At 71.2% G+C, this 111834-nt stretch carries 95 protein-coding genes, 4 tRNA genes, 36 pseudogenes and 1 riboswitch (1 of these 136 running past the window's edge); of the genes and pseudogenes, 49 read left to right on the top strand and 86 right to left on the bottom strand.

The genetic code is table 11. The features are described 5' to 3' along the window. Positions 1 to 99 precede the first annotated feature (99 nt). Positions 100 to 1242 (top strand): class I tRNA ligase family protein, encoded by a 1143-nt coding sequence (locus ACZ8AI_RS14525; RefSeq protein ID WP_464858812.1) that lies wholly within the window; start codon positions 100 to 102, stop codon positions 1240 to 1242. Between the two features lie 187 nt (positions 1243 to 1429). Here ACZ8AI_RS14525 and ACZ8AI_RS14520 read toward each other — a convergent pair whose 3' ends face one another. From ACZ8AI_RS14520 to ACZ8AI_RS14510, 3 genes are read right to left on the bottom strand one after another with little or no spacing between them, the layout of a single operon-like run. Further along, positions 1430 to 1708 (bottom strand): alpha/beta fold hydrolase, encoded by a 279-nt coding sequence (locus tag ACZ8AI_RS14520; RefSeq protein ID WP_464858775.1) that lies wholly within the window; start codon positions 1706 to 1708, stop codon positions 1430 to 1432. Beyond that, positions 1657 to 2184: an alpha/beta fold hydrolase gene (locus tag ACZ8AI_RS14515; protein WP_464858811.1), complete on the bottom strand. Its 528-nt coding sequence runs from the start codon at positions 2182 to 2184 to the stop codon at positions 1657 to 1659. Before ACZ8AI_RS14515 ends, ACZ8AI_RS14520 begins: the two co-directional genes overlap by 52 nt. Beyond that, positions 2108 to 2272: a hypothetical protein gene (locus tag ACZ8AI_RS14510; protein ID WP_464858774.1), complete on the bottom strand. Its 165-nt coding sequence runs from the start codon at positions 2270 to 2272 to the stop codon at positions 2108 to 2110. The genes ACZ8AI_RS14515 and ACZ8AI_RS14510 overlap by 77 nt, the downstream gene beginning before the upstream one ends. Positions 2273 to 2416: 144 nt before the next feature. Between ACZ8AI_RS14510 and ACZ8AI_RS14505 the strand changes: the two genes are divergently transcribed. Further along, positions 2417 to 3409, top strand: a complete 993-nt coding sequence (locus ACZ8AI_RS14505) for a TetR/AcrR family transcriptional regulator (RefSeq protein ID WP_464858773.1) — start codon at positions 2417 to 2419, stop codon at positions 3407 to 3409. Beyond that, positions 3298 to 5226, top strand: a pseudogene (locus ACZ8AI_RS14500) (M3 family metallopeptidase). The gene ACZ8AI_RS14505 and the pseudogene ACZ8AI_RS14500 overlap by 112 nt, the downstream one beginning before the upstream one ends. Positions 5227 to 5387: 161 nt before the next feature. On the opposite strand, the gene ACZ8AI_RS14495 reads toward ACZ8AI_RS14500, so the two are convergent. The 4 genes and pseudogenes from ACZ8AI_RS14495 to ACZ8AI_RS14480 form a co-directional block, all read right to left on the bottom strand. Then, entirely contained in the window at positions 5388 to 5723 is a 336-nt protein-coding gene (locus ACZ8AI_RS14495) for a Clp protease (protein ID WP_464858810.1), read from the bottom strand. A gap of 21 nt (positions 5724 to 5744) precedes the next feature. Continuing rightward, a pseudogene (locus ACZ8AI_RS14490) lies at positions 5745 to 6401 on the bottom strand (AAA family ATPase); the annotation flags it as partial. Between the two features lie 87 nt (positions 6402 to 6488). Further along, positions 6489 to 6671 (bottom strand): ClpX C4-type zinc finger protein, encoded by a 183-nt coding sequence (locus ACZ8AI_RS14485; protein ID WP_464858772.1) that lies wholly within the window; start codon positions 6669 to 6671, stop codon positions 6489 to 6491. 182 nt (positions 6672 to 6853) lie between these two features. Next, positions 6854 to 7021 carry a hypothetical protein gene (locus ACZ8AI_RS14480; protein WP_464858771.1) on the bottom strand — a complete coding sequence of 56 codons (168 nt, stop codon included), beginning with the start codon at positions 7019 to 7021 and terminating at the stop codon, positions 6854 to 6856. 41 nt (positions 7022 to 7062) lie between these two features. Between ACZ8AI_RS14480 and ACZ8AI_RS14475 the strand changes: the two are divergent. The 3 genes and pseudogenes from ACZ8AI_RS14475 to ACZ8AI_RS14465 all read left to right on the top strand — a co-directional run. After that, positions 7063 to 7620: pseudogene (locus ACZ8AI_RS14475) on the top strand (YcnI family copper-binding membrane protein); the annotation flags it as partial. Between the two features lie 50 nt (positions 7621 to 7670). Beyond that, a complete protein-coding gene (locus tag ACZ8AI_RS14470) occupies positions 7671 to 7955 on the top strand; it encodes a hypothetical protein (protein WP_464858770.1) in 285 nt (94 codons plus the stop codon). Further along, a complete protein-coding gene (locus ACZ8AI_RS14465) occupies positions 7930 to 8370 on the top strand; it encodes a copper resistance protein CopC (RefSeq protein ID WP_464858769.1) in 441 nt (146 codons plus the stop codon). Before ACZ8AI_RS14470 ends, ACZ8AI_RS14465 begins: the two co-directional genes overlap by 26 nt. On the opposite strand, the pseudogene ACZ8AI_RS14460 reads toward ACZ8AI_RS14465, so the two are convergent. From ACZ8AI_RS14460 to ACZ8AI_RS14445, 4 genes and pseudogenes are all read right to left on the bottom strand, one after another. Next, positions 8363 to 9024 (bottom strand): annotated as a pseudogene (locus ACZ8AI_RS14460) (ATP-dependent Clp protease proteolytic subunit). The gene ACZ8AI_RS14465 and the pseudogene ACZ8AI_RS14460 overlap by 8 nt on opposite strands. Before the next feature lie 29 nt (positions 9025 to 9053). Then, positions 9054 to 9684 (bottom strand): annotated as a pseudogene (locus tag ACZ8AI_RS14455) (ATP-dependent Clp protease proteolytic subunit). 167 nt (positions 9685 to 9851) lie between these two features. After that, positions 9852 to 11148 (bottom strand): annotated as a pseudogene (tig, locus tag ACZ8AI_RS14450) (trigger factor); the annotation flags it as partial. 52 nt (positions 11149 to 11200) lie between these two features. Continuing rightward, a tRNA-Pro gene (locus ACZ8AI_RS14445) sits at positions 11201 to 11278 on the bottom strand. 457 nt (positions 11279 to 11735) lie between these two features. On the opposite strand from ACZ8AI_RS14445, the gene ACZ8AI_RS14440 reads away from it, so the two are divergent. Beyond that, a tRNA-Gly gene (locus ACZ8AI_RS14440) sits at positions 11736 to 11806 on the top strand. On the opposite strand, the gene ACZ8AI_RS14435 is transcribed toward ACZ8AI_RS14440, so the two are convergent. The 3 genes from ACZ8AI_RS14435 to ACZ8AI_RS14425 form a co-directional block, all read right to left on the bottom strand. After that, a complete protein-coding gene (locus ACZ8AI_RS14435) occupies positions 11798 to 12448 on the bottom strand; it encodes a hypothetical protein (protein ID WP_464858768.1) in 651 nt (216 codons plus the stop codon). The genes ACZ8AI_RS14440 and ACZ8AI_RS14435 overlap by 9 nt on opposite strands. A gap of 62 nt (positions 12449 to 12510) precedes the next feature. Further along, positions 12511 to 12897 (bottom strand): DUF3995 domain-containing protein, encoded by a 387-nt coding sequence (locus ACZ8AI_RS14430; protein ID WP_464858767.1) that lies wholly within the window; start codon positions 12895 to 12897, stop codon positions 12511 to 12513. A gap of 36 nt (positions 12898 to 12933) precedes the next feature. Next, positions 12934 to 13224, bottom strand: a complete 291-nt coding sequence (locus tag ACZ8AI_RS14425; protein ID WP_464858766.1) for a DUF1905 domain-containing protein — start codon at positions 13222 to 13224, stop codon at positions 12934 to 12936. A gap of 244 nt (positions 13225 to 13468) precedes the next feature. Between ACZ8AI_RS14425 and ACZ8AI_RS14420 the strand changes: the two genes are divergently transcribed. Next, entirely contained in the window at positions 13469 to 13708 is a 240-nt protein-coding gene (locus ACZ8AI_RS14420; RefSeq protein ID WP_464858765.1) for a hypothetical protein, read from the top strand. Positions 13709 to 14071: 363 nt separating this feature from the next. On the opposite strand, the gene ACZ8AI_RS14415 is transcribed toward ACZ8AI_RS14420, so the two are convergent. From ACZ8AI_RS14415 to ACZ8AI_RS14375, 9 genes and pseudogenes are all read right to left on the bottom strand, one after another. Next, on the bottom strand, positions 14072 to 14839 hold the full coding sequence (locus tag ACZ8AI_RS14415) for an endo-beta-N-acetylglucosaminidase H (protein WP_464858764.1): 768 nt from the start codon (positions 14837 to 14839) through the stop codon (positions 14072 to 14074). Between the two features lie 216 nt (positions 14840 to 15055). After that, positions 15056 to 18106 (bottom strand): annotated as a pseudogene (locus ACZ8AI_RS14410) (alpha-mannosidase). 376 nt (positions 18107 to 18482) lie between these two features. After that, complete coding sequence (locus tag ACZ8AI_RS14405; RefSeq protein WP_464858763.1) at positions 18483 to 19976, bottom strand: carbohydrate ABC transporter permease; 1494 nt, start codon at positions 19974 to 19976, stop codon at positions 18483 to 18485. After that, positions 19931 to 20449, bottom strand: a complete 519-nt coding sequence (locus ACZ8AI_RS14400; RefSeq protein WP_464858762.1) for a hypothetical protein — start codon at positions 20447 to 20449, stop codon at positions 19931 to 19933. Before ACZ8AI_RS14400 ends, ACZ8AI_RS14405 begins: the two co-directional genes overlap by 46 nt. Continuing rightward, complete coding sequence (locus ACZ8AI_RS14395; RefSeq protein ID WP_464858761.1) at positions 20446 to 20649, bottom strand: hypothetical protein; 204 nt, start codon at positions 20647 to 20649, stop codon at positions 20446 to 20448. Before ACZ8AI_RS14395 ends, ACZ8AI_RS14400 begins: the two co-directional genes overlap by 4 nt. Beyond that, positions 20625 to 21062 (bottom strand): carbohydrate ABC transporter permease, encoded by a 438-nt coding sequence (locus ACZ8AI_RS14390; RefSeq protein WP_464858760.1) that lies wholly within the window; start codon positions 21060 to 21062, stop codon positions 20625 to 20627. The genes ACZ8AI_RS14395 and ACZ8AI_RS14390 overlap by 25 nt, the downstream gene beginning before the upstream one ends. Then, complete coding sequence (locus ACZ8AI_RS14385) at positions 20966 to 21322, bottom strand: carbohydrate ABC transporter permease (RefSeq protein WP_464858759.1); 357 nt, start codon at positions 21320 to 21322, stop codon at positions 20966 to 20968. Before ACZ8AI_RS14385 ends, ACZ8AI_RS14390 begins: the two co-directional genes overlap by 97 nt. Before the next feature lie 69 nt (positions 21323 to 21391). Next, entirely contained in the window at positions 21392 to 22159 is a 768-nt protein-coding gene (locus ACZ8AI_RS14380) for an extracellular solute-binding protein (RefSeq protein ID WP_464858758.1), read from the bottom strand. Beyond that, positions 22054 to 22467, bottom strand: a complete 414-nt coding sequence (locus ACZ8AI_RS14375) for an extracellular solute-binding protein (RefSeq protein WP_464858757.1) — start codon at positions 22465 to 22467, stop codon at positions 22054 to 22056. Before ACZ8AI_RS14375 ends, ACZ8AI_RS14380 begins: the two co-directional genes overlap by 106 nt. 281 nt (positions 22468 to 22748) lie before the next feature. Here ACZ8AI_RS14375 and ACZ8AI_RS14370 point away from each other — a divergent pair. The 3 genes and pseudogenes from ACZ8AI_RS14370 to ACZ8AI_RS14360 all read left to right on the top strand — a co-directional run. After that, a pseudogene (locus tag ACZ8AI_RS14370) lies at positions 22749 to 22883 on the top strand (hypothetical protein); the annotation flags it as partial. Positions 22884 to 22932: 49 nt separating this feature from the next. Then, the gene (locus tag ACZ8AI_RS14365; RefSeq protein WP_464858756.1) at positions 22933 to 23844 is read left to right on the top strand and encodes a LacI family DNA-binding transcriptional regulator; all 912 of its coding nucleotides are present in this window, start codon (positions 22933 to 22935) and stop codon (positions 23842 to 23844) included. Between the two features lie 94 nt (positions 23845 to 23938). Next, positions 23939 to 24271, top strand: a complete 333-nt coding sequence (locus tag ACZ8AI_RS14360; protein WP_464858755.1) for a hypothetical protein — start codon at positions 23939 to 23941, stop codon at positions 24269 to 24271. Positions 24272 to 24456: 185 nt separating this feature from the next. On the opposite strand, the gene ACZ8AI_RS14355 is transcribed toward ACZ8AI_RS14360, so the two are convergent. Genes ACZ8AI_RS14355 through ACZ8AI_RS14330 form a run of 6 tightly spaced genes read right to left on the bottom strand, consistent with a single transcriptional unit; the run spans position 24457 to position 27398 of the window. Then, positions 24457 to 25479 carry an EamA family transporter gene (locus tag ACZ8AI_RS14355; protein ID WP_464858754.1) on the bottom strand — a complete coding sequence of 341 codons (1023 nt, stop codon included), beginning with the start codon at positions 25477 to 25479 and terminating at the stop codon, positions 24457 to 24459. Further along, complete coding sequence (locus tag ACZ8AI_RS14350) at positions 25448 to 26092, bottom strand: response regulator transcription factor (protein ID WP_464858753.1); 645 nt, start codon at positions 26090 to 26092, stop codon at positions 25448 to 25450. The genes ACZ8AI_RS14355 and ACZ8AI_RS14350 overlap by 32 nt, the downstream gene beginning before the upstream one ends. A gap of 26 nt (positions 26093 to 26118) precedes the next feature. After that, positions 26119 to 26451, bottom strand: a complete 333-nt coding sequence (locus ACZ8AI_RS14345; protein ID WP_464858752.1) for a hypothetical protein — start codon at positions 26449 to 26451, stop codon at positions 26119 to 26121. Then, positions 26424 to 26708 carry a histidine kinase gene (locus tag ACZ8AI_RS14340; protein WP_464858751.1) on the bottom strand — a complete coding sequence of 95 codons (285 nt, stop codon included), beginning with the start codon at positions 26706 to 26708 and terminating at the stop codon, positions 26424 to 26426. The genes ACZ8AI_RS14345 and ACZ8AI_RS14340 overlap by 28 nt, the downstream gene beginning before the upstream one ends. Further along, entirely contained in the window at positions 26641 to 27006 is a 366-nt protein-coding gene (locus tag ACZ8AI_RS14335; RefSeq protein ID WP_464858750.1) for a hypothetical protein, read from the bottom strand. The genes ACZ8AI_RS14340 and ACZ8AI_RS14335 overlap by 68 nt, the downstream gene beginning before the upstream one ends. Positions 27007 to 27011: 5 nt before the next feature. Beyond that, positions 27012 to 27398, bottom strand: coding sequence for a sensor domain-containing protein (locus ACZ8AI_RS14330; protein WP_464858749.1), 387 nt, complete (start codon positions 27396 to 27398; stop codon positions 27012 to 27014). 467 nt (positions 27399 to 27865) lie between these two features. Here ACZ8AI_RS14330 and ACZ8AI_RS14325 point away from each other — a divergent pair, with 467 nt between their 5' ends. Further along, positions 27866 to 29242 carry a helix-turn-helix domain-containing protein gene (locus ACZ8AI_RS14325; RefSeq protein ID WP_464858748.1) on the top strand — a complete coding sequence of 459 codons (1377 nt, stop codon included), beginning with the start codon at positions 27866 to 27868 and terminating at the stop codon, positions 29240 to 29242. Between the two features lie 154 nt (positions 29243 to 29396). Here ACZ8AI_RS14325 and ACZ8AI_RS14320 read toward each other — a convergent pair. The 5 genes and pseudogenes from ACZ8AI_RS14320 to ACZ8AI_RS14300 all read right to left on the bottom strand — a co-directional run. Further along, positions 29397 to 31030, bottom strand: a pseudogene (locus tag ACZ8AI_RS14320) (dipeptide ABC transporter ATP-binding protein); the annotation flags it as partial. Further along, positions 31008 to 31460 (bottom strand): GbsR/MarR family transcriptional regulator, encoded by a 453-nt coding sequence (locus ACZ8AI_RS14315; RefSeq protein WP_464858747.1) that lies wholly within the window; start codon positions 31458 to 31460, stop codon positions 31008 to 31010. The pseudogene ACZ8AI_RS14320 and the gene ACZ8AI_RS14315, both read right to left, overlap by 23 nt. After that, complete coding sequence (locus ACZ8AI_RS14310; protein ID WP_464858746.1) at positions 31442 to 31606, bottom strand: hypothetical protein; 165 nt, start codon at positions 31604 to 31606, stop codon at positions 31442 to 31444. Before ACZ8AI_RS14310 ends, ACZ8AI_RS14315 begins: the two co-directional genes overlap by 19 nt. Next, positions 31603 to 32958 (bottom strand): serine hydrolase domain-containing protein, encoded by a 1356-nt coding sequence (locus tag ACZ8AI_RS14305; RefSeq protein WP_464858809.1) that lies wholly within the window; start codon positions 32956 to 32958, stop codon positions 31603 to 31605. Before ACZ8AI_RS14305 ends, ACZ8AI_RS14310 begins: the two co-directional genes overlap by 4 nt. Positions 32959 to 33053: 95 nt before the next feature. Beyond that, complete coding sequence (locus tag ACZ8AI_RS14300; RefSeq protein WP_464858808.1) at positions 33054 to 33428, bottom strand: ABC transporter permease; 375 nt, start codon at positions 33426 to 33428, stop codon at positions 33054 to 33056. A 116-nt stretch (positions 33429 to 33544) separates the two neighbouring features. Here ACZ8AI_RS14300 and ACZ8AI_RS14295 point away from each other — a divergent pair, with 116 nt between their 5' ends. Then, on the top strand, positions 33545 to 33673 hold the full coding sequence (locus ACZ8AI_RS14295) for a hypothetical protein (protein WP_464858745.1): 129 nt from the start codon (positions 33545 to 33547) through the stop codon (positions 33671 to 33673). A 268-nt stretch (positions 33674 to 33941) separates the two neighbouring features. Here the strand turns inward: ACZ8AI_RS14295 and ACZ8AI_RS14290 are convergent, their stop codons facing one another. The 5 genes and pseudogenes from ACZ8AI_RS14290 to ACZ8AI_RS14270 all read right to left on the bottom strand — a co-directional run. Then, positions 33942 to 34883 (bottom strand): ABC transporter permease, encoded by a 942-nt coding sequence (locus ACZ8AI_RS14290; RefSeq protein ID WP_464858744.1) that lies wholly within the window; start codon positions 34881 to 34883, stop codon positions 33942 to 33944. After that, positions 34883 to 36298, bottom strand: coding sequence for a M14 family zinc carboxypeptidase (locus tag ACZ8AI_RS14285; protein ID WP_464858743.1), 1416 nt, complete (start codon positions 36296 to 36298; stop codon positions 34883 to 34885). The genes ACZ8AI_RS14290 and ACZ8AI_RS14285 overlap by 1 nt, the downstream gene beginning before the upstream one ends. A 7-nt stretch (positions 36299 to 36305) precedes the next feature. Continuing rightward, positions 36306 to 36785 (bottom strand): annotated as a pseudogene (locus tag ACZ8AI_RS14280) (ABC transporter substrate-binding protein); the annotation flags it as partial. Positions 36786 to 36927: 142 nt separating this feature from the next. After that, positions 36928 to 37440 (bottom strand): annotated as a pseudogene (locus ACZ8AI_RS14275) (ABC transporter substrate-binding protein); the annotation flags it as partial. Between the two features lie 124 nt (positions 37441 to 37564). After that, a pseudogene (locus ACZ8AI_RS14270) lies at positions 37565 to 37720 on the bottom strand (ABC transporter substrate-binding protein); the annotation flags it as partial. 370 nt (positions 37721 to 38090) lie between these two features. Here ACZ8AI_RS14270 and ACZ8AI_RS14265 point away from each other — a divergent pair. From ACZ8AI_RS14265 to ACZ8AI_RS14255, 3 genes and pseudogenes are all read left to right on the top strand, one after another. Further along, positions 38091 to 38731 (top strand): annotated as a pseudogene (locus ACZ8AI_RS14265) (FMN-binding negative transcriptional regulator). Beyond that, a pseudogene (locus ACZ8AI_RS14260) lies at positions 38616 to 39728 on the top strand (amidohydrolase family protein); the annotation flags it as partial. The pseudogenes ACZ8AI_RS14265 and ACZ8AI_RS14260, both read left to right, overlap by 116 nt. Before the next feature lie 88 nt (positions 39729 to 39816). Next, on the top strand, positions 39817 to 40251 hold the full coding sequence (locus tag ACZ8AI_RS14255; RefSeq protein WP_464858742.1) for an amidohydrolase family protein: 435 nt from the start codon (positions 39817 to 39819) through the stop codon (positions 40249 to 40251). On the opposite strand, the gene ACZ8AI_RS14250 is transcribed toward ACZ8AI_RS14255, so the two are convergent. The 4 genes and pseudogenes from ACZ8AI_RS14250 to ACZ8AI_RS14235 form a co-directional block, all read right to left on the bottom strand. Next, the gene (locus tag ACZ8AI_RS14250; protein ID WP_464858741.1) at positions 40208 to 41233 is read right to left on the bottom strand and encodes a hypothetical protein; all 1026 of its coding nucleotides are present in this window, start codon (positions 41231 to 41233) and stop codon (positions 40208 to 40210) included. The two genes, ACZ8AI_RS14255 and ACZ8AI_RS14250, sit on opposite strands and share 44 nt — an antisense overlap. A 51-nt stretch (positions 41234 to 41284) precedes the next feature. After that, positions 41285 to 42215 (bottom strand): annotated as a pseudogene (locus tag ACZ8AI_RS14245) (Fpg/Nei family DNA glycosylase). Between the two features lie 28 nt (positions 42216 to 42243). Next, positions 42244 to 42732 carry a ribose-5-phosphate isomerase gene (locus ACZ8AI_RS14240; protein WP_071293717.1) on the bottom strand — a complete coding sequence of 163 codons (489 nt, stop codon included), beginning with the start codon at positions 42730 to 42732 and terminating at the stop codon, positions 42244 to 42246. Positions 42733 to 42754: 22 nt separating this feature from the next. After that, positions 42755 to 43348, bottom strand: coding sequence for a helix-turn-helix domain-containing protein (locus ACZ8AI_RS14235; protein WP_464858740.1), 594 nt, complete (start codon positions 43346 to 43348; stop codon positions 42755 to 42757). Here ACZ8AI_RS14235 and ACZ8AI_RS14230 point away from each other — a divergent pair. Continuing rightward, positions 43347 to 43964, top strand: coding sequence for an N-acetyltransferase family protein (locus ACZ8AI_RS14230; RefSeq protein ID WP_464858739.1), 618 nt, complete (start codon positions 43347 to 43349; stop codon positions 43962 to 43964). The two genes, ACZ8AI_RS14235 and ACZ8AI_RS14230, sit on opposite strands and share 2 nt — an antisense overlap. Here the strand turns inward: ACZ8AI_RS14230 and ACZ8AI_RS14225 are convergent. The 6 genes from ACZ8AI_RS14225 to ACZ8AI_RS14200 form a co-directional block, all read right to left on the bottom strand. Beyond that, a complete protein-coding gene (locus tag ACZ8AI_RS14225) occupies positions 43877 to 44629 on the bottom strand; it encodes a hypothetical protein (protein WP_464858738.1) in 753 nt (250 codons plus the stop codon). The genes ACZ8AI_RS14230 and ACZ8AI_RS14225 overlap by 88 nt on opposite strands. Before the next feature lie 110 nt (positions 44630 to 44739). After that, positions 44740 to 44871 (bottom strand): hypothetical protein, encoded by a 132-nt coding sequence (locus tag ACZ8AI_RS14220; protein WP_464858737.1) that lies wholly within the window; start codon positions 44869 to 44871, stop codon positions 44740 to 44742. Between the two features lie 195 nt (positions 44872 to 45066). Beyond that, a complete protein-coding gene (locus ACZ8AI_RS14215) occupies positions 45067 to 45375 on the bottom strand; it encodes a hypothetical protein (protein WP_464858736.1) in 309 nt (102 codons plus the stop codon). 175 nt (positions 45376 to 45550) lie between these two features. Further along, positions 45551 to 46525, bottom strand: coding sequence for a hypothetical protein (locus ACZ8AI_RS14210; protein ID WP_464858735.1), 975 nt, complete (start codon positions 46523 to 46525; stop codon positions 45551 to 45553). Between the two features lie 44 nt (positions 46526 to 46569). Then, positions 46570 to 46827, bottom strand: a complete 258-nt coding sequence (locus tag ACZ8AI_RS14205; RefSeq protein WP_464858734.1) for a hypothetical protein — start codon at positions 46825 to 46827, stop codon at positions 46570 to 46572. Between the two features lie 154 nt (positions 46828 to 46981). Beyond that, on the bottom strand, positions 46982 to 47626 hold the full coding sequence (locus ACZ8AI_RS14200; protein ID WP_464858733.1) for a mycothiol-dependent nitroreductase Rv2466c family protein: 645 nt from the start codon (positions 47624 to 47626) through the stop codon (positions 46982 to 46984). Between the two features lie 120 nt (positions 47627 to 47746). Between ACZ8AI_RS14200 and pepN the strand changes: the two genes are divergently transcribed. The 3 genes from pepN to ACZ8AI_RS14185 all read left to right on the top strand — a co-directional run bounded on the left by pepN (position 47747) and on the right by ACZ8AI_RS14185 (position 51939). After that, the gene (pepN, locus tag ACZ8AI_RS14195; RefSeq protein WP_464858732.1) at positions 47747 to 50326 is read left to right on the top strand and encodes an aminopeptidase N; all 2580 of its coding nucleotides are present in this window, start codon (positions 47747 to 47749) and stop codon (positions 50324 to 50326) included. A gap of 77 nt (positions 50327 to 50403) precedes the next feature. Next, the gene (locus tag ACZ8AI_RS14190; protein WP_464858731.1) at positions 50404 to 51453 is read left to right on the top strand and encodes a mechanosensitive ion channel family protein; all 1050 of its coding nucleotides are present in this window, start codon (positions 50404 to 50406) and stop codon (positions 51451 to 51453) included. A gap of 24 nt (positions 51454 to 51477) precedes the next feature. After that, the gene (locus ACZ8AI_RS14185) at positions 51478 to 51939 is read left to right on the top strand and encodes a globin (RefSeq protein WP_464858730.1); all 462 of its coding nucleotides are present in this window, start codon (positions 51478 to 51480) and stop codon (positions 51937 to 51939) included. A 108-nt stretch (positions 51940 to 52047) separates the two neighbouring features. On the opposite strand, the gene ACZ8AI_RS14180 is transcribed toward ACZ8AI_RS14185, so the two are convergent. Then, positions 52048 to 52890, bottom strand: coding sequence for an NAD-dependent epimerase/dehydratase family protein (locus ACZ8AI_RS14180; protein WP_464858729.1), 843 nt, complete (start codon positions 52888 to 52890; stop codon positions 52048 to 52050). A gap of 36 nt (positions 52891 to 52926) precedes the next feature. Further along, positions 52927 to 53628, bottom strand: coding sequence for a DUF8185 domain-containing protein (locus tag ACZ8AI_RS14175; protein ID WP_071293707.1), 702 nt, complete (start codon positions 53626 to 53628; stop codon positions 52927 to 52929). Positions 53629 to 53675: 47 nt separating this feature from the next. Between ACZ8AI_RS14175 and ACZ8AI_RS14170 the strand changes: the two genes are divergently transcribed. After that, positions 53676 to 54533: an acyl-CoA thioesterase gene (locus tag ACZ8AI_RS14170; RefSeq protein ID WP_464858728.1), complete on the top strand. Its 858-nt coding sequence runs from the start codon at positions 53676 to 53678 to the stop codon at positions 54531 to 54533. A gap of 32 nt (positions 54534 to 54565) precedes the next feature. On the opposite strand, the gene ACZ8AI_RS14165 is transcribed toward ACZ8AI_RS14170, so the two are convergent. Then, positions 54566 to 55021, bottom strand: a complete 456-nt coding sequence (locus ACZ8AI_RS14165) for an acyl-CoA thioesterase (protein WP_071293887.1) — start codon at positions 55019 to 55021, stop codon at positions 54566 to 54568. 29 nt (positions 55022 to 55050) lie between these two features. Next, positions 55051 to 56736: an energy-dependent translational throttle protein EttA gene (gene ettA / locus ACZ8AI_RS14160; protein WP_464858727.1), complete on the bottom strand. Its 1686-nt coding sequence runs from the start codon at positions 56734 to 56736 to the stop codon at positions 55051 to 55053. A gap of 136 nt (positions 56737 to 56872) precedes the next feature. Here ettA and ACZ8AI_RS14155 point away from each other — a divergent pair, with 136 nt between their 5' ends. After that, positions 56873 to 57610, top strand: a complete 738-nt coding sequence (locus tag ACZ8AI_RS14155; RefSeq protein WP_464858726.1) for a hypothetical protein — start codon at positions 56873 to 56875, stop codon at positions 57608 to 57610. Between the two features lie 15 nt (positions 57611 to 57625). Here ACZ8AI_RS14155 and ACZ8AI_RS14150 read toward each other — a convergent pair whose 3' ends face one another. After that, a complete protein-coding gene (locus ACZ8AI_RS14150; protein WP_464858725.1) occupies positions 57626 to 58273 on the bottom strand; it encodes a single-stranded DNA-binding protein in 648 nt (215 codons plus the stop codon). Positions 58274 to 58716: 443 nt separating this feature from the next. Then, positions 58717 to 59238, bottom strand: a pseudogene (gene msrA / locus ACZ8AI_RS14145) (peptide-methionine (S)-S-oxide reductase MsrA); the annotation flags it as partial. A gap of 249 nt (positions 59239 to 59487) precedes the next feature. Between msrA and ACZ8AI_RS14140 the strand changes: the two are divergent. The 3 genes from ACZ8AI_RS14140 (at position 59488) to ACZ8AI_RS14130 (ending at position 61254) form a co-directional block, all read left to right on the top strand. Further along, positions 59488 to 59673, top strand: coding sequence for a hypothetical protein (locus ACZ8AI_RS14140; RefSeq protein ID WP_464858724.1), 186 nt, complete (start codon positions 59488 to 59490; stop codon positions 59671 to 59673). A gap of 122 nt (positions 59674 to 59795) precedes the next feature. After that, positions 59796 to 61103, top strand: coding sequence for a hypothetical protein (locus tag ACZ8AI_RS14135; protein ID WP_464858723.1), 1308 nt, complete (start codon positions 59796 to 59798; stop codon positions 61101 to 61103). Then, a complete protein-coding gene (locus ACZ8AI_RS14130; RefSeq protein ID WP_464858722.1) occupies positions 61069 to 61254 on the top strand; it encodes a hypothetical protein in 186 nt (61 codons plus the stop codon). The genes ACZ8AI_RS14135 and ACZ8AI_RS14130 overlap by 35 nt, the downstream gene beginning before the upstream one ends. Before the next feature lie 66 nt (positions 61255 to 61320). Here the strand turns inward: ACZ8AI_RS14130 and ACZ8AI_RS14125 are convergent. Beyond that, positions 61321 to 61395: transfer RNA gene (locus ACZ8AI_RS14125), tRNA-Arg, on the bottom strand. A gap of 14 nt (positions 61396 to 61409) precedes the next feature. Continuing rightward, positions 61410 to 61970 (bottom strand): P-loop NTPase family protein, encoded by a 561-nt coding sequence (locus ACZ8AI_RS14120; RefSeq protein WP_464858721.1) that lies wholly within the window; start codon positions 61968 to 61970, stop codon positions 61410 to 61412. 107 nt (positions 61971 to 62077) lie between these two features. Between ACZ8AI_RS14120 and ACZ8AI_RS14115 the strand changes: the two are divergent. The 4 pseudogenes from ACZ8AI_RS14115 to ACZ8AI_RS14100 all read left to right on the top strand — a co-directional run. Next, positions 62078 to 62419: pseudogene (locus tag ACZ8AI_RS14115) on the top strand (acylneuraminate cytidylyltransferase family protein); the annotation flags it as partial. Between the two features lie 442 nt (positions 62420 to 62861). Next, positions 62862 to 63734: pseudogene (locus ACZ8AI_RS14110) on the top strand (N-acetylneuraminate synthase family protein). Further along, positions 63731 to 64060: pseudogene (locus tag ACZ8AI_RS14105) on the top strand (DUF6716 putative glycosyltransferase); the annotation flags it as partial. The pseudogenes ACZ8AI_RS14110 and ACZ8AI_RS14105, both read left to right, overlap by 4 nt. A 34-nt stretch (positions 64061 to 64094) precedes the next feature. After that, positions 64095 to 64846 (top strand): annotated as a pseudogene (locus ACZ8AI_RS14100) (DUF6716 putative glycosyltransferase). A gap of 328 nt (positions 64847 to 65174) precedes the next feature. On the opposite strand, the gene ACZ8AI_RS14095 reads toward ACZ8AI_RS14100, so the two are convergent. Together ACZ8AI_RS14095 and ACZ8AI_RS14090 are read right to left on the bottom strand one after the other, a co-directional pair. Continuing rightward, complete coding sequence (locus ACZ8AI_RS14095; RefSeq protein WP_071293696.1) at positions 65175 to 65435, bottom strand: thioredoxin family protein; 261 nt, start codon at positions 65433 to 65435, stop codon at positions 65175 to 65177. Between the two features lie 29 nt (positions 65436 to 65464). Next, entirely contained in the window at positions 65465 to 65755 is a 291-nt protein-coding gene (locus ACZ8AI_RS14090) for a hypothetical protein (RefSeq protein WP_464858720.1), read from the bottom strand. A gap of 61 nt (positions 65756 to 65816) precedes the next feature. Here ACZ8AI_RS14090 and ACZ8AI_RS14085 point away from each other — a divergent pair, with 61 nt between their 5' ends. The 8 genes and pseudogenes from ACZ8AI_RS14085 (at position 65817) to ACZ8AI_RS14050 (ending at position 71809) form a co-directional block, all read left to right on the top strand. Beyond that, positions 65817 to 66281: a MarR family winged helix-turn-helix transcriptional regulator gene (locus ACZ8AI_RS14085; protein ID WP_464858719.1), complete on the top strand. Its 465-nt coding sequence runs from the start codon at positions 65817 to 65819 to the stop codon at positions 66279 to 66281. Next, a pseudogene (locus tag ACZ8AI_RS14080) lies at positions 66278 to 67520 on the top strand (MFS transporter). The gene ACZ8AI_RS14085 and the pseudogene ACZ8AI_RS14080 overlap by 4 nt, the downstream one beginning before the upstream one ends. An 897-nt stretch (positions 67521 to 68417) precedes the next feature. Then, positions 68418 to 69055, top strand: a pseudogene (orn, locus tag ACZ8AI_RS14075) (oligoribonuclease). Positions 69056 to 69129: 74 nt separating this feature from the next. Further along, positions 69130 to 69207 (top strand) — tRNA-His (locus tag ACZ8AI_RS14070). 83 nt (positions 69208 to 69290) lie between these two features. After that, a complete protein-coding gene (locus ACZ8AI_RS14065) occupies positions 69291 to 69635 on the top strand; it encodes a metallopeptidase family protein (RefSeq protein WP_464858718.1) in 345 nt (114 codons plus the stop codon). A gap of 9 nt (positions 69636 to 69644) precedes the next feature. Next, positions 69645 to 70310, top strand: a pseudogene (locus ACZ8AI_RS14060) (acyltransferase family protein); the annotation flags it as partial. A gap of 88 nt (positions 70311 to 70398) precedes the next feature. Further along, a complete protein-coding gene (locus ACZ8AI_RS14055; RefSeq protein WP_464858832.1) occupies positions 70399 to 71406 on the top strand; it encodes an acyltransferase family protein in 1008 nt (335 codons plus the stop codon). Further along, positions 71366 to 71809: a hypothetical protein gene (locus tag ACZ8AI_RS14050; protein WP_464858717.1), complete on the top strand. Its 444-nt coding sequence runs from the start codon at positions 71366 to 71368 to the stop codon at positions 71807 to 71809. Before ACZ8AI_RS14055 ends, ACZ8AI_RS14050 begins: the two co-directional genes overlap by 41 nt. On the opposite strand, the gene ACZ8AI_RS14045 is transcribed toward ACZ8AI_RS14050, so the two are convergent. Both ACZ8AI_RS14045 and ACZ8AI_RS14040 read right to left on the bottom strand, forming a co-directional pair. Then, positions 71806 to 73110: an acyl-CoA dehydrogenase family protein gene (locus ACZ8AI_RS14045; RefSeq protein ID WP_464858716.1), complete on the bottom strand. Its 1305-nt coding sequence runs from the start codon at positions 73108 to 73110 to the stop codon at positions 71806 to 71808. The two genes, ACZ8AI_RS14050 and ACZ8AI_RS14045, sit on opposite strands and share 4 nt — an antisense overlap. After that, positions 73107 to 74529: pseudogene (locus ACZ8AI_RS14040) on the bottom strand (LLM class flavin-dependent oxidoreductase). The gene ACZ8AI_RS14045 and the pseudogene ACZ8AI_RS14040 overlap by 4 nt, the downstream one beginning before the upstream one ends. 89 nt (positions 74530 to 74618) lie before the next feature. On the opposite strand from ACZ8AI_RS14040, the gene ACZ8AI_RS14035 reads away from it, so the two are divergent. Continuing rightward, a complete protein-coding gene (locus ACZ8AI_RS14035) occupies positions 74619 to 76073 on the top strand; it encodes an MFS transporter (RefSeq protein ID WP_464858715.1) in 1455 nt (484 codons plus the stop codon). A 106-nt stretch (positions 76074 to 76179) separates the two neighbouring features. Here ACZ8AI_RS14035 and ACZ8AI_RS14030 read toward each other — a convergent pair whose 3' ends face one another. From ACZ8AI_RS14030 to ACZ8AI_RS14005, 6 genes and pseudogenes are all read right to left on the bottom strand, one after another. Continuing rightward, positions 76180 to 76767, bottom strand: a complete 588-nt coding sequence (locus ACZ8AI_RS14030) for a nucleoside/nucleotide kinase family protein (protein WP_464858714.1) — start codon at positions 76765 to 76767, stop codon at positions 76180 to 76182. Beyond that, entirely contained in the window at positions 76760 to 78508 is a 1749-nt protein-coding gene (locus tag ACZ8AI_RS14025) for an ATP-binding cassette domain-containing protein (protein ID WP_464858713.1), read from the bottom strand. Before ACZ8AI_RS14025 ends, ACZ8AI_RS14030 begins: the two co-directional genes overlap by 8 nt. Positions 78509 to 78812: 304 nt before the next feature. Next, positions 78813 to 78899, bottom strand: a pseudogene (locus ACZ8AI_RS14020) (hypothetical protein); the annotation flags it as partial. Positions 78900 to 79036: 137 nt separating this feature from the next. Beyond that, positions 79037 to 79288 (bottom strand): annotated as a pseudogene (locus ACZ8AI_RS14015) (ATP-binding cassette domain-containing protein); the annotation flags it as partial. Between the two features lie 5 nt (positions 79289 to 79293). Then, entirely contained in the window at positions 79294 to 79935 is a 642-nt protein-coding gene (locus ACZ8AI_RS14010) for an ECF transporter S component (protein ID WP_464858712.1), read from the bottom strand. Then, a riboswitch (TPP riboswitch) is annotated at positions 79932 to 80041 on the bottom strand. (Overlaps the previous gene by 4 nt.) 82 nt (positions 80042 to 80123) lie before the next feature. Then, positions 80124 to 80435, bottom strand: a complete 312-nt coding sequence (locus ACZ8AI_RS14005) for a hypothetical protein (RefSeq protein ID WP_464858711.1) — start codon at positions 80433 to 80435, stop codon at positions 80124 to 80126. 140 nt (positions 80436 to 80575) lie between these two features. Here ACZ8AI_RS14005 and glgX point away from each other — a divergent pair. The 3 pseudogenes from glgX to treZ all read left to right on the top strand — a co-directional run bounded on the left by glgX (position 80576) and on the right by treZ (position 87030). Then, positions 80576 to 82814: pseudogene (gene glgX, locus ACZ8AI_RS14000) on the top strand (glycogen debranching protein GlgX). After that, positions 82811 to 85278: pseudogene (gene treY / locus ACZ8AI_RS13995) on the top strand (malto-oligosyltrehalose synthase). Before glgX ends, treY begins: the two co-directional pseudogenes overlap by 4 nt. Then, a pseudogene (gene treZ / locus ACZ8AI_RS13990) lies at positions 85275 to 87030 on the top strand (malto-oligosyltrehalose trehalohydrolase). Before treY ends, treZ begins: the two co-directional pseudogenes overlap by 4 nt. 246 nt (positions 87031 to 87276) lie before the next feature. Here treZ and ACZ8AI_RS13985 read toward each other — a convergent pair. The 9 genes and pseudogenes from ACZ8AI_RS13985 to ACZ8AI_RS13945 all read right to left on the bottom strand — a co-directional run bounded on the left by ACZ8AI_RS13985 (position 87277) and on the right by ACZ8AI_RS13945 (position 96430). Further along, positions 87277 to 88072: pseudogene (locus tag ACZ8AI_RS13985) on the bottom strand (polyprenol monophosphomannose synthase). 45 nt (positions 88073 to 88117) lie between these two features. After that, complete coding sequence (locus ACZ8AI_RS13980) at positions 88118 to 88762, bottom strand: class F sortase (protein ID WP_464858710.1); 645 nt, start codon at positions 88760 to 88762, stop codon at positions 88118 to 88120. A 119-nt stretch (positions 88763 to 88881) separates the two neighbouring features. Then, the gene (locus ACZ8AI_RS13975; protein WP_464858709.1) at positions 88882 to 89412 is read right to left on the bottom strand and encodes a hypothetical protein; all 531 of its coding nucleotides are present in this window, start codon (positions 89410 to 89412) and stop codon (positions 88882 to 88884) included. Continuing rightward, complete coding sequence (locus ACZ8AI_RS13970) at positions 89390 to 90040, bottom strand: glycosyl hydrolase family 8 (RefSeq protein WP_464858708.1); 651 nt, start codon at positions 90038 to 90040, stop codon at positions 89390 to 89392. Before ACZ8AI_RS13970 ends, ACZ8AI_RS13975 begins: the two co-directional genes overlap by 23 nt. A 260-nt stretch (positions 90041 to 90300) precedes the next feature. Further along, positions 90301 to 90984 (bottom strand): DUF4397 domain-containing protein, encoded by a 684-nt coding sequence (locus ACZ8AI_RS13965; protein WP_464858807.1) that lies wholly within the window; start codon positions 90982 to 90984, stop codon positions 90301 to 90303. Positions 90985 to 92828: 1844 nt separating this feature from the next. Next, a complete protein-coding gene (locus tag ACZ8AI_RS13960) occupies positions 92829 to 94175 on the bottom strand; it encodes a glycosyltransferase (protein ID WP_464858707.1) in 1347 nt (448 codons plus the stop codon). A gap of 73 nt (positions 94176 to 94248) precedes the next feature. Next, positions 94249 to 94314, bottom strand: a pseudogene (locus ACZ8AI_RS13955) (hypothetical protein); the annotation flags it as partial. A gap of 340 nt (positions 94315 to 94654) precedes the next feature. Then, positions 94655 to 95125 (bottom strand): GtrA family protein, encoded by a 471-nt coding sequence (locus ACZ8AI_RS13950; RefSeq protein WP_464858706.1) that lies wholly within the window; start codon positions 95123 to 95125, stop codon positions 94655 to 94657. 299 nt (positions 95126 to 95424) lie between these two features. Then, a pseudogene (locus ACZ8AI_RS13945) lies at positions 95425 to 96430 on the bottom strand (aldo/keto reductase family protein). Positions 96431 to 97157: 727 nt separating this feature from the next. On the opposite strand from ACZ8AI_RS13945, the gene ACZ8AI_RS13940 reads away from it, so the two are divergent. The 6 genes and pseudogenes from ACZ8AI_RS13940 to ACZ8AI_RS13915 all read left to right on the top strand — a co-directional run bounded on the left by ACZ8AI_RS13940 (position 97158) and on the right by ACZ8AI_RS13915 (position 101042). After that, positions 97158 to 98090, top strand: a complete 933-nt coding sequence (locus ACZ8AI_RS13940) for a hypothetical protein (RefSeq protein ID WP_464858705.1) — start codon at positions 97158 to 97160, stop codon at positions 98088 to 98090. Between the two features lie 125 nt (positions 98091 to 98215). Beyond that, a complete protein-coding gene (locus tag ACZ8AI_RS13935; RefSeq protein ID WP_464858704.1) occupies positions 98216 to 99046 on the top strand; it encodes a YceI family protein in 831 nt (276 codons plus the stop codon). Between the two features lie 442 nt (positions 99047 to 99488). Beyond that, positions 99489 to 100046, top strand: a complete 558-nt coding sequence (locus tag ACZ8AI_RS13930) for a TIGR03086 family metal-binding protein (RefSeq protein ID WP_464858703.1) — start codon at positions 99489 to 99491, stop codon at positions 100044 to 100046. 4 nt (positions 100047 to 100050) lie between these two features. Continuing rightward, positions 100051 to 100503, top strand: a pseudogene (locus ACZ8AI_RS13925) (aldo/keto reductase); the annotation flags it as partial. A 103-nt stretch (positions 100504 to 100606) separates the two neighbouring features. Beyond that, positions 100607 to 100666 (top strand): annotated as a pseudogene (locus ACZ8AI_RS13920) (hypothetical protein); the annotation flags it as partial. A 163-nt stretch (positions 100667 to 100829) separates the two neighbouring features. Continuing rightward, positions 100830 to 101042 carry an aldo/keto reductase gene (locus ACZ8AI_RS13915; RefSeq protein ID WP_464858702.1) on the top strand — a complete coding sequence of 71 codons (213 nt, stop codon included), beginning with the start codon at positions 100830 to 100832 and terminating at the stop codon, positions 101040 to 101042. 57 nt (positions 101043 to 101099) lie between these two features. Here ACZ8AI_RS13915 and ACZ8AI_RS13910 read toward each other — a convergent pair whose 3' ends face one another. After that, positions 101100 to 102050, bottom strand: a complete 951-nt coding sequence (locus ACZ8AI_RS13910; RefSeq protein WP_464858701.1) for an oxygenase MpaB family protein — start codon at positions 102048 to 102050, stop codon at positions 101100 to 101102. Positions 102051 to 102163: 113 nt separating this feature from the next. Between ACZ8AI_RS13910 and ACZ8AI_RS13905 the strand changes: the two are divergent. After that, a pseudogene (locus ACZ8AI_RS13905) lies at positions 102164 to 103845 on the top strand (long-chain-fatty-acid--CoA ligase). 104 nt (positions 103846 to 103949) lie between these two features. Here ACZ8AI_RS13905 and ACZ8AI_RS13900 read toward each other — a convergent pair. The 9 genes and pseudogenes from ACZ8AI_RS13900 to ACZ8AI_RS13860 all read right to left on the bottom strand — a co-directional run bounded on the left by ACZ8AI_RS13900 (position 103950) and on the right by ACZ8AI_RS13860 (position 111087). Continuing rightward, a complete protein-coding gene (locus tag ACZ8AI_RS13900; RefSeq protein WP_464858700.1) occupies positions 103950 to 105044 on the bottom strand; it encodes an NAD-dependent epimerase/dehydratase family protein in 1095 nt (364 codons plus the stop codon). Next, positions 105041 to 105814, bottom strand: coding sequence for a hypothetical protein (locus ACZ8AI_RS13895; protein ID WP_464858699.1), 774 nt, complete (start codon positions 105812 to 105814; stop codon positions 105041 to 105043). Before ACZ8AI_RS13895 ends, ACZ8AI_RS13900 begins: the two co-directional genes overlap by 4 nt. A gap of 391 nt (positions 105815 to 106205) precedes the next feature. Then, positions 106206 to 106706: an EamA family transporter gene (locus ACZ8AI_RS13890; protein WP_464858698.1), complete on the bottom strand. Its 501-nt coding sequence runs from the start codon at positions 106704 to 106706 to the stop codon at positions 106206 to 106208. Next, complete coding sequence (locus tag ACZ8AI_RS13885) at positions 106645 to 107001, bottom strand: hypothetical protein (RefSeq protein ID WP_464858697.1); 357 nt, start codon at positions 106999 to 107001, stop codon at positions 106645 to 106647. Before ACZ8AI_RS13885 ends, ACZ8AI_RS13890 begins: the two co-directional genes overlap by 62 nt. 167 nt (positions 107002 to 107168) lie before the next feature. Then, a pseudogene (locus ACZ8AI_RS13880) lies at positions 107169 to 109064 on the bottom strand (APC family permease). 230 nt (positions 109065 to 109294) lie between these two features. Further along, positions 109295 to 109699 carry a hypothetical protein gene (locus tag ACZ8AI_RS13875; RefSeq protein ID WP_464858696.1) on the bottom strand — a complete coding sequence of 135 codons (405 nt, stop codon included), beginning with the start codon at positions 109697 to 109699 and terminating at the stop codon, positions 109295 to 109297. An 11-nt stretch (positions 109700 to 109710) separates the two neighbouring features. Beyond that, complete coding sequence (locus ACZ8AI_RS13870) at positions 109711 to 109839, bottom strand: hypothetical protein (RefSeq protein ID WP_464858695.1); 129 nt, start codon at positions 109837 to 109839, stop codon at positions 109711 to 109713. 130 nt (positions 109840 to 109969) lie between these two features. Further along, a complete protein-coding gene (locus ACZ8AI_RS13865; RefSeq protein ID WP_464858694.1) occupies positions 109970 to 110332 on the bottom strand; it encodes a hypothetical protein in 363 nt (120 codons plus the stop codon). Beyond that, positions 110329 to 111087, bottom strand: coding sequence for a PspC domain-containing protein (locus ACZ8AI_RS13860; protein WP_464858806.1), 759 nt, complete (start codon positions 111085 to 111087; stop codon positions 110329 to 110331). The genes ACZ8AI_RS13865 and ACZ8AI_RS13860 overlap by 4 nt, the downstream gene beginning before the upstream one ends. Positions 111088 to 111309: 222 nt before the next feature. On the opposite strand from ACZ8AI_RS13860, the gene ACZ8AI_RS13855 reads away from it, so the two are divergent. Next, positions 111310 to 111834, top strand: the 5' portion of a protein-coding gene (locus ACZ8AI_RS13855) for a PspC domain-containing protein (protein ID WP_464858693.1). The gene runs 465 nt beyond the window's last position; the window shows 525 of its 990 coding nt (coding positions 1–525); its start codon is at positions 111310 to 111312; its stop codon lies beyond the right edge, outside the window.

Here is a 111834-nt window from a genome sequence, read left to right as displayed (position 1 = left end):
TCAGCCCGCAGGCGCAGAACATCATCCTCACGTGGCTGTTCACCACCGTGCTCCGCGGCCAGCTTCGAAGCGGACACGGCGCCCTGGAAGCACGCGTCCATCTCCGGCTTCATCGTCGACCCCGACCGCAAGAAGATGTCGAAGTCGAAGGGCAACGTGGTCACGCCGCTGTCGATCCTCGAGCAACGCACCGGCGCCGACACGGTCCGCTACCTGGGCGGCCTCGTCGAGAAGCTCGGCACCGACGCGGCGTTCGACCCGCAGAACCCGAAGCAGATCAAGGTCGGCCGTCATCTGGCGATCAAGGTCCTCAACGCCGCCAAGTTCGTCTACGGCTTCCCGCTGCCCGAGGGCGCGACCAGCGTCACCGAGCCGCTCGACGTGGACGTGCTCGCCGAGCTCGGCACGGTCATCGAGCAGGCGACCGCGGCCTTCGACGGCTTCGACTACGCCCGCGCGCTCGAGGTCACCGAGCGCTTCTTCCTCCGGACGTTCTGCGACGACTACCTCGAACTCGTCAAGGAGCGCTGCATACAGCACCGCGACCGAGTCGACCCCGCACTGGGGCGCAGGCGAGCGCGGTCCTCGCGCTCCGCGCCGCGATCCTCGCTGACCGCGCTCCTGCGCCTGCTCGCGCCGTTCCTGCCGTTCGCGACGGAGGAAGTATTGGGCCTGGACCCACGAGACCGGCGTGCACCGCGCCTCCTGGCCGACCGTGGCCGAGCTGCCCACCCAGGCCGAGCCGACGGGCCTGCTGCTGGCCGCCCAAGTAGAGTCAGGCGCTCATCGAGGATCCGTGGCGCGAAGACCGCGGCGAAGGCGTCCCAGAAGACGCCCGTCGCCGCGCGCCGTCGTCGCGGCTCCGGCCGGGACGCGCGCGCTCATCGAGCGTGCGGCGGTCGACCTGGCGGCCGTCAGCCCGCCATCGAGAACCTGTCGTTCACGGACGGCGCGGAGCTCGCGGTGACCGAGATCGAGTTGGCTGAGCAGCAGGAAGCAGCAGACGGACTGGAGGCACGGATGCAGTTGGGCAGACGCTGGAACGTGGGTGCGGAGGCACCGGGCAACTCCCCGAGGCGGTGGTCGTCGCCGTGCGTGAGGTCGAGGCCGAACTCGCGACCGAGGCCGTCGACACGACCGGATGGGGCTGGACATGACCTTCCTCGAGGGCAAGCCGATGGTCGCCCTCGACGACGGCACGATCCCGATCCACCTCGACGACGCCGGCCGCGCGCTGGGTGACCAACCCGGACGACGCCGCGGAAGAGGACTAGCGCCGCCGCAGGGCTTCCGCACGTCAGCCCCGAGCGCAGCATCCCGTTGTGGGGAGCAGAAAACGTCGGGTCCGAGATCGGACCCGGCGTTTCTGTTCCCTCGACAGTGTCACGGGAATCCAGGGCCGGGTGAACCAGACGCACTCGTCCGGGGATCAGGACCGGGCGAGCCAGGTGAACAGGGCCTCGTTGACCTCGGCGGTGTGCGTGGTCAGCAGGCCGTGGGGCGCACCCTCGATCTCGACGTACTCCGCGGCCGGCAGCGCCTTCGTGAAGCGGCGGCCGGTGGCGTCGATCGGCAGGATGTTGTCCGCCGTGCCGTGCACGATGAGCGCCGGGACGGTGACCTTCGGGATGTCCTGACGGAAGTCCGTCGGCCAGGTCAGCGGCGCCGCGGCGGACGCGATCGCACCGAGCCGGCGGCGACGTTCCACGCGTTGCGGACCTGCTCCTCCGAGATGCGCGAGCCGAGGTTCTCCGACAGGTTGAAGAAGTCCTGGTAGAAGTTCGTGAAGTACGCGTACCGGTCCTTCTCGACGTCGGCGGCGATGCCCTCGAAGAACGACATCAGGCCGGCACCGTCGAGGTTGTCGTCCGTGATCGCCAGGAACGGCTCGAGCGAGGCGAGGAAGGCGACCTTCGCGATCAGGTCCTCACCATGACAGCCGATGTAACGGGCGATCTCACCGGTGCCCATCGAGAAGCCGACGAGGATCACGTCGTGCAGGTCGAGCGTCTCGAGGACGGTGTGCAGGTCGTCGGCGAAGGTGTCGTAGTCGTAGCCGGTGCTCATGCACGAAGGACTGCCCGAAGCCGCGGCGGTCGTACGTCGATCACGCGGTAGCCGGCGCTCGAGCAGGGCCGGGGTCTGGCCCTCCCACGAGTTGCCGTCGAGGGGGAAGCCGTGGATCAGCACGATCGGCTGCCCGGAGGCCCTTGTCCTCGTAGTGCAGGTCGATGTCGACGCTGTTCTCGGTCCCGACGGTGATGGTTCCCATGGTGGTTCCTTCCCTGAAGGCGGCCCTGCGGCCGTTCGACCTGGCGGAGAACGATCGTTCTCGGTCGATGTCCACTACACTAGAGAACGTTCGTTCCCCAGCGCAAGTCGGGGATGGTGAACACGCGAGGAACGAGGGACGCACATGGCCACCAGCACGATCCCGACCGGCACGATCTCGACCGGCACCGTCGACCCGGAGGTCCGGGCCCACATCGTCGACGTCGCCGACCAGCTCTTCTACGCGCGCGGCATCCAGTCCGTCGGCATGGACGAGATCCGCACCGGTGCCGGCGTCTCGCTCAAGCTCTACGCGGCGTTCCCGGGCAAGGAACAGCTCATCGCCGCGGTGCTCGCCGGCCGCCACGACCTCTGGAGCGCGGCGTGCACGGCACGGTCGCGGCGCCTCGACCCCGCGCGACAAGCTCCTGGCGATGTACGACTTCCTCGAGTCGTGGTTCGGCGACGACACCTTCCGCGGCTGCGGGTTCATCAACGCCTTCGGCGAGCTCGGCGCGACGTCACCGCCGTCGCCGAGATCGCCCGCGACCACAAGGACTCCTTCCAGCGCTTCGTGCAGCAACTCACCGCCGACGCGGTCGCCGACTCCGCCCGGGCCGAGGGGCTCGCCGCCCAGCTCGCACTCCTCGCCGAGGGCGCGCAGACCACGGCGGCCATCGCCGGCACGACGGAGCCGGCCGTGCACGCCCGTCGCGCAGCCGAGACCCTGATCGCCGCAGCGAGCGCACTGAGCCGGCGAAACCAGGGCTACCCGGTCAGATCGGAGCGTACCCGGCGGATCCTCCCACCAGGTACGCCCGATTCCGCATTCCGGTCCGGTCGCGAGTGGAGAAGGAACGCACCCCGCGACGGACTGAGAGCCTGGGCGGGGCCTTCCCGCGCCTCCAGATCCGTAGAGAGTGGTGAGATGGCGGCCCCGTTCGACGTTCGAGCACCTCTCCCTACTCCCTCCCGCCGTTCCGTGACGTGCGGCTCGAGCACTACCGACCGGCGTTCGAGGCCGGCATGGCCGAGCAGCGTGCCGAGGTCGAGGCGATCGCCGCCTCCGCCGAGACACCGACGTTCGAGAACACCCTCGTCGCCCTCGAGCGCACCGGGCAGTCGCTCGCCCGCGTGAGCCACGTGTTCTTCACGCTGTCCTCGGCGGACTCGACGTCGGAGCTGCACGACCTCGAGGCCGAGGTCTCCCGCTCCTCGCCGCGCACCGCGACGCGATCACCCTCGACAGTCGCCTGTACGACCGGATCGCAGCGGTCCGGTCCACGCTCGACGAGCGGACCGACCTCAGCGACGAGGACCGCCGGCTGGTCGAGCGGACGTACACCGAGATGACCCTCGCGGCGCCGGGCTCGACGACGCCGGCAAGGAACGTCTCACCGCAATCAACCAGGAGCTCTCGACGCTCACCACCACGTTCGAGCGGAACCTGCTCGAGGACACCAACGACCTCGCCGTGCACGTCACCGACGAGGCCGAGCTCGAGGGCCTCGACGACGGCGCGAAGTCCGCTGCCGCCGGTGCCGCAGCCGACCGCGAGCTCGACGGCTGGCTCATCACGCTGCCGCTCTACACGGGCCACCCGTGGCTGGCGTCGCTCGCCGACCGCGGCCTGCGCGAGCGGATCATGCGCGCGTCGCTCTCCCGTGGTCGCCGTGGCAACGAGCACGACAACCGCGACGTGCTGCTGCGCATCGTCCGACTCCGGGCCGAGCGCGCCGAACTCCCCGGGTTCCCGAACCACGCCGCGGTGGTCACCGCCGACGAGACCGCGAAGACCCCCGAAGCCGTCGACGGGCTGCTGTCGTCCCTGGTGCCGGCGGCCGCGGCGAACGCCGACGACGAGCGGGCCGTCCGGTCACGGGTCGTCGGGTTCGACGTCGAGGCGTGGGACTGGGCCTACGCCACCGAACTCCTGCGCGGCGAGCAGTTCGCCGCCGACAGCTCCGCGCTGCGGCCGTACTTCGAGGCCGACCGGGTCCTCCGTGACGGGGTCTTCCACGCCGCCGGCGAGCTCTACGGCCTGACCTTCACCGAACGCGACGACCTGCACGGGTACAACGACGAGGTCCGGGTCTTCGAGGTGCGCGACGAGGACGGCGCCGAGGTCGGTCTGTACCTGCTCGACCTCTACACCCGCGACGGGAAGCGCGGCGGTGCGTGGATGAACCCGGTCGTCAAGCAGTCCGCGCTGCTCGGCACGCTGCCGGTGGTCGTCAACAACCTCAACGTGGCGAAGCCCGCAGCGGGGTCGCCGACGCTCCTCATCCAGGACGAGGTCGAGACGCTCTTCCACGAGTTCGAGCACGCGCTGCACGGCCTCATCGCCCGCACGACCTACCCGCGGTTCTCCGGCACCAACGTCGAGCGGGACTTCGTCGAGTTCCCGTCGCAGGTGAACGAGATGTGGGTGTCGTGGCCGTCCGTCCTGGCGAACTACGCCAAGCACCACGAGACCGGTGAGCCGCTGCCGCCCGAGCTCGTCCTCGGGCTGAGCGACTCCGCCGGCTTCAACGAGGGCTTCGGCACGACCGAGTACCTCGCCGCCGCACTGCTCGACCAGGCGTGGCACCGGCTGTCCTCCGCCGAGGCCGCCGCGGTGACCTCCGTCGAGGACTTCGAGCGGGACGCCCTCGCGTCCGCCGGCATCGCGGTCGAGGCCGTGCCGCCGCGGTACTCGTCGACGTACTTCGCGCACACGCGTTCTCGGGCGGGTACGACGCCGGGTACTACGGCTACATCTGGTCCGAGGTGCTCGACGCCGACACCGTGGAGTGGTTCCGCGAGCACGGCGGACTCTCGCGCGAGGCCGGAGCGCGCTTCGCGTCGCGCCTGCTCGGCGTCGGCGGGGCGAAGGACCCGCTCGAGGCGTACCGCGACTTCCGTGGGCGTGACGCCGAGGTCGGGCCGCTGCTGCGCCGCCGCGGGCTCGAGTAGCCCCGCCGGGCGCGCGGCCGAGGCCACCCCGAACCACGCGATCGCGCGGTTCGGGGTGACTTTCGTTGTGCAGAGCGTCCGGCCGACCGGCCGCGCCAGCCCCGCCCGCACGCGAAAGCGGCCCGCACACACGTGCGGGCCCTTCGACGCTGGCGGACGGACTACGCCGACTTCTCGACCCGCTTCGCCCGCGGACGCGGCACGATCGTCGGCGCGGCGTTCTCGAGCACCGACTCGCGGGTGATGACCACGCGCGCGACGTCGTCATCCGACGGCACGTCGAACATGACCGGCCCGAGCACCTCTTCGAGGATCGCCCGGAGCCCGCGGGCGCCGGTCTGGCGCAGCACGGCGAGGTCGGCGATGGCCTCGAGTGCGCCCTGGTCGAACTCGAGCTCGACCCCGTCGATCTGGAACATGCGCTGGTACTGCTTGACGAGCGCGTTCTTCGGCTCGGTCAGGATCCGCATGAGCGCGGACTGGTCGAGCTGCGACACCGTGGTGACGACGGGCAGACGACCGATGAACTCCGGGATGAGCCCGAACTTGTGCAGGTCCTCCGGCAGGACGTCGGCGTAGAGGTCCTGCTGGTCGAGCGGGCTGTGCAGCGGAGCACCGAAGCCGATCCCCCGCTTGCCGACGCGCGACGACACGATGTCCTCGAGTCCGGCGAACGCCCCCGCCACGATGAACAGCACGTTCGTCGTGTCGATCTGGATGAACTCCTGGTGCGGGTGCTTCCGACCGCCCTGCGGCGGACCGAGGCGACCGTCCCCTCGAGGATCTTGAGCAGCGCCTGCTGCACGCCCTCGCCGGAGACGTCACGCGTGATCGACGGGTTCTCTCGCCTTGCGCGCGATCTTGTCGACCTCGTCGATGTAGATGATGCCGGTCTCGGCACGCTTGACGTCGTAGTCGGCGGCCTGGATGAGCTTGAGGAGGATGTTCTCGACGTCCTCGCCGACGTAGCCGGCCTCGGTCAGGGCGGTGGCATCCGCGACGGCGAACGGCACGTTGAGGCGCTTCGCCAGCGTCTGCGCGAGGTACGTCTTGCCGCAGCCGGTCGGGCCGATCAGCAGGATGTTCGACTTCGCGATCTCGACGTCGTCGCGGTCTTCGGCAGCGGTGATCTGCCCCTGCGCCCGGATCCGCTTGTAGTGGTTGTAGACGGCCACGGCCAGCGAACGCTTCGCCGGGTCCTGCCCGGGATGACGTACTCCTGCAGGAAGTCGAAGATCTCGCGCGGCTTCGGCAGTTCGAAGTCACCGCTCGCGGTGTCCTCGCCGGCTTCGGCCAGTCGTTCCTCGATGATCTCGTTGCACAGCTCGACGCACTCGTCGCAGATGTGCCACGCCGGGACCGGCGATGAGCTGCTGGACCTGCTTCTGGCTCTTGCCGCAGAAGGAGCACTTCAGCAGGTCGGCGCTCTCTCCGATGCGTGCCATGTCGGTGCCCTCCTGGTTGACCGATGCAGACCTGATCGTCTGCCTGATGGGTGCAGGCCGACGACCTGCCCGACTGTCCACGAGCCTAATCGCAACCGGCGACACCGGCTGCGACGCCGAGCCGCAATCGGCCACCCCGTTCGCCCAGGGCGTTCGATCCTGCTAGCGTGTCCTCGATTCCTCTACAACTTGTAGAAGTGCCGCCCCGGAAGGAACCCCATGTCCAAGCGTCTCGCCGTCGTCAGCACCGCGACCCTCGGCGTCACCGCTGCCATCGTCCTCGGCACCGCCGGCATGGCCAGCGCCCACGTCTCGGCCACCGCGACCTCGACCGCCGCGAACTCGTACACCACGGCCACGTTCTCGGTCCGGCACGGCTGCGACGGCTCCCACCACGAAGATCGAGTTCCAGGTGCCGGAGTCGGTCATCGAGGTCACGCCGACCGTGAACCCGAACTGGACCATCACGAAGGCGACCGCGAAGTACACCAGCCCGTCCGCCGCGTCGGACGACGAGTCCGCCGAGGACGCCGGCGAGCGCGTTACGAGCGTCACCTACACGGCGAAGACGCCGCTCCCCGCCGACGAGCGCGACACCTTCCAGCTGTCGTTCTCGCTGCCCGACGGCAAGGCGGGCGACCTCGTCGAGTTCCCGGCCCTGCAGACCCGCGAGAAGGGCACCGTCGAGTGGAACCAGGAGCAGAAGGCCGGCAAGGCCGAGCCCGAGCACCCGGCACCCTCGATCACCCTGACCGCGGCCGAGGCCACGGATGACGACGGCGACCCCATCGCCGCCACCCCGACGGCCGAGGCGGCCGGCACGGAAACGACCGCTTCGAGCGACCCCGACCTGGTCGGTCGCTTCCTCGGCCTCGGCGGCCTGGTCCTCGGCGCGGTCGCCCTGGTCGTCGCCGTCGCCGGCATGCGCCGTCGGAGCGCCAGCAAGTGACACAGAGCGTCGAGCGTCACGCAGGTGGCCGGTCGCGGGCCTGGAGGCTCGTGGCCGGCGCCGCCGCGACGCTCGCCATCGCCGGTGGTGCGGTCCTCGGGCTCGCCGGCCCGGCCAGCGCGCACAACTACATGATCGCCTCGACGCCGAAGGTCGACGGCACCCTGACCGAGCTGCCGAAGGCGTTCGAGATCACGACGAACGACAAGCTGCTCGACATCGGCGGCTCGGACTCCGGGTTCGCGTACCGGATCGTCGGGCCGGACGGCGTACTACGAGGACGGCTGCCTCGCCGTGGACGGCCCGTCCATGACGACGAAGGCCGCGCTCGGTGACTCCGGCAAGTACACCGTCGAGTGGCAGATCATCTCCGCCGACGGGCACACAGTGTCCGACGAGTACACGTTCACGTGGGACGCCCCGGCCGGGTTCACCGCCCGCCGCGGGGACGACGAAGCCGCCGGTGTGCGCGACCGACACCGCCGACGACGGGGCCACGAGCGCGACCACGGGGACGGCGTCCGGCAACACCGACTCCGCGTCGTCCGACGCGCTCTGGATCGGCGCCGGCGGGGTCTGTCCTCGTCGGCGTGGTCGTCGCCGTGCTCCTCCTGCTCCGACGGAAGCCCGCTCCGGCAGCCGACGACGAGCCCGACCAGGACTGACAGCGCCGGACGTGCCGAGCGCGCGAGAAGGGCCCGCACCGATCGGTGCGGGGCCCTTCTCGTGCGGGTCGTCGGTCTTACTTGACGAGTGCCGGCAGGTTCTTGCGGCTCGTGAGGACCTGGTCGATCAGGCCGTACTCGAGCGCCTCTTCGGCGGACATGATCTTGTCGCGCTCGATGTCGCTGTTGACCTGCTCCGGCGTGCGGTTCGAGTGCTTCGGACAGCGTCTCCTCGAGCCAGGTGCGCATGCGGAGGATCTCCGCCGCCTGGATCTCGATGTCCGACGCCTGGCCGCCACCCTGCTGGACGGCGGGCTGGTGGATGAGCACACGGGCGTTCGGCAGGGCCAGACGCTTGCCGGGCGTACCGGCGGCGAGGAGCACCGACGCGGCCGGAGGCAGCCTGACCGAGGCAGACCGTCTGGATCTGCGGACGGATGTACTGCATCGTGTCGTAGATCGCCGTCATCGCGGTGAACGAGCCACCGGGCGAGTTGATGTACATGACGATGTCGCGGTCGGGGTCCATCGACTCGAGCACGAGGAGCTGCGCCATGACGTCGTCCGCCGAAGCGTCGTCGACCTGGACGCCGAGGAACACGATGCGGTCCTCGAACAGCTTCGCGTACGGGTCCTGCCGCTTGTAGCCGTAGGCCGTGCGCTCTTCGAAGCTCGGCAGGATGTACCGATCAGTGGGGGCCGGGACGTTCTGCGCGCCACCGAGCATGGGGAGATGCATTCTCGTTTCCTTTTCTTCGGTGGGTCGGGTCAGGACTGGGCGTCGGGCTCGGCCGCGTCGGTCTGGGTCTCGCCGTCGGCGACGGTCCCACCACCGCCGATGACCTCGGTGGACGATGCACGGAGGTGGTCGACGAAGCCGTACTCGAGGGCTTCCTGCGCCGTGAACCAGTTGTCGCGGTCGTTGTCCTTGAGCACCTGCTCGATCGACTTGCCGGTCTGCTCCGCAGTGAGCTCCGCCATCCTCTGCTTCATGTCGAGAATGACCTTCGCCTGCGTCTGGATGTCGGCAGCGGTGCCGCCGAAGCCCCACCGGACGGCTGCGCAGCAGCACACGGGCGTTCGGGGTGATGTAGCGCTTGCCGGGCGTGCCGGACGAGAGCAGGAACTGCCCCATCGACGCGGCGAGGCCGATGCCCACCGTGACGATGTCGTTCGGCACGAACTGCATCGTGTCGTAGATCGCCATGCCGGCGGTGATCGAACCACCGGGCGAGTTGATGTAGAGGTAGATGTCCTTCTCCAGGTCCTCGGCGGCGAGCATCAGCAGCTTGGCTGCGATCTCGTTCGAGTTGTCGTCGCGGACCTCGGAGCCGAGCCACACGATCCGGTCTCTCAGAAGGCGGTCAAAAACACTGGGGTTCAGTGTTGCTTCGGCCATGGAAAAGCTCCCGTTCAGTTGTCGCTTGATGTCGAACTTATCGGTTGCAACGCACCACTTCGCGTCTGTTCGCTGACGGCAATGCGGGTGGCCTGAAACGGACTGCGAGGCGCGCGCCAGCTGGCACCGCGCCTCCAGTCAGAAGGGTGGGAACGCGACTACTCGGCGTCCTCCGCCGGGGTCTGCGCGACGCCCGCCGTGAAGGCGGACAGGTCCACGTCGTCACCGTTGGTGTCCTTGACGGTCACCTTCGAGAGGACGGTCGCGACCGCCTTCGAGCGGGCGACCTCGCCGACCATGCCGGGGATCTGGCCGTTCTGGTCGATCACCTTGATGAACTCGCCCGGCTCCATGCCGTACTGCGCAGCAGCCTGGATGAGGTACTGGGTGAGCTCTTCCTGCGAGACCTGGATCTCTTCCTTCTCGGCGATCGAGTCGAGGAGGATCTGCGAACGGAAGGCCTTCTCGCTGGACTCCGAGACCTCCTTGCGGTGCTCGTCGTCCTCGAGGCGGTTCTCCTGCTCGAGGTGACGGTGCACCTCGTCCTCGATGAGCTTCTCCGAGATCGGGATGTTCACGTCCTCGGTGAGCTTCTCGACGAGCTTGTCGCGAGCCGCGGCGCCCTGACCGAAGGTCTTGGACTTCGCGATCTGCTCCTTGAGGTCCGCCTTGAGCTCGTCGATCGTGTCGAACTGGCTCGCGATCTGCGCGAACTCGTCGTCGGCCTCGGGGATGCTCGCGCTCCTTGACGGCGGTGACGGTCACGGCGATCTGGGCGATCTCGCCCTCGCGGTCGCCACCGACGAGCTTCGACTCGAAGGTGGTGGACTCGCCGGCGGTCAGCGACTCGAGCGCCTCGTCGATGCCCTCGAGCAGGTCGCCCGAACCGAGCTCGTACGAGACGCCGTTGGCCGAGTCGACCTCGTCGTCACCGATGGTCGCGGTGAGGTCGATCTGCGCGAAGTCGCCCGTGGTCGCCGGACGGTCGACCGTCACGAGCGTGCCGAAGCGGGGTGCGGAGGTCGCAGGTTCTCTTCGATCTCCTCGTCGACACCTCGACGGCGTCGACGGTGAGCTCGTACGAGCTGTAGTCCGGCAGGTCGAACTCGGACGGACGTCCACCTCGAACGTGAGGACGAGGTCACCCGTGAAGTCGTTGACGTTCGGGAGCTCGGCCACGTCGGCCTCGGCACGACCGAGGATGCGCAGTTCCTGCTCCTCCACCGCCTGGCGGTAGAAGTTGTCGATCGCGTCGCCGACGGCGTGGTTCAGGACCTCGCCACGGCCGACACGCTGGTCGACGATCGCCGGCGGGACCTTGCCCTTGCGGAAGCCGGGGATGTTGATCTGCTCGGCGATGTGCTTGTACGCGTGGTCGATGCTCGGCTTGAGATCGTCCGGCGTCACGTTCACGGTGAGCTTGACGCGGGTGTCGCTCACCTTGTCGACGGTGCTGGTGGCCAAGGGATGTTCTCCTGTTGGTTGACGTTCGTGTGGTCGGTGGTTCTCGAAGACCTGGTCGGGGCGACAGGATTTGAACACAGCGACCTCCCGCTCCCAAAGCGGGCGCTCTACCAAGCTGAGCTACGCCCCGTTTGACTGGGCCAGGGGTCCGAGCACGCCGCGAGGCGCACGGGACGCCGATGAGTCTAGCGGTCCCCTGGTGCTCGGTTCCCGGGAGGTTCCCCGCCAGTGTCAGGGCCGACGCCACTGCCCACTCCGGCGTCGGCGTCTGCCCCGCGTCGCGGCCCGCCCGCCACTGCACGCCGACGACGACCTGCACCGCGAGGGCCGCCACCCCGAGCACGATGCCGGCGACGATCCGCCACCCGTGCAGGAGCGCGTGCGCCGGCTGCGTCTGCGGGTCCCCGAACAGTTCCGGACGCAGCGAGAACACCACCGCCGCGAGGACCACCAGGACGTACGAGAGGACCCGCGACCGCTGGATCGTGCGCTCGGCAGACCCGTCCGGCTTCGGGATGACGCGCCCTGACATGGTCGATGCTCGTTCGTCCGCTACGATGATGGGGCTGCGCCTGGTGCGCAGGCGCGGGGATGTAGCTCAATGGTAGAGCCCCAGTCTTCCAAACTGGCTACGCGGGTTCGATTCCCGTCATCCCCTCTGGGCCGATACGCGCTTCGCGCGAGGTCGTCCGTTCGATCGTCCGGAGGCCATCCGGCGGTGGCGCTTCGCTGTGCCGGCCGCCGGGCGCTTCGCGCCGCGTCGTCGGTCTGTCGTCCGGATGTCGTTGGGCGGTGGCGCTTCGCTGTGCCGGCCATGGGCGCTTCGCGCGAGGTCGTCAGTTCGATCGTCCGGACGGCATCGACGCTTTGCGGGCGGTGGCCTTTCGCCGGGCTGCGTCAGGGGGTGCGAGCCAAGGTGGACGACGGGGCGCGCGACCATGTCGGTCGCCGCCGCGGTCAGGAGCGGGTCGTCGGTCACGAGGGTGTCGGCCTGCAGCACCGCGACCGCCAAGTACTCCGCCGGCCCGACATCGTCCCAGCCGAGCCGCGTCGCGACCTTCCACGCCGTCCCCCGCGACACCCGGTCCCCGAGCAGCCGGACACGCAGTCCCGCGAGGCCGTCGAGCTGCGCCCTGCCCTGCGGCTCGTCGAGTTCCCCGGCGCGGACCTGCCGGTAGAGCTCGGCCATCACGTGCGGGCGGAGCACGGCCGGCCCCACCAGGTGGTCGGCCGCCGGTACCTCGAGCTCGCCGCGGACGATCCGCAGCGCGACGGCGGCGTCGATCGCGTACCTGGTCATGCTGCCATCCTCCTCCTCGGCGCAGACCTCGACGCTGCCAGCGCGACGAGGAGCGCAGCGCCTCACACGACGAACAGCGGGTCCCACAGCAGCGCGTGCCCGATCATGGCCGACGCGTCGTAGCCGTCCGCAGGCCGAAGCACGCCGACGAGCACCGCGGAGGACACGACGACGTTCAGCCCGCCGTACACCACCAGGAACGCTCCGCCGGCCCAGCAGACCGCCCGCCACCACCGGACCGCCGGCAGGCGGTTGCGCACGATCGCGACCGGGAGCAGCGCGGCGACGGCCTTCACGACGGCGATCGCTCCGAGCACGATGCCCGAACGCAGTGGATCGATCCGTCCGAGCTCGACGGCCCAGGCGCCGACGGTGTCGAGCAGGAACCGGCCGCCGACCGCCCAGTACGCACTCCATGCGGCGTGCACGAGCCCGGCGCACGCGGCCACCCACAGCGCGACCGAAGCTCTCCGGGCACGCACGGGCTACACGTCGCCGAGTGTCAGGAGGACGCGGGGAGCATCACCGAGCTCCACCCCGGCACGACGTCGTTCGGCGGCCCGGAGCGGCACGAGGTACCCGCCGTCCTTCGGGAAGAGCGAGGTCGTCCACGGCACGCTGCCGATCGTCACTCGGGCCGGGATCACGCCCCAGCCGTAGGTCAGGAACGGGGCGAGTTCGTGGATGACCTCGGCGGCGTCGGGCGGCACGACGGCGTAGAAGTACGGCGCCGGCCCGCGCCACTCGATCACCTCGCCGTCGAACTCGATCTCCACGCCGCGATCGTACGGCGCGGCGATCAGTACGGCCGGTCAGACGGCTCCGATCGGCTCCTCTTCGACCTCTTGGCGCAGCATCCGGTAGTGCCGCTCCCAACCGGGCGTCCCCCGACCCGCAGCGTGCAGAGCCGTTCGCACGGCGCCGAGGGCACGGTCGAGCGCCCCGAACTCGTCGTCGGCGACGACACCGGATCGTGAAGGTCAGCGTTCGGGTCTCCAGATCGACAGCCAGGTCTTGGTCGTGCACGTCGTCGAGATCGAAGAGTGCATCCGCGACGGCGTCGAAGTCGGCGGCGATGTCGCCCGGTTCGTCGAGCGCAGCCGCGCACTCCAGGCGTACGAGGTACTTCGTCATGGCGTTCTCCTGTCCCAGCAACTCAAGCGCCTCAACCGATACATCAGATGCACAACGTACCAGGGGTTCGAGGGCGTCATGTGGACCGTGTGCAAGGGTTCCCCGCACGGGCAGTACGCCTTGTAGTACTTCCTCCCCTTCGCGAAACGCCATCCGCGCGCTTCGGCGGTGCGCATGACCTGCTCGATCTCCTTCTGCGGATGTCGTGGGTCGGTTCGACCATCGCCACCTCCCCTCCACCCGTTCGACGGTAGGGAGGAGCGACGTCGCGGTCGGGTACGTCCCGCAGCGTTGTGGAGACCCAGGACCGACGCCGCCCCTGTTGAGGAACGGCGGTCGCGACCGGCGGGACGGAAGCGCCCCCCGCGCCTCCAGGCCTGAGCCAGGAGACGCAGGGCGCGAGCCGCCGCTGGGACGCGACGTCAGCGGTACGTCGCGGCCTGCCCGTACACAGCACGTTGCGTGAAGGACGAGACGTAGGCGGACTCGTCACCTCCCGGCAGGTTGTACGTCATGAACACGCCGTAGCCGTCGGCGACCGTCCGCGAAGCGAAGCGACACCGCCGTCGCCTGCGGGGTGTTCTGGATGTCGACCGCAGCAGCGGAGAGCTTCGACTTGTCGAGCCCCGGGATCGACGGCGCCGAGTAGGTGCCGTAGTACGGGTTCCAGGCGTAGTCGAGCTTCGAGCCGATGGTGCTGCTCGACGTCGAGAGCGCGGACGAGGCCGGGCCGATGTCGTAGAACGAGATGAGCTTCCCCGGCATGTCGGCACGGAGGGCGCTGATGAGCCATCCGATGGACTGCTGGTTCGGCTGCGGGGTGCCGTTCACGCCGTAGTCGGAGTACTCGTCGTCGAGGTCGACGCCGTCGAGACCGTACTTCGACACGGTGGCCGAGACCTGGGCCGCGAAGTCCTCGGCAGCGGCCTGGGTCGGGAAGTTCGCGATCCCCGCACCCTGGTGGTTGCCGAGCACCGACAGCGACACCTTGATGCCCTTGGCCTGCAGCGGGCGGATCTGCGTGGCCGCCTGGTCGAGGGTGCGCTGCACGTTCTCGTTGTTGGCGAGAACGGCCTTCGTCCCGTCCCAGTTGATGTTCGCCGCGAAGATGATCGCGACGTCGAACGCGTTGGCGCCGTTCGCCAGGGTGTACCGGCCGACGTTCGCGAGTTCGTCGTTGTTCACCTCGACGTACGCGATGCTCGTCGGACCGGACTTCGTCGGTAGCTGCGTGCGGCTGCTTGCCGTGCCCCACACCGTGGTGGGCGCCGGCCCCGTGGGCGAGCCCCGTGGGTGACGGCGCCGCGGTGGCCGCGGTCGGCACCATCGGTGCGACGACCATCGCGGCGAGTGCCGCGACGATCCCGAACTTCATCGTCTTCTTCATGTCACTCCTCGTCGAGTGGACGACCCGACCGGCGGACGCCGGCCAGGGACCGCCGCCGGGACACCCGGAGTCCCGGCGGCGGGGTCTCAACCGCGGACGCGCGGGAAGCGGAAGGTGCGGACCTCGTACGCGTCGACAGCGAACGAGGAGGCGTCGACCGCGGAGGCGTCGGCCAGCGGCTCTTCGAGCAGCGTCACCTCGGCACCGGGCCCGAAGCCACCGAGCCCGAAGCCACCGCGTCCGAGGTCGCCGGAGACCGCGATCCCGCCGGTCCCCCGCCGCCCGACGGGTTCGTACACGCGGACGACCAGGTCGCCGGAACGGTCGTCGGCGAGCTTCACGCTCGACAGGACGACGTCGTCCGACACCCGCACGAGCGGCTCGAATCCCTGGCCGCCGGTGACGGTCCGCACGCTCGCGTTCATCACCACACCCGCAACCGTCGCCCCGAGCTGGTCTGTGCCGATCACCATGCCGTACCGGTGCGTCTGCACCCCCTGGTCGGTCTCGGGGTCGGGGAAGCGCGGAGCCCGCAGCAGCGACAGCCGGACCGTGGTCGTGACGTGTCCGTCGACGGCGTCGCGGGTGGTGTCGAAGCCGTGGATCGAGTCGTTCACCAGGGCGACCCCGAAGCCGGGCTCCGACACGAGGACGTAGCGGTGCATCGAGGTCTCGAACTTCGCGGCCTCCCACGAGGTGTTCGTGTGGGTGACGCGCTTCTGCGCCCCGAACTGCGTCTCGGCGACGGTGTGCTCCGCGCGGACGTCGAGCGGGAACGCGACCTTGAGGAACTTCTCGGTCTCGTGCCAGTCGGTGGTCTGGTCGAACTCCAGCGTGCGGGAGTCCGGCGCGAGCGTGATCTCCTGACGGACACTCGAGTCACTGAACGTGCGCTCGACGACGACCCGCGCGACCCCGGTCCGCTCGTCGAGGTCGGCCGTCACGCTGGACGCGTCGACGAGGTCCTCGACACGGTTCCGGTAGTACCGGTCGACGTCCCACGCATCCCACATGTTCGGGAAGTCCTGGTGCAGCTGCAGCAGGTTCGCGACCTGGCCCGCGGGGACCGCGTCGCGTCCGGTGGTCAGGTCGACCGCACTCGTCACGTGGCCGCTGCCGTCGACCACGACGCGGACGAGCGCGTTCGCCAGCACCCAGCCGCCGTCCTGCTCGATGACGGTGACGGGGGTGGGCTCCGCCACGTCGGTCGCCAGGACCGCGCCCTGCGCGGGTGCGCCGGCCTGGAGGAACAGGGCCGGGTTCACGACGACCGTCGCGCCACCGGCACCGGCCAGTGCCGACAGTGCCGACTCGATGAGCGCGGTGAGCCGCGCGGCCGTCTCGGCGTACTTCGCGACCGCTTCGCGGTGCACCCAGGCGATCGAGGTGCCCGGCAGGATGTCGTGGAACTGCTGCAGGAGCACCTGCTGCCAGAGTGCGTCGAGCTCGTCGTACGGGTAGGCGAAGTCGGTCCGGGCGGCTGCGGTCGCCGCCCCAGAGCTCGGCCTCGAGGAGCAGCTGCTCGCTCCGCCGGTTGCCCTGCTTCGTCTGGTGCTGCGAGGTCAGGGTGGCGCGGTGCAGCTCGAGGTAGAGCTCGCCGACCCACACCGGCGGGTTCGGCAGCTCCGCCTTCGCCCGGTCGAAGAACACGTCGGGGTGCTCCCAGCGGACCTTCGCGCTGCCCTCGAGGTCGGCCAGACGCGCGGCCGTGCCGGTCATCTCGCGCGTGGTCCCGCCGCCGCCGTCGCCCCAGCCGACCGGGGCGATCGACCCGGACGCGAGTCGGTTCTCGCGGAACTGCCGGGATGCCTTCGCGACCTCGGAGCCGCTCAGCCGCGAGTTGTAGGTGTCCATCGACGGGAAGTGCGAGAACACCCGCGAGCCGTCGATCCCCTCCCAGAGGAACGTGTGGTGCGGGAACTTGTTGACCTGGTTCCACGAGATCTTCTGCGTGAAGAACCACTCGAAGCCCGCGCGGCGCATCGGCTGCGGCAGCGCCGGCGAGTACCCGAAGCTGTCCGGCAGCCAGACGCCCTTCGGTCGGATGCCGAACTCGCGCTCGAAGAACCGCTGGCCTTGCGAGAACTGGCGGACGATGCTCTCGCCGGTCGGCATCACGGTGTCGGACTCGACCCACATGCCGCCGATGGGCAGGAACCGGCCGGCCTCGACCGCGGCCGTGACGCGGGCGTAGACCTCGGGGCGGTGCTCCTTGATCCACGCGTACTGCTGCGCACTCGACATGCCGTACAGGAAGTCGTCGGTCTGGTCGATGAGCTCGGTCATCGTGGACGTGGTGCGGGCGACCTTCCGGATCGTCTCGCGGACGGGCCAGAGCCAGGCGGAGTCGATGTGGGCGTGGCCGACGGCGGAGATCGTGTGCGCGGAGGCCTCGGCGGGGGCGGCGAGCACGTCGGCGAGCGCCGCGCGGGCATCGGGAGCGGTCTCGGCGATGTGCTGCAGGTCGAGCCGGTCGAGCGCGTCGTCGAGGGCCCTGCGGGATGCGCATCCGGCGCGGCCCCTCGGGCAGTTCGGCCTGCAGTTCGAGCAGGACGTCGATGTCGAGGGCGAGCTCGTGCACCTCGGACTCGAACACCGCGAGGTCGATCCGTCGGCTCGTGTAGAGGCGCTTCGGCGAGGACGTCTCGACGTCGCCCTCCTGCGTGACGAGGAAGGGGTGGTAGTCGAGCAGGACGGGGTTCGACGCCGCCTCGACGAAGAGCTCCACGGTCTCGCCGCCCTCGGCCCGTTCGGTGACGAGCACCCACTGGTTCCGGGGGTTGATCGACTTCACCGGGGTGCCGTCGGCGAGGTACACGAGCCCCTCGCACTGGAAGCCCGGCATGTTCTTGTCGAAGCCGAGGTCGATGACGGCCTCGATCCGGCGTCCGGCCCAGGCGTCCGGAACCGTGCCGGTCAGCCGGAACCAGGTCGTCCCCCACGCGGCGCCCCACGTCGTGCCGACCTCGTACGGCGTGAAGTCGAGCTTGCAGGCCCTCGGTCGGCGGGATCGGCTCCCCCGGCAGCTCGTGCCACGCGGTCTCGAGCGGTGTCGCCGTCGCGTGCACCGCGGGGGTGATCCGTTCGTCGAGGACTCGTCGTGCGCGGCCGGTGGTGAGGGGGATGTCGTCGTGCATGGTGCCTTCCGGTTCCGGGGAGGGTCAGGCATGGTCGCGGGGTGCGCGACCGAGATCGGGGCGTGTGCGGTGCCGGCGTCGAGGTCGGCGGGGACGTCGACGCAGCGGGTGATGCCGCGCGCGGCGAGCGTGCCGGCGTCGGCCAGTCGGGAGCGGAGGACCACCTGGGGCCCGCGGCCGTCCGGGGCGGACGAGGCGAGTTCGAGCCAGGCCGCGGCGAACCGGCCGCCGGGCGCGCAGTCCGCCCGCGCACCGTGCCGGTCGGTGCCGTCGGGCAGCACGTCGTCGAGGACGAGCGCGGTGGTCGGCGCGGCGCGGGTTCCGCGTTCCCCGTCCCCCGCGCGGGCCATCGCGGCGAACGCCTCGCCGGCGGGCTTCAGCCGGCCGTCGTTCGTGAAGAGGCCGAGGTCGTACTCGAGCTCCGGGAAGTCGGCGAGGTCCGGGACACGTCGTGCGAGCACCACCAGGTGACGCCGAGCACGTGCTGGGCGTCGAGGACGTGCCGGATGGTCTGCTCGGTGAACGAGGCGGCGTCGGCGGGGGCGATGACGTTCGTCGGGGCGCCGACCTCCTGCAGCCAGTTCGGCCGGGCCGGATCGCGGTTCCAGGCGGCGGCGGGAGCTGGAGCAGGTACTCCCCCGTGTCGGACCGATCCGGGTCCCAGTGCGCCGTGCAGCGCCGCCGAGCCGTTGAACACCCACGAGTGCGTGACCGTGGCGTCACCGTGGTCCGCCGCGTGCTCCGGTCCGAACGGCTGCGCGTCGTCGTACCAGGCCGCGTCGTACTGCGCGACGGTGACCAGGGCCGTGGACGCGACCCGCTGCCGGGCGCGATCGAGGTGCCGGGGCCGAGCCGCGCCTCCAGGCCGGACCGCGCCGCCGCGACCATCGCCGCTGCCCATGCGTGCCCCTGCTCCGCCGTGATGGCGTGCGGGGTCGGGTGCGGGGCGTGCGCGAACTGGTTCACCTCGTTGCCGATGGTGATGCCCAGCAGGTTCGGTTTGTCCCCGACCGCCGCGGCGAGCGCGCGGACGTAGGCGGCGGTCGACGCGACCACGTCCGGGTCGGTGAACATGTTCCGTCGGTGCCAGCTCTCGAGCCAGGACGGCACGAAGTCGAAGCTCGACAGGTGCCCCTGCAGGGCGTCGACGTTGACGTCGAGCCCGAACGAACCGGCGATGTCGACCACGGTCGCGACGTCCGCCAGCGCCTGCTGCCGGATGAGGGTTCGGTTCGGCTGCACGACCGGCCAGAGCGGGAAGATCCGGACGTGGTCGGCGCCGAGTGACGCGATCGCCTCCATGTCCCGCGCGGTGTCCGACGACGAGAAGTCGAGCCACGAGTGGAACCAGCCGACCGAGGGGGGTGTGGTTGACGCCGAAGCGCATCAGCCCTTCACCCCGCCCTCTTCGACGCCCTTGAAGAAGAACCGTTGCAGGACGGCGAAGATCACGGCGATCGGGATGAACGCGATCATGGTGCCGGCCGCGATGAGGCAGCTGGTCGGTGCCGAACGTGCCGCGGAGGTACTCCAGCCCGACCGTCAGTGTCAGCTTGTCCGGGGACTGCAGGACGATGAGCGGCCAGAGGAAGTCGTCCCACGCGCCGATGAAGGCGAAGATCGCGATGACCGCGATGGTGCCCTGGACGGCGGGCAGCGAGATGTACCGGAGCCGCTGCCAGGCGTTCGCGCCGTCCATCACCGCCGCCTGGTCGATCTCCTCGGGGATCTGCCGGAACGCGTTGAACATGAGCAGGACGTTGAGCGCTGCGATCATGCCGGGCAGGGCGACGCCGACCAGGTTGTCGGCGAGGCCGAGGTCCTTCACGGTGACGAACTGGGAGATGATCGTGGCCTCGCCGGGGAGCACGAGCGTGGCGAGGAACAGGCCGAGGACGGCCTTGCGGAAGCGCCACTGCTGGCCGAGCGAGGGCGAAGCCGGCGAAGGTCGCGAACACGATGTTCCCGATGACGTCGATCGCGGCGACGATGAGCGAGTTGCCGATGTAGCCGAACACCGGGATGGCGTCGCCCACCCGCAGGTAGTTGCCGATCGTCGGCTGCGACGGGATGAAGGACGGGTTGGCCGTGTAGATGTCCTCCCCCGGGCCCCTTCAGCGACGTGGACAGCTGCCAGAGGAACGGCCCGATCGTGATGAAGAGCACCACGATGAGCAGGACGTAGCGGATCGCCTTCTCGCGGGTGGACATGACGCCCCACACCACGCGGCGTCGACGCTTGGGCGGTGTGCCGCCGGTCGCGCCGACCACGTCGGGAGCGGGGGCGGCCGCGCCCTGGGCGCCGCCGAGGACGGGTTCGGTGGTGCTCGTCGTGTTCGTCACTTGTCCGCCTTGCTGTTCATCCGTGCGAGGGCGAGCATCGGGATGAGCGTCACGGCGAAGAGCAGGAGGCTCAGCGCCGACGCGTACCCGAGGTTGCCGGTGAACCCACGGGCGTACTGCTGGATGAGCATGACGAGGGAGTTGTCCTGGCCGCCGGGGCCGCCCGTCCCGTTCGTCAGGATGTAGAGCTCGCTGAACACCCGGGCGCGCTGACGCACACCAGGATGCCGACGAGGGTCAGGGTGCCGCGGACGCCGGGCATCGTGACCGACCAGAAGCGGCGAACCGATCCGGCGCCGTCGAGCGCCGCTGCCTCGTGCAGTTCCTTGCCGACGTTCCCGAGGGCCGCCAGGAAGATGATCATGTAGTACCCGAGGCCTTCCACACCGTCCAGGCTGATCGCGCTGAACAGCAGCAGCCACCGGTCGGTCAGGAACGGGATGCTGCCCTGCACGATGCCGAGCGACTGCACCATCTCGTTGATGACGCCGCGGTCGTCGAGGATCCAGTTCCAGATCAGCCCGACGACCACCGCGCTGGCGATGACCGGCGTGTAGTACGCCGTCCGGAAGAAGGCGATGCCGGGCAGCTTCTGCTGCACGAGCACGGCCATGAGAGCGGGAGGACCGTCAGGAGCGGCAGGCACACCGCCATGTAGATGACGCTGTTGAGCAGCGCCTCCCACACCTGCGGGTCGGCGAGCAGGGTCTGGAAGTTCTGCAGACCGACCCAGCGGCTGACCCCACCGAGCGGGCTGGCGTTGGTGAACGACAGCCGGACGGTGTTGATCGACGGCCAGAGGCTGAACGCGACGAGCCAGACGAGTGCCGGCAGGACGAGCAGCCACGGGGTGAACCAGCGGTTGGCGCGCATGGCGATCCTCCCTCTCTCTTCTTCGAAGGCTTCTTCTCGGGGGTGATCAGCCGTTGGCGAGCAGGGTGTTCATCTTGGTCTGCGCCGTCTCGCAGCACGCGCTCTCGGGATGATGCCGCCCTTCATCGCCAGCGCGATCTGCTGGTCGAGGAAGTCCGTCATCGCCGAGTTGGCCTCGACCGGGTTGAGGTTCTTCGCCGTCTTGAGCGCGTCGTTCGCGAGCACGCGGGCCTTGCCCTCGACGGTGCCGTCGTCCTTCGAGAAGAACGGGTCGGACTGCGACGAGGTGGTCGACGGGAAGATGTTCACCAGGTGCGCGAAGGACTCCTGGTTCTTCGCGTTCGTCATGAACGACGCGAGCGCCTCGGCTGTGGCCAGGTGCTTGCTCTTCGCCGAGACGCTGAGGCCCTGCACGTAGAGCGGCGGGTTGTCCAGCGCCGGCGAGACGACGATGTTGCCCTTGAGCGACGGGTTGTTCTTCTCGAAGTCGCTGATCGCGGTGGCCCCGCCGGTGGTCCAGGCGACCTTGCCCTGGGTGAACAGCGTGGAGTTGCCGAGGTAGTCGGTGTTGAGGACCGACGACGGCATGAGGCCGTCCTTGTACGCCTTGGCGTACTTGCTGATCAGGTCGGCGGCCTTCGACGAGTCGGCGAAGGTGAACTTCGTTCCCTCGTCGTTGATGATCTTCACGCCGGCGAGCGAGAAGTCGCTCAGGCCGGGCTTGCGGCTCATCAGGTAGTCGTCGGGGCACTTCTGGTGCATCGTCTCGGCCTGGGTGAACAGCTCGTCGGTCGTCTTCGGCGGGTTCGCCGGGTCGAGGCCGCACTTGGTGAACATCGTCTTGTTCCAGTAGTCGATGTCGGTGTTGAGGTACCAGGGTACCCGAAGGTGCCGTCGACGCCCTTGTAGTTGTAGGCCGCCAGGGCGCCCTTGACGTAGGTGCTCGAGAGCTTGCTGTCGTCCTTCGCGACGTCCTGCAGGAACCCGCGCTTGGCGAGCGGCAGGGCGATGTCCGGCGGCAGGTTGATGACGTCCGGCAGGGAGTTCGACGAGGCCTGGCTGAGCACCTTGTCCGCGTAGCCGTCACCGGGCTGGTCGACGAGCTTGACCTTGGCGTCCGGGTGCTGCTTCTCGAAGGCCTTCACGACGCCGTTGAGGTAGTCCGTGTAGGTCGGCGTCAGGGCCCAGGTCTGCAGCGTGATCGTGCCGCTGATCTCCCCGCCGCCGTTGCCCGCGCCGCTGCTGCCGCTCGAGCACCCGGTGAGGACGAGGGCGGTGGCTGCGGCTCCTGTGAGCAGCGCGATCGCGCGGCTCGTCGTCAGTACGTGTGGTCGGTCTCATCGCGTCGGACTCCCTTGTGCTGACGATGTCTTCTGACGGGGTGCGGTGCGCGGCCTGGGCGGCCGTGTCCTGCTGAACCGGTTCAGTGGATCGCACGGAAGCGGTTCGTGGCAGCGACTATGAACGACTAAGCGCTATAGTCAACCCCGTGGCCACCAAGCGTCGAACGACGATCGCCGACATCGCGGCGCGCGCCGGCGTGTCCATCAGCGCGGTGTCGTTCGCACTCAACGACCGACCCGGCGTGTCCGACGAGACCCGTCCGTCGCGTGCGCGAGATCGCCCGCGATCTCGACTGGCAACCGCACACCGCCGCACGCGCACTCGGGGGCGCGCGGGCCGGCTCGATCGGCTTCGTCCTGAACCGCCCCGCCCGCACGCTCGGCACCGAGTCGTTCTTCGGCGACCTCATCTCGGGGATCCAGCTCGGGCTCGCCGGCAGCCACGTCGGCATGAACCTGCTCGTCGCCCGTGACGCGACGGAAGAGCTCGAGACCTACCGCGACTGGTGGCGCGGACACCGGGTCGACGGCGTGATCGTGATCGACCCCCGGCGCGACGACGACCGGCTCGCGCTGCTCGCCGACCTCGGGATGCCGACCGTCGTCGTCGGGTCGCACCCCTCCCCCGAGGGCGCGGCGCCGACCGTCTGGATCGACGACTCGGATGCCACCGACACCGTGCTGCGGTACCTGCACGCGCTCGGGCACCGGCGGATCGCGCACGTCGCCGGGCGTCCGGAGTTCGAGCACACCGCGATGCGGATGGACCGGGTCCGCGCGTTCGCCGCGGCCGAGGGCCTCGAGGACGCGGTCTCCATCCCGACCGACTACTCGGCTGAGGCCGGCGCGAGCGCCACCCGGACGCTCCTGTCGCAGAGCACCCGACCGACCGCGATCGTCTACGACAACGACGTGCTGGCGGTCGCCGGGCTCGGCGTCGCGAGTGAGATGGGTGTCGCCGTGCCCGGGGACGTCTCGATCGTGTCCTTCGACGACTCCGCGATGATCCGGCTCGTCCGGCCCGCGATCACCTCGCTGACGCGCGACACCGTCGAGCTCGGGCAGCGGGCGGCGACGCTCCTGCGGGAGCAGATCGACGCGGGCACGACGCTGCCGTCACGACCGGGGCCGTCGCTGACGCTGAGCGTCCGAGAGTCCACGGCGCGCGCCCGAGCCTGAGTCGCGCCCACCCACCCCACCGACACGCCGATCCCCCACCACCACCGCCCGGATCCGGCGCGGCCGACTGACGTCGATTCGAACACACGTTCGAATGTTCCCGTCGGGACGGCGTCGCGAGAACCGGTGGCAGCCCCCGGAGCACCCGGAGGTCGAACGCCCGCGCGCCTACTCACTCTCCGAGGACGCCCGCGGACCCGACGTCTGCCACGCCGTCACCCCGGTGCCGGTGTGGGCCTGGATCCAGTTCCCCACCTTCCACGTCCGGGTGAAGGCCTTCGCCAAGAGCTGGACCCGCGACGCGGTCCTGGTCGAGTGGGCGCAGTTCGGACAGCAGGCCGAGGCGTGGGTGTGGCGTTCCGCGGTAAAACACCGGACGTTGCGCGCAGATGCGCGGTCGCGGAGTCCGGAGAACGCATCGCATTGACTTCCCCCGGCATCACGAGGATCGTTTAGCAAACACCGGTTCAGCAAGTAACTCGATGATCGAGGCATTCGGTCGGAGTGCTGGAACGGGAAGGAGGCACCAATGAAGAAGAACGAGGGTGCCGTCCTGGGTCGCGCACGTGCTCACCCCGCCCGAGGTCATCGCGGCCTACGTCGAACGGCGGGTCAACGACCCGGCGCTCCTGACGGGTGAGCACTCGGAACCCACGTACGCGGACTTCCTCCGCGACGAGTAGACGGGTCTTCCTGGAGGCGCGGATCGCGTTCCGTCACGACGGAACCGGATCCGTGCCTCCCTTTCCCCCGCGCGCACGTCGCGCGGACAGCGTCACGCCCACGCTCGCCGCGGTGACGCACGCGAGGAACGGCGATCTCGAGCGCCGCGAGCCGCTCGTGCAGGATCGCCAGCCCGGCGAGGGCCGCGATCGCCGGCCCGAGGCTCTGCAGGACGCCGAACACCCGCGTCGGCATCCGGCGGAGCGCGAGCATCTCGAGCGCGTAGGGCAGGACGCTCGACAGCACGGCCACGGCCCCGAACACGACGAGCAGCACCGGTTCACGCACCACCCCGTCGACAGCGGAGCGGAGGCCGAACGGCAGCGCGACGACCATCGCGATGAGCATCGACACCGCGAGTCCGTCGACCCCGGGGATCGCCGCGCCGACGTGCCGGTTCATCACGATGTACCCGGCCCAGCACCCGGCGGCCAGGACGGCGAAGACGACCCCGCCGACGGCGGTGACCGCGGCCGGCCCGACGCCGAGGAGCACCACTCCGGCCAGGGCCAGCACGGCCCAGGTGACGTCGCGCCAGCGCCGGGTGTGCACGAGCGAGGCGCGAGCGGGCCGAGGAACTCGATGGTGACGGCGACCCCGATCCGGGATGGTCGCGAACGCCACGTAGATGAAGACGTTCATGCCGCCGAGCGCCAGCCCGAGGCCGATCGCGCCGAGCCACTGCGCGCGGGTCCAGTGCCGCACGCGCGGCCGGACCACGAGGGCGAGGACGACGGCGCCGATGACCAGCCGGAGTGTGGCGGCGCCGACCGACCCCACCTCGTCGAAGCGGGTCTTCGCGATCGCGGCGCCGAGCTGCACGGACACCATCGCGGCGAGCGCGAGGACCGGCGCGGGGACGCGGTTCACCGGTCCGCCGTCAGCCGAGGTAGGCGAGGACGGCGAGGACACGGCGGTGGTCCTCGCCGGTGTCCTCGAGCGCGAGCTTGCCGAAGATGCTCGACACGTGCTTCTCGACCGCGCCGGTGCCGATCACGAGCGCACGGGCGATGGCGGCGTTCGTACGGCCCTCGGCCATCAGCCCGAGCACCTCGCGCTCCCGCGGGGTGAGGGCCTCGAGCAGGTTGCGGCGTCGGCTCATGAGCTGCGTGACGACCTCGGGGTCGAGCACGGTGCCGCCCGCGGCGATGCGGCGGACGGCGTCGTCGATCTCCTCGAGCCGGGTGACGCGGTCCTTCAGCAGGTACCCGATGCCGGTCGCGCCGGCGGCGAGGACGTCCTCGGCGTAGGTGGCCTCGACGTACTGGGACAGCAGCAGGACCCCGGTGCGCGGTGCCAGGCGACGGGTCTCGACGGCGGCGCGGACGCCTTCGTCCGTGAAGGTCGGCGGCATCCGGACGTCCATCACGACGACGTCGGGGGCGTGCTCGGGCAGCGTGCGGAGGAACGAGACGGCGTCGGCGTACTGCCCGACGACGTCGATGCCGGCCTCGTCGAGGACCCGCGAGAGCCCTTCGCGCAGCAGGACGGCGTCGTCGACGACGACGGCCCGGTCGTGCTGCATCCGGGCCGTCGCTCATGCCGACCAGCCTAGTGGGAGCGGGAGCGCTCCCGCGGGGTCACACCCGGGCCACCGGGACCCCGTTGAGGGCGCCGAGCGGGATCCGTGCGGTCGCCTCGGTGGGGCCGCCCTCGGGGCTCGAGACGGTGAGGCTCGCCGTCGAGGGCGCGCATCCGGCCCATCAGTCCTCCGATGCCGTGTCCCTCCTGCGGCCGGGCACCGCCGCGGCCGTCGTCGGTGACGCTGACCGTCAGGTACCAGACGCCCGAGGCGTCGACCACGAGGCCGAGGTAGACACCCGCCGTCGAGGCACCGGCGTGCTTCGTGGTGTTCGTCAGCAGCTCGCTGACGGTGAAGTACACGTTCCGCTGGATCTCCGTGGCGAGCTCGAGCCCCTCGGGCAGGCGGACGTCGAAGCCGACCGGGATCGGGTGCGGGCGACGAGGGCCTCGAGTGCGGCCACGAGTCCCCGGTCGAGCAGGATCGGCGGCGCGAACCCGCGGGACAGGGCGCGCAGTTCGTCGAGGGCGTCCTTCGCGTGCTCGGACGCCTCACCGATGAGCTGCTTCGCCTTCTCGGGGTCCTTGTCGAACGCCCGCTCGGCGGCGGAGAGGTCCATCCGAGAGTCGGACGAGCCGCTGCTGCGGGCCGTCGTGCAGGTCGCGCTCGATCTGGCGGAGCGCCTGGCCCTCGGCGGTGACGGCCCCGGCACGGGAGGCCTGGAGCCCGGCGACGCGCCGCTCGAGCTGCTCCGCACGGAAGCCGCCGAGCAGGCCGAGGTCGATCCAGAAGTGCGCCAGGACGGACCCGCGGGCCCACAGCGGGAAGAGGACGACCGAGGCGGCCATCGAGAGCAGCCCGAGCGCACCGAACCCGACGACGGACGTCGTGTCCCACCCGAAGTACTGCGCGCTCATGCCGTTCACGAACGCGATCCCGCCGAGCGCGATCGGCCACAGGAACCCGGCGAACAGGAGCGCTCCGGCACCACGGTGAAGAGCGCGGCGAGCGGGTACACGACGGCGGCGTGCAGCAGGTACAGCCAGTAGTGCGGGTTCGCGACCGCGGAGCCGGTGCGGGTCCACCAGTTCTGCTGCCAGCGCGGCGTCCAGTCCACCGGGCGGATCGGACGGGCGTCGGCCCAGCCGATGCGGAGCTTCTCGAACTGGCCGAGCCACCGTGCGACGAAGAGCGCGATGAAGAACATCAGCAGCACGAACGGGTTGAAGAGGTCGTGGAGCCCGCCGCCGAAGATCGCCGCGGGGAAGGCTGCGTACAGCGTGCCGAGCAGCACCGCGGTGAGCGCCATGTACCCGGAAGTCGCGGGGCGCCGGCGCCAGGCGTCGCGGTAGAACGCACCCGCGGTCCATCCCCGAGCCCGCGCCTGCGCCTGCGCCTGCGCCCGAGCCGAAGCCGGAGCCGGGTCCGGTCGGCGGCGGGGTCGACGACCACGACGGCGGCGTCTGGTCCGTCGGCGCGGTGTTCGGCTGCGAGGGCATCGGTTCGGTGGCTCCTGGTGGCACGGAGTCGTTCAGCGGGACGGTCTCGGCCTGGTCGAGGCGGGCGGTGTCGGTCATGACACCGAGCCTCGCGATCTGCGGGCTCGTTCCCCCATCCTGCCCCCTCCCGGACCCGGGGGTGGGGTTATCCCCCGCTTCGGCGTATCGTGCCCGACATGCAACACGTCACGGGGGAACGTCTGATCGCACTGGCCGCCACGGTGGCCGCCGTCCTCGCAGCGCTGAGCGGCATCGCGGCCGCGGTCGTGCTCACGCAGTGGGACCCGCCCGGGCGCTGCTCGCCGCTGGTGCGATGCTCGCCGGCGTCGCAGCGCTCGTCACGGGAGTCGCGGCCTGGCGCGCAGCGGACCGCGCGCTGCTCGCCGTCGCGGTCTCGGTCCTGGCGTTCGCGCTGTCGTCGGCCGTCTCCGGGATCGCGATCACCGTGCTCGTGGTCGTCGCCCAGGGTGCACTGGTGGCCGCGGGCGTCATCGTGGCCCGCGCCGCACGGGGCACACGCCGAGCGCTGGGCTGGGTCGTCGTGGTCGCAGCGGTGGGGTGGTTCGTGACGCTCCTGGCGCTCTCGACGATCCCGCTGGTGGCCCTGTCGCAGGTCGCGCTCGACGTGGCGGTCGCCCTGCCGTACGTCCGCAGACGGTCGCCTACCTCGCGGCGGCGCTCCTCGTCGCCGTGCCGCTGTTCCGCCCGGTCCGTGCCGGTGCCGCGCACCTCTGGGACACCGCCCAGATCCGCTGACCCGTTCTCCACCGATCCGCCGGAGGAGCCGCGCCGCCCCACGAGCGGTGCCAGCATCGCCGGATGGGCGATGCGTTCCGCGCGCTGGTCGACGCCGCCGACCTGCGGGTCACGTACGGGTACGAGGTCTGCTCCGACGACGCGGACTGGACGCTCGACCTCGACGTTGCCCACCGGGTCGGTGTGGATCGCATCGGCGTGGTCCACGATCGTGTGGGTGACGAGACGGCGACCGGGTCGAGGTCGTCCACCCCGGGACCGCCGCGCTGTTCTCGCCCGGCGGTGCCGCCACGATCAGCTCCTCCCCCGACCGATGCCCGCCGCCGATCCCGGGGGACGACATCTTCAGTGCCACGGGGGTCTTCCTGGGCACGGCCACCTCCGGTGCGCTGGCGCCCGAGGTGCTCGAGTACCCGGGCTCCGCCGAGTTCCTCCACACCAGCCCGCGATGCGCCGTCCGACGACGTCCTCCGGACCCTCGACCACCTCACGCTGCTCACTGGCGGGCGGTGGCACGCTGCCGGACGGGATGCCCTGGCGCGGCTGCTCGTCCTCAGCGTCCTGGTGGACAACCCGCCCTCGTTCCTCGCAGACGGCAGCCTGGCCCGGTGCATCGACCGGTTGTCCGAGCCCGGGGAGCCGCCGTCGACGGACGAGCTCCTCGGGTCTCACGTCGGCCTCGATCACGACGCTGCGCCGTCGGTTCCGCACCGCGACGGGCTGCACTCCGGACCAGCTGCGGCGCTGGTTCCGGTCCCTGCCGGTCCGTCGGGCGCTCGCGGACGGTGTCGACCAGCAGCACGCCGCCGAGCGGTTCGGCTTCAGCACCGTGAGCTCGATGCGGCGCGCGCTCGCCCGGGTCCGCGCCCCGGAAGGACCCGATCGATCGCCGTTCTGACCGTTCCGGTTCGCGAGCCTCGGCTGGTGCGAACCAGGACGGTCACCACGGAAAAAGCACCGCGCGTGTGCGCTCCGGCGGGACAGGACAGGACAGGCGGGACGGGACGGAACGGAACGGGGACGGGACGGGTCGGGTCAGGCCGAGAGGACTCCAGTCGGGCGCTCCGACGGGCGGCCTGCTCGACGGGGTCCGGCACGGGTGCAGCCTGGACGAGCCGCCTGGTGTACGGGTCCTGCGGGTCGCGGAGGATCGCGTCGCACGTCCCCGCCTCGGCCACGCGACCGCCGTGCAGCACGACCACCCGGTCGCAGAGCGTGTCCACGACGGCGAGGTCGTGCGTCACGAACAGGCAGGCGAAGCCGAGGCGTTCCTGGAGCTCCCGGAAGACGTCGAGCACGCGGGCCTGCACCGACACGTCGAGGGCGCTGGTCGGCTCGTCGGCGATGAGGAGCGCTGGGTCGAGGGCGACGGCGCGCGCGATCGCGAGCCGCTGCCGCTGCCCGCCGGACAGCTCGTGCGGGTATCGCTCCCGGAAGCCGCCGTCGAGGCCGACGTCGGTCAGCAGTCGTTCGACCCGGGCGTCGACCTCGGCTGCGGGCAGGCGCAGGATCTGCCGCAGCGGTTCGGCGACGGTCTGCCCGACCGTGTACCGCGGGTTGAGGAGCGCAGCGGGTTCTGGAAGACGACGCCGACCCGTTGCCGCATGGCCTTCCTGGCGGCCCGGTTCGCCCCGGCGACGTCGGTCCCCTCGACGACGACGGTCCCGTCGGTGATCGGTGCGAGGCCGATGGCGGCCCGGCCGATGGTGGTCTTCCCGCTGCCGGACTCCCCCACGAGGCCGACGATCTCGCCCCGGCCGACGGTGAACGACACGTCGTCGACGGCCCGGAAGCGTCCGCGCAGCGCCCCGCCGTACTCGACCACGAGGTGCCGGACGTCGAGGACGACGGAGGCGGGCTCCGTGGCGGGGTCCGGCCGCGCCTCCAGGCCGATCCGGTGCCCATGCGTGGGACCGCAGCGAGCAGTTCGCGGGTGTAGTCGGCGGACGGTGCGCCGAGCACGTCGTGGACCGTGCCGGTCTCGACGACGCGACCGCGGCGCATCACGACCACCCGGTCGGCGATGTCGGCGACGACGCCCATGTCGTGCGTGATGAGGAGGATCGCCGTGCCGGTGCGCTGCCGGAGGGCGCGCAGGACGTCGAGGACCTCGGCCTGGACGGTGACGTCGAGGGCGGTGGTGGGCTCGTCGGCGATGAGGAGGTCGGGGTCGGCGGCGAGCGCCATCGCGATCATCACGCGGCTGGCACTGCCCGCCGGAGAGTTCGTGCGGGTACTGGCCGAGGCGGCGTTCGGGCTCCGGGACCTCGACGGCGCGGAGGAGGTCGAGCGACCGGGCGCGGACGGCTGCGCGGTCGAGGGACCCGTCGGCGCGACGCACCGCCTCGGCGAGCTGGAAGCCCACCGTGTACACGGGGTTCAGCGCCGCGGACGGGTCCTGGAAGATCATCGAGACGCGGCGTCCGCGGACCTCGCGGAGGGTGCGCTCGTCGGCGCCGAGCACCTCGAGGTCACCGATCCGGACGCTGCCCGAGGCCCGGGCGCCCTCGGGAGCGATGCCCATCGCGGTCATCGCGGTCATGCTCTTGCCGGAACCGGACTCGCCGACGACGGCGACGACCTCGCCCCGGCGGACGGTGAACGAGGCGTCGTCGACCGCGCGGACGACGTCGCCCTCCACGTCGAACGTGACGGTCAGCTGTTCAACGGTGAGGACGTCGTCCACGGGGTCTCCGATCGGTCGGTGTCGTCGCGGGCGGCCTTGAAGGCCTCCCACTCCTCGAGCATCTTGGCGGTGGTACCCCTGCAAGCCACTGCATGTAGTCGCGGCCGTTGAGCAGGCGCTCGCGGACCTCGGCGTCGACGTCGCCGGAGCCGGTGCGCCCGGCGGCCTCGACGACCGCGAGGCCGTGCCCGATGATGTCCCGCTGACGGTCGAGGTACTTCCGCTCGCTGGCGAGCCACGAGCCCCACACGTCGGCCTCGGCGCGGAAGTAGTGGCTCCGCTCCCCGGCGACGATGTGGCGCTTCACGAACCCGGAGTCGACGAGGCGGCGGGTCGCCATCGAGATCGATCCCGAGCTGGCGCCGAGCGCCGCCTGCAGGTCGGACGAGGACGAGTGCGGCGCCCGCGTCATCATGAGGTAGCCGAGCACCCGGGCGTCGGTGAGGGCATCCCCGCGGCGTCGTTGAGCATCAGCGCGAACTCCTCGACGAACGCCTGGCGCTCCGGCTCGAGGACGCGCGCGTCCTCCGGCCCGGGTCCGGCGGCGGTGCCCCGCTCCGCCGCGTCGCCGCTCACGCGGTCAGCCCCGCGGCGACCTCGGGGGTCTCGTCCGGGATCGACCACGGTTCCTCGGTCATGCCGCCGCCGGCGCGGATCGACCGCACGGTGCCGTCGGCGTCGCGGTCGTAGGTGATGTCCTCGTCGATCGAGCCGAAGCGGTTGCCGTGGGTCATCCGCAGCGTGTCGGCGTCGACGACCTCGAGCCGGGTCGGGGTCTCGAGCGGGGTCGGCGACGACGGGTCGACCTCGATCAGCCGGTCGCCGATGCGGGCGATGTCACTGACGCCCCAGGGGTTCGCGAACCGGCCGGTGAAGGTGCTCGTGTCGACGTCGTCCGGCACCGGCGTCCCCGGGGCGTCGGCGTCCGCCGCGGCGTCGAGCATGGTGATGATCGCCGTGGCGATCAGGGTCGCCGGTCCGGCGGCCGCGCTCGTCAGCACCGAGACGACGAGTCCGGACGCCGGGTCGAACATCGACTGGGTGATGTGCCCCGGGAACCCGCCGGAGTGGCCGCGGATCTCGCGCCCGCCGATCCGGTCGACGATGAACCCGGCGCCGTAGCCGCGGTCGGCCGGGTCCTCGGTGGCGCTCCACGCCTTCCGCTGTGCGAGGCGCTTCGAGTGGTCGTCGAGCAGGGTGCCCTGCCCGATGACGTGCTGCGAGAAGTACCGCACCAGGTCGGACGCGGTGCCGTGGAAGCCGGTCGCGGCGGCCATCGCCCGGGTGTCGACGTGGTCGATGCGCCGACGCCGGCGGGCGGTGTGGAAGCCGGTGTAGCCCACCACGAAGTCGTCGGCCCGGTTCGGGTCCCAGTCGGGGCCGGTGTTCCGCAGGCCGAGCGGCTCGGTGATCGATTCGCGGACGAAGTCGTTGTAGGACTGCCCGGACACCGCGGCGATGACGAGTCCGAGCAGCGAGTAGCCGAGGTTCGAGTAGTTGAACGACGACCCGGTGGGGACCTTCTGGCCGCGGTCGAGCACGAGCGCGAGGAGCTCCTGCTCGTCGGGGAACGGCCGGAGCAGCGACCAGTAGTCGCCGTCGTGCCCGTCGCGGATCACGCCGGCACCCATCTCCATGAGCTCACGGATGGTGGCGTCGGCGAGCAGCGACCCGCCGTCGACGAGCGCCGGGACGTACGTGCCGACGGTGTCGTCGAGGCGGAGCGACCCGCGTTCGGCGAGCTGCAGGAGCGCCGTGGCGGTGAAGGTCTTCGAGTGCGACGCGATGCGGAACAGGTCCGTGGTGGTCAGGCGACGGCCGGCCTCGACGTCGGCGTAGCCCCACGCCTCGTCGAGGAGCACCTCGCCGCGGTACCCGATCGCGACCTGCACGCCGGGCACCCGGAGTTGCCAGACCTTGTACGACACCCAGTCCTGGATGTAGGGCAGGGTCTTCCGGTAAGCGGCGACGGTGTCGGTCACGGTGGTCCTTTCGAGAACGGTCTTCGAGAGAGTCTGGCGGGTCAGCGGCGGCGCGGGTCGAGCGCCGCGCGGAGGGTGTCCCCGAGCGCGATGACGGACAGGACCGTCACGGCGAGGAACACCGCCGGCGCGATGAGCACGTGCGGGGCGCGGAGGAACTGCGACGTCGCCGCGGAGAGCTGCAACCCCCACGAGATCGCCGGGCTCTCCAGCCCGATGCCGAGGTACGTCAGCGACGACTCCGACACGATGACCCCGCCCACGGTGATGGTGGCGAGGACGAGCAGCGGCGAGATCGACGACGGCAGCACGTAGCGCGTCGTGATCCGCCACGTGGACAACCCCATCGTGCGGGCGGCGAGGACGAACTCGGCGTTCCGGACGCTCCGCACGCTCGACCGCACGAGCCGGGCCATCGTCGGCCAGCCGAACAGCGCGAGCACGAGCGACACCGTCAGCACGGACCGCTCCCCCACCGCTGTTGAGCACGACGACGGCCCCGAGCAGGAACGGGAAGCCGAGGAACACGTCGGTGAGCCGGGCGAGCACCGCGTCGACCCAGCCGCCGACCATGCCGGCGACGGTCCCGACGACCACGGCGACGACCCCGGCGAGCACGGTGGTGAGCAGCGCGACGGAGATCGACGACCGCGTGCCGTAGACCACGTTCGCGTACACGTCGCAGCCCTGCAGGTCGTACCCGAACGGGTGCCCGGCGGTGGGCGCGGCCCCGCTCCGTCCGAGCTGGCAGACCCGGGGGTCGCCGTGTCCGAAGAACCCGGCGAAGAACGCGGGGAACACGGCGATGAGCAGCACGACGACGAGGACCCCGGCCGGCAGCCAGAACCCCGGGCGACGGACCGCGGCGCGCAGGGGCCGGCGCTTCGTGGCGGTGACGGGGGCGACGGTGGCGCCGATGGCGGAGGTGGTCATGCGGAGGCTCCCGTCCGGACCCGCGGGTCCAGTGCGGCGTGCAGCAGGTCGACGAGGACGCTCGTCACGAGGAACACCAGGATGAGGGCGGTGGAGATGCCGACGACGACCGCGCCCTCGTGCGACCGGATCCCCTGGAACAGCAGGTTCCCGACGCCGGGCAGGTTGAAGATGCCCTCGATGATCACGGTGCCGCCCATCAGGTACCCGAGGTCGGTGGCCAGGTAGGTCGCCGTCGGGATGAGCGAGTTCCGCATCACGTGCACGCCGACGACCCGCCCCGGCGCGAGCCCCTTGGCGCGCGCCGTCCGGACGAAGTCGGCGTCGAGGGTCTCGATCATCGACGTGCGGGTGAGGCGGGACACCGCGGCGAGGCCGAACAGCGCGATGACGAACGCCGGCAGCAGGTACGCCGTCGGCCAGCCCGCCGTGGCACCCGCGACCGGGAACCAGTGCAGCCGCACCGAGAACACGAGCTGCAGCGCGACGCCGAGCACGAACACCGGGATCGCCCCGACGACGATCGTGCCGACGAGCACCGTCTTGTCGAGCACGGTCCCGCGCCGGAGTGCCGACACCACGCCCAGTCCGATGCCGAGCACGATCTCGAGCACCCACGCGGTGAGCGCCAACGTGATCGTGACCGGCCAGCGCGAGGCCATCTGCTCCCCGACGGACTGGCCGCTGAAGTCGGTGCCGAAGTCCCCGCGGAACAGCCCGCCGAGGTACTGCACGTACTGCAGCCAGAGCGGCTGGTCGAGGTGGTACTCCGCCCGCAGCGCGCGGACGACGGAGTCGGTGAGCGGGCGGTCCCCGCCGAGCGCCTTGATCGGGTCGCCCGGCAGCGCGAACGTCATCGCGTAGATAAGGAAGGTCACGCCGAGGAAGACGACGACCAGGCCGCCGACCCGTCGGCCGACGGCGAGCGCCGGACGCATCACGCGCCTCCCGGTCCGCCGGTGGTGACCAGGGACGGACGGGAGGCACGGGTCGGGTCCGACACGTGGCTCGCGCAGGCGAGGATCGCCCCGAACTGCACCCCGACCAGTTTCCGGATCGGGATCGGTGCGGCGTCGGGGACCTCGTCGGCCTGCCAGTGCGCGTACCGCTCCGCGAGGCGGTCGCGGAGCCGCCGGAGCGGCGCCGCCGCCGTGCCGGCGGTGGTCTCGGCCTCGAGCGCACGCATGAGCATGCCGCCGTACCGCAGGCGGAAGCACCGCACGAGGTCCTCGCAGCCGAAGCGTTCGGCGACGGTGGCCATCCGGTCGGCCGGCTCGCGGTCGGCGCGGGCGTGGTCCGTCTCGGGCGCGGACACGAGCATCGGGATGAACGCCCGCGACCCCTCGAGGAACGGCGTCTCGATCGTGAGCATCGGGGACGCCTGGTCGAGGATCTCCTGCAGCTCGGTCCCGGAGGCACCGAGGGCGTCCCCGCACCGGCGGACCAGGTCGGCGTAGGACTCGTCCGTCGGGGTCTGGTCGTCGGCGTCCGGGTGGCTCCAGTACGGCAGTTCGGCGACCATGCAGAGCGCCCCGTGCCGGAGGGCCCACGCCGCGCTCGACCCGCCGCGGATGTGCTCGCCGGGGTCGACGCCGAGGCCTTCGAGGTAGTCGTACGCCTCGGCGACGCCGTCCATCGCGAACACCGCCGGGGCGAGCTCGCGGAGGTACGGCGACTCGGGCTCCCCGGTGTCGAGCGGCAGCCCGAGCGACTCCGGGACCGCGTGCAGGACCTCGATCACGTCGGGGAGGTCCTCGGACAGGTAGTAGTAGACGCCGCCCATCTCGCCGTTGTGCAGGCTGACGAGCAGGTCGGGCCGGGTGTCGTCGATGAGCCGCATGAACGCGAGCGTCTCCGGCAGGACCTGGTCGAAGTACACCGACTTGTGCGCGTTCGGGAACGTCCACTCCACCTGGCTGTCCGGCGCCGGACGGTAGAAGTGCCGCGAGTAGAAGACCCGGTCGTGCGGGTCGTGGAACCACGCTTCGTTGAGCCGCATGCCGTCCGGGTCGATCGTCGGGACGATGTGCCACGTGGTGTCGAGCGACGCGGCTGCCACGGCATCGGCCTCGTCGTCGCTCAGCAGCCACGACGCCAGGTGCAGGGCCGTCCACGAGCCGATCGGCTCGTTCGGGTGCACCCCGCCGACGACGACGGCGGCGTGCGACCCGGTGCCGATCCGGTAGGAGTGCAGGGGTTCGCCGAGCCGGCTGGTGCCGATCCGGGTCACCGTGACCTGCTCGGGGTGGGCCGCGGCGAGCGCGTCGAACCGGGCGTGCAGGTCGTCGACCAGGGGGAAGCCGTCCTGGTTCGGGACGCCCCGGACCAGGCGGAGGACGGTGTCGGTGTCCACGCGGCGGCTACTTCACGGCGATCTGCGCGATCGCGGGGCTGCCGGCGACGGCGGGCAGCTTCGCGATCTTGTCGCTCGTCACGTAGGAGTACTTGTCGAAGAAGGTCGGCACGATCGGGAAGTCCTCGAGGACGGCCTCCTGCGTCTGCTCGTAGTAGTCGTTCGCCTCGGCCTGGGACCCGGCGGAGTCCGCCTTCGCGAGCAGGGAGTCGACCGTGTCGTCCTGGTAGTACCCGGTGCAGGGCGAGCAGCCGCCGGCCGTCGTGAAGAGGGCTCGGAGGGTGTTCTGCTGGCTGATGTAGAGCGCGCCCCAGTGTCCGAAGTGCGGGCCCTGGATCTTCTTCTCCGTCAGCTCCGAGTAGTACGAGGCCCAGTCGGTCGTGGCCTTCGCCTCGGTGTCGACGCCGAGGTTCTGCCGGATCTGGTTCGCGTACGCCTGGTACAGCGAGTCGAGGCCGTTGCCACCCGGGTAGACGAGGGTGATGGTGCCGTCGAAGCCGCCCGCCTTCGCGAGGAGCTTCTTCGCCGCCGCCGGGTCGAACTCGCGAGGCCTCGCCGCAGATGCCCTCCTTCGTGCCGGACATCGACGGCGGGGTGAGCGCGGTGGCCGGCTCGTACAGGCCGCCGTAGATCGCCTTGTTGACCTGCTTGCGGTTGATCGACATCGAGATCGCGCGGCGCACGTCGGGGTCGGAGTACCGCTCGTCCCAGAGCGGGAAGCCGATGTAGTCGATGCCGGGAGCGTCGAAGGAGTGCAGGCGGTCCCCGAAGTCGGCCTTCGCGCTCGTCATCTTGTCGGCGGGCAGGAACAGCACGTCCGCGTTGCCGGCGAGCACGTCGGTGTAGGCGGTGTTCATGTCGGAGTAGCTCCGGAAGGTGACGTCCTTCGTCGCGGGCTTCGTGCCCTCGTAGCCCTTCCACGCGGTGACGGTGAACTCCTGGTTCGCCTTCCACGCGCCCTGCATCTCGTAGGGGCCGTTGCCGATCGGCTTCTTGTCGTACGCCTTGAGGTCCTCGTAGGCGGCCTCGGGCATCGGGTAGAACGCCGTCTGCGCCTGGCTGAGCTGGAGCGGGAACTGGCTGTCCGCGTGGGTCAGCGTGACCGTGAAGGTGTCGTCGCCGGTGACCTTGAGCCCCGACATCTCGCTTCGTCTTCGGCGTCCCCGACGCGGGGTTGAGGTCCGAGTAGCCGACGATCGAGGCGAGCTGCCCGCTGTTCTCCCACGCGTTCGGGCCGTAGGCGGTCTGGTTCCACGCCTTGACGTAGCTCTCCGGCGTGACCTGCTCGCCGTTCTGGAACTCCCACCCGTCGCGGAGCGTGATCGTCCAGGTGACGTTGTCGTCGCTCTCGACGCTCTTCGCCGCGACGTCGTGGAGCTCGCCCTTCGCGTCGGTCTGCGTCAGCGGGGCGAAGAGGCTCATCACCTGGTCGAACGCGACGGTCTGCCGACCGGGGGGGGGGGGGGGGGGTCAGGTGGTCCGGCTCGCCGGTGGCGTAGACCAGGCTGCCGCCCGATCCGGAGTCGGTGTCGGCGGTCCCGCTCGCCGAGCATCCCGCTGCCACCAGCGCCACCGTGGCCGCCGCGGCCAGCGCGGCGATCGTCCTGCGTCGCATGATCTCTCCTCGATCCCTGCGCCCGGGTCCGGCCCGGCCGTCGTTGGAGTGAAGCTAGGCCCGTCCAGTTCCCGACCACAAGACTTCTTTCAATCAACTCTGAAACTTTTACCGAGTTGAAACACACGGGAAACGGCAGCCGTCGCGCTCGCCGAGCGGGTGTGCCACGCTCGGAGCATGCGACACACACCGCACTTCCTGATGACGGACGTCGACGAGGTGCGCCGCCTCGTCGCCGAGCACCCGTGGGCCACGATCGTGTCGCACACCGACGCCGGCCTGGTCGCGTCGCACTACCCGTTCCTGCTCGAGCAGGCCGGCCCCGACGAGATCGTGCTCGTCTCCCACGTCGGCCGTCCCGACGAGCAGGCGCACGAACTCGGACGGCACGAGGTCCTCGTCGTCGTGCAGGGCCCGCACGGCTACGTCTCCCCGCCTGGTACCCGCCGGAGCAGTTCGTGCCGACCTGGAACCACGTCACCGCGCACCTCTGGGGCACGCCGGAGATCCTGTCCGACGACGAGAACTTCCGCGTCCTCGGTGAACTCGTCGACCACTTCGAGCGGGTCATGCCCGCGCCGGTGTCGGCTGCAGGTCGACGAGGAGACGGCCCGCCGGATGGCGAAGGGCACGGTCGGCATCCGCATCCGGGTCACACGCTTCGACGCCCGCGCGAAGCTCTCGCAGAACAAGGCCCCCGAGGTGGTGGACCGCATCGTCGCGGGCTCCGCGGGGACGGCCTGTACGCCTCGCCGGCGCTCGCCGACGAGATGGAACGAGCGCACGCCGTGCGTGTGGACGGCCTGGAGGCGCGGTGAACGAGGTCCTGCTCCGCACCGTCCGCAGGGGGGGCACGTCCGGTGCCCCCGCCGACGTCCGCATCGTCGACGGGCGGGTCACCGACGTCGCGCCCGCCGGCACGCTCGATGCAGCCGGCCCCGACACCGACGTCGTCGAGGCAGCCGGCGCCTGGCTCGCGCCCGGACTCGTCGACCACCACGTGCACTTCGACCAGTGGGCCCTCGTCCGCCGCCGCGTCGACGTCTCCGCCTGCGACTCGGCGGAGTCCACCGCAGCCCTCCTCGCGGAGGTGGCCCGGACCGGCGTGGCGGACCGCGTGCTGGTCGGACACGGCTACCGCGACGGGCTGTGCCGCGTCCCGCCCGACGCGAGCTGCTCGACCAGGCCGCGCCGCGCCTCCCGGTCGTCGTCATCAGCGCCGACCTGCACGCCGTCTGGTGCAGCACCAGCGCCCTCGCGCACTTCTCGGAGGTCGTCGGCCGACCGCTCGTCGCGACCGAGGACGGGATCCTGCGCGAGCAGGACGCGTTCGACGTGACCGGTGCCCTCTCGTGGGTGCCGGACGACGTGCTCGACGGGTACGTGGCCGACGCCGTCGAGGCGGCGAGCGCCCGCGGGGTGACCCGCGTGGTCGACCTCGAGATGGTGTTCGGCCTCGACCGCTGGACCCGCCGCGTGCACGCGGGAACGGACGGCCTGCGGGTCGGGTCCGGTGTCTATCCGGCCGAGCTCGACGCGGTCATCGCTCGCGGACTCCGCACCGGGGACGTCGTCGACGGCACCCGCGGACTCGTCCGGATGGGGCCGTTCAAGGTCATCACCGACGGGTCGCTCGGCACCCGGACCGCGGCGAACGCCGACGGTTCCGGCGTGCTGGCCTGGCCCTTCGACGAGCTCGTGGCGATCACCCGGCGAGCGGTGGCCGCCGGGCTGACCCCGGCGGTCCACGCCATCGGCGACCGGGCGAACACGCTCGCGCTCGACGTGTTCGAGGCGGTGGGCGCCCGCGGCACGATCGAGCACGCGCAGCTGCTCGACACCGCCGACCTCGAACGGTTCGGCGCGGCTCGGGGTCACGGCCTCGGTGCAGCCCGAGCACGCCATGGACGACCGGGACATCGCCGATCGGCACTGGGCGGGACAGACCGACCGCGCGTTCGCGTTCGCGTCACTCGACCGTGCCGGTGCGCGGCTCGTGCTCGGCTCGGACGCCCCGGTCGCGCCGCTCGACCCGTGGGTGTCGATGGCGGCAGCCGTCGGGCGCGACCGGGACGGCCGTCCTGCATGGCACCCGGCCGAACGGCTGTCCGCGCTCACCGCGTGGCGGGGATCGACGGACGGTGGCCGGACCTCGGTGGCCGTCGGTGACGTGGCGGACCTGGTGCTCGTCGAGTCCGACCCGCTCGCGGTGGGGGTCGGCGTCCGCGTCGCTGCGGGCGATGCAGGTGCTCGCGACGGCGATCGCGGGACGGTTCACCCACCGCGAGCTTTAGTCAGTCGAGGGTCTCGAATTTCGGCTTCGGGGCGAGTATCTTAGGCGCCGCTTTCCCCAGGTGCAACCATTGAGGCGCTTGCACCGAGACCAATTGCTTCTGTACGTTCACGAGGTTTTGCTGCGCCGCATCGTTCAGCGCATCTTCAATCTCGAGCACCGACGCTTTGCCAGCTTTCACAAGCTGATCCTGAATCTTTTGCGCCTTTGCGCTCGGCTTTGCCCAATACTTACTCTGAGTATGTTTGCCCAGCTTATACACTGCCTCGGCTACACAGGCATAACCATCATTGAAAAGCCCCATGAACCCGTCCGGGTCCGGGAGAGCGACCGTCCAGAGGCCGGTTTTGGGGTGGTATTTCACGCCGGACTTCAGATCTTTCGCTTCCGGCACAATAGCGAGACGCAGACCGGCGCCACCCTCGAGATCGCGCCACTGACTCTTCACTGTTGCGGCAAGATAACGCTCACCAATCGCATCGGTGACGAACAGGTCGGACTTCCAGATCTTCTCAATGCGTGTCCCGAGATTTCCCTCAGCGGCCGGGCCGGCAGCAGCCATTCGGACCCACGGGCCGAACGCGAATGGTCTTCCGCGCCCATCAGGGAGCAACCGAGCCGCAGTGCCGGCTTCATCAACTACCGCGTCCAGGAATCCCAGATGCTTAGCGCGCTCGTATCCGAACATCACTGAACTAGGAACTGAACCCCGAGGAATATGTTTGGTTGCACGACTTAGCGCCTCGCCAACCATCTCCGTGACACGGCCCTCCGAGCCCATCAGCGCCTCGTGTACAGCCCATTCAAAGCCGTCGCCACGCATACCCTTATCGCGGTCGAGCCTCGATACCATCGCGAGTTGCTGGAGCGTAACGTCAGATCTGTCGGATTGCAGGACTTCCAAGTCATCCTGACCAAGCTGGTCAAGCAGCGCGCGAACGATTGACCGGGCGACGGCGTACAGGGCGCGCCCATATTCATCCGGCGGGTCTCCTTGAACCACAAACGAGATCTCTGGCTTATCCACGCCTCGAACCTAGCGTGACCACGACCTCTACGGGAATACCCAACCTTGGGGCTACTTCTGGTCCTTCGGGCACCAGTAGAGCTTCCGGCCGGCCATGTCCGCCATCCGGATCTCGGTGCCGCACACCCGGCAGGGCTCGCCCTGGCGGTGGTACACCCAGTGCCGGTCCTTCCGGGAGCGCTTCGCCTTCTTCAGCTCGGCCTCGGACAAGCCGTCCATCGTCAGCATGAGTCCGTCGCGGACGCCGTCGTGCAGGAGCTTCGACCAGTCCGCCCACAGCGCCTTCGCCTGCTTCACGGTGATCTTCTTGCCCGGCTTGTACGGGTCGATGCGCTGCCGGAACAGCAGCTCGGCACGGTAGATGTTGCCGATGCCCGCCACCACGGACTGGTCCATCAGCAGCTGGCCGATCGCCACGTTGCGCTTCCGGACGTTGTCCACGAAGGCCTTCTCGGCCTCGGGTCCGTCGTCGTTCATCGGGTCCGGACCGAGCTTGTCGAGTGCCTGCTGCACCTCGGCCGGGGTCTCCACCACGCACGCCGTCGGACCACGGAGGTCGGCGACGGTGTCGTCGGTGAGGATCCGGACGCGCACCTGGCCCACCGGGTCCGGCGGGAAGGACTCGATCGGGTCCTCCACCTTCTCCTGCTCGGCCATCCGGTAGCGCGCCAGGCGGGGTGCCCCGATCGACGTGAGCGACTCCTCGCCGTCGTCGTCCGCCGACAGGGCGGTCGCGGTCGACAGGTCGCCCGCGAAGTCCCACGCTCCGTACAGTCCGAGGTGGACGCGGAGGAACAGGTCCCCCTCGAACTCGAGGAACATCTGCTTCGCCACGGCGCGGGCGGCGATCATCTTCTTGCCGTCGAGCTGTGCGGCGCCGGCGGCGAAGCGCCCCTTGCGGGCTCGACACCTCGCAGCGTTTGCCGACGAAGTGCCGGGAGAACTGGTTGGCGATGCGGTGGACGGAGTGACCCTCGGGCATTGCTCTTGTCTACTCGCGGCCGCTGACGTTACTGGTCGATCTGCTTGCCGGCGATCAGTCCGGTCTGCTCGTACTCGGCCAGCTGCGCGATACGGCGGGCGTGACGCTCCTCGCCCGAGAACGGCTCGGCGATGAAGAGGTCCACGAAGCGGATCGCCTCTTCCTCGGTGTGCTGGCGCGCGCCGATCGAGATGACGTTCGCGTCGTTGTGCTGGCGGGCCAGGAGCGCCGTCGACTCGTTCCAGACGAGCGCTGCCCGGATGCCCTCGACCTTGTTCGCGGCGATCTGCTCGCCGTTGCCGGAGCCACCGAACACGACGCCGAGCGCCTGGACACCCGCGCGCTGGTCCTGCACCACGGCGTGCGCGGCGTTGATGCAGAACGAGGGGTAGTCGTCGAGCGCGTCGTACTCGGTCGGACCGTGGTCCACCACCTCGTGCCCGGCTTCGGTGAGGTGGGCGTTGAGGGTCTTGTTGAACTCGAGGCCGGCGTGGTCCGTTCCGAGGTGGATGCGCATGGAACCGATCCTATTCCTGCGCCTACTGCCCCCGGACCACGACGACGACGTACCGCACGGGGTCCTCGCCGGGGTTCCGGTACACGACGTCGGCAGGCTCGCCGAGCTCGATCCGGTCCCCTGCGCCGAGCCGGGTGGAATCGCCACCGACGACGATCTCCAGGGTTCCGTCGACCACCCAGATGCAGTGCCGCAGGAACGCGTACGCCGACGCCGGGTAGGCGACCTCGCGGCCGGCCGGGAGGCGCACCTCGGTCACGTCCGCGGGGAAGGACGCGCTCGAGACCGGACGGCGCCGGTACCCGGTCTCGGGATCGGTCCAGGAGTCCGCGGTCGCGCCGCGCTGGACGCCGCGCGCGTCGTCGGGATCGGCTCCCCGGGGCACCTCGTGGTCGAGGGCCTCGTCGAGGAGCTGTGACACGGTCAGCCCGAAGGCGCCGGACAACCGGCCGAGGATGGTCGCGGTCGGGCTGGACACCCCGCGCTCGACGCGGTTGATCATCGCGCGGGAGACCCCCGACTCCTCCGCGAGTTCGGTCAGGCTCCACTTCCGCTCGGTGCGGAGGCGTTGCAGCCGTTCGCCGAGGCGTTGCTCGTCGTCTACGATGTGAGACATGACGACAGCATATGCGACGAACGGGGTCGTGATCCGCGACTGCACCCCGGCCGACCTCGACGTCGTGCACGCCCTGCACGTCGACGCCGTCCTGCACTCCACCGCCATCTGGCAGGAGGTGCCGCACCCCCGCTCGTACTTCGACGCGTGGCTCGCCGAGCGCCAGGCGGACGGGTACCCGGTGCTCGTCGCCGAGGTCGACGGGCAGGTCGCCGGCTACGCCACGTACTCGCAGTGGCGGCCGCACCAGGGCTACCGGCTGACCGTCGAGCACAGCGTCTACGTCGTCGAGGCGTTCCGCGGTCGGGGCATCGCGACGACGCTGATGACCGAGCTGGTCGCGCGTGCCACCGCCGAGGGGCGGCACGTGATGATGGCCGGCATCTGCAGGTACCAACACGGGGTCGATCGCCCTGCACGAGCGCCTCGGGTTCACCACCGTGGCGGTCGTGCCCGAGGTGGGCCGGAAGTTCGACCGGTGGCTCGACCTGACGCTCATGCGGCTGCCGCTGGCATGACCTGCGCCGATCACCCCTCGCCGGGCATCGGGACCTCGAGCGGCGGCGGTGACGGTCGGAACGGCGGCGCTGTGTCACCGTGCACAATCGGACGGTGATCGGCGAACCATGCGTACGCGATCGCTTCGTCAGCCTCAGCCGGGCTCTCGTCGAGGCAGTCGTTGCACCGCGCGTGCCAGCCGGCCTCGTCGTGCCAACGGTGTGGATGGCCCTTGGCGACCCAGTCCGGCGACCACTTCACGTCGAAGGCGTACACGATCTCAGCGGCGATCCCCCACGCGAGGTTCTTGAGCGCCGCGTCCTCGATGCCCTTGTCCCACGAGAGCCAGCCGTTGCGGAGTTCCTCGAAGACGTTGTCCGCGAGCAGCTCATGGTTCTTGTCGCCCCACTCGTCGCTCGAGGACCGCACGACGACCGCGGGCACGCTCGGGGTCGTCGCCGGCCCGGCATTGCTCGCCCGGTCGTCCCTGGCCTGGTCGGCGCTGTGGGTCCGCGCGTACCGCTCGCCGTCCGTCGTGTTCATCAGCCAGACCGAGTTCGCGAGGTCACCGTCGGACTCGCCGGCCTGGGGTGCGCTGACGTAGCGTTCCCGGACGGTCGCAATCCGCTCCGCGGCGCTCCGCTCGGGTTCGACGAACGCGAGCTCCGAAGCGACGCGGACGAACATCCCGCTCGTCAGGAGCCCCCGACGGAGGCCGATCTCGACGGACCGCAGCACCATCGCCCGGGCTCGGGTGGCGTCGGGTTCGTGATCGGTCCGCACCAGGCGGTGCAGCGCGCGGAGGTCGGTCGCACAACCGTTCCGGTTGAACTCCGTCAGCTCGAGGAGCAGCTGTTCCTCGGGCGTTCGGGGTGCCGGCTCGGCGCTCGGTGTCAGGCCATCGTCGTGCCGGACACTGCGTCGCTGGACCAGGGGTCCTCCGCATCAGCGGGCGGGATGACGTCGATGTACGACTCGTGCCCGGGGAGTGGTTCCCGCATCGCGGCGATCGAGCCGTCCGGCATCGCGCGGACTTCTTCGGCAGGGAACGGGACGTACTCGAGGCCGGCGTCGAGACAACGATCTCGTCCCCGTGCGGCTCGACGACGTTGCCGTCGGCGTCCCAGATGTCCCGGAACATTTCTCCTCCGTGCTCCCACGGGTCGACTCCTACGGCTTCGCGCCGAGCCGCCTCCGAGTCGAACATGCGGCGACCGCGCTCAGTCGAGGTGGCGTACAGGTTCCACACCGTGTCCGGAACGGCCGTAGCGTGCCGCTGCTCGCGAGAGCAGTTCGTCGACGGTACCGCGCCAGTTGGTCCACACGCCGCGGCCTTGCTCATCCGCCTCGATCGAACCAAGACCGATGAGGTCGGCCGTGAGGAGTTGACGAACGTATCCGAGCACTCGGCCTTCCACTTGGTCCTCTGACTCATGGGTTCGGTACGCGATTCCGGTGTGCCAGCCGTAGAGGTCGTCCCCGAGGTCGTCGGACACCGCCGCGAGTAGACGGTAAGTCAGTTCGTTCATCGTGCGTCCTCTGGTAGTTCGTGGCGTGGAGAGTTCTTGGGGAGATGGATCTTGTAACCGACGTCCTTCCCGGCGTTGATCTCGATGGTCGGCCCACCCGATCCGCTGTCCGGCCGCCATTGCACTCGAGATCCATCCGGGAGTTCGACAGAGGTGGAATCGGGAGCACCGCCGCTCATCGGCTTGCCCCCACGGGTGAGCTCTTTCCAGATGTCGACGAGCTCCTCCGGCGTGTCGACCTCGCCGACTGGCTTCTTCTTCGGCACCCGGCCGTACTTCCGCGCCGCTCGATGGCTTCCGCGCCGGTCATCGGCCCGACCACGTCCGTCATGATCCCGGCGCCACCCGCGACCTCGCGGGGCTTACCCGTGAGCGGATCGTGCGTCCAGGCCCACGCGTCCTGGTCCGCCTGTGCCATACGCTGCCGCATGGCATCGGCCGGGGTCTGCTGCTTCGTGTCCCCGCTGAGGCCGAACAGGATGCCCAGCAACCCGAGCGCCGACAGTCCACCGACGGCGCTGCCGGTACCGGCAGCGGTCCCACCAGCAGCGCCGAGCCACGGCCACGGGAACTGGAAGGGTGCGGAGGGGAAGCCCGGAAGCGGCATCGGCGCCACGAGGCTCGCGGTGCGCACGTCGGTCTCATCCCCGGCGAGGCCGGCGGTCGAGTCACCGCCGGTGATGGCCCGGATCTGCGAAGCGAGTCGCCGCTGCCAGTCTCGCCACTGTTCGTTCCAGTCCGAGACCGCTGCCCGGAGCGCCGCGTCCTCGGCAGCGAGGCCGGGGACCTCGTCCCACGACGTGCTCGAGTCCGGCGGCTCGGGCAACGCGGCGTCGTGACGTTCGACCGCGGCGTGGAGCCCGCCGGCGAACGACGCGATCCGCTCGATCAGTGCGGCCCGTCGCGTCTGGAGCTCGGCGAAGTCGAAGGATGCCCGATCGACGACTTCGTGCAGGCGCTCGGCGCTCTCGGCGAGCTCGGTCGCGACAGCGGTGGACCGGTGGGTCATGGCGGGCATCGCGGCGCTAAAGCCGGCCATCTCGAACACCGCCGGCATGGTGGACCAGGAGTGCTCCCCGTCCGATGCGGCGCTCCGCACATCGCCGGAGGCAGCGCGGAGGTCATCGGCGGCGGCCAGTACGGAACCCATGTCGAAACGTATCTCGTCGAGCGACGCCGCCGAGACCACACCGCTCATCCCTGCACCGCGTGATCGGCGGTGCTCGCCATCTGGCCGTCCGCTTCGTCGACGGCAGCGAGCGCGATCGTCCCGACCGCGCTGACCGCCTGGAGGTGCGTGCCGATCCTCGACGCTGTCTCGGTGCGCTCCGACGCGAACGACCGCAGCGCCGCTGCGATCTCCGGCGATCCGCTCGCCGCTTCGGCGAGCGCGTCGAGCGCTCGCGTGACCTCGTCCGCACGTCGGCTCACGTCCGACGCGGCCGTGCGCACGCTCGCGACGGTCCCCACGGACGCCACGCGGTCAACGCGGTACGACTCCCCCATGTGGATTCCCATCCCCTGATACTTCACCGGCCGGAAGCGACCGTAGCAGGGCCTGGAGGCGCGGTGCCAGCCCGAACCGCGCCTCCAGTCCGTCAGTCGGTCAGTCCGTGGTGTCGAAGATCGGACCGACGGTGCGGGACCGCTTCAGCTCGAAGAAGGCGGGGACCTTCGCGACGGCGACGACGCCGTCCCACAGGTCGAGCGCTTCCTGGCCCTTCGGGGCCGGCGAGATGACGGGGCCGAAGAAGGCGGTGCCCTCGACGGCGATGACCGGCGTGCCGACGTCCTGCCCGACGCGGTCGATGCCGTCCTCGTGGCTGGCTCGCACCGCCTGGTCGACCTCGTCGGTCCAGGCGTACTCGAGCAGGTCGGCGTCGAGGCCGAGTTCCTGGAGCACGGCGGGCACGACCTGCTCGGGGTCCTTCTCCTGGCGGTGGTGGATGTGCTCGCCGAGCGCGTCGTAGAGCGGCTTGACGATGTCCTGCCCGAGCCGGAGCTTCGCGGCCGTGACGATCCGCGGGTAGACCTGGCCCGCGTGCAGGCGCTCCTTGTAGTCGGCGGGAACGTCCTGGTCCTCGTTGAGGACGAAGAGGCTCATCACCTTCCACGTGACGTCGAGGTCGCGGTGCTGCGCGACCTCACCGACCCAGCGGCTCGTCATCCAGGCCCAGGGGCAGTTCGGGTCGAACCAGAACTCCACAGCGGTGCGCTCGTCGGTCGTCTTGTCCACAGTCGTGTCCGTCACGCTGCGACCCTACGCCTCGTCGCTAGGCTGGTCGCATCGTCCCGCCGGTGCACGACGCCGTGCCGGGACTCCCCCACGCGGACATCGATCGTCCGTGTCCCCAGCGAAGATGGAGCGTCCGTGCCCGGAGAGAACCTCACCCGAATCGAAGCCCAGGAACGTGCCGCGATCGTCGACGTGCAGACGTACGACGTCGAGCTCGACCTGACCCGCGGCGCCGAGACCTTCGGCAGCACCACCCGTGTGCGCTTCACCGCGACGCCCGGTGCCTCGACCTTCATCGACGCGATCACGAAGACCGTGCACTCGATCACGCTGAACGGCACGGCGCTCGACGTCGCGTCGGTGAACGACGGCGTCCGCATCCAGCTCGACGACCTGCAGGAGCAGAACGAGCTCGTCGTCGTCGCGGACGCGCTGTACACGAACACGGGCGAGGGCCTGCACCGCTTCGTCGACCCGGTCGACGACGAGGTGTACCTGTACTCCCAGTTCGAGGTCCCCGACTCGCGTCGCATGTTCGCCGTGTTCGAGCAGCCCGACCTCAAGGCCGAGTTCACCTTCACCGTGACGGCGCCGTCGCGGTGGCAGGTCGTCTCGAACTCCCCCACGCCGGAGCCGCACGTCGACGGCGACGTCGCCACGTGGTCGTTCACCCCGACCGCGAAGATCTCCAGCTACATCACGGCCCTGGTCGCCGGCCCGTACGAGGTCGTCCGCGACGAGCTGACCAGCCGCGACGGCCGCACCATCCCGCTCGGCGTGTTCGCGCGCAAGTCGCTCGCCGAGTACCTCGACCCCGAGTACGTCTTCGACATCACGAAGAAGGGCTTCGCCTACTACGAGGAGAAGTTCGACGTCGCGTACCCGTTCGAGAAGTACGACCAGCTGTTCGTGCCGGAGTTCAACGCCGGCGCGATGGAGAACGCGGGCGCGGTCACCTTCACGGAGACCTACGTCTTCCGCTCGAAGGTCACCGACGCCATCAAGGAGCGCCGGGTCGTCACGATCCTGCACGAGCTCGCGCACATGTGGTTCGGCGACCTCGTCACCATGAAGTGGTGGAACGACCTGTGGCTCAACGAGTCGTTCGCCGAGTGGGCGTCGACGATCGCCACGGCCGAGGCCACCGAGTGGACCGAGGCATGGACCACGTTCCAGGCGATGGAGAAGTCCTGGGCCTACCGCCAGGACCAGCTCCCCTCGACGCACCCGATCGTCGCGACGATCAACGACCTCGAGGACGTGCAGGTCAACTTCGACGGCATCACCTACGCGAAGGGCGGTTCGGTCCTCAAGCAGCTCGTCGCGTGGGTCGGCATCGACGCGTTCTTCGCCGGGGTCTCCGCGTACTTCAAGAAGCACCACCACTCGAACACCGAGCTCCGCGACCTGCTGGTCGAGCTCGAGGCGACGAGCGGCCGTGACCTCTCCGACTGGTCGAAGCTGTGGCTCGAGACGGCGGGCGTGAACACGCTCCGCCCCGAGATCGAGGTCGACGAGTCCGGCGTGATCACGTCGTTCGCCGTCCTGCAGGAAGCCCCGGCCGACTACCCGACGCTGCGCCCGCACCGCCTGGCGATCGGGGTGTACGGCTTCACGACCGACGCCGAGGCACCGTTCGGCGCCGACACCGCGTCCTCGGGCGGCAAGCTCGAGCGCACGCACCGTGTCGAGATCGACGTCGACGGCGCCCGCACCGACGTGCCCGAGCTCGTCGGCGTGCACCGCGGCGACCTCGTGCTCCTCAACGACGACGACCTGGCGTACGCCAAGATCCGCCTCGACGAGCACTCGCGGCGCACCGCGATCGAGCACCTCGCCTCGATCGCGAACCCGCTCGCCCGCTCCATCGTCTGGGGCGCGATGTGGGACGCCACCCGCGACGCCGAGTCGCCCGCCAGCGACTACGTCCGACTGGTGCTCGGCAACATCGCGACCGAGACCGAGTCGACGACGATCCGCACGACGCTGTCGCAGCTGCTGCTGACGGCACGGAACTACGTGGCACCGGCGAAGTCCGACGCCGCCGTCCGCACGGTGGGCGACACGCTCTGGCAGCTCGCGTCCTCGGCCGAGGCCGGGTCGGACGCGCAGTTCCAGTTCGTGAAGTTCTTCGCACAGATCGCGTCGACGCCCGAGCACGTCGCCACGCTCTCCGGGCTCCGCGACGGCTCGGTGACGCTGAACGGGCTCGAGATCGACACCGACCTGCGCTGGGAGCTGCTCGAGGGCCTCGTCCTCGTGGGGGCTGCCGGCGACGCCGAGGTCGACGCCGAACTCGCCGCCGACAAGACGGCGTCGGGCGAGCAGGCGGCAGCGCGTGCCCGTGCGACGATCCCGACGGCGGAGGGCAAGCTCGCCGCCTTCTCGTCGCTCGTCGACTCGTCGGACCTGCCGAACGCGATCGTCCGCCAGACCACGGTCGGGTACCAGCACGTGAACAGCCCCGTCGTGCTCGAGGGCCTCGTCCCGAGGTACTTCGAGGTGCTCACCCGCATCTGGGCCGAGCGCAGCTACCACATGGCCGACACCATCGTCACGGGCCTCTACCCGGCGCCGCTCGCGTCGGCCGAGCTCCGCGACGCGGCGACGGCGTGGCTCGAGGCGCACCCGGAGACCCCGGCGCTGCGTCGCATCGTGACCGAGAGCCTGGCCGGCACCGAACGTGCCCTCCGGGTGCAGGCGGCCGACGCCTGAACCTCGGGTGACGGTCGGCGGGGTCTTGGCGTTCCTGCAGGGACGCCGAGGCCCCGCCCTCTAGCATCGTTCGGATCATGATCTTGGCTGCAACCCCGTCCCCGACCCCGACCGACGCCGCCCAGGCCGTCACGCAGACGTTCGGTGAGTTCGTCGACACCTGGCACGTGCCGATCACGATCGTCATCACGATCCTCGCGGCGATCGTGCTGCGCATCCTCCTGCGGCGCTCGATCAAGGGCATCGTCGACCGCGTCGTGAACGGCGTCAAGAAGCGGCAGGGCGCGGAGGACACGCAGGCGCTCATCGCGTCGCCGATCCAGACCGCACGCGTGGTCCAGCGCACCCGGACGCTCGGCAGCGTGCTCGAGAACCTCGCGACGGTGGCGGTCGTGATCGTCGCGCTCGCGGTGATCATCCCGCAGGTGCTCCCGAACGCGGCAGTCGGCATCGTCGGCGGCGCGTCACTGATCGCGGCCGGACTCGCCGTCGGGGCGCAGAGCATCGTGAAGGACCTGCTGTCCGGCGTCTTCATGATCCTCGAGGACCAGGCCGGCGTCGGCGACGTCGTCGACACCGGGCAGGCCACCGGCGTCGTCGAGAACGTCGGCCTCCGCGTCATGCAGATCCGCGACGTGAACGGCATCCTCTGGTTCGTGCCGAACGGGCAGATCCTGCGCGTCGGCAACCTGTCACAGGGCTGGTCGCGCGTGCTCGTCGACATCACGGTCCCCTACGACACCGACATCGACGCCGTGCAGGACGCCCTGCTCAAGGCCGCGGTGGCGATGTCGCAGGAGCCCCGCTGGCGGCAGCGCATCGTCGAGAAGCCCGAGATCTGGGGCCTGCAGTCCGTCTCCGACGCCGGCATGGTGTTCCGCCTCGTCGTGAAGACCCGCGCCTCCGAGCTCGACGTCGTCGGCCGCGAACTCCGCATCCGCCTGAAGCGCTCGGTGGACGAGCTCGGCGTGACCCTGCCCGCGATGGCGATGATCATGCCGGCGGGCTGGGAGAACGCGACGTCGATCAACGGCCTCCCGCACGGTGCGGACCCAGCCGACCCCCGCGCCGACGAAACCCCGGCGCACCAAGCGCAACGTCCTCGGTCAGCCGATCCACACCGATGACCCCGACGGTGGGAAGGACCCCCGATGACCGACTCCACTCCCCCGATCGGCACGCCCGGCGTCCCGGCGCAGCCGATCACGCTCCGGGTCGGCGAGCACGGCGCCTCCGCGACCGGGTCCCTGTTCGACCGCATCGGCGGCGCGCCCACGTTCGACCGGCTCGTCCGTCGCTTCTACGAGGGCGTCCAGCAGGACGACGTCATCTGGCCGATGTACCCGGCCGACGACCTCGAGGGCGCGATCTGGCGCCTCTCCGCCTTCCTGCAGCAGTACTGGGGCGGCCCCGGCACCTACAGCGAGGAGCGCGGGCACCCGCGACTCCGCATGCGGCACATGCCGTTCCGCGTCACGCCGGAAGCACGCGAACGCTGGCTGCGCCACATGCGCGAAGCCGTCGAGTCACTCGACCTCGCGCCCCTCGACGAGGCCGAGCTCTGGGCCTACCTCGACCGCGCAGCCCACGCGATGACCAACTCGTTCGACTGACGGACGGTCGGCGCACGTCCGCGACGTGATCGCTCGACGGCCTGGAGGCGCGGTGCCAGCTGGCACCGCGCCTCCAGGCCGTCAGGCGGTCGCCATCAGGCGGTCGCGTCAGCGGACGTACGATCCGTCCGCCAGGTCCTCGAGCAGCGACGGGCGGGTCGGGCTCCAGCCGAAGGCGGCGCGTGCGTGCGCGCCGGAGGCTTCCTGGTGCATGAGGAGCGCGTCCGCGTACACCGCGCCGAGACGTTCTCGGCTGGCGTCGACGCTCTCGGCGACGACCGGCGATCCGTGTGCGCCCGCCTCGGCGATCTCGCGCACCGTCGGGTTGTCCCCGGTCGCCGCGAGGACGTAGCCGTCCTGCTCACCACGGTGGAGGGCGAGCACGTACAGCTCGCCGAGGTCGTCGACGTGCACGGTCGACCAGCGCTGGGAGCCGTCGCCCACCAAGCGGACCTCGTGCTCGCCGTCCCCGACGAACATCGCCGGGATGCCGGCGCCGCGGCCGTAGACGATGCCCGGGGCGACGATCGTGGTGCGGACGTCGCTCGCACGGACGGCGGCCTCGTTGGCGCCACGCCACGACGTCATCGCGGGCGGCGACGCCGGGGACTGCTCGGAGATGTCCGTCGAGTCCCCGAACGTGAAGATCCCACCCGTGTGCACGAAGGGCTTCGGGGTGCCGTGCAACGCCTCGAGGACGGTCGCGGTGAAGGCCGGGTCGACGTCCTGCGCGGACGCCGTGTGCACGACCGCGTCGGCCTCGTGCGCGAGTCGTCGGACGACGTCGGTGTCGGTGACGTCACCGACCAGCGCTCGGCCGCCGGCGTCACGGACGGCCTGCGCCTTCTGGTCGGAGCGGACGAGCGCGGTGACCTCGTGGTCGTGGGCGACGACCGCGCGGAGGACGGAGGAACCGATGTACCCGGACGCACCGGTGAGGAAGACGTGCATGCGCCCACCCAACCACCGTGGACCGCGAGGACGCTGCTACGGGTTCAGGGTCCAGGCGCGACGCTTGACGAGCACGTGCCCGCGCGAGGTCGTCAGACGGCTCCACGGACCGGTCTCGAACAACCGGACCGGGTCGTGCCCCAGGAACCCGAGGCTCTCCCCTGCGAAGCCGGCGCCGGCGGGCACGTGTTCGATGCCCGCGACCGGACGGCCCCAGACCTCGGACCGGACCTTGCGGACGATCGCCTCGCCCGCGTTCGTCGGCACGGCGTCGGCGACCTCGGCGATGCCGTCGCGGGTGGCCCGGCGGAGCAGTTCCGGCGAGATGTCCGGCAGCGGCACCCAACCGCCTCGGGGCGGGGAGATGGCGGCCCACGTCACCGTGTGGACCTCGTGCGGCAGCTCCACCTCGATCGGGGTCGCCCGCGTGGGGTCGGCGCCCTCGGCACCTTCCGCGTCCTGCGTCTCGGCGAGCAGGCGGAGTCGTTCCTGCAGCGAGGCCAGGGGCACCACGGCGTCGATCGTGGCGGGTTCCGTCAGCGAGAACGTGCGGAGGCCGAGCACCGTCGGGAGTTCGTCGAGCAGGCCGAGCGGGTAGAGGATCGCCGTGTACACCGCGAGGACGCCGGAGTCGGCGATGAGGCGGACGGAGCCGTCCTCGATGCGGGCGGCACGTCCGAGGTAGGTGCGGAGGTCTCCGAGGGAGGCTGCGTCGGGAAGCGTGAACGAGGTGCCCATGTCACCAGGGATCCTACCGGGGTGGACTGTGTTCGTAGACTGCGGGGGTGAACGGCGAACCGGACTTCCTGCGGACCCTCCGACTCGAGGACACGGGCGCGAGTACGGGCAAGACCATCCTCACCGGCGCGAGCCACTGGTCCCCCGGCGGACGCGTCTTCGGCGGCCAGGTCCTCGCACAGTGCATCGTCGCCGCGCAGGCCACCATCGAGGACCGCGAGATCCACTCGATGCACGGGTACTTCCTCCGCCCCGGGGACATCGAACTGCCGATCACCTTCGCGGTCGAGCGCATCCACGACGGCCGGTCGTTCGCCGCGCGGCGCGTGCAGGCCTACCAGCGGGGCGTGCCGATCTTCTCGATGATCGCGTCGTTCCAGCGACCGGACACGGGCGTCGAGCACCAGGACCCGTTCCCCGTCGACACCCCGTCGCCCGAGTCGCTGCCGTCGGCCGCGTCGATCCTCTCGGCGATCGACCACCCGGTCGCGCGGGCCTGGGCCGAGCGCTCGATCGACCTGCGGCACGTCGAGGGCCCCGTGTTCGTCGACGTGCAGGGCCAGCACGTCCCGCACCAGGCCGTCTGGTTCCGGGTCGAGGGCGACCTGCCGGAGGACCCGGCGTTGCACCGCGCGATCCTCGGGTACGCCAGCGACCTGTCCATCCTCGAGCCGATCATGCGCCGACACGGTGTCGCCTGGGGAACGCCGGGGCTCAAGAGCGCGAGTCTCGACCACGCGATGTGGTGGCACCGTGACGGCCGTGCCGACGAGTGGGTCCTGTACACGCAGGAGTCCCCGAGCGCACAGGGCGGTCGGGGACTCGCGTTCGGCCGGATGTTCTCGCGGGACGGGCGGCTGCTGGCGTCGGTCGCGCAGGAGGGGATGATGCGGGTCCCGCGCTGACGGTCCCCGCTGACGGCTCCGTTGCGTCGCCGTCAGGGTCGGGAGAACTCGACCGGCGCCTCGGTGTACGGCGCGCACGCCGCACGTTCGGCTTCGGTGAGCCGCCGCGGACGGTTGCTTGCGGCGTCCACCATCACCAGCGCCGTCGTCGCCCGCGTGTAGAGCACGGCGGGCTCGTGCCCGACCGGCGACCAGACCTCGTACGAGACGTCGATGCTCGCACCGCCGATCCGCCCGATCCACATCTGGATGTCGAGGGGCTGCCGGAAGTACGGGATCGACGCCAGGTACTCGAGGCGCTGGGCCGCGATCACCGTCATCGTGCCCGACCCCGGGCGGCCGTCGATGATCGGCTCGGGGATCGATCCGTCGGACTCGAGCTCCTCCGGGTCGGGGCCCCAGAACCCCACGATGCGCGCCTCTTCCAGCAGGCGCAGCATCGCGGAGTTGTTGACGTGACCGTACGCGTCGATGTCGCTCCACCGCATGCGGATCGGAGCGTGCAGCCTCGCCACCGTCAGTCGCGGGTGAGCTTGCGGTACGTCGCGCGACCGGGCTTCGCCGCGTCGGCGCCGAGCCGCTCGATCTTGTTCTCCTCGTACGCCTCGAAGTTGCCCTCGAACCAGTACCAGTTGGGGGTGCCGTCCTCGTTCAGGCCCTCCCACGCGAGGATGTGCGTCGCGATGCGGTCGAGGAACCACCGGTCGTGCGTGATGACCACGGCGCAACCGGGGTACTCGAGCAGCGCGTTCTCGAGGCTGCCCAGGGTCTCGACGTCCAGGTCGTTGGTCGGCTCGTCGAGGAGCAGCAGGTTGCCGCCCTGCTTGAGCGTCAGCGCCAGGTTGAGACGGTTCCGCTCACCACCGGAGAGGATGCCGGCGCGCTTCTGCTGGTCCGGACCCTTGAAGCCGAACTGCGACACGTAGGCGCGGGACGGGATCTCGGTCTTGCCGACCTGGATGTAGTCGAGGCCGTCGGACACGACCTCCCACAGGTTCTTGTTCGGGTCGATACCGCCGCGGCTCTGGTCGACGTACGAGATGTCGACCGTGTCACCGATCTTCAGCGTGCCGCCGTCGAGGGGCTCGAGGCCGACGATCGTCTTGAACAGCGTGGTCTTGCCGACGCCGTTCGGGCCGATCACGCCGACGATGCCGTTGCGGGGCAGCGTGAAGGACAGGTCGCCGATGATGACGCGCTCACCGAACTGCTTGTGCAGCTTCTCGGCGTCGATGACCTGCGAACCGAGACGCGGCCCCACCGGGATCACGATCTCCTCGAAGTCGAGCTTCCGGGTGCGCTCGGCCTCGGTCACCATCTCCTCGTAGCGGGCGAGGCGGGCCTTCGACTTCGCCTGACGGCCCTTGGTGTTGCTGCGGACCCAGTCGAGCTCGGACGACAGCCGCTTCGCGAGCTTGGCGTCCTTCTTGCCCTGGACCTCGAGTCGGGCGCGCTTCTTCTCGAGGTAGGTCGAGTAGTTGCCCTCGTACGGGTAGAGACGGCCGCGGTCGACCTCGGCGATCCACTGCGCGACGTGGTCGAGGAAGTACCGGTCGTGGGTCACCGCGAGGACGGCGCCGTGGTACTGCTGCAGGTGCTGCTCGAGCCACTGCACGCTCTCGGCGTCGAGGTGGTTGGTGGGCTCGTCGAGGAGGAGCAGGTCGGGCTTCTGGAGCAGGAGCTTGCAGAGCGCGACGCGGCGCTTCTCGCCGCCGGACAGGTGCGTGACGAGCTCGTCCCCCGGGGGGCACTGGAGCGCGGCCATCGCCTGCTCGAGCTGCGAGTCGAGGTCCCACGCGTCGGCCGCGTCGATCTCTTCCTGCAGCGTCCCCATCTCGGCGAGGAGGGCGTCGAAGTCGGCGTCGGGCTCGGCCATGAGGGCGGAGATCTCGTTGAAGCGCGCGATCTTGCCGTGGATCTCGCCCACGCCTTCCTGCACGTTCTCGAGCACCGTCTTCGACTCGTCGAGCTCCGGCTCCTGCATGAGGATGCCGACGCTGAAGCCCGGGGTGAGCTTCGCCTCGCCGTTGGACGGCTGGTCGAGACCCGCCATGATCTTCAGGATCGTCGACTTGCCCGCACCGTTCGGTCCGACGACGCCGATCTTGGCGCCGGGGAGGAACGACATCGTGACGTCGTCGAGGATCAGCTTGTCGCCGACCGCCTTGCGGGCGCGGACCATCTGGTAGATGTACTCAGCCATATCCCCACGAGTCTACTGAAGGTGGCCCCGCGTCGGAACGCGCAAAGGGGCTGTTGCATTCGGACACTTCGACGTACGGTGGCCTCGCCTTCCACCAGAGGCCTCGTCGTCCACCTCGGAGATCAGGATCAGGGACATGCCCAGAACACGTCTGCACCGGCTCGCGCTCCCCTTCGTCGGAGCGATCGCACTCGCGGTCGGTCTCGTCGCCCCCACCGGCGCCACGGCGTCCGCTGCGACCGTCGCCCCGCACGGCACCCCGCTGGTCGAGTACACGGCGGACATCACCGAGGGCGGCGCCGGCACGGGCTACTCGTCGTACATCAACGTCCACGACGCCTACAACAACGCGTTCTCGGTCGGGATCCAGTCGGACAAGGGCTCGACGGTCAGCAAGGGCGCTCCGCGCTTCATCTGGGAGCGCGTGCAGAACGGCAAGTTCTCGTACGGCTACCTCGGTCCGGCGACGCACAACGTGACGCCGGTCGGGCTCCGCTTCTACCCGAACAGCGTCGGCACGTTCTTCGCGAACGGCCACACGATCGCCGCCGTCGGGCTGAACCTGAAGGGCCGCCTGTTCTTCAACGTCGAGGGCAACGGCCGTCTCAACGGGGACGTCGTGCACTCGTCGATGCGCAACGTGAAGATCACGGTGCGGAACAAGCCGGGCGTGAGCGGGCTGCAGGGGAAGTGGAACACGAACTTCTCGTTCCATGGTCTGAAGGCGCGGCAGGTCAACTCGCCGGCGGTCCAGGGCGCGACGTTCTGGGTGGACGGCCGGGTCAGCGGACTGCCCAGGGGGCGGCAACTGGGACACGACCGAGGTCGCCGGCATCGGGATGATCACGCAGCGCTGGTGAACGTGCGGGGCTGATCCCCCGTCGGCCCGTCACGCTGCCGCCGGTTCGCCGTCGGAACGATCGTCCGTCGCCCGCGGTTCCGCGTCCTCGTACCCGGCAGCGAGGTGGAGGTCCGCGTCGCCGACGTGGGTGTGACCGTCGTGGTCGTGGTCGTGGCCGTGGTCGACCTGGGTGTGGCCGTCGTGGGTCTCCCCGTGGTCGTCACCGAGGTGCGCGCCGTCGGCGGTGTGCCGCTCATCGGCGTCAGCCCCCTGGACCTCGCCGGTCCGGGGATCGACGGTCGGCGTGCCGCCCGGCGCGGCCGTGGACTCGGAGGCGTGCCGCGGCACGCGGATCCAGTTGCTGATCCCCCACGCCAGGTCGTGGCCCAGCCCCTCGGCGTCGATCTCGACCGAGGTACCGCCGCGACCGTCGCGCTCCCAGGTCCGGATCCGGACCCGGCCCGTGACCACGATGCGGTCGCCCTTCTTGACGGACTTGTACACGTTGGCGGCGAGGGTCCGGAAGGCGGTGACGCTGTACCAGTTCGTCGCACCGTTGGTCCAGGTCGAGGTGGCGCGGTCCCAGCGCCGCGACGGCGATGCGAGACGCATGCTCGTGATGGCGATGCCGGTGTCGGTGACGAGGTGGCGCGGCTCCGTGGCGATGATCCCGCAGACGGTGATGGTGTCGTTCATGCGTCGATCGTGGACGAGCCCCGGGGCGCGGAAGCGCCCCGGGGCTCGATCTGTGACCGGATGTCTCGGAGAGGTGGGCTGTGGAGGAGGAGTCCCCCGCGCCTCCAGGCCGAGACGGCGACCACGCGGACGTCGCGCAGCCGGTGCGTGCTCAGTGCGCGCGGAACTCCGGCCGGTCGGCCAGCGGGCCGAGCGCAGCGTGGACCGCGCCCTTCGCGGACTCGAGCGACGGGTACGTCCCGCCGGAGCCGCGCCGGTTGTAGAGCTCGACGTGGAACCCGTCGTCGGCGCGGTGGATGCTGCCCACCGCACCGGCTGGCCCGACCGCGACCCACGTCCCCGTGCTGCTCGTCATCGTGCCGCTCGTCGTCGTGTGGCTCGTCATCGTGTCGTTCGTCATCGTTCGACCACCTCCTCGTGGCCCCGACGCCCCGGTCTCGGGACGCCAGGATGTACTGACTGTAGGCCTTGCGGACCTTGTTCACCTTGGGCAGCGCCACCGCGAGGCAGTAGCCCTGACCGGGGTTCTTCGCGAAGAAGTCCTGGTGGTACTCCTCCGCACGGTAGAAGGTACCGAGCGGCTCGATCGTCGTCACGATGCCGCCGTCCCAGATGTCCGACGCACGCTGGATCGCCCGCTCGAACACGGCGCGCTGCTCGTCGTCGGCCGGGAACATCGCCGAGCGGTACTGCGTGCCGACGTCGGCCCCTTGGCGGTTCAGCTGGCGCGGATCGTGCAGCGTGAAGAAGACGTCGAGGATGACGTCGGCCGGGATCACCGACTCGTCGAAGGTGACCGCCACGGCTTCGGCGTGACCCGTCGTGCCCGTGCACACGAGCCTCGTACGAGGGTTCGACGTCGCCCCGCCGATGTAGCCGGACACCACGTCCTGCACACCCTGGAGCGTGCGGTACACGGCGTCGAGACACCAGAAACATCCACCTGCGAGCACGAACGTGGTCACTGGCAGCAACCTACCTTCCTGGGCTCCGGACGAGCCGCGATCGGGGTCTTCCTCCTCCACAACCGACTCCGGCGTCCGGCTGTTCCACTGGATGGCCCCGCGACGCCTGGCGTGTCGGTGGTCGGCCGTAGCGTCGACCCCACACCGACCGATGAGGAGGCACCACGATGCAGACGACGACCGAACCCGCACTGCGGATCCGCTCCCGTCCCCGTCGCCCGTTCCCGTGGCGACCTCCGGATCCTCGACGTGCGCGACGACCTGAGCAGGGTCACCCGGGCGAACGGCGAGATCGTCGGCTACGTGGACCGCGTCGACGTGGCCGGCGGCACGGCCTACCGAGCCCGCCGGTACGTCTCCACCGAGCGCCGCTTCGTCGAGCTGCCGAACGTGTGGTCGGCGGACGACGCCGTCGACTGCCTCCGCTGGGGCTGACGGCGGGCTCGCAGCCCAGCTGGTGCCGCATGATGTTCCACATCGGAAGCATGTCCGGTCATGTGGACGGAACACCGTCCGGCCTCCCCGATGCCCGTTCGTTTCGTGGGTAGGGTGCGCGCATGGACTGGTGGAACGACCTGACCGACTGGATCTCCTCGGACGACGGCTGGCGCGTGATCTCCGGCGCGATCATCCCCTTCGTCGCGATCGTCGTGGCTGGCGTCATCGCCGCCCTGATCGGCCGCGGCGCGACCAAGCGCGTCGTCGCGATGCAGGAGCGCGAGGCCCGCAACGCCGCCGTCGCCGGCATCGTCTCGGCTGCGCGCAAGGCCGCTGCCTGGGGCTCGCTCGGCCACGACGAGCGCGCCTACGCCGACCACCTCGCCGAGGACGCCGACATCCGGCTCCGCCTGCTCCCGGCCACGGGCGCTCCGCTCGCCGCCAACTGGACGCAGCACGAGATCGCCGACATCAAGAAGAACTCGTCGACGTTCAGCTTCCAGGCAGAGCAGTCCCTCGCCGAGTTCCGGGAGCGTCTGCTCGAGTGGCAGGCACGACCGAGCAAGGCCCGCAAGCTCTTCAAGAGCGACCTCGAGCGGTGGAAGTTCGACTCCCCCGATCCCGACGCCGAGCTCATCACCCGCCAGCAGGACTGGAACGCCGACCAGAACGGCGGCGCCCGTCCCGCCGGCTCCGCCACCGAGACCGCTGCGGCCGCTCCGGCGACCGAGCGCCCCACCCCGACGACGACGTCGCTCCGCCCGGCAGCCCAGCGACCTGGAGGCACGCCCTCCTCCGCCACGTCGGCTCCGTCCGGCTCGGCGACCACCACGGCCGGCGGCGTTCCGACCGCATCGTCGGCGCCGGGCGCAGCGGGTCAGGCAAGCTCGCCGAGCGCGACGGGCACGGCAGGCGCGACGGGCACGGCATCCGCTCCGGCAGGTTCCGCTGCGGCCCGTGCGGCCGGCGCGGGCTTCTCGGTCACCCGGGGCGGATCGACGCAGGCCGACCCGAACGCGACCACCCCCATCTCGGACACGACCGCGACGAACGCGACCACCCCGATCACGGACGCCGACGCGACGCGGTCGTACGGCGACAGGGCCACCCGGTCGTACGGCGACAGCACACCGGTGCGGCCGACGCTCGGTTCGCCGGTGTCCCCGGCGCGTTCCGCATCGTCCGGCTCGCCGACCTCGTCGAGGACCGGGAACGACACGGACGACGTCGACGTCGTCGATGACGCCCGCGATGCCCGCGGGTCGAACGGCACGGGCGGGTCGAACGGCACGGGCGGCCCGGGCGGCGCATCCAGCCTCGCGCCCGGCGAGCACCCCGGCGGGTTCGTCCACGCCGTCCCCAGCGGCACAGCCGACCTCGGCCGACGCCCACGTGAACCGCTCCTCGGACGGCGACGGCGGCGCTGACCCGCGCACGCCGAACACGACCTCGGTGCCGACCCGCATCGCGGACGCCCCCGCCGAACCCGCCGACGCGAACGAGACCTCGGAAGCGCCGTACACGCAGCCGATCAGCGCCAGCGAACTCCGTCGTCGCGCCGCCGACGACGACGAGTGAGATCGCTGAGCGCCCCCGCCACCACCAGCGAAGGCCGCCGTCCATCAGGACGGCGGCTCTTCGTCGTGGTGCCCCGGCAGGAATCGAACCCGCGACACGGTGGGTAGAAACCACCTGCTCTATCCACTGAGCTACGGAGGCGGACGGCACCGATTCTATCCGCGGCCCCGATCGAGGTGCTGCACGAACCGATCGATCTCCCGCTGCGAGCGGAGGCGCACGATGCGGAGGTGCGGCGCCTCATGGACGAGCGACGGCACGCGATGCCGGGTCGCGTTCCGGGTGCTGATCCCCCACCGCACGATGTGTCCCGGGTCGGTGAAGAACGTCCACAGCGAGGGCTCGACGTTGCCGTTCCACATCTCGATCCGGCGGAACCGACGCCGCAGCGTCCGACGGACCAGCCGCCACAGCGCGACGTGGTTCGGCAGGTCGATCCAGACCAGCGTGTCCGCGCGCTCGGCGAGGAGCGGGCGCACGGAGGTGTACTGCCACTCCGTCACCCACTCCGGTTCGCTCGTGTACGCCTCGACGTCGGCGAGGAAGGACTCCCGCGGCTGCCATCCCGGGCCGTGGTACAGCGCGTCGATCTCGGTGTGCGGCAGACGGAGCACGGCTCCGATCCGAGCGGCGGTCGTGGTCTTGCCGACGCCGGTCGTCCCCGCCACGAGGACGCGGCGCGGAGCCGGATCGAGCGGGTCATCAACTCCGAGCATCCCTCGATCTTAACGCGGGGCGTCGGCTGCGCGGGTTCCGGCACGGTTCGGCGTGCGTCTGCCTGGCGTTCGCCTCCGAGCCACCGGCGCTTCGTAGCGTCCTGGTCATGCGCTCCCCCGGTTCCGTCGTCGCCGTGATCCCGGCACGCGCGGGCTCGAAGGGCATCCCCGGCAAGAACCTGCGATCGGTCGCCGGCCGCTCGCTCGTCCGGCGGGCCGTCGAGGCCGCACGCGGGGCGAGGTCGATCGACGCGGTGGTGGTCTCCACGGACGGCGACGCCATCGCCGCCGAAGCCCTCGACGCGGGCGCCCGGGTCGTCCGCCGCCCGGCCGACCTCGCCGGCGACGACGCCTCGTCGGAGTCGGCGGTCCTGCACGCGCTCGACGCCCTCGCCGCCGCGGGCGAGACACCCGAGATCGTCGTCTTCCTGCAGGCCACGTCGCCGTTCACCGACCCCACCGACCTCGATGCCGCGGTCGCCCGCGTACGGGACGGCCACGCCGACTCGGTCTTCGCCGCCGCGCCCTCGCACGCGTTCCTGTGGCGGATCGACGTCGACGGCAGTGCGAGCGCGGTGAACCACGACGCCGCGGTCCGTCCGCGTCGGCAGGGACCGAGCGCCGGAGTTCCGCGAGACCGGTGCGTTCTACGCCTTCCGGTCCGCCGCGTTCCAGCAGCACCGGCACCGGTTCCACGGCCGGGTCGAACTCGTGGTCGTCGACGGTCGGGGCGCGATCGACATCGACTACCCGGCCGACCTCGCGCTCGCCGACGCGCTGGCACCCCAGCTCGACCAACACGAGCACAAGGACCGGCCCCAGCACCCCCAGCCCCAGCACCACCCGCGCGCGCGCATCCCTGCCGCCCGTCCCCGCACCGAACGGAGCACCATGACCGTCAGCATCGGCACGTCCACCATCGGCGCCGGCCACCCCGCGTACCTCATCGGCGAGATCGGCCTCAACCACAACGGCGACGTCGACATCGCGAAGCGCCTCATCGACGTGGCGGCGGACGCCGGACTGCAGGCCGTGAAGTTCCAGAAGCGGACGCCGGCGATCTCGACGCCCGAGCACATGAAGTCCACGCCGCGCAGCACGCCGTGGGGCGAGATGACCTACCTCGAGTACCGCTACCGCGTCGAGTTCGACCGCGACCAGTACATCGAGATCGGCGACCACGCGACCCTGCGCGGCCTGGACTGGTTCGCGTCGCCGTGGGACGAGCCCTCGGTCGACTTCCTCGAGGACCTCAACGTCGTTGCCTACAAGATCGCGTCGGCGTCGGTGACCGACCTCGGCCTGCTCGCCGCGGTCGCCGCCACCGGCAAACCCGTCATCCTGTCGACCGGCATGTCGACGCTCGAGCAGATCGACCGCGCCGTCGAGACGCTCGGCACCGAACGCCTCGTGCTCATGCACGCCACCTCGACCTACCCGCTCCCCCGGAGGAGGCGAACCTCCGGATGATCGACACCCTCGCCCACCGCTACGCCGGTGTGCCGGTCGGGTACTCCGGCCACGAGCCCGGTCTGGCAGATCTCGATCGCGGCCGTCGCCCTCGGCGCCACGGCCGTCGAGCGCCACATCACGCTCGACCGGACGATGTGGGGCTCCGACCACGCCGCCTCGCTCGAGCCGCACGGGCTGCAGACCCTGGCACGCGACGTCCGGATCATCGAGTCCGCCCTCGGCGACGGCGTCAAGCGGGTCATGCCCGGCGAGCGCGCACCGCTCGCGAAGCTGCGCCGCGTCGGCGCGTGACCGGCGCGGACGAGACCAGCAGCGCCCTGGACCGTCACGTCGTCGGGGGCGAGCCGACCGACAGACTGGAGGCGCGCCTCCAGTCCGGTACGTCACCCCGCGTCCGACGCGTGGTCGGCCTGGTCGACACCGACTCGTTCGCGAAGTGGGGCGCCCACCTGCTCGCCACCGCGCCCGCGCACTGGGACCTGGAGCTGCTCACCGTCGCGACGCCACGGTCCGCCAGCCGGGCGCAGCTCCGGTCCGCGTTCCGGGAAGTCGACGCGCGGCTGGCGCACCTCGCCGCCGCACCGCCGGAGCCGCTCGACGTCGACGCCGTCGTGGAGCGGCTGCGGCAAGGACCCGCCGGATGCCGTCCTGGTGTCCCTGATCGGGCCGGTCGCGGAACTCGTCATCGGCGAGGTGCACCGCCGGGTGCCGCGCCGACCGGTGCTCGTGACGGGGTTGCCGGGCATCTCGTTCCCGGCGAAGTGGAAGGGTGTGTTCTTCCGCGCCCGTGCCGACCTGTTCGTGCTGCACAGCCACCGCGAGGTCCGCGCGTACGAGGAGCTCGCTCGCGAGGGCGGCGTCGAACCGCACTTCGCGCTCGCGACGCTGCCCTTCGCCCGGCCGGCTGCCGCTGCTCCGACTGCGGCTCTGGTCCGCGATTCGGTCGTCTTCGCGGCGCAGCCCAGCGTGCCGGCCGAGCGGTGGACCGCGCGCGCATCGTCGGGTGGCTCGTCGAGACCGCGCGACGGCATCCCGAGTGGCGCGTCGTGATCAAGGTGCGGGCGGCGGCGGGCGAGCACCAGACCCACCGGGAGCAGGACCCGTACCCGGACCTGGTCCCCGCGGACGCGCCGACGAACCTCGTCGTCGAGAGCGGTCCGATGGCGGACCACCTCGACCGCGCGGTCGCCCTGGTGACGGTGAGCTCGACGGCCGTCCTCGAGGCCGTCGCCAGCGGCGTGCCGGCCCTGACGCTCACCGACTTCGGCATCGGCCGACAGCTCATCAACGAGGTGTTCGTCGGCAGCGGCCTCGAGGGCGACGCGGTCGACCTCGTCGACGGGCGGTTCGGCCACGGTGCGGCCGGAGTGGATGCACGACAACCACTTCCACCCGGTGGCTGACGACGACTGGGCCGCCCGGACCGAGGGGTTGATGGCGCTCCGCGATGCCGGCGCGCTCGTGGACCGACCGGCCGCCCGACGCAGTCGTGGCGGCGTGCTCCGACGAGCGTGGGAGCGGAAGAACGCCCTCGGGCCTGCTGACCGGAGCGCGATCGGGGCGGTCGCGCTGGTGATCGGGGCGCCGGTGCGGGCGGTGAAGCGTGTCGTGCGGCAGGCGGTGCGGCTGGTGCGTCCGCCCGAGGCGCCGGTGTTGCTGGCGCCGACGAACCAGCGGACGGGTCGCGGGCTCCGGTCAGAGGGCGGGCTTCGGTCAGAGGGCCGGCCCCGGTCAGAGTGCCTTGGCGATCGCGAGGAGCAGTTGGTCACGGGTGGGGACGCCCGGTGAACGGAAGACCTCGGCTCCGTCGTCCCGCCGCACGATGATCGTGGGGGTCGACCGGATGCCGAGGTCCTCCGCCTGGTCCGGGTGGTTCGCCACGTCGCGCTCGGTCAGCTGCAGCCCGGGGACGAGCGCCGATGCCTCGGCCGAGACGCGGCGGGCGGCGGCGCACGGCGCACAGAAGGCGGACGTCCAGAGGTCGAGCTGCATGTGATCGTGCAACGTGGCGGCGTGGGGTTCTACTCCCGGTCGAACTCGCCGCTACGGTCGCCACGGTCGGCGAGGTCGTCGACGGGGTCGGACTCGCCGGGGACGTACTCGAACTCGGCGGAGGTCTGGTCGAGCACCTGACGCGCCTTCGTCTGCCGGTAGGTGAACGCGGTCTGCAGGCCCTCGACGTCAGCGAACACCGTGATCTCGTCGTCCAGCGCGTCGCTCGTCGCGGTGCGGGTGTCGGTCGTGCCGTCGAAGGGACCGCCGTGGAAGATCGCGGTGTACTCGTCGCCTTCGTGGATGGTGATGTCGCTCATGCATCCCTTCTACCAGGCCGCGGCTGTTGACTGATGCATAGCATCGCTATATAGTTCAGCTATGGAACCGAGTCGCGACCAGACCATCGAGACGCTCCTCGTGTCGGTGAACCGTCTGATCCGGACCGCCGCACAGGCCGCGGGCAGCACGACGTCCTCGGCGGTGTGGCGCACGCTCGGCATCCTCGAGACCGACCAGCCGCTCCGGCTCGGCGAACTCGCCGCAGCGTCCCGCGTCGCCCAACCCACGATGACCCGCCTCGTCGCCGGCATGCTCGCCGACGGACTCATCTCGCGGACCGTCGACCCCGACGACTCCCGCGGGCAGCTCATCGAGATCACCCCGGCCGGGCACGCCCGCCTCGTCGAGTGGCGCGCGACCCTCACCAGCACCGTCGGGCCGCTCTTCGCCGACCTCGACGACGACGACTGGGACGTCCTGCGCGAAGCGGCCGCCATCATCGCGTCGCGGGCGACCACCCGCCCCACAGCGACACCATCCACCAGAACGGAGACCCACGCGTGAACGCCCACGCACCCGCCGGACAGTCCGGCTCCATCCTCAAGCAGTCCTCCGCGGTCTGGGCGATCGCCTTCGCCTGTGTCGTCGCCTTCATGGGCATCGGCCTCGTCGACCCGATCCTCCCCGCGATCGCCGCGTCGCTGAAGGCCACCCCGGCCCAGACCGAACTGCTCTTCACGAGCTACCTCGCCGTCACCGGTGTCGCCATGTTCTTCACCAGCTGGGTGTCCAGCCGGATCGGCGCGAAGAACACCCTGCTCATCGGCCTCGCCCTCATCGTGCTGTTCTCGGTGCTCGCGGCGACGTCGAACAGCGTGTGGAGCATCATCGACTTCCGCGCCGGCTGGGGCCTCGGCAACGCGCTCTTCATCTCCACCGCACTCGCGACGATCGTCGGGGCTGCGTCCGGCGGCACCGCGTCCGCGATCATCCTGTACGAGGCGGCACTCGGCCTCGGCATCGCCGTCGGACCCCTCGTCGGTGGTCTGCTCGGCTCGGTGAGCTGGCGCGGCCCGTTCTTCGGCGTCACGACGCTCATGGCCATCGCGTTCATCGCGATCGTCGTGCTCCTCAAGACGAAGAACCTCGAGAAGCTCCACCCCCACGAAGCTCTCGGCGCCGTTCCGCGCGCTCGGGCGTCCGGCACTCGCCGCCCTCGCCGCGACCGCACTCTTCTACAACATCGGCTTCTTCGTCCTGCTCGCCTACACGCCGTTCCCGCTCGGCTTCGGCGCGCTCGGCATCGGCTTCACGTTCTTCGGCTGGGGTGTCGGACTCGCCGTCACCTCGGTCTGGGTCGCACCGATGCTCACCGCTCGCCTCCGCAGGACGACGGTGCTCAAGATCGCGCTGCCGCTCCTCGCGCTCGACCTGTTCGCCGCGGCCGTCGTCGTCGGGTCGCAGGTCGGCCTGATCATCTGCGTCGTCATCGGCGGACTCGTGCTCGGTGTCCTGAACACCGTCCTGACGGAGTGCGTCATGGAGGCGACCGACCTCCCCCCGCTCCGTGGCCTCGAGCGCGTACTCGGCCGTGCGCTTCATCGGCGGCGCCATCGCCCCGCCGGTCGCCACCCTCCTGGCCGACGCCTGCGCCCCTCGGCCGCGTACGTCTTCGCGGGGCTGTCCGTCGCGGTCGCGTTCGTGGTCGTCGTCCTCACCACGAAGGTCCTCCGGCGGGTCGACGACGGCGCGGAGCCCGAACGGGTCGAGGCCGAGGCGATCTCCGCCGGCGAGATGTCCTAGGCGGGGCACCGCGGGGCCGGGCTGCCTCGCTGGGCGTGATGCTGCGCTGCCACACTGCGCGACTGCGCGAGCGGGCGAAATGCCAGGGTCCGTCAGACGACGACCCTGGCATTCCGCCCGCTCGCTCGTTTGTTCGTCGCTGGAGCGGGGTCGTCTCCGAGCCCGGGGTGAACCTCATCGGCGCCTCCCGATTCCGCGGACGCTCGGACGGTCGAGCGGGCGAAACACCGCGGTCCGCCCGGCGACGACCTCGACGTTCCGCCCGCTCGACCCGGCGCGCGCTGGTTCCGCAGACGAGCGGGCGGAATCACGCTTCGGAATCGGCAGGCGGGTGCGGCATTCCGCCCGCTCGACGGCGACGCATCCGTTCGGGGCAGCGCCCGCAGGTCGAGCGGGCGGGAACGCGGGGTGCGCCCGGCAGCGACCCGGGCATTCCGCCCGCTCGGCGGCGACGCATCCGTTCGGCGCAGCGCCCGCAGGTCGAGCGGGCGGGAACGCGGGGTGCGCCCGGCAGCGACCCCGGCATTCCGCCCGCTCGGCACGACGGGGCCCTCCGGCAGCGCCCCCAGGTCGAGCGGGCGAAAACGCGGGGTGCGCCCGCCAGCCACCCCGGCATTCCGCCCGCTCGGCACGACGGGGCCCGCCGGCAGCGCCCGCAGGTCGAGCGGGCGAGAACGCGGGGTGCGCCCGGCAGCGACCCCGGGATTCCGCCCGCTCGACACGACGGGGCCCTCCGGCAGCGCCCAGCAGCGCGGGCGGGCAGGCAGCGGACGGAGGCGACCGCCTGGAGGCGCGGGGCGGGTCGGCGGACCGGTGGCGGGCCTCCAGGCTGGAGCGCCGACCACCTGGGCGGCCGGACGCGACGGGGCGCGCGCGACGCGGAATAGGATCGACGGCATGGCTACTGCGAACGACCGCCTCGTCTGGATCGACTGCGAGATGACGGGCCTCGACCTCCAGGTCGACGAACTCGTCGAGGTGGCCGTGGTCATCACCGACTTCGACCTCGTCCCCGTGCACCCCGGCTTCGACATCGTCATCAAGCCCGACCAGTCGGCGCTCGACAACATGAACGAGTTCGTGACGAACATGCACACGACCTCGGGGCTCATCGACGAGATCCCGAACGGGGTGTCCCTGGCGGACGCCGAGTACCAGGTGCTGGAGTACATCCTCCAGCACGTGCCGGCCGAGGGCTCCGCTCCCTGGCGGGCAACACGATCGGCACGGACCGCGCGTTCCTGTCGAAGTACATGCCGCGCGTCGACGGGCACCTGCACTACCGGAGCGTCGACGTGTCGAGCATCAAGGAGCTCTGCCGCCGCTGGTTCCCGCGCGTGTACTTCAACGCGCCGGAGAAGCACGGTGGGCACCGGGCGCTCGCGGACATCCTCGAGTCGATCCGCGAGCTCGAGTACTACCGTCGCGCAGGCTTCGTCGCCGAACCGGGTCCGAGCACCGACGACGTCCGCGCCGTCCAGGCCGAGGTCGTGGCGAAGTGGGAGCCGCGGCTGGCGCAGCCCGCATCTGAGTAGCGACACGCGTGGTCGGATCCGCGCGCGGCATGTACTACTATTGAGTAGTCGCGCCGGTCGCCCGGTTCGTACATGGTGGATATAGCTCAGTTGGTAGAGCGCCTGGTTGTGGTCTAGGAGGTCGCGGGTTCGAGACCCGTTATTCACCCCCAGTCGAGCAACGGCCTCGGTCCTCGGACCGGGGCCGTTGTCGTTCCCCGGTCGATCAGGCCGGTGTGGGAGCATCGAGCCCGTGATGGAGATGTCCCTCGACGACTTCGAGCAGCTCGTGACCGACGAACTCGACCTGCTCCCCGACGAGATGGTCGACGGTCTCGACAACGTGGTGTTCGTCGTCGAGGACGAACCGGAGAACGGCGAAGAGCTCTTCGGCGTGTACGACGGCATCGCGGCGACCGAGCGCGGCCAGTACGGCTTCGGCGAGCTGCCGGACCGCATCGTGGTGTTCCGGAAGCAGCACCTCGCCGAGTGCGACACCCTCGACGAGCTCAAGGACGAGGTGCACACCACCCTCGTCCACGAGATCGGGCACTTCTACGGGATCGACGACGAACGGTTGCACGAGCTCGGTTGGGCGTAGTTGCCCGATGTGATATGTCAATGTAGAATAGATGGATGCGTTCAGCCCTCCGGTCTTCGAGCCGACATCCAGGGTCTGCGCGGCCTCGCGGTCGTGCTGGTCGTCCTCGACCATGCCTTCGGGTGGCCGAACGGTGGCTTCCTCGGCGTCGACGTGTTCTTCGTCATCTCCGGGTTCGCGATCACCAGTGGCCTCCTGCGGGAACGCGCGGAGCACGGTCACATCCGCCTCGGCCGCTTCGCCCTCCGACGGGTCCGACGCCTCCTTCCCGCATCCCTCGCGGTGCTGATCGTCACCGTCGCAGCCGGACTGCTGATCCTGCCGTCGGGTCGGATCGCGGGGTTCTTGACGGATGCCGGCGCTTCGCTCCTCGCGGTTGCGAACTGGCGGTTCGCCGCTGACGGAACCGGCTACTTCGCCGCTGACGCACCGCCGTCCCCGTTCCAGCACTTCTGGTCGCTCAGCGTCGAGGAGCAGTTCTACCTCGTGCTGCCACTGCTCCTGTTGATCCTGCTCGGCAAGGCCGCTCCGTTCGGAGCTGGCACGCCGCTCGGCGTCGGTCGCCGCCGCTTCGCCGTCGCCGTCCTGTCGGTCATCGCCGTCGCGTCGCTCGGGTGGGCCTTCGTCGCCGTCGCGAACACGCCGGACACGGCGTACTTCTCGACGTTCACGCGGGCGTGGGAACTCCTGCTCGGCGTGCTCGTCGCCTTCGCCTCGACACGGGCGCGCACCGTTCTGGCGACCCGTCGTCGAGGTCTGCACGGTGGTCGGCCTCCTCGCGATCCTGGTCCCCGCCCTCATCGGTCAGGACACGGACGGCGTCCCCGCGCCACTCGCCCTCGTCCCGACGATCGGAACCGCACTCCTGCTGTTCGTCGGTGCCGGGCACAGCGCGACGACCGCATGGCCGATCCGGACCGGGCCGTTCGTCGGTCTCGGCACCATCAGCTACTCCCTGTACCTGTGGCACTGGCCGCTCATCGTGCTCCTCCCGCTGGCCCTCGACGTCCCGATGCCCGTGGTCCTCACCCTGTCCCTCGGCGCAGCCATCGCTTCGTACCTCGTCATCGAGCGCCCCTTCCGGACGTTCGCACTCGGCGGCCGGGGGCAGACCCTCGCTGCTGCGCCGTCGTGGTGGGCGACGAACCGCAGGGCGTTCCGCACCGGCGGGATCATCACGCTCGTGCTCGCGAACGTCGTCGGCCTGGTGGTCGCGGTGGACCGCACGGCACCCGTCCAGGTCGCTGCCGCCGAACTGCCCGCTGCGCTCGGGAGCGACGGACCCAGCGTGCCCTCGGACCCGGTCCTCGCGGCGCGGTACAAGGCGATCTCGAGCGCGCTCGGCTTCTCCGATTGGCCGGCTTCGCCCCAGCCGTCCGTCGATGCGATCACCGGCCCGGACTACGGCGAGTCCATCACCCGCACCGGTCCGTGGAGCTCGACCCTCGGATGCTCGACGGTCGGCGCTGCCTGGAAGAGCCCGTCGTGTTCGTGGGGCGACGCATCCGGCACGAAGATCATGGTGGTCGGAGACTCCACGGCGGCCTACAGCATGCCTGCGTGGCGCGCACTCGCAGAGACGTCGGGCTCGGAGACCCACGTGGTGAACGGAACAAGGATCGGCTGTCCCTTCATCTCGCTCGAACTGCCGTCGAACGCGGACTCGTGCGCCGGCCACATCCCCGACGTCGTCGAGGAGATCGAGCGCAGCCACCCTGGACGTCCTCGTGGTGACGAACCGGATGGTGGGACGCGAACGACCCGGACATGAAGTCGGTGTCGCTCGACGAGTACGAGGCGAGCATGCGCAAGCAGCTGGACCAGGTGCGGTCGTCCGTCGGCAGGATCGTCTTGGCGCCCGCGGATCCTCCAGTGCGCCGCCGGCCGACTGCCTCGTCGGGACGAAGAAGCCGAGCAGCTGCATCGCCACCACGGGTCCGCTCGGTGCTCAGACGAAGGCGATCCGCACGATGGCGAAGGCGATCGACGGCGTGTTCATCGACACGGCGAGCATCTGGTGTGTCGAGGGACGGTGTCCGGTGATCATCGGCGACGCGTTCAGCCGGCTCGACATCATCCACCAGGCTCCCGACGGCGCACGATCGTCCGCACCCGCGCTCCTGCAACTCATGCGGCAGGCAGGTGCGCTGCCGAAGGACCCGGCGAACAGCTAGGCGGACAGCACCGACCGCGCCGGCGCACCCCTCAGAACCGCGTCGGCCCCACCTCGTGGTACTTCTCCCACGCGTCCACCGGCCCCCGCCCGTGCAGCACGTACTCCCCCACGAGCCGCTCCTTGTACACGGCAGGGGTTGTGCGACGCCACCACCCGCGCGTTCCGCCAGTGCCGGTCCAGCGCACGCGTGCGGTCAGCCGCAGACGCTCCCCCGACCTCGAACAACTCGGACGCCGCCCGGAGCACCCGCGGCCCGATCTCGACCTGCGCCTGGTAGACCGCGTTCTCGGCGGTGTCCAGCAGCGCGTGGTCGACGCCGACCCCTGGCTCGTTCGTGGCGACGACCTCGTCGAGCAGCCCCGCCGCCGCGATGACGAGCGACCGCGCGGTGAACGCCCCCGCAGACAGCCGTCCGAGGATCGCCAGCACCTGCGGGTCGTCCCCGGGACGTCGCGCGTTCGCGTGGATGTACGTGCGGGTCCGCGGCCGGACGAAGGCCACGGCGTCGTCGACGACGGCCTGCCCGATCCCCGCGAGGACCGCCAGCAGGTACAGCTGGTAGAAGGCCTGGATGTGCGACAGCGGGGCGTCCCGGTAGGCGGAGACAACCGACGCGTCGACGGTCACCCCGTCGAACACCGTCGTGCCGGACGCGGTCAACCGCTGCCCGAAGCCGTCCCAGTCGTCGATGCCGGTGACACCCGGCGCCGTGGCGTCGACGGCGAACGTCACGCGCTCGCCGTCGCGGTCGGCGGCCAGGTAGATCCAGTCGGCGTAGAGCGTGCCGGTCGAGTAGTACTTCGTCCCGTCGAGCCGGAACGACCCCGGGCCGGACGGCGTCACGGTCGTCGAGATGTCGGCGAGCGTCGTGCCGGTCCGCTCGGACGTCGCGTTGCCGATGATCGCCCCGTCGACGATCCGTTCGAGCCACTCGTCACGGGAGGCCGACGACGGCCGGAGCAGCACGAGTTCGGTGTACCCGAAGTGCCCCCGCCACAGGTGCGCGATGTTCGAGTCCGCCGCCGCCAGGTCCGCCACCAGGTGCGCGAGTTCGACCAGGCTGACACCGAACCCGCCGCGGTCCTCGGGCACACGCAGGCGTCCGAACCCGGCGTCGGCGAGCGCGCGCACCTCGGCGTGCGGCAGCGCCCGGTCGCCGGGCGTCCCCGACGCCAGCTCACGGTCGACCGCGCCCTCGCGGATGGTCGCGAAGACCGGTGCGAAGCGCGCCCGCAACGTGGCCAGGCGGTCGGCCGGGAGGCCCGTCATCCGTCCCTCGGCCGTGGTCGCGTCCGTCATGCGGTCACCCCCACGGCACGTGCCGCGTCCGCGACACCGCTCGCGCCACCGGAGAACACCCCGCGCCAGCGCCGCGCCGGGTGCGAGTCCGGCAGTTGGGCGTGGCCGAAGAGCTTCTCGCGCAGCGTGCCCTCGCGGTACTCGGACTGCATCAGGCCGCGTTCCTGCAGGGTCGGCGCGATGTGGTCGACGAACTCCTCGTAGGAGCCGGGCAGCGTCCAGTTGATGACGTTGACGCCGTCGACGCCCACCCGCTGCCAGTCGGCGAGCTCGTCGGCGATCTGCTCCGGCGTCCCGACCACACGGGCGCGGAGCTTCGCGGACAGGCGAGCCAGGTCGGCGATGGTCGGTTCGCGGTCGCCGGCGGCCTCGGCGCAGCCATGCAGGTGCGACTGCCCGGCGTGGGTCCGGACCTCGGAGAGCGGGGTGTCCGGGTCGAGCGGTTCGCCGGTGTCGGGGTCGAAGCCGAGGTTCGAGTGCACGAGGAAGCCGTCGGCCGCGAGGTACTCGTCGATCTCGGCCTCCTTTGCCTTCGCCTCGGCTTCGGTGGAGCCGGTGATGAACGTCAGGCCGAGGAAGAACGCGATCTCGTCCCGCTGTCGCCCCGCGGTCTCTGCCAGGTCGCGGGTCTCGCGGATGAGCTGCTCGGTGGCGTCGCGGTTCGACGTGAGGATGAACTGCGCCTCGGCGTTCCTCGCGGCGAAGGCCCGGCCGGCCGGCGAGGACCCGGCCTGGAACAGCACCGGCGTCCGCTGCGGCGAGGGCGCGGACAGGTGCGGGCCCTGCACGTCGTACCGCTTGCCGTGGTGGTCGATGCGGTGCACCTTCTCGGGGTCCGCGTAGCCGAGGACGGGGTCCTTCAGGACGGCGTCGTCCTCCCATGAGCCCTCCCAGAGCTTCGCGCAGACCTCGAGGTACTCCTCGGCCCAGACGTAGCGTTCGTCGTGCTCCTCGAGCCGGTCCTGGCCGAAGTTGCGGGCGGCACTGTCGAGGGCGCTCGTGACGACGTTCCAGCCGATCCGGCCGCGGGTGATGTGGTCGAGGGTGGAGACCTTGCGGGCGAAGTCGAACGGGTGCGACTGGATGACGCTCGACGATGAAGGCGAGCCCGAGGTGCTCGGTCGACACGGCGAGCGCGGAGAGCAGCACGGACGGGTCGTTCGAGGGGATCTGCAGCCCTTCGCGGAGGTTCGTCGAGTAGTCGCCGCGCGCCGGGCCGTACGTGCCCACGACGTCGGCGAAGAACATCGCGTCGAACTTGCCGCGCTCGAGCGTCTTCGCCAGGTCGGTCCAGAGCGTCACGTCGTCGAAGTCCGACTGCCGGGCGTCCGGGTGCCGCCAGAGGCCGTGCTGGATGTGCGACGTCGTGTTCATGACGAAGGCCGCGAAGCGCAGCGGACGGTTCGGTCGATCGCTCATGGGCTCCATGTTCCCCGCGCGACCCCCGGGAACGGCAGCGACGTGACACCGCGTTACGCGGGGTGTTCCGCGAGACGCCGGAGCCGACCATGCTCCTGAGGCATGCCGATCCCGACCACTCGCAGCCGCGCCGTCCAGGCCGTCCCGTCGCACCGTTCACCAACGCGACCCGTCGTCGTGTCGCCCTGGCGTCCTTCGTCGGGACGACCGTCGAGTACTACGACTTCTACCTGTACGCGACGGCGTCGGCGCTGGTGTTCGCGCCCACGTTCTTCCCGTCCGTGACGCCGGCCGTCGGCGTCATCGCGTCGTTCGCGACCTACGGTGTCGGCTTCGTGGCACGGCCGCTCGGCGGCGTCATCGCCGGCCACCTGGGCGACCGGATCGGGCGGAAGAAGCTGCTCGTCGCGTCGCTCGTGCTGATGGGGATCGCGTCGACGCTGATCGGGGTGGTCCCGTCCGCGGCGACCATCGGCGTCGGCGCCGTCGTCGCGCTCGTGTTCCTGCGGCTGCTGCAGGGCGTGGCGGCCGGCGCGGAGTGGGGCGGGTCGGCGCTGCTGTCCGTCGAGCACGCTCCCGCACGGCACCGCGGGCTCTTCGGGGCGTTCACGCAGATGGGGTCGGCGGGTGGGATGCTGCTCGCGACCGGGGTGTTCACGCTGGTGCGGGGGCTGCTCGGCAACGAGGCGTTCCTGGCGTGGGGCTGGCGGCTGCCGTTCCTGTTCTCGGCCGTGATCGTGGCGGTCGGGCTCGTGATCCGGCTCGGCGTGCAGGACGCGCCGGTGTTCCAGGAGCTCCGCGCGTCCGGTGGGGTCGAGCGCTTCCCCGTGTGGCAGGCGATCCGGCAGCACCCCCGGTCGATCCTCGTGACCGCGGGGCTGCGGCTCGTGCAGCCGGCGCTGTACTCGATCCTGACGACGTACTCGCTGACGTACCTGCTCGCGAAGCGCGGCGAGGAGGGGTCGGCGGCCGGGCTGCAGGCCGTCCTCGTCATCTCGGCGGTCTCGCTCGTGTCGACGCCGTTCTGGGGTTGGCTGTCCGACCGGGTCGGGCGGCGGGTGCTGACGATCTGGTCGGCGGTCGGGATCGCCGTGCTCATCTGGCCGTTCTTCGCGTTCCTCGACGCCGGCCCGCTCGTGCTGCTGCCGCTCGTGGCGCTCGTCGGGATGTGCGTGTTCCACGACAGCATCTACGGGCCGCAGGCGGCGTGGTTCGCGGAGCAGTTCCCGACCGGCCGGCGGTACTCGGGGATGTCGCTCGGGTACCAGATCGGGTCGATCTTCTCTGTCGGGCTCACCCCGTTGCTGGCGGCCGTGTTCGTCGAGGTCGGCGGGGGTTCGCCGTGGATCCTGTGCGGGTACCTCGGGGTGTACGCGGTGCTCTCGATCGTGGCGGCGGTGTTCGCGGTGGACCCGGCGGCGGACGCGCGGCGGGCGGGGGCGGACGGCGCGGGCGGCGCGGGCGCAGCGGGCGCGGGCGACCCGGCGGGTGCGGGCGGCGCGGCGGGTGCGGGCGACCCGGCGGCGGCCCGAGTTTCGGCCTGAGCGACAGTTCACGCGTGCCAGAGCCCGAGAAGTGTCGCTCGGGCGCGAAACTCGGGCGCGCGGGGCTCGGGGCGCGAGCCCCGCAGCGCGCCCGCGCCGCGCGGCCCTACGTCCGCAGCACCACGTCGGCCAGGGCCGCAGGGCGCCTCGGCAGCGATGAACGCCGACTCCTGCGCGGCCCAGCGCTCCCACTCCCGTGCGAACACCTCACCGTCGCGGCCGATCGCCCGCTGCCACCGTGTGTCGTCGTCAGCCTCCAGCCACACCCGGAGCGACGCGGAGGCCGCCGAGGCCCGCGACAGCGCCCCGCACCCCTCGACCACGATCGGGACGTCGGGGTCGAGCGGGACCCAGTCGGTCGGGCCCCGGCTTCCCAGTCCCAGCGCCGGTACCCGCTCGGGGCCCTGAGCACGTCGGTCACCACGGCCTCGGCGGCGGCGCGCAGGCCGTCCCAGCCGGGGTAGACGTCGTCGAGGTGCACGATCTGCGCGCCGAGCCGCTCGGCGACGGCGTTCCCGAGGGTGGTCTTGCCCGTGCCGGAGCGCCCGTCGACGAGCACGACGAGGCGCCGGTCCCCGCGCGCAGCGGCAGCACCGGCAGCGGCGGCGGCGAGGGCCCCGGCGGCGAGGGCCCCGGCGGCGAGGGCTTCGGCGGCGTCCGAGGGCTCGCGCCCGGCCCCGAGCCGGTCAGGCACGCCACGTCCCTGCGACCACCGCGACCCCGATCGACACCAGCCCGATGCCGACGAGCACCGCGACCATCGCCCACTCCGGCCCCGCGAACCGTGCGGTCCGGGCCCACGTGCGCCTGCCGGGAGCCCCGAACCCCCGCGACTCCATCGCCACCGCCAGCGTCGTCGCCCGCCGCAGCGCCAGCACGAGCAGCGCGAACGCCATCGAGGCCCCACGCCGCAGTCGCCCGCTGTCGGCCACTCCGCGGGCCCGGCGCGCCATGCCGAGCTGCCGCCAGTCGTCACCGAGCAGGGTCACCATCCGGAGCGCCGCCAGCGCCCCGAGCACGAACCGGGCGGGCAGCCGCAGCAGTTGCGCGAGCCCGTCGGCCAGGTCCGTCGGGTCCACCCGGACGAACAGCGCGACGGCCGGGATCCCCACGGCGAGCACACGCAGCGCCGTCGCCAGCGCGAGTTCCAACGACCCGTCGGTGACGTGCGCGAAGCCGAAGTCGAACCACTCCCGCCCGGAAGGTCGCCCGTACAACGCGATGCTCACCGCCGTCAGCGGCACCGCCACGAGCACGGGCGACGTCCGCAGTAGGAGTGTGCGCGGCGGGATCCGCAGGAGCGGCAGGAGCAGGGCCTCCAGCGCGAGGGCGGCGGAGGCCGAGACCACGTCGAGGCTCAGCACGAGGCACACCCCGAGCGCCATCACGCCGAGGAGCGACGCGACGGGCTGCACACCACGCGTCGTCGGGACGGTTCCGACGGTCGGGCCTGGAGGCGCGGATCGCCCGGGCAGGTCGGCCGACGTCCCCGGGGCGGTCACCGTTCCATCCCCCGGCTCGGCGGGCGTTCGGAGCACGGGCTCGGCACCCGTCTCGCTGAGGACGACCTCGTCGGCGTCGAGCGCCCGCACGAGGTCCTGGTCGTGCGTGATGGCCACGATCGCGGTGCCGGCGTCGGCGAGCGCCCCGAGCCGGTCGACCACGGCCTGCCAGGTGGCGCGGTCCTGGCCGGAGGTCGGTTCGTCGAGCACGACGACCGGCGGCGCCGCGGCGACGACGGTCCCGATCGCGAGTCGACGCTGCTCGCCGCCGGACAGGGTGAAGGGGTTGGCGTCCGCCAGGTGCGCGAGCCCGAACGTCGCGAGCAGCTCCTCGACCCGCGCGGCGACCTCGTCGTCGGGGTGGCCGAGGGCGGTCGGGCCGACGGCGAGTTCCTCGCGGACGGTGCGGGCGACGAACTGGTGCTCGGGGTCCTGGAACACGGTGCCGATGCGCGCGGCCAGCTGGCGGCTGGTCCACGCGGCGGGGACGTCCCCTATGCCCGCGGCGAGGGCCGGGGTGGCGTGCAGTGACCCGTCGACGTGGCGGAGGAGCCCGGCGAGCGTCAGGCCGAGCGTCGACTTGCCGACGCCGTTCGGCCCCGTCACGGCGAGCACCCGGCCGGCCCGGACCTCGAGGTCGATCCCGCTCCCCACGCGCTGCCGCTTCCCCCGTGCCGTCCCGAGCCCCTGCGCCGCGAGCAGCACCGCGCCGCTGTCCTCGCCGCCGCCCGCGCCGCCGAGCGGGCGAACTCCCCACGGTCGCCCCGTCGCCCGACCCCGGCATTTCGCCCGCTCGTCCGCGACGGGCGTGCCCCACGTCCCCCACGGACGACCCCGCCGAGCCGAGCGGGCGAAGTCCCGTGGTGCCCTTCTCGCGCGACCCCGGCATTTCGCCCGCTCGTCCGCGACGGGCGTGCCCCCGTGCCGAACCACGCGCGGGCTCCGACCCCGGCAACCACACGCCGGCCGCCGTCAGGGCCGCACCGTGCCGGGCGAGCACCTCGGCGGGCGGACCGTCGGCGACGACTCCCCCGGCGGGCTCGAGCAGCACGAGCCGGTCCACCAGGTCGAGCCACGTGCCGATCCGGTGCTCGACCACGAGCAACGAGCACCCGGTCTCGTCGAGCAGCGCACGGACGGCGTCGTGCACCTGCGACACCCCCGACGGATCGAGGTTGGCGCAGGGTTCGTCGAGCACGAGCGCCCCGGGCCGCATCGCCAGCACGCCGGCGAGTGCCAGCCGCTGCCGCTGCCCGCCGGACAGCTTCGTGGTGGACCGGTCGAGCGCCAGGTCGAGCCCCACGACGTCGAGCGCAGTCCGCACCCGCTCCCATATCTCCTCCGGCGGGACCCTGCGTTCTCGCACCCGAACGCGACGTCGTCGCCGACCCGCGACATCACCGTGTGGGCCTCGGGGTCCTGCATCACGAGGCCGACGCGCCCGCGGGCCGCGCGGGGGTCGGCACCGTCGACCAGGACCGAGCCCTGCACGGAGGCAGCGGTGTCGTCGGTGTCGTCCGGCTCGTCGGGCAGCACGGCGGCGACGGCCCGGAGGAGCGTGGACTTGCCCGCTCCCGAGGGTCCGACGATCGCGACGCGTTCCCCCGGTTCGACGGTCAGGTCGACGCCGCGGACCGCCCACGCGTCACGTCCGGCGTACCGCCAACCCCAGTCGTGGAAGGCGATGCGCGCGGGACCCTCGGCCCCGGACACCGTGGTCACGCGACGGCGCGGGTCCCGCGCCTGGAGTGTTCACGGCCGGCGGCGAACGACGACAGCACACCGGTCGCGGCGAGCGCGCGGACGAGGAGCCACGAGCCGAGCCCGGCGATGACCGCTCCGCCGACGACGCCAGCCACGATGTACGCGGCCTTGAAGCCCGCGTCGTACCCGGGGTACCAGAGCACGGTGTCGTTGAGACCCATCGCGAGACCGGCCGCGGCCCCGGCGAGGACGACGACCGGCAGCCGGTACACGCGGTACAGGAACAGCGCGAGGACGAGTTCGGCGCCGAGGCCCTGGACGAGTCCGGCCTCGAGCGTGAGCCACCCCCACTGGGTGCCGAGGAGCGCCTCGACCGACGCGGCGACCATCTCGGCGTAGAGCGCCGCGCCGGGCTTCCGGACGATGATCGCGACGACGGGTCCGGCGAGCAGCCAGACGCCGCCGAAGAACGCCTGCGTGCCGGGCAGGACGAGCGTCATCGCGGCGCTGAGCGGCTCGTAGCCGAACTCCCACACCTTGAAGACGACGCCGATCGCGACCGCGAGGACGCTGGCGACGACGATGTCGACCACCCGCCAGCGGAGCGATCGTGTGACCCGGGCGGACGGTACTGCTGGTGACGTGCGTACGGACATGGTCCTGGACTCCTCCCTGCGCCGGCATGATCCGGATCAGGTTCGACGGTCGGAGCGCCCTTCGCTCCCTCTCAGCCCGGTGGTTCCGGACTCCCGTGTGTGTCCCGCCAGTGTAGACGCGGACGCGACCGTGTGACGGACTGGAGGCGCGGTGCCAGCTGGCACCGCGCCTCCAGGCCGTCAGTGGGTCACTTCTTGAGGACGCGGACCAGCTTGCGCAGGACGGTGCCGGTCACCCAGATGACCGGGATGCTCACGGCGAGCAGCGAGATGAGGTTCGGCTCGAACTCGAGGTCCTTGCCGGGGCGGCGGACGTACGCGCCGACGGGGATCGATGCCCCGCCGCCACCGCCGCCGCCGTTGTCGTCGCCGTCCCCGCCACCACCGAAGCCGAACCAGGCGATGGACACCGGGATGAGGGTCTGGTCGCCGACCTCGACCGGGTCCCCGTAGTTGGTGGACACGCCGACGGGGCGCACCTTGTCTGCGATCTGCGTCACGATGTTGGCCATGCGCGCGAGGCTACTCGCCGGTCCCTCCACAGGCTGCGACGCGCGGGAACCGTCCACGGCTGGGGCTTGTCTGCGGACGCGGACGGCCCTCGCCGATATGTTGGCGCCACCCACACCTGGAGGAACGTTTGCACACCTGGCCCGGCAACCCGTACCCGCTCGGGGCGACCTACGACGGAAGCGGCACGAACTTCGCGCTCTTCAGCGAGGTCGCCGAGCGCGTCGAACTGTGTCTCTTCGACGACGACGGCAACGAGACCTGCGTCCCCCTGCTCGAGGTGGATGCCTACGTCTGGCACGCGTACCTCCCGAACGTCGGACCCGGACAGCAGTACGGCTTCCGCGTCCACGCGGACTACGACCCGACGAAGGGGCTCCGCGCGAACCCCGCGAAGCTGCTGCTCGACCCGTACGCGAAGGCGACGAGCGGGGACATCGACTGGGACCAGTCGCTGTTCTCGTACACGTTCGGCGACCCCGACTCGACCAACGACGAGGACTCCGCCTCGCACATGATGAAGGGCGTCGTCATCAACCCGTTCTTCGACTGGCAGGGTGACCGCGCACCGCGGACCCCCTACGGCGAGACGGTGATCTACGAGGCGCACGTCAAGGGCCTCACCGAGACGCACCCAGACGTGCCGGAAGAGCAGCGCGGCACGTACGCCGGCGTCGCGCACCCGGCCGTCATCGAGCACCTCAAGCGCCTCGGCGTGACGACGCTCGAGCTCATGCCCGTTCACCAGTTCGTGAACGACTCGACCCTGCAGGACAAGGGGCTGTCGAACTACTGGGGCTACAACACCATCGGGTTCTTCGCGCCGCACTCGCACTACTCGTCGTCCGGCGACCAGGGCCAGCAGGTGCAGGAGTTCAAGACGATGGTCCGCGAGCTCCACCGCGCGGGCATCGAGGTCGTCCTCGACGTCGTCTACAACCACACGGCAGAGGGCAACCACCTCGGTCCCACCCTGTCGTTCCGCGGCATCGACAACGCGGCGTACTACCGCCTCGTCGACGACGACCCGCGGTACTACATGGACTACACGGGCACCGGCAACTCGCTCAACGTCGGACACCCGCACTCGCTTGCAGCTCATCCTCGACTCGCTCCGCTACTGGGTGACCGAGATGCACGTCGACGGCTTCCGCTTCGACCTCGCCTCGGCGCTGGCCCGCGAGTTCTACGAGGTCGACCGGCTGTCGGCCTTCTTCGAGCTCGTGCAGCAGGACCCGATCGTGTCGCAGGTGAAGCTCATCGCCGAGCCGTGGGACGTCGGCCCCGGCGGCTACCAGGTCGGCAACTTCCCGCCCCAGTGGTCGGAGTGGAACGGCAAGTACCGCGACACGGTGCGCGACTTCTGGCGCGGCGAGTCGTCGACGCTCGGCGAGTTCGCGTCGCGGATCTCCGGTTCGGCCGACCTGTACGAGCACGACGGCCGCACGCCCAAGGCGAGCATCAACTTCATCACCGCGCACGACGGCTTCACGCTGTACGACCTCGTCGCCTACAACGAGAAGCACAACGAGGCCAACGGCGAGGACAACAACGACGGCGAGAGCCACAACCGTTCGTGGAACTCCGGCGCCGAGGGGCCCACCGACGACGAGGCCGTGAACGCGCTGCGACTCCAGCGCCGCCGCAACTTCCCGGCGACGCTGCTGCTCAGCCAGGGCGTGCCGATGATCGCGCACGGTGACGAGCTCGGCCGGTCGCAGTCGGGCAACAACAACGTCTACGCGCAGGACTCCGAGCTGAGCTGGATCGACTGGGACACCGCCGACGAGGAACTCATCCAGTTCACCGCCGACGTCGTCAAGCTCCGGCACGACCACCCGACGTTCCGCCGCACCCGGTACTTCAACGGGCGCCCGGTCCGCCGTGGCGAGGGCGAGCCACTGCCCGACGTCGTGTGGCTGACCCCCTCGGGCGACGCCATGGACCCCGAGGACTGGGACTCCGGCTTCGGCAAGAGCGTCGGCATGTACCTGAACGGCGAGGGCATCCGCGGGCGCGACTCCCGCGGCGAGCGCGTCACCGACGTCGGGTTCATCACGTACTTCAACGCGCACGACGACGTCGTGACCTTCACCCTGCCCCCGGAGGAGTACTCCCCCGGGTGGACGGTGCGGATCGACACCGCGGACCCCGGCGCCCGCGACGAGGTCCTCGAGGCGGGCACCCCGCTCGACGTGCCGGCGCGGTCGATGATCGTGCTCCGCGCCGAGCCCGACCACGAGGTCACCGTCACCCCGGTGGAGACCGACCCGGCACGGCCGGCCACCCCGGCTCCGCAGGACGCCGTCACCCCGGCGAACCCGGCGGGGTCGACGGCGCCGTCCGACACGGCGGGCGGGCAGCAGTGACCGCGCGTCGCATCCCGTCCTCCACCTACCGGCTCCAGGTCACGCCCGACTTCGACCTGACGGCCGCGCAGGACGTCGTCGACTACGTGCGTGATCTCGGGGCGGACTGGCTCTACCTGTCGCCGGTGCTGCAGGCCGAGCCCGGCTCGCAGCACGGCTACGACGTCGTCGACCACACGCACGTCGACACCGAGCGCGGCGGCGACGACGCGCTCCGTGCCCTCGCCGAGGCCGCGCACGGCGCCGGGCTCGGGGTCCTCGTCGACGTGGTGCCGAACCACGTCGGCGTGGCCACGCCCGCGGCGAACCCGTGGTGGTGGTCCCTGCTCGAGCACGGGCAGGGCTCCCCCGTCGCCTGGGCCTTCGACGTCGACTGGCAGGCCGGGGACGGCAAGCTCCGCGTCCCTGTGCTCGACGACCGGCTGCTCGACGCGGTCGAGCTGCGGGACGGCCGGCTGTACCTGGGCGACACCGCCTACCCGACCGCGCCCGGCACCGTGCACGACGGCGACACGGTCGAGGCCGTGCACGCCCGCCAGCACTACGAGTTCGTGCACTGGAAGCGCGCCGACCACGAGCTGAACTACCGCCGGTTCTTCGCGGTGAACACGCTCGCGGCCATCCGTGTCGAGGAGCCCGAGGTCTTCGCGGCGTCGCACGCCACGATCGGCGCCTGGTTCCGCGACGGTCTCGTCGACGGCCTGCGGATCGACCACCCGGACGGCCTGTACGACCCGGCCGGGTACCTGCAGGACCTCGCCGACCTGACGGGTGGTGCCTACACCCTGGTCGAGAAGATCCTCGAGCCGGGCGAGCAGCTGCCGAGCTCCTGGCCGGTGGACGGCACGACCGGGTACGACGCCCTCGGGGTCCTCGACCGCGTGTTCGTCGACCCCGCGGGCGAGGAGACGCTCACCGCCGCGTCGGGTGCTGAGCCGTCCGACTGGCAGCAGCTGACGCACGACACCCGGCGCGGCATCGCGGACGGGATCCTCGGCAGCGAGGTCGAGCGCCTCGCCCGGCTGCTGCGCCCCGTCGCCGGCGACCTGCCGCACGATCGGGTCGTCGACGCCGTGGCCGAGATCGTCGCCTCGTTCGACGTCTACCGGACGTACCTGCCCGAGGGCGCGCACCACCTCATCGACGCCCTCGAGCGCGCGGCCGAGGCCCGGCCCGACCTCGACGACGTCATCGACCGGATCGCCCCGGCACTCGTCGACCCGACGGACGCCGCCGCGATCCGGTTGCAGCAGACGAGCGGCATGGTGATGGCGAAGGGCGTCGAGGACACCGCGTTCTACCGGACCTCGCGGCTCACCAGCCTGAGCGAGGTCGGCGGCGACCCGAGCGTGTTCTCGGTCTCGCTGGCCGACTTCCACCAGGCGCAGCGCGACCGGCTCGGCAGCTGGCCGCACACCATGACGACCCTGACGACGCACGACACGAAGCGGAGCGAGGACACCCGCGCCCGCATCGCCGTCCTCGCCGAGATCGGGCACGAGTGGTCGTCGGCGCTCGAGCGCCTGCAGTCCCTCGTCCCGCTCGAGGACGCGGTGTTCGCGGACCTGCTCTGGCAGGCGATCGTCGGCGCACGCCCGGCCAGCCGGGAGCGCCTGCACGCCTACGCCGAGAAGGCATCGCGCGAGGCCGGGGACAGCACCACGTGGACCGAGCCGGACGAGGACTTCGAGCGGCGCATGCACGCGCTGGTCGATGCCGCGTTCGACGAGCCCGCCGTGGTCGCCGTGCTCGACGCCCTCGACGAGCGGATCGACGCCGCCGGGTGGTCCAACGGGCTCGCACAGAAGCTCGTGCAGCTCACCGCGCCCGGCGTCCCCGACGTCTACCAGGGCACCGAGTCCTGGGACCGCCCTTGGTCGACCCGGACAACCGGCGTGCGGTGGACTACACCGAGCGTCGGCACGTCCTCGCCGAGCTCGACGGCCCGGACGACGACGGCCCCGAGGACCTCCCCGCCATCGGCATCGACGGGGCCGCCAAGCTCCTCGTCACCAGCCGTGCGCTGCGGGTCCGCCGCGACCACCCGGAGCTCTTCACGCGCTACCTCGAGCTCGAGGCGACGGGCAGCGCGGCGGACCACGTGCTCGCGTTCGACCGCGGCGGCGCGGTGACCATCGCCACGCGCCTGCCGATCGGGCTCCGTCGCGTCGGCGGCTGGGGCGACACCCTGGTGCACCCCGCGCCGCTCGACCGGGTCGACCTGCTCACCGGTCGGCGCTTCCCCGCGTCCCGTGGCATCGCGCTGTCCGAGGTCCTCGCCGACTACCCGGTGGCCCTGCTCGTCCCGGCGCACGTCGTCGAGCCGACCGACCACGGCACCGAGACCGCCGACGTCTCCCGTCCGACGACCAGAACGGACGCCCGTGGGTCGGACGCCCCCGGGTCGTCCGCACCCGAGTCCGACGCCCAAGCCGAGATCGACATCCTGGAGGGGCACGCATGACCGTTCCCGACCGCTACGGCGTCTGGGCCCCCGCTCCCGAGCGGGTGCGCCTCGTCGTCGACGGCACCGAGTACCCGCTGACCCGCGGCGCCGACGACTGGTGGACGACCGACGCGGTCCTCCCCCACGTCGGTGCGCGCTACGGGTTCCGCATCGACGACGACGACGCCGCGCGGCCCGACCCGCGCAGCCGGTTCCAGCCCGAAGGCGTGCACGGCCCGTCCGAGGTCGTCGACCCGGCACGGTTCTCGTGGACCGACGAGGCCTGGACCGGCCGTCCGGCGCGCGGTGGCGTCATCTACGAGATGCACATCGGCACCTACACGCCCGAGGGCACCCTGGACGCCGCCGCCGCGAAGCTCGACCACCTGGTCGAGCTCGGCGTGGAGTTCGTCGAGCTGCTCCCGGTGAACGCCGTGAACGGCGAGTGGAACTGGGGCTACGACGGCGTCGGCTGGTTCGCCGTGCACGCCCCGTACGGCGGCCCGGACGCCTACGACCGGTTCGTCGACCGCGCGCACGCGCTCGGGCTCGGCGTCATCCAGGACGTCGTGTACAACCACCTCGGACCGAGCGGCAACTACCTGCCGCTGTACGGCCCGTACCTGCTGCAGGGGCTCGGCAACACGTGGGGCGACTCCGTCAACGTCGAGCACCCCGAGGTCCGTCGGTACGTGCTCGACAACGTGCGCATGTGGTTCCGTGACCACCACGTCGACGGGCTCCGGCTCGACGCCGTCCACGCGATCCGCGACACCACCCGCCCGCACGTGCTGCAGGCGATGGCGTCCGAGACCGACGCGTTCTCGGCGTTCGTCGGCAAGCCGCTGTCGCTCATCGCGGAGTCGGACCTGAACGACCCGATCATGTTCCGTCCGCAGGAAGCCGCGGGCTACGGTCTGGCCGGGCAGTGGTCCGACGACTTCCACCACGCGGTGCACGTCGCGCTGACCGGCGAGACGAACGGCTACTACGGCGACTTCGCCCCGCTCTCCGCACTCGCGAAGGTCCTGCAGCACGGGTTCTTCCACGACGGCACCTGGTCGTCGTTCCGGAAGCAGCGGCACGGCCGACCGATCGACCGAGGGACCTCCCCCGCGACGGCCCTGGTCGTGGGGAACCAGAACCACGACCAGATCGGCAACCGTGCGGCGGGCGATCGGCTCGCGGCGAGCCTGACCGACGAGGGGCTTCGTGATCGCCGCGGCGCTGACGTTGCTCGGACCGTTCACGCCGATGCTGTTCATGGGCGAGGAGTTCGCCGCGACGACGCCGTGGCAGTTCTTCACCTCGCACCCGGAGCCGGAACTGGGCGAGGCCACGGCGACGGGCCGCATCGCGGAGTTCGCCGAGCACGGCTGGGACGAGTCCGCGGTGCCGGACCCGCAGGACCCGACGACGTTCACGAACTCGAAGCTCGACTGGGCAGACGTCGACTCGGAGCGGGGTGCGGCGATCCTCCGGGCCTACCGTGTGCTCATCGCGCTCCGGCGCACCGACCAGGCGTTCGTCGACCCGCGGTACGAGGCGAACGCGGTCCGCTTCAGCGAGGACCGGCGCTGGCTCGTGCTGACCCGGGGCCTGCTCGGACCGGATGCGACCCCGGTGCACGTCGTGGTGAACTTCCTCGACGACGACGCCGAGGTGCCGGTGCCGGGCGCCACGGGCGAGGAGCTCTACCGCTTCGGCGAGGCCGACGTCGCGACCGACTGCGTCCGGTTCACCGGCCGCGGGGTGGTCGTCCTGCGCTGAGCCGGCGCCGGCCGACCAGCCGCTGGCTGGCGGGCCCGCCCGCCGGGCAGCCCCACGCGAAAGCGACAGATCGCCGCGGAACTCCCGCGGCGATCTGTCGCTTTCGCGGGGGGCGACGGCCGTCGGCAGACGAGATCTGTCGCTCTGGCGGTGTGGTCGTCCCGCAGACGGACTGGAGGCGCGGGGCGGGTCCGCCACGCGCCTCCAGTCCGGCGACGGCCCGCAGACCGACTGGTGACGGCCCGGTCAGGCCGCGTGGTCGGACACCGCGTGCGCGTTCGCGCGCACCGACGGCAGCCGACGGTGGTCCTTCACGACCGAGCGCGCTTCGCGCAGACGTCGGTCGAGGCCCCACTTCGTCACGAGGGCGAGGCTCTCGCGCACGATGTTCCCGCTCATCTTGGAGACGCCGAACTCTCGCTCGGTGAAGGTGATCGGGGTCTCGACGACGCGCAGCCCGGCCTCGAGGGCGCGCCAGCACAGGTCCACCTGGAAGCAGTACCCCTTCGAGGCGACGCCGGCCAGGTCGATGCGCTCGAACGCGCGCGACGTGAAGACGCGGAAGCCGCCGGTGGCGTCGCGCACGGCGATGCCGAGGGCCAGGCGCGTGTAGAGGTTGCCGCCGCGGGAGAGCATCTCGCGGTACCAGGGCCAGTTCCTCCACCTCGCCGCCCTTGATCCAGCGGGACCCGAGGACGAGGTCGTTCGTGTCGGCGAGCTCGAGCATCCACGGCAGGTACTCCGGGTGGTGCGAGCCGTCCGCGTCCATCTCGACGAGCTTGTCGTAGCCCTGCTCGAGGCCCCAGGCGAACCCGGCGAGGTAGGCGCCGCCGAGGCCGTCCTTGACGGTGCGGTGCATGACGTGGACCCGGCCGGTCTCACGGGCGATCTGGTCGGCGATGTCGCCGGTGCCGTCCGGGGAGTTGTCGTCCACGACGAGCACGTGGACGCTGTCGTCGGTGGCGGCGAGGGTGCGCTCGACGATGGGGCGGACGTTCTCCGCTTCGTCGTAGGTCGGGATGATGACCAGGGTCGTGCTCATGGTGCTCCTTGCGCTTGACATCGAAGATATCGGTCGTCGGCTGCGTCACTCCGCCGAGAGCTCTGCGAACACGATCAGATTGTCCGTGTAGTGCCCGGTGGCGGTGTCGAACGTGCCGTCGCAGGTGATCAGCCGGAGTTGCGGGGTGGGTGCGGTGCCGTAGACGTCGCTCGTCGGGAACGCCGACTTCGCGGCCCGCTCCGACCGGTCCACCGTGAAGGTTCGGGTGGTGCCGTCGGACATGGCGACGTGGATCTCGTCGCCGGGGACGAGTTCGTCGAGCCGGAAGAACACGGCTGCGGCGGTGGGGCTGTCGACGTGCCCGGCGATGACGGCGGGGCCGACCTGCCCCGGCACGATGCCGTCGCTGAACCAGCCGGCGTCGTCCCACCCCTTCGGCGGGTCGAGTTCACCGGCGGCACCGCGGTGGAGGTCCTCCAGCGAGGAGGAGACCCCGATCGCGGGGATGGTCACGCGGGTCGGCGTCGCGTCCGAGGCCGGCGCGGGTGCCGCCGGGTCCTGGAACCCGGCGATGTCGCGGTCGGCCGCGGTCGACCCGGAGTCCGACGGTCGCGAGCTGCTCGGACCGCTCGAGACGCCCCGCCCGTCCCCGTCCCCGTTCCCTACCGCGACGGCGACCGCGCTGACCGCACCCCCGGCGACGAGCACCGCCGCCCCCGCGGCGATCACGACCCACCGCCGCCCGAGTCTCGCCCTGAGCGACGTCCCTCGCGGCCCGGAGCCCGCGATCCGACGCGCAGACCGAGACTCGGGGCCCGCCCGGCGCCGCCCGCGACCGAGCCCGCCGGTCACGACGAGCCTCCCGCCGCGGACGCGCAGCCGCCGAGCACGTCCGACGTCAGCATCGTCGTGCCGAGCGCCGCCCACGCGTCGCCGTAGTACGTCGGGGTCGTCGCCGTGGTGCGGTCCGCGCGCTCCAGGTCCTTCGTCGCCGCGCCGGTCGAACCGGCCGCGTGCTCCGCTGCCGCACGCGCCGTGTAGGCCAGCGCGCTGCGGTCGCCGGTGACGGCGGTCCCGCCGAGGTCGAGCTGGGCCGCGAGCTGCGTCGTCCGACGGAGGGTCGGAGCGATCGACGCCGCGAGGGACCGGTCCGGGGCGCTGCACGCCTCGGCGTACCGGAGCGGCATCCGCATCGCGTCGTAGCCGTACAGCACGCGGCCGTCGCCGCCGGTTGCGGGCATCGGATCGACGCTGCCGTCGGCGTGCACCTGCGACCAGTCGCTCGGCAGGTCGGTCTCGTCGAGGACCGCGGCGGTCACCGCGCTGGAGCCCCGCTCGAGCTCCGCCCACCGCGCGTCACCGGTGGCCTTCGCGAGCACCCGGAAGGCGGCGGGCGACGCGTACGAGGAGTCGTATCGGTACGGCTCGGAGCCCGCTCCACGGCCCGGGCAGCAGGATCCGCCCGAGGTCCGTCGTCGCGGTCTCGTGGTCGAGGACCGCCGCGGCGATCGTCTTGCCGGCCGTCGTGTAGCGGTCGTCGCCCCAGGCCGACCCGGCCAGCACCAGCGCCCGCGCCGCGCCGAGGTCGGCGTCGCTGGCGGGCTGCTCGTCGGCGACCCCGCCGTCCGTCGTCCAGCGCCACGCCAGCAGCGAGTCGCCCGTGAGCATGTGCCGCTTCGTCCACGACCAGATCTCGCCGAAGCGCTCCCGGTCGCCGGCGGCGTACGCGATGAGGAGCCCGTAGGCCTGTCCCTCGCTGACGGTGTCGCCGCCCTGGTCGGTGCGGACGACCCGGCCGTCGCGGACGTAGCGGTCGAGGAAGTCGGCGCGCAGCTGCGCGGCGGAACGCGTGCCGTCCGGCGCGGTGGTCGACGTGGGCGTCGACGCGCCACCGGCGTCCGGGGCGGAGGCCGACCACGGGTGCACGGCCGCGACGGCGATGCCGCCGGCGACCAGGACCGCGGCCACCGCCACGGCGGTGATGGGGATCCAGTTCCTGCGGGTCATTCTGGCCTGCTTTCTGCTGGTGGGAGGGCTCCGGACTGGAGGCGCGGATCACGTGAGCGGATCGGCTGCGGTGAGCCGCGCCTCCAGTCCGGACCAGGGGACGGACGTCCGGATCAGGAGAAGAGCGCGCGGATCGACCGGATGGCCGCGTGGAGCGAGTCGGTGTCGGCGCGGTCGGCGGCGGTGCCGCCGCCTCCCGTCTGGACGCCACCCGTCGGGCGTCGCCGCGGTGGCGGCCGCGTCGGTGACGGGGACGATCGTCAGGTCGCCCTTGCTGTCGTCGAGCACGAAGAGCGTGGAGACGGTGTTGCCGGCGAGGTCGACCTCGCGCGCTGCCCTGCTGCCCGCCGCCGGAGATGTCGAGGTCCCACTTGCCGGACCCGACCGTGGCGTACTTCGTCGCGGTGCCGAACGCGGCGTCCGAGGCGATCGCGGTGCCGTCCGACGTCGACACGTCCACCTTCTTCCGCGGTGGTCGCGGCCTGCACGAGCCGGAGCTTCGACTTGCCGTCACCCGGCTGCTGCAGGTCGTCGGTGTACGCCGCGGTCTTCAGGTCCGTGTTCTTGCCGTACGCGACGACGGTGCTCGCGTCACCGCCCTGCACCGTGACGTCGGTGGAGACCACCGGCGTCGAGTCGGGGGCGCCGGAGGCGCGCATCGACAGGACGTAGGTGCCGGCGGCGAGCTCGGTGTACTTGCTCACCTGGCCGTACGTGACGTCGTCGAGCTCGAAGATCGTCTTGCCGCCGGACAGGCTCGACAGCTCGACGTCGACGCTCTTCGTGTCCGGGGACAGGTGCCCGACGCGGAGCCACCCGTCGTCGGTCGCGGCACTCGCGGACTGCGGGGCGGCGAGGCCGACGGTGGCGGCGACGAGCGCTGCGCCGAGGGCGCCGACGGCGGCGGTGCGACGTCGCGAGGTGTGGCGTGGAGGTGCGTGCAGATGCGGTCATGGTGCTGCTCCTTCGGGTCGGTGCGGTACTGGTGCGGCGTGCTGCGAGACGCTCGCCCGTGGTCGAGCGGCTCACGAGTCCAGCGCGGTCGTCGGGTCGGTCGTCGGGAAGACGACCGTCAGGGTGGTGCCGTCACGCTCGACCGAAGCCGGTCGGAGCGCGCTGGACACGGCGTCGAGGGTGGCCTCGGTGCGCGTCGCGGCCTCGGCGCTCGACGTGTGCACCACGAGGCGGCGGAACGTCTGGCCGTCCTCGCCGGTGAGCGGCGTGAACCGGTCGACGCGGACCGAACGGTCGGCGAGGACCTGCCCGAGCGCGATCATCGCCCGAGAGTCCACCTGCCCGGCGCGGAACTGCGACCGCGTGCCGGAGTCCGCCTCGAGCGCCGGGTTGTCGGCGAGCTGCGTGCCGAGCGTCTTCCGCTGGTCCGCCGCCCGGTCGATGGCCTGTCGCGCGGCCGTCTGCCCCTCGGAGTTGATCTGCCGGACGTCGACCTGCTGGTCGCCGGTGCCGAAGGACGCGACGACCGTGGAGTTCTCGATCGCCTGACGGACGTCCGACGAGGAGTTCCCGCCGGTCCGCATCGAGTCGGTCGTCACGACGTAGTCGGAGTCCTTCCAACCGTTCGGCGACTGGCGTTCGACGGCTCCGTCGGTGTCGAGCTTGTAGTACCAGACCACGCTGTCGCGGGCGAAGCCGTCGTTCACGAGGTCGACCCACATGGCGTCGTCGACGAGCATCCGGGAGCGCTTGCCGACGTTGTCGCCGATCCAGTTCTGTGCCTGGGCCATCGGCTGGTCGAGGTCGGTCACGAGGAACCCGCGGAGCTGCGAGCCCCACAGCGGCACGGCGGCCACGAGCGCAGCGGCGGTGACGAGCGCCCACGTCCCGCCGAGCACCCGACGCGACGCCCCACGGACGCGGTTCCGGGCACGGAACGCGGTCCGGCCAGTCACGGCGAGCACGGCCCGCTCGGCGACGAACGCCACCAGGAGGGCGCCCAGGGGGGGGGGGGCCCCCCCCCCCCCCCCCCCCCCCCCCCCCCCCCCCCCCCCCCCCCCCCCCCCCCCCCCCCCCCCCCCCCCCCCCCGCACGAGCACGATGACGTACGGCACCGGCAGGTACCCGTTCGGCCGGAACATGAACAGGAGCAGGAAGACGAGCATCGCGGCGATCGGCCGGACCCGGCGCAGGAACAGTCCCACGAGGGCCGCGGCGGAGCCGAGCACGATGAAGACCGGGTCGAGCGCCCACCACTGGGCCGCCGCCTCGTTCGCCAGGCTGCCGCCGGTGAAGAGCGACCCGCCGGCCTGCCGGCTGCCGAGCTGGTAGGTGATGCCCTCGAGCAGGCTGACCTTGCCGGCACTCGGCAGGAGCCCCTTCACCGCGGCGAGCAGGATGTACCCGCCACCGATCACGGCGAGGACCGCCCCGGCGACGCTCAGCGTGTACCGACGGGTGCTCGGGTCGGCTCGGCGGACCGCCATCCAGATGAGGAACGGCAGCGCCAGCAGGTACGTCCCCTGCTGAGCACGGCGATCCCCAGGCACGCCGCGGCCCCGACGAAGCCGGCGAAGCTGCTGCCGGCGGCTGAGCACGAGGACGAACGCGGCGAGGAGCCACGGCGTCGCGACGTTGTCGATGTAGACGGTGCGGTGGTACTGCAGCGCGAGCGGCGACAGCCCGAACACCAGCACGGCGACGGCGCTGGCCGGACGGGACATCCCGAGGCGGCGACCGAGCACGAACACCAGGACGGCCGAGACGGCGGCGAAGAACACCATGGCCTCGCGGGCTGCCTCGACGGCGAAGGGGTAGCGCGCGAACGCCCCGGTCAGCGAGGTGTAGCCGGCGATCTGGATCCAGCCGAGCGGCGGGTGGTCGTACCAGTACGTGTAGTGGGTGAGCTCGCCGAGGTGCGTGATCGCCCACGCCTGCGCGGTGTACGTGCCCTCGTCGTCGATGCGCTGCGGGGTGCCGCCCATGTTCCAGGCCTGCACGAGCGCCGCGATCGCGACGACGGGCAGGACCCACGCCAGGCTCCTGGCGTGCACCTGGAACCAGGCGCGGACGCCGGTGGCGGGGCGGGCACCGCGGATCGGGATGCCGGTCGTGTTCGGTCATGCTGGCGGTCATCGGGGCCTCCGGCGGTGGTCGTCTCACGGGCGGTCGTGGTCTCACGGGCACTGGAGGTGGTGCCGGCGCCGGCCAGTGCCGGCTCGGGGTTGGTCACGGCGGACGGGAATCCCACGACCTCGGGCTGCTGCGCCGCGGTGCGGTGCTGCCCGGTGTGCTCCGTCTTCTCCCAGCCGTTCTGCTTGCGGGCGCGCCGGACGACGGCACGGACGGCCGCCGCGGCGAGGAACACCTGGTACGGCACCAGGCCGAGGACGAGCTTCACGTAGTCGCGGACGCGGACCTTCTCCTGGTAGATCCGACCGAACTCCCCGAGCCCGGCGATCTCCACCGCGAGCAGCATGAGCGTCGGCGCGAGCGGGATGAACGAGATCAGGGCGATCGCCGTCGGCACCTTCACGAACAGGATCATCACGACGCTGAGCGGGATGAGGAGGCCGGTGGCCGCCTGGATGAACGGCATCGTCAGCAGGTACCGGGCGAAGAAGCGCTGCTTCAGCGACGGGAGCTGCTTCCACTCCCCCTTCTCGAGGACCTGCAGGAAGCCCTGGTTCCACCGCGTGCGCTGCTTGAGCAGGGACGCGAACGTCGGCGGGGTCTCCTCGCGGGTGACGGCCTCGGGGCTGTACGCGACGACGACCTTGGCGCCGTCCGCGGACAGCCGGACGCCGAGCTCGCAGTCCTCCGCGAGGCAGTGCGCGTCCCAGCCGTTCGACCAGTCGAGGCGCTCCTTCGTCACGAAGACGGTGTTGCCGCCGAGCGGGATGAACTTCGACTCGGCGTGGAAGTGCAGGCGGGAGCGGAACCAGAAGTAGTACTCCAGGACGTTCCGGAGCGACCACCAGCTCGACTTGAAGTTCATCAGCTGCACGCCGCCCTGCACGACGTCGGCCCCGGTCTCCTGGAAGCGCGAGTCCACCAGCGACAGCAGCCGCGGGTAGACCTCGTCCTCGGCGTCGAACACCCCGACGACGTCGCCGGTCGCGTACTGCAGCGCGAGGTTCATCGCCTTCGGCTTGTTCTTCGGCAGCGTGTCGTCGACCACGACCTTGATGAAGGCCGGGGTGCCGGGCAGCCGCCTCGCGCACGACGCGGTCGGTGCCCGGGTCGTCCTCGCCGACGATCGCGATGATCTCGAAGTCGGGGTGGTCCTGCGTCGCGAGCATGTCGAGCGTCTGCCCCATCACGTCCTCCTCGTGCCGACCGGGCACCAGGAGCGTGAAGCGGTGCGCCGCGGGACGCGGGGTGTCGCTGAAGCTCGTCGCCTTGAGCGCGTCGCGCGACCGCCAGGCGTGCAGCATCCACCAGAGGGTCGACAGCGCGACCAGCGTGAGGAGCACGGAGATGGCGATGAGGGCCGAGTAGCCGACCCACTCACCCAGCGACCAGGCGGCCTGCGGGCCCTGCCCCGAGCCTCCCGTCGGCACGTCGGTGGTCCCCCGGTTCGGCACGTTCCCCGGCGTGCGGACTGGTCCCCCGGCTGCAGCAGGGGACCTGCGGCGACCGTCAGCGTGGTCAAGATGGTCATTCGGCGAGCTCCTTCGTGCGACGAGCGTCGGTGGAACGGAAGACGAGGGCCTTGTACGCGGCGAACCGGAACGCGGTGCCGAGCACGAGACCCACGCCGTTGCCGGCGACGTTGTCGGCGAGGGTGGACGTGAACCCGAGGAGGTAGTGCGAGACGAAGAGGCAGCCAGCGGCGATGCCCAGGCCGATGAGGTTGGTGAGCGCGAAGAGCACCCCTTCGCGCACGGTCTCCCGACGGCCGGTCTGGCGTTCGGCGCGGAACGTGATGAACCGGTTGCCGATCCACGCGACGGTGGTCGAGACGACGGCGGAGACGATCTTCGCGGCGATGGGCCCGTCGGGCATCACGGTCGCGCGGAGGAGGTTGTAGACGGCGAGGTCGATGACGAAGCAGACGGCACCGATCGTGCCGAACGTCGCGAGCTGGCGCGCGAGGGCCAGCAGACGTGGGAACGCACCGGGGCGCACGGCTGGCACCGAGCCGGTGGCTGACACCACAACGGGGGTATCGGTCGAGGTCATGCCCCCGATTCGGGGGGCTTCGCGGGGTGGTTTGGGTGGGGTACGCGTTTACCCAGGGGGCTGCCAGATGCGCGACACGCGCTGTTCATCTGGGCGCCGAGGGGGCGTCGCTTTTCGGACTGCAGACGACAGGATCGGCCCACGTCGTGTAGTGGGCCGAGGGCCCCGACGGACTGGAGGCGCGGTGCCAGCTGGCACCGCGCCTCCTGTCCGGGGTTGGTTGCGCTGTCCGGGGTTGGTTGCGTCTACGCGGGGCGCGACGCCGGGCTGACGGTCTTCGACGCGTCGCGCTCCGGGATGTCGCCGAGCGCCTGGTCGATCGCCTGCATGGCGTCGGCGTCGAGCGTGACGCCGGCGGCCTTGACGTTGTCGGTGACCTGCTCCGGACGCGAGGCGCCGACGATCGCACTCGCGACGTTCTCGTTCTGCAGGGTCCACGCGATCGCGAGCTGCGCGAGCGTGAGGCCGGCCTGGTCGGCGACGGGCTGCAGACGCTGCACGGCTTCGAGGACCTCGTCGCGCATGAACCGCTTGATCATGTCCGCGCCGCCCTTCTCGTCCGTGGCGCGCGACCCCTCGGGCAGGGGCTGACCCGGCTTGTACTTGCCGGTGAGGACACCCTGCGCGATCGGCGACCAGACGATCTGGCTCAGCCCGAGCTGCTTCGGAGGCCGGCACGACCTCGCCCTCGATGACGCGCCACAGCATCGAGTACTGCGGCTGGTTCGAGATCAGCTGGAAGCCGAGCTCCTTCGCGAGCGCGGCACCCGCACGGATCTGCTCGGCGTTCCACTCGCTCACGCCGATGTAGAGCGCCTTGCCCTGACGGACCACGTCGGCGAAGGCCTGCATGGTCTCCTCGAGCGGGGTCTCGTGGTCGTAGCGGTGCGCCTGGTAGAGGTCGACGTAGTCGGTCTGCAAGCGCTCGAGCGACCCGTTGATCGACTCCATGATGTGCTTGCGGGAGAGGCCGACGTCGTTGTGCTGCTTGGGGCCGGTCGGCCAGTAGACCTTCGTGAAGACCTCGAGCCCGGCGCGTCGCTCCCCCTTGAGCGCCTCGCCGAGGACCTTCTCGGCCGCCGTGTTGGCGTACGTGTCCGCGGTGTCGAACGTGGTGATGCCGGCGTCGAGCGCTGCCCGAACGCACTGGGTGGCGACGTCGTTCTCGACCTGCGAGCCGTGCGTCAGCCAGTTGCCGTAGGTGATCTCGGAGATCTTGAGTCCGGAGTTGCCCAGGTACCTGAATTCCATGGTGTCGACGCTATCGGGCTTCCGCCCCGCGTGAGGGGCCGCGCGAGTACCTGTGGAGAACCCGGCACGGGGTGCGGGGCGCGGGGTGCGGGGCGCGGGGTGCGGGGTGCGGGGTGCGGGGCGCGGGGTGCGGGGTGCGGGGTGCGGGGTGCGGGGTGCGGGGTGCGGGGTGCGGGTGCGGGATACGGGGTACGGGGTACCGGGTGCGGGGGCGGGGTGCGGCCGGGTCCGCGAGCGGGCGAAATGTCAGCGTCCCTCCGTCGGCGCACCCCGGGCATACCGCCCGCTCGGTCGTCGTGCCGCCGCAGCGACCACCCACCGCGCCGTCCGGCTGTTCCACCGGGTCAGCCCGCCTTGGCCCCCACCTCTGGTCCGCGAGCGGGCACAACAACGGCGTCCTGCTGGCTCCACACGCTGGCCATTCGCTCGCTCGTCGACTGCGCGCGCCGCACCGGCCGCCCGCCTCGTCCGCGTCCGCCTGCGGGGCCGCGACCGGGCGAATCACCCGCGTAGCTCCATCCGCGCACCCTGGCTCTTCGCCCGCTCGCCCATCCGTCAGTTGGCCCGTGCGCGAGCGGGCGAAACAGCGGGGAGCGCCAGCATCCTCACCCAGCTGAAACGCCCGCTCGATCCGATCGGCTCCTCCACAGGCACGATGCGACCGCGACCATCCACACTGGAGGCGCGACTCACCCCGCACCCGTCAGCTCGGCTCGACCATGTGGAGATGACCGCCAGAAGTCGCCTTCCGATGATCCTGCGGGACTGCTCTTTCCGGGTGCGGAACGCCTTGCACCGGGGTGTGTCCCGAGGGCGTCTCGACGCGAAGGACCTCGTTCGCCCGTTCCACGGCATCCGTTCCGCGACCGTGCCGCACACCGTCGACGAACGCGCCCGGGCACTGGCGCCCAGGCTCCGCCCCGATCAGGTGTTCAGTCACGTCACCGCGGCGGCGATCCTCGGCGTCCCGCTCCCTCGACGGATCGAACGCGATGCACGCCTCCACGTCACGACGATCGGCGTCGACCAAGCACTCCGGGTCCGCGGCGCAGTGGGACACCGCGCGAAGTACGGCTCGGTGCGGATGACCATGAGCCGCGGGGTCCCGATCAGCAACCCTGCCGACACCTTCGTTGCCCTCGGCACGCTGCTGACGCTCGACGAGCTCGTTATCGCCGGGGACGCACTGGTCGGCACGCTGGGCTGGGTGACGCTCGACGAACTCGTTACAGCTGTCCGTCGGCGGCGCGGCATCCGGGGCATCGTGAAGCTCCGGCTCGCCCTCGAGGAGATCCGTACGGGCTCCCGTTCCCCCGGCGAGACACGGACCAGACTGGCGCTCCTGCGTCGTGGGCTGCCCGAACCGCGGTTGAACCACGACGTCGTCGTCGATGGTCGGTGGGTTGCATGCGTCGATCTCGCCTACCCCGACGCGCGGGTGGCGATCGAGTACGAGAGCGATCTCCACCGCACTGATCCAGCCACGTTCAGGAAGGACCTCACGCGGGGCGAGCATCTCAAGGACGTCGACTGGTGGCTCGTCCGGGCGACCGCTGACGACGTCGGACGAGACGCCGAACAGTTCGTGCGCCGCATCCGTCGACTCATCGAGAGCGGGGTGCGCGGGAGGCACGACACACGCTTTGCGTCACTTCAGTGAACAATGGTTGACGCTTCAACCAAAAGGGTGCACACTGGCGTGGCATCAACTTCGATGCGGGCGTATGGATCGGGGCTCCGATTCGTCCGCATCGCTCTCAGACTCTCGTTCGGAAGAAGGACATCATGACGCTCACCTCTGCAACCGTTCCCGGCTACCAGACCGGCACCTGGAAGATCGACCCGACCCACTCCGAGGTCACCTTCTCGGTCCGTCACCTCGCCATCAGCAAGGTGAAGGGCAAGTTCGAGACCTTCGACGCGACCGTCGTCACCGCCGAGAACCCGCTCGAGTCGACCGTCGAGGCCAACATCGACGTCGCGTCGATCAACACCGGCCAGGAGCAGCGCGACCAGCACCTCAAGACGAGCGACTTCTTCCTCACCGAGGAGCACCCGCAGCTCACCTTCCGCTCGACGAGCATCGAGGCCAAGGGCGACGACCTGCACATCGCCGGCGACCTCACCCTCCGCGGCGTCACCAAGCCGGTCGTCCTCAAGGCCGAGCTCGGCGGCTTCACGACCGACGGCTACGGCCAGGTCAAGTTCGGCGCCGAGGCGACGACCAAGATCGACCGCACCGAGTTCGGCGTGAACTGGAACGCCGCGCTCGAGGCCGGCGGCTTCACGCTCGGCAACGACGTCACGATCAACCTCGACGTCCAGTTCGTCCTCCAGAGCGGCCTGAGTCCCGACGGCTTCGTCGCCCTGCTGAGGGCACCGAACAGCACGACCCGAACACGAGACGAACGCCCCGGCTCCTCCCCCACGGAGCCGGGGCGTTCGTCGTATCCGGATCGGTCCCGCATCCTGCACTCCGGCCACGACGCCGCAGCACGCCCTCGGCCGAGCGGGCGAATCAACGTGGTGGATCGTGATAGCGACGGGTCTTCTTCGCCCGTTCGCCGGTCCGGCGCGAGGACACGTCCAGCTCCGGACGGGCAGCGCGGCGACTGAGCGCGAGGCGGCGACCTTCGACGCACATCGAGCGCGCCGGAGCCGAGCGGGCGAAGTACCAGGGCCTCTCGGCGATTCCACCCCGCCTTCTCGCCCGCTCGCGCGCGCCGGGCCGCCGGCCGCAGGAACGGTCCGACGAGCGGGCGGATTCGCGGGGTCGGCGCGTCCGTGCACGCTGGTATTTCGCCCGTTCGCGGGCCCGGGGCGGGCGTAGCGTTGCACCGCACGCACCATCCGCACCGCCACCGCCACCACCACCACCCCTCGCCCCGACCACGCACGCGCAACGCGGCACGCGGCACGCGGCACGCGGCACGCGGCACGCGCGCACTTGCACGCGCCCCGCGGGAACCGCCTGCGGCCCCGCGGGTTGCAGGCGAGCACGAGCCACACGCCGTACCCCACGAACACGAACACGAACACGACGAACAGGAGCACCACCATGGCCACCGACTGGATCGCGCTGCAAGCCCTCGCGGCATCCGAGTTCGGCCGCCGCGTCGCTGCCGTGACGGACTGGGACGCCTCGACGCCCGACTCCGAGTGGACGACCCGCGACCTCGTCCGCCACGTCGTCGCCGAGCAGCGCTGGATCCCGAAGCTCCTCACCGGGTGCGACTACGCCCAGGCCGAGGCGGACCTCGAGGAGGTCGGCGACGACCTCCTGGCCGAGTGGGCGAAGTTCGCCACTGCGGCGACCGATGCCTGGAGGAATTCGCCCGCTGACACGCCCGTGCACCTCGCCACGGACGTGGTCCCCGCGGCGCAGTACCTCACCGAGCAGACCAGCGACATCACGATCCACACGTGGGACCTCGCACGGGCGACGGGGTCGGACGAGCAGCTGCCGGACGAGCTCGTCGAGGCCGTGTGGGAGTACTTCCAGCCGCAGATCGAGCACCTCGCGGCGACCGGGCTCTACGCGGCTCGGTCGACGTCGACGAGGACGCTCCGCTCCAGGTCCGCCTGCTCGCCGTCACAGGGCGCGATGCCAGGGTGAGTGCATGAGCGAAGAAACCACGCGACTCGGCGCCAGCGGCCTCGAGATCAGCCCCGTGATCCTCGGCATGATGTCCTACGGCGACCCCGAACGAGGCTCCCACGCCTGGAGCGTCGGCATCGACGAGGCCCGCCCCTTCGTCCGCCGGGCCTTCGACGCCGGCATCACCACGTTCGACACCGCGAACGTGTACTCCGCCGGCAGCAGCGAGGAGATCACCGGCACCCTCCTCAAGGAGCTCGCCCCGCGCGAGGAGGTCCAGGTCTTCACGAAGGTCTTCAACCGGATGCGCCCCGGCCGGAACGGCGCCGGGCTGTCCCGCGCGGCGATCATGCACGAGATCGACGCCTCGCTGACCCGCCTCGGCACGGACTACGTCGACCTGTACCAGATCCACCGCTTCGACCCGCGCACCCCGGTCGAGGAGACGATGGAGGCCCTGCACGAGGTCGTGAAGTCCGGCAAGGCCCGCTACATCGGCGCGAGCAGCATGTGGGCGTGGCAGTTCGCCGAGATGCAGCACGTCGCCGAGCTGCACGGGGTGGACGAAGTTCGTCGCGATGCAGGACCAGTACAACCTCCTCGAACGCGAGGAGGAACGCGAGATGCACCCGTTCTGCGCCCACACCGGCGTCGGCGTGATCCCGTGGAGCCCCCTCGCCCGCGGCAAGCTGACCCGCCCGTGGGACGCGAGGCGGCTCCGGTCCGCGCGCGGACACCGACGAGTTCGGCAAGACCCTCTACCGCCAGGACGAAGACGCGAACCGTGCGATCGTCGACGCGGTGCAGCAGCTCGCCGAGGCGCACGACGCGAGCATGGCCCAGGTCGCCCTCGCGTGGGTGATGCACCAGGACGTCGTGTCCGCCCCGATCGTCGGCGCGACGAAGGAGCACCACATCGACGACGCGGTCGCCGCAGCCACGCTCACGCTCACCGACGACGAGGTCTCGCGGCTCGAGTCCGCGTACACGCCCCGGGTGCCGTCCGGTTTCTGACGTGACCGGCTGACGGCCTGGAGGCGCGGTGCGGGGCCGACCCGCGCCTCCAGGCCGTCAGACCGTTGCGTCCACCCCGCCGGACGCGCGTCGCTCGTCGTCCGCACGTCGGAGTCGCGCGATGCGCGTGAGCGCTGCGCGCTCCGTGCCGGGCTGGTGGCCGAGCACCGCCCCGATGCCGTCGAGCACGACGCCCGCGGTCTTCCGCACCGGGAACTCGACCGGCCCGAGCCCCGGCGTCCGCAGACCGAGCATCGAGCGGTGCGCCGGGTCGAGGGAGGCGACCGCGCCGTCGAACAGCGCGCGGTACCCGGGCCGGAGCAGCCGGGCGACCGGCGGGTCCTTGATGAACCGGACGACGTCCTTCGTCCGGGCGGTCACGGCGAGCTCCCCGCGGTCGAGGTACCCGTTCATCTGGGCGCGGAGCTCCGCGTCGGACTCCGGGGCGTCCTCGACGCCCATCAGCCGGCCGGCGATCGCCCACTCGCGGACGTAGGCGTCCGGCCCGCCGGGGATCGGGTCGCCCCAGAGCTGGGCGCTCCGGAGGAACGCGTCGGTGAAGGCGAGGTGCACCCAGCGTGCCAGGTCGGGGTCGTTCGCGGCGTACGGCCGGGTGACGCCGTGCCCGTCGACGTACTCGCCGCGGACCCGTTCGTGGAGCTTCCGGACCCAGTTGCTGGCGTTCGTGGCGGCCGCGGTGTCGCCGTGGGACACCGTGTAGATCCAGCGGATGGTGCCGGCGAGGCGTCCGAAGGGGTCCTCGCGGTAGCGGGAGTGGTTGGCGACGCCCGCGAGGGCACCCGGGTGCAGCGCCTGGACGAGCAGCGCGCGGACCCCGGCGAGGATCGTCTGCTTGCCGCCGTGCACCGACCAGGTCGCGGAACCGGGGCCGAAGAACCCCTCGTCGGTGCCCGCTTCGAGTTCGTCGATCCAGGCCGGACGTTCCGTGGCACCGCCGGTGAACGTGTCGTTGAGACGGGAGCGGAAGGCGTCGGAGACGGAGGGCATGGCGCCATCGTCCGTCCCGCCCCTGACAGTGCGCTCGGACAGTGCGCTCGGACAGCGCACTCGGGCTGCGCGCTTCCCAGCCGCAGCCCGGGCGGCCCGCTAGGTTGGTCCGCGTGAGCATCGACACGCCTCGTCCCTGGCTTGCCTCGTACGCCCCGGGGGCCCGCACGACATCGAGGAGCCCACGGGTTCCCTCTCCGACATCGTGGAGGAGTCCGCGCGGCGCTTCCCGAAGCAGGTCGCACTCGAGTTCTTCGGCCGCACGACGACGTACGCCGAGCTCGAGGAGCAGATCCTCCGGGCGGCGAACGGCCTCCGGAAGCTCGGCGTCTCGGCGGGTGACCGCGTCGCCATCGTCCTGCCGAACTGCCCGCAGCACGTGGTCGCGTTCTACGCGGTGCTGCGGCTCGGGGCGATCGTCGTCGAGCACAACCCGCTGTACACGCCGCGGGAGCTCCGCCACCAGTTCGAGGACCACGGCGCGAAGGTCGCGATCGTCTGGGACAAGTCCGTCGCGACTTTGCAGGACTTCCCCGCCGACCTGGCGCTCGACGCGATCGTGTCGGTCGACCTCACCCGAGCGATGCCCCGCGCCACCCGGGTCGCCCTCGCACTGCCGGTCGCGAAGGCCCGCGAGTCCCGCGCCAAGCTGACGACGAAGGTCCGCGGCACGACGAAGTGGGACGACGTCGCGTCGAACCGGAAGCTGTCGAAGCGGCACCCGCGCCCCGCGACCGAGGACGTCGCCCTCATCCAGTACACGTCCGGCACCACCGGTGTGCCGAAGGGTGCCGTGCTGAGCCACCGCAACCTGCTCGCCAACGCCACGCAGGCGCGGCTCTGGGTGCCGCAGATCCGTCGCGGCGACAACGTCGTCTACGCCGTGCTGCCCATGTTCCACGCGTACGGCCTCACGCTGTGCCTGACCTTCGCGATGAGCATGGCCTCGCGGCTCGTGCTCTTCCCCGCGTTCGACCCGGCGCTCGTCCTCACGGCGATGAAGAAGCACCCGCCGACGTTCCTGCCGGCCGTGCCGCCGATCTACACGCGGCTGCAGCACGCGGCGGACTCGGCGAAGGTCTCGCTCGAGGGCATCGAGATCGGCATCTCCGGCGCGATGCCGCTGTCGCAGGACGTCGTCGAACCGTGGGAGGCCCGCACGGGCGGCTACCTCGTCGAGGGCTACGGACTGTCCGAGTGCTCGCCCGTGCTCATGGCGAACCCGGTGTCCCCCGCGCGCCGACTCGGCGCGATCGGGCTGCCGCTGTCCTCCACCGAGGCGCGCGTGGTGGACCCCGACGACTCCACGAAGGTGCTCGGCACCGACGAGGCCGGCGAGCTGCAGGTGCGCGGGCCGCAGGTGTTCCGCGGGTACTGGGGCAAGGCCGAGGCGACCGACGAGGTCTTCACCCCCGACGGCTGGTTCCGCACCGGCGACATCGTGTCGATCGACGCGGACGGCTACGTGAAGATCGTCGACCGCCTGAAGGAACTCATCATCACCGGCGGCTTCAACGTGTCGCCGTCCGAGGTCGAGGACGCCCTGCTCAAGCACTCCAGCGTCCGCGAGGTCGCGGTCGTCGGCATCACGCAGGCCGGCAACGAGCAGGTCGTCGCCGCGGTCGTGCCGAAGGACCCGGGCACGTTCGACGCCGAGGCGCTGCGGGCCTGGTCGCGCGAGCACCTGGCGGCGTACAAGGTGCCGCGGCGGATCGTCGTGGTCGAGGACCTGCCCCGGTCGATGATCGGCAAGGTGCTGCGGCGGAAGGTGCGCGACCAGATCCTCGGCGACTGACCGCGGCCGGCCGTGGCCGCAGGCGAACCCCGGCGAGCCGACCGGGCCGGGTCGGGCCGGGCCCGGCAGGCGGGCCGCAGCAGCCCGGCCGCGGCCCGCCCGGCTCAGGCGGCGTCGAGCACCGGCACGTCCTGCGTCGCCATCCACTCGAGCAGCCGGGCGATCCCGGCTTCAGGGTCGACCAGCGGCACGTAGCCGAGTGCGTCCCGGGCCGCCGACACGTCCGCGAACGCCGCCCGCACGTCCCCGAGCCGGTACTGCCCGGTGACCCGCGGTGCCGGAGCGCCGGCCTGCGCGGCGACGACCGCCGCGAGTTCGAGGAGCGTCATCGGGCTGCCGGAGCCGATGTCGACCGTCCGGGTGCCGTCCGCAGCGGAGCGGGTGGCGGACGCCAGCGCCGAGACGACGTCGTCGACGAAGACGAAGTCGCGCGTGATCGAGCCGTCCTCGTACACCGGGATCGGCCGCCGCTCCCGTGCCAGACGACCGAACAGGCTGACGATGCCGGTGTACGGGTTCGACAGCGACTGACCCGGGCCGTACACGTTCTGCAACCGCAGCACGCTGAGGGGGACGCCGTGCGCGGAGGCCCAGGCGTGCAGCACGTGCTCCTGGGCGAGCTTCGTGGCCGCGTAGACGTTCGACGGACGCGGTTGGGTGACCGCGGCGGTGTGCGCGAGGGGCCGCACGGCGTGGCCGGCGTGGTCGCCGGGAGCGCTCGGGTCCCACTGCGCCCGGTCGAGCTGGTGCACGTCGCGCGCATCGGCCACGAAGCGTTCGCCGTCGTCGGTGGCCCACTCGCCCTCGCCGTACACGGCCCGCGAGGACGCCAGGACGAAGCGTTCCGGGACGTGTCCGGCCCGGTGCAGGCCGTCGAGGAGCTCGCTCGTGCCGACGACGTTCACGCGGGTGTGGCGGCTCGCCTCGGTCAGGGACTGCCCGGTGCCGGTCTCGGCGGCGAGGTGGACGACCACGTGGGGGCGCACCGTGCGGAGCACCGCGTCCCACATCGTCGGCACGGTGACGTCGAACGGGATCGCGGTGATGCCGCCGGGCAGCAGCGGCCACCCACCGGTGTGCACCTGCGGGTGCAGCACGTCGAGCAGGACGACGTCGTCGCCCACGGCGGCGAGGCGTGTGGCGAGCCGGGAGCCGATGAAGCCGGCTCCCCCGGTGATCAGGACGGTACGGGTGGTCATGATGCCTCCTCTCCGGTGAGCAGCACGCGCTCATCGATGGTGTCGTAGACGCTCGGGTCGGCGCCGAACTTGCGTGCGAACGGGTGTGGGGCGGCCAACAGCATCGGCACGTCCTCCACGGTGAAGACGTCGGGTCGCCCCGAACGGTGGTCGGACCAGCGGATGGTGTGGAGCGACGCGTGCTCGACCCGGACGGTCGGGTCGTTGGCGAGGACGGTGGACGTGAACGCCTCGACCGGGATCACCGTGCGTTCGAAGTACCGCACGAGTCCGGGGTCGTCGCGGACGCGGTCGACGACGGAACGCATCGCCCGTCGGTCGAGGGCGAACCAGCAGCTCGTGTACCAGCAGCGCTCGCCGTGGCGGAACGGTGTGCGGAGCGCTCGGACCCCGATCTTGGCGGGTACGTCCACCTCCGGCTTCGCGGCGGACAGCCGGACGGGCAGTCCGTGCACGCGGAGGCGGTGCGACGCGATGCCGAACACCCGGTCCAGCAGCGTCCGCACCGGTCGGGGCAGCCGGTCGCCGAGCCGGAGGTCCGGGATCGCGTACCACCGGAACCGGTAGCGCTGGTGGACCTCGGCCCGGAGTTCGGGGTCGGGGACCTCGTCGATCGGCCACGACTCGAGCAGAGCGTGGTGCCACGGTCGCCGGCGTCCTGCAGGCGGTCGCGGAGTGCAGCGGCCGGAGCCGTCGGGTGGTCCTGCTCGGACAGCAGCATCACCCAGTCGACGTCGAGCGTGTCGAGGATCCACGAGAGGACGCGCCACCGCGCCCGTTCGAGCGTGAGGTCACCCCACCCGATGCGCTCCGGGCTGAGCAGCACGTGCACCCCGAGGTCCTGCAGGGCCGGACGGGGCACGGGGTGGAAGGTCTCGTCGTGCTGCACGACGATCTCGGCGTCGGGCTCGCCGGTCCGCAGCGCTCTGACGAGTCGGAGCAGCTGTGTCCCGTCGCCGTACGACGTGATGAAGTAGGCGAGCCGCAGTGGTGCACGGTCCTCGGTGGTGCCGTGGTGCTCGGACATCTTCGCGTTCCTCGCAGGACGATGGTGCCGGCTGATCGCGGTCGGGCGCCGCGGTGCAGTCAGTATCTGTGCGGGCGCACAGCCACGTCGACGGAGACGTCCGCACTTCCGGTGCGGAAAACCGCACCAGCGCGTCAGCGGACGCGGCGCCCCGGCAGCCCGAGGAGGGCCAGGCCGACCACCACGAGCCCGATGCCGGCCCATCCGACCACGCCCAGGTGCTCCCCCACGACGAGGACGGCGAGCACCGCGGCCACGACCGGCTCGAGCAGCGACAGCAGCGTCGCCACCGAGGCGCTGACGCTCCGCAGCCCGGCCGCGTACAGCGAGTGCCCGAGCACCGTCGGCACGAGCGCGAGGTACAGGAACACCGGCCAGTGCGCGGGCACACCGAGGTGCTCGTGGCCGCCCACCACGGCGAGGACGACGAGCGGCACGGCGAGTCCGAAGACCGCGCCGACGAGTCCGCGAGCTCCCGCCCGGGTCCGGACACCACGCACCTCGGGGATCGCCTGCATCCCCCGCGCCACCGCCCACGAGTACAGCGCGTACGTGCACCCGGCGAGCAGCGCGCTACCGAGCCCGAGCACGAGGGAGCCGTCCGCTCCGGACCCCTCCGACCGCGCGAGCGTCACGACGACCATGCCGACCACGCTCACCAGGGTGGCGACGACCCACCTGGGCGTGACGCGCCTCCTGGCCGTCACCCACTCCGACCAGTCCGGCGAACACCGAGGACGACCCGATCGCGACGGTCGTGCCCAACGCGACACCCGCGTCGGCGAGGGCCGCGTAGAAGGCGACCGCGTAGACGACGAGCGAGGCCGCGCCGAGCAACACCCAGCCGCGGGTGCCGCGCCGTGCGATCGCGCGCAGGGTGCCGCGGCCGGCGGCCGCGGCGAGCACGAGGCCGCCGAGCCCGAACGTCACCGCCCCGAAGACGAGACGCGGGCACACCGGGCGCAAGTGCGTCGCCGTCCCGGTGGTCCCCCAGAACCGCGGCGGCCACGACCACGGCTGCGGCACCACCCACGGACCGTCCTGCGTCCGGTGTGGACGCGGCGGACCGGAGGCACGACCGACTTCCGCAGGACCGGTCACGACACGTGGACGCTCGGTCGGCGGTTCACGTCGGGCTCGGCTTCGCGGAGGACCTCGCGCGTGACGGGGGCCACGTCGCCGGCACCGGTGAACACGAAGCGGATCGCGTTCCGGATCGGGCTGCCCTCGTTCCACTCGAAGTAGATGCTCGGCACGACGCCGGCGATGTCGCGGATCGCCAGCGGCGTGGACGCGATCGTGTTCGGCACGTTGCCGGAACGCACCTTGAGCACGCGGAACCCGTGGATGACGTGGCCCTGACGACGAGGTCCTCTTCGAAGTCGGACGAGTCGGCCGGCAGGACCTCGAGGAACATCGTCGGCACCCGCGCCGGGATGCCCGAGTCTCGGCGTTCCTCGCGCCCCTTCGACCGGTACGCGTCGGCGGTACACCGACCCGGTTCGATCGCGATGATGCAGACCGAGCTGAACTGGTCGGCGTCGGCCTCGACGAACTGGCGGGCGGTGGCGTCCAGCTCGATCGACGACGCGCGGGCTCGAACGGCCGCCGGACGCGGAGACGAGCGACACCACGACGATGGCGATGATGAACACCGCGGCGATGCGGACGCCGTCCGGCCGTTCGATGACGTTCGCGACGGTGGTGTAGACGAACACGACCGAGATGACCCCGAAGGCGATCGTCCGCTTCTTCTGCTGCGTTGCGGCGGGCCGACAGCGTCACCGCGACCGCGGCGCTCGTGATGAGGACGAGCACGCCGGTGGCGTAGGCACCACCTGCGCGTCGACGTTCGCGTCGAAGATGATCGTGATGACGAACGCGATGAGCGTGAAGATGATGACCAGGGGCGGGTCGCCCGTGCCACTGCGGTGCCATGCCGTAGCGCGGCAGGAAGCGCGGCACGAGGTTGAGCAGGCCAGCCATCGCGCTCGCTCCCGCGAACCACAGGATGGCGACGGTGGAGAAGTCGTAGACGGAGCCGAACACGCCGCCGAGGTACTCGTGCGCCAGGTAGGCCAGCGCCCGGCCGTTCGCGCCCCCGCCCTGCTCGGAACTCGCGCTGCGGGATGAGGAACGTGGTCACGATCGACGACGTGATGAGGAACGAGCTCATGATGACCGCCGCCACCGTGAGCAGCCGCTTCGTCCCGCGGATCCGCCCCTCGGGACGGGCGCTCGTGTCGTCCGAGGCGTCGCCGCGGACCTGGGGCATCACCGCGACACCGGTCTCGAAGCCGGACAGGCCGAGCGCGAGCTTCGGGAACACGATCAGCGCGATGCCGATCATGACGAGGGGGTTGCTGTGCTGCGCGGTGAGTCCGCTCCACCAGTCACTCGCCACCGTCGGGTGCTCGAACACGTGCCAGAGCGACACCGCGATCACGATCGCGTTGAGCGCCAGGAACACGCCCACGAGCACCACCGCGATGCCGATCGCCTCCTTGAAGCCGCGGAGGAACACGACGCCGAGCAGGAGCAGCAGCGCGAGGGTCAGCGGGACCGGGATCTCGGTGAACCAGTGCGGCGTGTACGGGTTCTCGGCGATGTGCGCCGTGGCGTCCGCCGCCGAGAGGGTCGTCGTGATCATGAAGTCCGTCACCGCGAACCCCAGCAGGACGAGGACGAACAGCTTGCCCGCCCACCACGGCAGCAGCTTCTCGAGCATCATGATCGAGCCCGCGCCCCGAAGCTGTCCTGCGCCACACGGCGGTACACCGGGAGCGCCCCGAACAGCGTGACGAGCACGAGGACGATCGTCGCGATCGGTGAGAGGAGCCAGCCGCGAGCGCCGCGATCGCCGGCTGGTAGCCGAGCGTGGAGAAGTAGTCGACGCCGGTCAGGCACATCACCCGCCACCACGAGTGGGTCTTCTCGACCTCGACCTGGTGCGGACCCTGGTGCGACGCACCCTGGTCGGCGCCGTGGAGCATCCAGCGGCGCACCCGGGTGCTGCGGTCGAGGGATGGCTCGGTCGCGTCGCGTTCCGCGGCCTGCTCGGCGTCTGTCGCGGTCACGGAGTTGATCGTAAGCCGTCCGGGTAGTCGCTGTCGTGCACCCGGACGACCCTGTGGACGGAGCCGTGCGGTCGGGCCCCTGTGCACTCCCCCGGCGGGATGCACTCCCGGCGGGATGCCTCCCGGCGGGACGCACCGCCGACGCCCTACCGACGGGGACGCGCGACCACCGCCGCGACGCCGGCGACGACGAGCAGGACGCCCGCGGCGATGCAGGCGGCGAGCAGGAGCGTCACCGGGTCCACCGAGAACCACGGCAGCGCGGTCACGGCCATGGCCAGCGCGAACACCAGCAGCAGGACGCCCCAGAAGATCGTGCCGAAGCGGGCCGACCGGCGGGGACGGGGTGCGGCCGGGGTCCAGGCCTGCGGTGCGTCCGGCAGCGTCGGGTCGAGCAGCCGGTCCATCGGGGTGGTCGGTCCGACGCAGCGCTCCCGGTCCGTCGGCGTCGTCGGACGCGTCGGGTCCACCGGCCGCGTCGGGTCCACCGGACGCGTCGGGTCCACCGGCTGCGTCGGGTCGATCGGGGTGGTCTCGTCGTCGTTCGTCATGGTCTCGTTCCTCACTGGTCCACGGGCACGGCGCGCGGGACCTCGACACCCCCGCCGACGACCCAGACGTGCACGGTCGTGGTGTCGCTGGCGGCCGCGTCGCGCGCCGCCCGGTTCTCGACGGTGGTGGTGCCGAGCACACCGCCGACCGAGTCGTCCCCGGATCGGTCGGCTCCGTGTCGACGCCGTACCCGATGCCGCTCACCTGCACCCGCACCGGCGCGTCGGTCGGCAGCAGCACGGTGGCACCACCGGCACCGAGCCAGAGGTTCACCCGTCCTCCGCCGTCCGACTCCTCGAGCGCGCGCAGGTCGAGCGTCGGCCCACCCACGACCATCGCGTAGTTCCGTTCGGCGCCCGGCCCGACGTCGTCCACCCCGCCAGGTCGTGCCGCCGATGACACTGAGCTGCGTGCCGCTCGGCAGCACCCCCGTCACGACGAGCGCCACGACGCCGATGGTGGCGAACAGGCCGATTCCGCCGCTCTCCCGACCCCGGATCCCGGCGACGATGGTCCGCGACCGCGAGCACCACCACCGCCGCTGCGATGCCGAGCACCGCGACCGGCAGCTCGGCCTGCTGCGCCCAGACCGCGACGCCGGCTCCGGCCACCAGCGCCAGCCCGAGGCTCACCGCGACGTACGCGGCACCCGGCAGCCGCGCGGCCCGGCAGGCGCGACGCTCGGCCGCCCGCGCACGCTCCGCCCGCATCCGCTCGAGGTGCGCGGTTCGGTCCGCCGCGGTCGCCCCGGGCGTCGGGGCCCACTGCCAGGAGGCGCGCCCGCGTCCGCCGTCGCCCCCGCGGCACCAGCCGCGGCCGGGTCCAGGGCACCTGTGGTCGCCCCGGTCGACCAGGTCGCCCGGTCGACGGGCGGGTCCTCGGGGCTCGTCCAGAAGTCGCGTCGCGGACCGGCCGAGCCGGGTGCCGCCGCAGCGGCCCGCGGGGTCGGTTGCGGGGTCGGTCGGTGCGCTCCCGCAAGGGTCCGCGCCGAGCGAGCACGACGGTCAGCCACACCACACCGCCGACGAGCGCGATGGTCCACGCCGTGCCGAGGGTCGCGGAGAGCCAGCCCGGCATGCCCCAGGCGACGGGGGACGCCCTGCCACCAGATGCCCTGGACCGCCGGCACGAAGGTCAGCACGACGAGCACGCCGATCGCGATGAGCGCCGGGTCGAGCACGCCGCGCACCATCCGCTCGACGTGGATGCGTCCGGATGAGTCCGGCAGCAATGCCCAGCCGGCGGCGTAGACGAGGAACACCGGGCCGCCGAGGATCGCCACGACGAGGGCGACGCCCCGCACGACGAGGGGGTCGAGGCCGGTGCGCTCGGCGACGGCTTCGCAGACCCCGGCGAGCCAGCGGTCGTCGGTCCGCGAGACGTGGATGCCCCGGATCCAGTCGAAGAACCGTGTCGCCGACGCGGGGCCCGCCGGTGTCCTGTTGAGTCATGACCACCAGCCTCCCGGCAGCGGTCGTCCGACGCCATCGGGGTTGCCCCTGATCGCCCCCCTGATCCCGGTCCCCGGCACTGCCCGGGGTGGCGGAGAGGTGTCAGGATGACCGCATGCCCACCGCCACGATGTCCCGCCCGGCCCTCCGGGTCGTCGGTGGCGTCTGCAGACGGCTTCGCCACCCACACCGGCCTGCCCGTCGGCGTGGTGCGACTCGTCACGGCGGCACTCGCGGTGTGCGGCGGGGCCGGGGTCCTGCTGTACGCGTGGCTGTGGGCGACGACGCCGAGCCTCGGCCCCGCGACACCGGTCCCGCTCAAGTCGGTGCTCACCGAACCGGCGGACGACGCCGACGCCGAGGCCCGCGGCCGACGTGCTCCGGTCGTCGAGATCCTGCTCGGCGTCGCGCTGTTGACGACGGCGGGTGCGGTGATCGCCGCGAGGCTCGGAGCCGACGTGCCGCTCGAGGTCGTGGTCCCCGGTGTGGTCGTCGTCACCGGTGCCGCACTCGCCTGGCGGCAGTTCGACGCTGCGGAACGTCCGGGCAGCGGGTTCTCGGGGCTCGTCGTGCGCGCGCTCGGCGCCCTCGTGCTCGTGGTGCTCGGCATCCTGCTGTTCTTCACGACGAGCAGCCGCCCGAACGCATGGACGGTCCTGACCGCCGCGGTCGCCGTCCTGCTC

This window comes from Curtobacterium sp. AC273 (assembly GCF_979253735.1).
Note: the sequence above shows the minus strand (reverse complement) of the source record. Positions and strands in the feature narration are given on the sequence as shown.

What these genes read in the sequence shown, in the direction of transcription:
- ACZ8AI_RS14065 (WP_464858718.1), top strand. Translation starts at nt 69,291, where the DNA reads ATGGAGATGTCCCTCGACGACTTCGAGCAGCTCGTGACCGACGAACTC.
- ACZ8AI_RS14485 (WP_464858772.1), bottom strand. Translation starts at nt 6,671, where the DNA reads ATGGCACGCATCGGAGAGAGCGCCGACCTGCTGAAGTGCTCCTTCTGC.
- ACZ8AI_RS14090 (WP_464858720.1), bottom strand. Translation starts at nt 65,755, where the DNA reads ATGAGCGACATCACCATCCACGAAGGCGACGAGTACACCGCGATCTTC.
- ACZ8AI_RS14120 (WP_464858721.1), bottom strand. Translation starts at nt 61,970, where the DNA reads ATGCTCGGAGTTGATGACCCGCTCGATCCGGCTCCGCGCCGCGTCCTC.
- ACZ8AI_RS14180 (WP_464858729.1), bottom strand. Translation starts at nt 52,890, where the DNA reads ATGCACGTCTTCCTCACCGGTGCGTCCGGGTACATCGGTTCCTCCGTC.
- ACZ8AI_RS14150 (WP_464858725.1), bottom strand. Translation starts at nt 58,273, where the DNA reads ATGAACGACACCATCACCGTCTGCGGGATCATCGCCACGGAGCCGCGC.
- ACZ8AI_RS14235 (WP_464858740.1), bottom strand. Translation starts at nt 43,348, where the DNA reads ATGTCTCACATCGTAGACGACGAGCAACGCCTCGGCGAACGGCTGCAA.
- ACZ8AI_RS14175 (WP_071293707.1), bottom strand. Translation starts at nt 53,628, where the DNA reads ATGGGCACCTCGTTCACGCTTCCCGACGCAGCCTCCCTCGGAGACCTC.
- ACZ8AI_RS14330 (WP_464858749.1), bottom strand. Translation starts at nt 27,398, where the DNA reads ATGGCGCTCACCGCGGTGCTGCTCGGCACGCTGTACGCAGCCTTCCCC.
- ACZ8AI_RS14435 (WP_464858768.1), bottom strand. Translation starts at nt 12,448, where the DNA reads ATGACCAGGTACGCGATCGACGCCGCCGTCGCGCTGCGGATCGTCCGC.
- ACZ8AI_RS14255 (WP_464858742.1), top strand. Translation starts at nt 39,817, where the DNA reads ATGGACGACCGGGACATCGCCGATCGGCACTGGGCGGGACAGACCGAC.
- ACZ8AI_RS14505 (WP_464858773.1), top strand. Translation starts at nt 2,417, where the DNA reads ATGGCCACCAGCACGATCCCGACCGGCACGATCTCGACCGGCACCGTC.
- ACZ8AI_RS13940 (WP_464858705.1), top strand. Translation starts at nt 97,158, where the DNA reads ATGACCGCCAGAAGTCGCCTTCCGATGATCCTGCGGGACTGCTCTTTC.
- ACZ8AI_RS14230 (WP_464858739.1), top strand. Translation starts at nt 43,347, where the DNA reads ATGACGACAGCATATGCGACGAACGGGGTCGTGATCCGCGACTGCACC.
- ACZ8AI_RS14220 (WP_464858737.1), bottom strand. Translation starts at nt 44,871, where the DNA reads ATGCCGGACGGCTCGATCGCCGCGATGCGGGAACCACTCCCCGGGCAC.
- ACZ8AI_RS13930 (WP_464858703.1), top strand. Translation starts at nt 99,489, where the DNA reads ATGGCCACCGACTGGATCGCGCTGCAAGCCCTCGCGGCATCCGAGTTC.
- ACZ8AI_RS14135 (WP_464858723.1), top strand. Translation starts at nt 59,796, where the DNA reads ATGGACTGGTGGAACGACCTGACCGACTGGATCTCCTCGGACGACGGC.
- ACZ8AI_RS14510 (WP_464858774.1), bottom strand. Translation starts at nt 2,272, where the DNA reads ATGGGAACCATCACCGTCGGGACCGAGAACAGCGTCGACATCGACCTG.
- ACZ8AI_RS14165 (WP_071293887.1), bottom strand. Translation starts at nt 55,021, where the DNA reads ATGCGGTGGAGCGACATCGACGCGTACGGTCACGTCAACAACTCCGCG.
- ACZ8AI_RS14340 (WP_464858751.1), bottom strand. Translation starts at nt 26,708, where the DNA reads ATGGACCTCTCCGCCGCCGAGCGGGCGTTCGACAAGGACCCCGAGAAG.
- ACZ8AI_RS14095 (WP_071293696.1), bottom strand. Translation starts at nt 65,435, where the DNA reads ATGCAGCTCGACCTCTGGACGTCCGCCTTCTGTGCGCCGTGCGCCGCC.
- ACZ8AI_RS14465 (WP_464858769.1), top strand. Translation starts at nt 7,930, where the DNA reads ATGACGACGAAGGCCGCGCTCGGTGACTCCGGCAAGTACACCGTCGAG.
- ACZ8AI_RS13970 (WP_464858708.1), bottom strand. Translation starts at nt 90,040, where the DNA reads ATGACCCGCAGGAACTGGATCCCCATCACCGCCGTGGCGGTGGCCGCG.
- ACZ8AI_RS13910 (WP_464858701.1), bottom strand. Translation starts at nt 102,050, where the DNA reads ATGCCCTCCGTCTCCGACGCCTTCCGCTCCCGTCTCAACGACACGTTC.
- ACZ8AI_RS14210 (WP_464858735.1), bottom strand. Translation starts at nt 46,525, where the DNA reads ATGGGTTCCGTACTGGCCGCCGCCGATGACCTCCGCGCTGCCTCCGGC.
- ACZ8AI_RS13875 (WP_464858696.1), bottom strand. Translation starts at nt 109,699, where the DNA reads ATGACGAACGACGACGAGACCACCCCGATCGACCCGACGCAGCCGGTG.
- ACZ8AI_RS14085 (WP_464858719.1), top strand. Translation starts at nt 65,817, where the DNA reads ATGGAACCGAGTCGCGACCAGACCATCGAGACGCTCCTCGTGTCGGTG.
- ACZ8AI_RS13900 (WP_464858700.1), bottom strand. Translation starts at nt 105,044, where the DNA reads ATGACCACCCGTACCGTCCTGATCACCGGGGGAGCCGGCTTCATCGGC.
- ACZ8AI_RS14185 (WP_464858730.1), top strand. Translation starts at nt 51,478, where the DNA reads ATGACCGACTCCACTCCCCCGATCGGCACGCCCGGCGTCCCGGCGCAG.
- ettA (WP_464858727.1), bottom strand. Translation starts at nt 56,736, where the DNA reads ATGGCTGAGTACATCTACCAGATGGTCCGCGCCCGCAAGGCGGTCGGC.
- ACZ8AI_RS14360 (WP_464858755.1), top strand. Translation starts at nt 23,939, where the DNA reads ATGTTCCCGTCGGGACGGCGTCGCGAGAACCGGTGGCAGCCCCCGGAG.
- ACZ8AI_RS14215 (WP_464858736.1), bottom strand. Translation starts at nt 45,375, where the DNA reads ATGAACGAACTGACTTACCGTCTACTCGCGGCGGTGTCCGACGACCTC.
- ACZ8AI_RS14240 (WP_071293717.1), bottom strand. Translation starts at nt 42,732, where the DNA reads ATGCGCATCCACCTCGGAACGGACCACGCCGGCCTCGAGTTCAACAAG.
- ACZ8AI_RS14300 (WP_464858808.1), bottom strand. Translation starts at nt 33,428, where the DNA reads ATGGCCCGGCTCGTGCGGTCGAGCGTGCGGAGCGTCCGGAACGCCGAG.
- ACZ8AI_RS14390 (WP_464858760.1), bottom strand. Translation starts at nt 21,062, where the DNA reads ATGGCCGTGCTCGTGCAGCAGAAGCTGCCCGGCATCGCCTTCTTCCGG.
- ACZ8AI_RS14035 (WP_464858715.1), top strand. Translation starts at nt 74,619, where the DNA reads ATGCTCCTGAGGCATGCCGATCCCGACCACTCGCAGCCGCGCCGTCCA.
- ACZ8AI_RS14045 (WP_464858716.1), bottom strand. Translation starts at nt 73,110, where the DNA reads ATGACGGACGCGACCACGGCCGAGGGACGGATGACGGGCCTCCCGGCC.
- ACZ8AI_RS14190 (WP_464858731.1), top strand. Translation starts at nt 50,404, where the DNA reads ATGATCTTGGCTGCAACCCCGTCCCCGACCCCGACCGACGCCGCCCAG.
- ACZ8AI_RS14335 (WP_464858750.1), bottom strand. Translation starts at nt 27,006, where the DNA reads ATGAGCGCGCAGTACTTCGGGTGGGACACGACGTCCGTCGTCGGGTTC.
- ACZ8AI_RS14290 (WP_464858744.1), bottom strand. Translation starts at nt 34,883, where the DNA reads ATGCGTCCGGCGCTCGCCGTCGGCCGACGGGTCGGCGGCCTGGTCGTC.
- ACZ8AI_RS14155 (WP_464858726.1), top strand. Translation starts at nt 56,873, where the DNA reads ATGCCCAGAACACGTCTGCACCGGCTCGCGCTCCCCTTCGTCGGAGCG.
- ACZ8AI_RS14385 (WP_464858759.1), bottom strand. Translation starts at nt 21,322, where the DNA reads ATGCGCGCCAACCGCTGGTTCACCCCGTGGCTGCTCGTCCTGCCGGCA.
- ACZ8AI_RS14350 (WP_464858753.1), bottom strand. Translation starts at nt 26,092, where the DNA reads ATGCAGCACGACCGGGCCGTCGTCGTCGACGACGCCGTCCTGCTGCGC.
- ACZ8AI_RS13935 (WP_464858704.1), top strand. Translation starts at nt 98,216, where the DNA reads ATGACGCTCACCTCTGCAACCGTTCCCGGCTACCAGACCGGCACCTGG.
- ACZ8AI_RS14010 (WP_464858712.1), bottom strand. Translation starts at nt 79,935, where the DNA reads ATGTCCGTACGCACGTCACCAGCAGTACCGTCCGCCCGGGTCACACGA.
- ACZ8AI_RS14380 (WP_464858758.1), bottom strand. Translation starts at nt 22,159, where the DNA reads ATGTTCACCAAGTGCGGCCTCGACCCGGCGAACCCGCCGAAGACGACC.